This is a genomic window from Alkaliphilus metalliredigens QYMF (assembly GCF_000016985.1).
Classification (GTDB): domain Bacteria; phylum Bacillota; class Clostridia; order Peptostreptococcales; family Natronincolaceae; genus Alkaliphilus_A; species Alkaliphilus_A metalliredigens.
Map to the genome: position 1 here is coordinate 1,211,100 of NC_009633.1, position 115,343 is coordinate 1,326,442.

The 115,343-nt window shown below is 36.7% G+C and carries 121 protein-coding genes, 1 pseudogene and 1 riboswitch (1 of these 123 only partly in view); of the genes and pseudogenes, 89 read left to right on the forward strand and 33 right to left on the reverse strand.

All coding sequences use genetic code 11. From position 1 onward, the window contains the following. The first annotated feature begins 4 nt into the window (after positions 1 to 4). Both AMET_RS05710 and AMET_RS26825 read left to right on the forward strand, forming a co-directional pair. Positions 5 to 712 (forward strand): phosphonate C-P lyase system protein PhnL, encoded by a 708-nt coding sequence (locus tag AMET_RS05710; protein ID WP_012062410.1) that lies wholly within the window; start codon positions 5 to 7, stop codon positions 710 to 712. Positions 713 to 734: 22 nt separating this feature from the next. Beyond that, a complete protein-coding gene (locus AMET_RS26825) occupies positions 735 to 869 on the forward strand; it encodes a hypothetical protein (protein WP_278184238.1) in 135 nt (44 codons plus the stop codon). 296 nt (positions 870 to 1,165) lie between these two features. On the opposite strand, the gene phnE (AMET_RS05720) is transcribed toward AMET_RS26825, so the two are convergent. From phnE (AMET_RS05720) to phnC, 3 genes are read right to left on the reverse strand one after another with little or no spacing between them, the layout of a single operon-like run. Beyond that, the gene (gene phnE, locus AMET_RS05720; protein WP_012062411.1) at positions 1,166 to 2,008 is read right to left on the reverse strand and encodes a phosphonate ABC transporter, permease protein PhnE; all 843 of its coding nucleotides are present in this window, start codon (positions 2,006 to 2,008) and stop codon (positions 1,166 to 1,168) included. Then, complete coding sequence (gene phnE / locus AMET_RS05725; protein WP_012062412.1) at positions 2,005 to 2,874, reverse strand: phosphonate ABC transporter, permease protein PhnE; 870 nt, start codon at positions 2,872 to 2,874, stop codon at positions 2,005 to 2,007. Before phnE (AMET_RS05725) ends, phnE (AMET_RS05720) begins: the two co-directional genes overlap by 4 nt. A gap of 19 nt (positions 2,875 to 2,893) precedes the next feature. Continuing rightward, a complete protein-coding gene (phnC, locus tag AMET_RS05730) occupies positions 2,894 to 3,637 on the reverse strand; it encodes a phosphonate ABC transporter ATP-binding protein (RefSeq protein WP_012062413.1) in 744 nt (247 codons plus the stop codon). Positions 3,638 to 3,805: 168 nt separating this feature from the next. Between phnC and AMET_RS05735 the strand changes: the two genes are divergently transcribed. After that, positions 3,806 to 5,260, forward strand: coding sequence for an ISNCY family transposase (locus AMET_RS05735; protein WP_041721426.1), 1,455 nt, complete (start codon positions 3,806 to 3,808; stop codon positions 5,258 to 5,260). Positions 5,261 to 5,389: 129 nt separating this feature from the next. Here the strand turns inward: AMET_RS05735 and AMET_RS05740 are convergent, their stop codons facing one another. Continuing rightward, positions 5,390 to 6,400 (reverse strand): phosphate/phosphite/phosphonate ABC transporter substrate-binding protein, encoded by a 1,011-nt coding sequence (locus AMET_RS05740; RefSeq protein WP_012062415.1) that lies wholly within the window; start codon positions 6,398 to 6,400, stop codon positions 5,390 to 5,392. 489 nt (positions 6,401 to 6,889) lie between these two features. Between AMET_RS05740 and AMET_RS25595 the strand changes: the two genes are divergently transcribed. From AMET_RS25595 to AMET_RS05795, 13 genes are all read left to right on the forward strand, one after another. After that, on the forward strand, positions 6,890 to 7,057 hold the full coding sequence (locus AMET_RS25595) for a hypothetical protein (protein WP_157047166.1): 168 nt from the start codon (positions 6,890 to 6,892) through the stop codon (positions 7,055 to 7,057). A gap of 127 nt (positions 7,058 to 7,184) precedes the next feature. Continuing rightward, on the forward strand, positions 7,185 to 8,231 hold the full coding sequence (locus AMET_RS05745) for an HD domain-containing phosphohydrolase (RefSeq protein WP_012062416.1): 1,047 nt from the start codon (positions 7,185 to 7,187) through the stop codon (positions 8,229 to 8,231). A gap of 114 nt (positions 8,232 to 8,345) precedes the next feature. Then, the gene (locus tag AMET_RS05750; RefSeq protein WP_157047167.1) at positions 8,346 to 8,642 is read left to right on the forward strand and encodes a hypothetical protein; all 297 of its coding nucleotides are present in this window, start codon (positions 8,346 to 8,348) and stop codon (positions 8,640 to 8,642) included. Between the two features lie 372 nt (positions 8,643 to 9,014). After that, complete coding sequence (locus AMET_RS05755; protein ID WP_012062417.1) at positions 9,015 to 10,553, forward strand: sensor domain-containing diguanylate cyclase; 1,539 nt, start codon at positions 9,015 to 9,017, stop codon at positions 10,551 to 10,553. 130 nt (positions 10,554 to 10,683) lie between these two features. Further along, positions 10,684 to 12,186, forward strand: a complete 1,503-nt coding sequence (gene cls, locus AMET_RS05760) for a cardiolipin synthase (RefSeq protein ID WP_012062418.1) — start codon at positions 10,684 to 10,686, stop codon at positions 12,184 to 12,186. 69 nt (positions 12,187 to 12,255) lie between these two features. Beyond that, a complete protein-coding gene (locus tag AMET_RS05765; RefSeq protein ID WP_012062419.1) occupies positions 12,256 to 13,269 on the forward strand; it encodes an acyl-CoA dehydratase activase-related protein in 1,014 nt (337 codons plus the stop codon). Beyond that, positions 13,241 to 14,353, forward strand: a complete 1,113-nt coding sequence (locus AMET_RS05770; protein WP_012062420.1) for a hypothetical protein — start codon at positions 13,241 to 13,243, stop codon at positions 14,351 to 14,353. Before AMET_RS05765 ends, AMET_RS05770 begins: the two co-directional genes overlap by 29 nt. Then, positions 14,328 to 15,317: an acyl-CoA dehydratase activase gene (locus AMET_RS05775; RefSeq protein ID WP_012062421.1), complete on the forward strand. Its 990-nt coding sequence runs from the start codon at positions 14,328 to 14,330 to the stop codon at positions 15,315 to 15,317. Before AMET_RS05770 ends, AMET_RS05775 begins: the two co-directional genes overlap by 26 nt. Positions 15,318 to 15,435: 118 nt before the next feature. Then, a complete protein-coding gene (locus AMET_RS26830; RefSeq protein WP_049765200.1) occupies positions 15,436 to 15,702 on the forward strand; it encodes a metal ABC transporter solute-binding protein, Zn/Mn family in 267 nt (88 codons plus the stop codon). Then, positions 15,590 to 16,585: a metal ABC transporter solute-binding protein, Zn/Mn family gene (locus tag AMET_RS05780; RefSeq protein ID WP_083761090.1), complete on the forward strand. Its 996-nt coding sequence runs from the start codon at positions 15,590 to 15,592 to the stop codon at positions 16,583 to 16,585. The genes AMET_RS26830 and AMET_RS05780 overlap by 113 nt, the downstream gene beginning before the upstream one ends. Further along, positions 16,586 to 17,332, forward strand: coding sequence for a metal ABC transporter ATP-binding protein (locus AMET_RS05785; protein WP_012062422.1), 747 nt, complete (start codon positions 16,586 to 16,588; stop codon positions 17,330 to 17,332). Between the two features lie 15 nt (positions 17,333 to 17,347). Then, positions 17,348 to 18,178 carry a metal ABC transporter permease gene (locus AMET_RS05790; RefSeq protein WP_012062423.1) on the forward strand — a complete coding sequence of 277 codons (831 nt, stop codon included), beginning with the start codon at positions 17,348 to 17,350 and terminating at the stop codon, positions 18,176 to 18,178. Between the two features lie 174 nt (positions 18,179 to 18,352). Further along, complete coding sequence (locus AMET_RS05795; RefSeq protein ID WP_012062424.1) at positions 18,353 to 18,811, forward strand: hypothetical protein; 459 nt, start codon at positions 18,353 to 18,355, stop codon at positions 18,809 to 18,811. A gap of 42 nt (positions 18,812 to 18,853) precedes the next feature. Here AMET_RS05795 and AMET_RS05800 read toward each other — a convergent pair whose 3' ends face one another. After that, positions 18,854 to 19,042 carry a DUF1858 domain-containing protein gene (locus AMET_RS05800; protein ID WP_012062425.1) on the reverse strand — a complete coding sequence of 63 codons (189 nt, stop codon included), beginning with the start codon at positions 19,040 to 19,042 and terminating at the stop codon, positions 18,854 to 18,856. A gap of 263 nt (positions 19,043 to 19,305) precedes the next feature. On the opposite strand from AMET_RS05800, the gene cooS reads away from it, so the two are divergent. Next, a complete protein-coding gene (gene cooS, locus AMET_RS05805; RefSeq protein WP_012062426.1) occupies positions 19,306 to 21,438 on the forward strand; it encodes an anaerobic carbon-monoxide dehydrogenase catalytic subunit in 2,133 nt (710 codons plus the stop codon). 161 nt (positions 21,439 to 21,599) lie between these two features. Here cooS and AMET_RS05810 read toward each other — a convergent pair whose 3' ends face one another. Further along, positions 21,600 to 22,007, reverse strand: coding sequence for a DUF1622 domain-containing protein (locus AMET_RS05810; RefSeq protein WP_012062427.1), 408 nt, complete (start codon positions 22,005 to 22,007; stop codon positions 21,600 to 21,602). A gap of 319 nt (positions 22,008 to 22,326) precedes the next feature. Here AMET_RS05810 and AMET_RS05815 point away from each other — a divergent pair, with 319 nt between their 5' ends. Genes AMET_RS05815 through AMET_RS05825 form a run of 3 tightly spaced genes read left to right on the forward strand, consistent with a single transcriptional unit; the run spans position 22,327 to position 24,083 of the window. Next, positions 22,327 to 23,067 carry a class I SAM-dependent methyltransferase gene (locus AMET_RS05815; RefSeq protein ID WP_012062428.1) on the forward strand — a complete coding sequence of 247 codons (741 nt, stop codon included), beginning with the start codon at positions 22,327 to 22,329 and terminating at the stop codon, positions 23,065 to 23,067. 19 nt (positions 23,068 to 23,086) lie between these two features. Then, positions 23,087 to 23,773 carry a Crp/Fnr family transcriptional regulator gene (locus AMET_RS05820; RefSeq protein ID WP_012062429.1) on the forward strand — a complete coding sequence of 229 codons (687 nt, stop codon included), beginning with the start codon at positions 23,087 to 23,089 and terminating at the stop codon, positions 23,771 to 23,773. Between the two features lie 19 nt (positions 23,774 to 23,792). After that, the gene (locus AMET_RS05825; protein ID WP_242661395.1) at positions 23,793 to 24,083 is read left to right on the forward strand and encodes a metal-sensitive transcriptional regulator; all 291 of its coding nucleotides are present in this window, start codon (positions 23,793 to 23,795) and stop codon (positions 24,081 to 24,083) included. A 38-nt stretch (positions 24,084 to 24,121) separates the two neighbouring features. On the opposite strand, the gene AMET_RS05830 is transcribed toward AMET_RS05825, so the two are convergent. Then, a complete protein-coding gene (locus tag AMET_RS05830) occupies positions 24,122 to 24,691 on the reverse strand; it encodes a folate family ECF transporter S component (RefSeq protein WP_012062431.1) in 570 nt (189 codons plus the stop codon). 165 nt (positions 24,692 to 24,856) lie between these two features. Here AMET_RS05830 and AMET_RS05835 point away from each other — a divergent pair, with 165 nt between their 5' ends. From AMET_RS05835 to AMET_RS05845, 3 genes are all read left to right on the forward strand, one after another. Further along, positions 24,857 to 25,069: a hypothetical protein gene (locus tag AMET_RS05835; protein WP_012062432.1), complete on the forward strand. Its 213-nt coding sequence runs from the start codon at positions 24,857 to 24,859 to the stop codon at positions 25,067 to 25,069. A gap of 15 nt (positions 25,070 to 25,084) precedes the next feature. Then, positions 25,085 to 25,621, forward strand: coding sequence for a D-glycero-alpha-D-manno-heptose-1,7-bisphosphate 7-phosphatase (locus tag AMET_RS05840; protein ID WP_012062433.1), 537 nt, complete (start codon positions 25,085 to 25,087; stop codon positions 25,619 to 25,621). Positions 25,622 to 25,765: 144 nt separating this feature from the next. Next, positions 25,766 to 25,993 (forward strand): glutaredoxin family protein, encoded by a 228-nt coding sequence (locus AMET_RS05845; RefSeq protein WP_012062434.1) that lies wholly within the window; start codon positions 25,766 to 25,768, stop codon positions 25,991 to 25,993. 96 nt (positions 25,994 to 26,089) lie between these two features. Here the strand turns inward: AMET_RS05845 and AMET_RS05850 are convergent, their stop codons facing one another. Both AMET_RS05850 and AMET_RS05855 read right to left on the reverse strand, forming a co-directional pair. Further along, positions 26,090 to 26,830 (reverse strand): CAP domain-containing protein, encoded by a 741-nt coding sequence (locus AMET_RS05850; RefSeq protein WP_012062435.1) that lies wholly within the window; start codon positions 26,828 to 26,830, stop codon positions 26,090 to 26,092. Between the two features lie 95 nt (positions 26,831 to 26,925). Beyond that, the gene (locus tag AMET_RS05855) at positions 26,926 to 28,737 is read right to left on the reverse strand and encodes a heme NO-binding domain-containing protein (protein WP_012062436.1); all 1,812 of its coding nucleotides are present in this window, start codon (positions 28,735 to 28,737) and stop codon (positions 26,926 to 26,928) included. Between the two features lie 285 nt (positions 28,738 to 29,022). Between AMET_RS05855 and AMET_RS26835 the strand changes: the two genes are divergently transcribed. The 11 genes from AMET_RS26835 to AMET_RS05905 all read left to right on the forward strand — a co-directional run bounded on the left by AMET_RS26835 (position 29,023) and on the right by AMET_RS05905 (position 39,305). Beyond that, the gene (locus AMET_RS26835) at positions 29,023 to 29,151 is read left to right on the forward strand and encodes a hypothetical protein (protein WP_278184239.1); all 129 of its coding nucleotides are present in this window, start codon (positions 29,023 to 29,025) and stop codon (positions 29,149 to 29,151) included. 77 nt (positions 29,152 to 29,228) lie between these two features. Continuing rightward, positions 29,229 to 29,411, forward strand: a complete 183-nt coding sequence (locus AMET_RS05860; RefSeq protein WP_041720414.1) for a hypothetical protein — start codon at positions 29,229 to 29,231, stop codon at positions 29,409 to 29,411. Between the two features lie 725 nt (positions 29,412 to 30,136). After that, positions 30,137 to 30,985: a 3-methyl-2-oxobutanoate hydroxymethyltransferase gene (panB, locus tag AMET_RS05865; RefSeq protein ID WP_012062438.1), complete on the forward strand. Its 849-nt coding sequence runs from the start codon at positions 30,137 to 30,139 to the stop codon at positions 30,983 to 30,985. A 105-nt stretch (positions 30,986 to 31,090) separates the two neighbouring features. Next, positions 31,091 to 32,029: a hypothetical protein gene (locus AMET_RS05870; RefSeq protein ID WP_012062439.1), complete on the forward strand. Its 939-nt coding sequence runs from the start codon at positions 31,091 to 31,093 to the stop codon at positions 32,027 to 32,029. A gap of 110 nt (positions 32,030 to 32,139) precedes the next feature. Next, a complete protein-coding gene (locus AMET_RS05875; RefSeq protein WP_012062440.1) occupies positions 32,140 to 33,372 on the forward strand; it encodes a Glu/Leu/Phe/Val family dehydrogenase in 1,233 nt (410 codons plus the stop codon). 43 nt (positions 33,373 to 33,415) lie between these two features. Beyond that, entirely contained in the window at positions 33,416 to 34,603 is a 1,188-nt protein-coding gene (locus tag AMET_RS05880) for an amidohydrolase (protein WP_012062441.1), read from the forward strand. Positions 34,604 to 34,721: 118 nt separating this feature from the next. Continuing rightward, the gene (locus AMET_RS05885; protein WP_041720416.1) at positions 34,722 to 35,573 is read left to right on the forward strand and encodes an IclR family transcriptional regulator; all 852 of its coding nucleotides are present in this window, start codon (positions 34,722 to 34,724) and stop codon (positions 35,571 to 35,573) included. 144 nt (positions 35,574 to 35,717) lie between these two features. Continuing rightward, the gene (locus tag AMET_RS05890) at positions 35,718 to 36,890 is read left to right on the forward strand and encodes a M24 family metallopeptidase (RefSeq protein WP_012062443.1); all 1,173 of its coding nucleotides are present in this window, start codon (positions 35,718 to 35,720) and stop codon (positions 36,888 to 36,890) included. A gap of 165 nt (positions 36,891 to 37,055) precedes the next feature. Further along, positions 37,056 to 37,790 carry a maleate cis-trans isomerase family protein gene (locus tag AMET_RS05895; protein WP_012062444.1) on the forward strand — a complete coding sequence of 245 codons (735 nt, stop codon included), beginning with the start codon at positions 37,056 to 37,058 and terminating at the stop codon, positions 37,788 to 37,790. Position 37,791: 1 nt separating this feature from the next. Then, on the forward strand, positions 37,792 to 38,736 hold the full coding sequence (locus tag AMET_RS05900) for a DMT family transporter (RefSeq protein ID WP_012062445.1): 945 nt from the start codon (positions 37,792 to 37,794) through the stop codon (positions 38,734 to 38,736). A 50-nt stretch (positions 38,737 to 38,786) separates the two neighbouring features. After that, positions 38,787 to 39,305 carry a GNAT family N-acetyltransferase gene (locus AMET_RS05905; protein WP_049765205.1) on the forward strand — a complete coding sequence of 173 codons (519 nt, stop codon included), beginning with the start codon at positions 38,787 to 38,789 and terminating at the stop codon, positions 39,303 to 39,305. A gap of 86 nt (positions 39,306 to 39,391) precedes the next feature. On the opposite strand, the gene AMET_RS05910 is transcribed toward AMET_RS05905, so the two are convergent. After that, entirely contained in the window at positions 39,392 to 40,258 is an 867-nt protein-coding gene (locus tag AMET_RS05910) for a 2-oxoacid:ferredoxin oxidoreductase subunit beta (RefSeq protein WP_012062447.1), read from the reverse strand. Next, complete coding sequence (locus tag AMET_RS05915) at positions 40,258 to 41,979, reverse strand: 2-oxoacid:acceptor oxidoreductase subunit alpha (protein WP_012062448.1); 1,722 nt, start codon at positions 41,977 to 41,979, stop codon at positions 40,258 to 40,260. The genes AMET_RS05910 and AMET_RS05915 overlap by 1 nt, the downstream gene beginning before the upstream one ends. A 370-nt stretch (positions 41,980 to 42,349) precedes the next feature. On the opposite strand from AMET_RS05915, the gene trpS reads away from it, so the two are divergent. The 3 genes from trpS to AMET_RS05930 all read left to right on the forward strand — a co-directional run bounded on the left by trpS (position 42,350) and on the right by AMET_RS05930 (position 44,483). Continuing rightward, positions 42,350 to 43,351, forward strand: coding sequence for a tryptophan--tRNA ligase (gene trpS, locus AMET_RS05920; RefSeq protein ID WP_012062449.1), 1,002 nt, complete (start codon positions 42,350 to 42,352; stop codon positions 43,349 to 43,351). Positions 43,352 to 43,468: 117 nt separating this feature from the next. Further along, positions 43,469 to 43,651, forward strand: coding sequence for an alpha/beta-type small acid-soluble spore protein (locus AMET_RS05925; protein WP_012062450.1), 183 nt, complete (start codon positions 43,469 to 43,471; stop codon positions 43,649 to 43,651). Between the two features lie 91 nt (positions 43,652 to 43,742). Then, positions 43,743 to 44,483, forward strand: a complete 741-nt coding sequence (locus AMET_RS05930) for a DUF881 domain-containing protein (RefSeq protein WP_041720418.1) — start codon at positions 43,743 to 43,745, stop codon at positions 44,481 to 44,483. Positions 44,484 to 44,576: 93 nt separating this feature from the next. On the opposite strand, the gene AMET_RS25605 is transcribed toward AMET_RS05930, so the two are convergent. Continuing rightward, positions 44,577 to 44,744, reverse strand: a complete 168-nt coding sequence (locus AMET_RS25605; RefSeq protein ID WP_012062452.1) for a hypothetical protein — start codon at positions 44,742 to 44,744, stop codon at positions 44,577 to 44,579. Positions 44,745 to 44,852: 108 nt separating this feature from the next. Continuing rightward, the gene (locus AMET_RS05935; RefSeq protein ID WP_012062453.1) at positions 44,853 to 45,128 is read right to left on the reverse strand and encodes a hypothetical protein; all 276 of its coding nucleotides are present in this window, start codon (positions 45,126 to 45,128) and stop codon (positions 44,853 to 44,855) included. 93 nt (positions 45,129 to 45,221) lie between these two features. Here AMET_RS05935 and AMET_RS05940 point away from each other — a divergent pair, with 93 nt between their 5' ends. Both AMET_RS05940 and trmB read left to right on the forward strand, forming a co-directional pair. Next, complete coding sequence (locus tag AMET_RS05940; RefSeq protein ID WP_012062454.1) at positions 45,222 to 45,890, forward strand: MgtC/SapB family protein; 669 nt, start codon at positions 45,222 to 45,224, stop codon at positions 45,888 to 45,890. Positions 45,891 to 45,964: 74 nt separating this feature from the next. Then, positions 45,965 to 46,609, forward strand: a complete 645-nt coding sequence (trmB, locus tag AMET_RS05945) for a tRNA (guanosine(46)-N7)-methyltransferase TrmB (RefSeq protein ID WP_012062455.1) — start codon at positions 45,965 to 45,967, stop codon at positions 46,607 to 46,609. Between the two features lie 6 nt (positions 46,610 to 46,615). On the opposite strand, the gene AMET_RS05950 is transcribed toward trmB, so the two are convergent. Continuing rightward, positions 46,616 to 46,816, reverse strand: a complete 201-nt coding sequence (locus AMET_RS05950) for a hypothetical protein (RefSeq protein WP_012062456.1) — start codon at positions 46,814 to 46,816, stop codon at positions 46,616 to 46,618. A 197-nt stretch (positions 46,817 to 47,013) separates the two neighbouring features. Between AMET_RS05950 and AMET_RS05955 the strand changes: the two genes are divergently transcribed. Then, entirely contained in the window at positions 47,014 to 47,538 is a 525-nt protein-coding gene (locus AMET_RS05955; RefSeq protein WP_012062457.1) for a hypothetical protein, read from the forward strand. Positions 47,539 to 47,631: 93 nt separating this feature from the next. Here the strand turns inward: AMET_RS05955 and AMET_RS05960 are convergent, their stop codons facing one another. Beyond that, complete coding sequence (locus AMET_RS05960) at positions 47,632 to 47,997, reverse strand: hypothetical protein (protein WP_012062458.1); 366 nt, start codon at positions 47,995 to 47,997, stop codon at positions 47,632 to 47,634. Between the two features lie 343 nt (positions 47,998 to 48,340). On the opposite strand from AMET_RS05960, the gene AMET_RS05965 reads away from it, so the two are divergent. Both AMET_RS05965 and AMET_RS05970 read left to right on the forward strand, forming a co-directional pair. Beyond that, positions 48,341 to 48,535, forward strand: coding sequence for a hypothetical protein (locus AMET_RS05965; RefSeq protein WP_012062459.1), 195 nt, complete (start codon positions 48,341 to 48,343; stop codon positions 48,533 to 48,535). Between the two features lie 102 nt (positions 48,536 to 48,637). Continuing rightward, complete coding sequence (locus AMET_RS05970; RefSeq protein ID WP_012062460.1) at positions 48,638 to 50,053, forward strand: MATE family efflux transporter; 1,416 nt, start codon at positions 48,638 to 48,640, stop codon at positions 50,051 to 50,053. A 93-nt stretch (positions 50,054 to 50,146) separates the two neighbouring features. On the opposite strand, the gene AMET_RS05975 is transcribed toward AMET_RS05970, so the two are convergent. Together AMET_RS05975 and AMET_RS05980 are read right to left on the reverse strand one after the other, a co-directional pair. Then, complete coding sequence (locus tag AMET_RS05975; protein WP_012062461.1) at positions 50,147 to 51,004, reverse strand: 2-oxoacid:ferredoxin oxidoreductase subunit beta; 858 nt, start codon at positions 51,002 to 51,004, stop codon at positions 50,147 to 50,149. After that, entirely contained in the window at positions 51,005 to 52,687 is a 1,683-nt protein-coding gene (locus tag AMET_RS05980; RefSeq protein ID WP_012062462.1) for a 2-oxoacid:acceptor oxidoreductase subunit alpha, read from the reverse strand. A 296-nt stretch (positions 52,688 to 52,983) separates the two neighbouring features. Here AMET_RS05980 and AMET_RS05985 point away from each other — a divergent pair, with 296 nt between their 5' ends. Continuing rightward, a complete protein-coding gene (locus AMET_RS05985) occupies positions 52,984 to 53,736 on the forward strand; it encodes a metal-dependent hydrolase (protein WP_012062463.1) in 753 nt (250 codons plus the stop codon). A gap of 4 nt (positions 53,737 to 53,740) precedes the next feature. On the opposite strand, the gene AMET_RS05990 is transcribed toward AMET_RS05985, so the two are convergent. Together AMET_RS05990 and AMET_RS05995 are read right to left on the reverse strand one after the other, a co-directional pair. Continuing rightward, complete coding sequence (locus AMET_RS05990) at positions 53,741 to 54,049, reverse strand: AzlD domain-containing protein (protein WP_012062464.1); 309 nt, start codon at positions 54,047 to 54,049, stop codon at positions 53,741 to 53,743. A 4-nt stretch (positions 54,050 to 54,053) separates the two neighbouring features. Further along, positions 54,054 to 54,797: an AzlC family ABC transporter permease gene (locus tag AMET_RS05995; protein WP_012062465.1), complete on the reverse strand. Its 744-nt coding sequence runs from the start codon at positions 54,795 to 54,797 to the stop codon at positions 54,054 to 54,056. A 259-nt stretch (positions 54,798 to 55,056) separates the two neighbouring features. On the opposite strand from AMET_RS05995, the gene AMET_RS06000 reads away from it, so the two are divergent. From AMET_RS06000 to AMET_RS06020, 5 genes are all read left to right on the forward strand, one after another. Then, entirely contained in the window at positions 55,057 to 55,776 is a 720-nt protein-coding gene (locus AMET_RS06000; protein WP_012062466.1) for an HAD family hydrolase, read from the forward strand. Positions 55,777 to 55,924: 148 nt separating this feature from the next. Continuing rightward, entirely contained in the window at positions 55,925 to 56,353 is a 429-nt protein-coding gene (locus AMET_RS06005) for a DUF1893 domain-containing protein (protein ID WP_012062467.1), read from the forward strand. A 153-nt stretch (positions 56,354 to 56,506) separates the two neighbouring features. Next, positions 56,507 to 56,827 (forward strand): hypothetical protein, encoded by a 321-nt coding sequence (locus tag AMET_RS06010; RefSeq protein ID WP_012062468.1) that lies wholly within the window; start codon positions 56,507 to 56,509, stop codon positions 56,825 to 56,827. A 9-nt stretch (positions 56,828 to 56,836) separates the two neighbouring features. Then, positions 56,837 to 57,673, forward strand: a complete 837-nt coding sequence (locus tag AMET_RS06015; protein ID WP_012062469.1) for a CvfB family protein — start codon at positions 56,837 to 56,839, stop codon at positions 57,671 to 57,673. Positions 57,674 to 57,728: 55 nt separating this feature from the next. Beyond that, positions 57,729 to 58,073 (forward strand): Asp23/Gls24 family envelope stress response protein, encoded by a 345-nt coding sequence (locus AMET_RS06020; RefSeq protein WP_049765210.1) that lies wholly within the window; start codon positions 57,729 to 57,731, stop codon positions 58,071 to 58,073. A gap of 444 nt (positions 58,074 to 58,517) precedes the next feature. Here AMET_RS06020 and AMET_RS06025 read toward each other — a convergent pair whose 3' ends face one another. Both AMET_RS06025 and acpP read right to left on the reverse strand, forming a co-directional pair. After that, a complete protein-coding gene (locus AMET_RS06025; protein ID WP_012062471.1) occupies positions 58,518 to 58,904 on the reverse strand; it encodes a hypothetical protein in 387 nt (128 codons plus the stop codon). A 181-nt stretch (positions 58,905 to 59,085) separates the two neighbouring features. After that, entirely contained in the window at positions 59,086 to 59,316 is a 231-nt protein-coding gene (gene acpP, locus AMET_RS06030) for an acyl carrier protein (protein WP_012062472.1), read from the reverse strand. Positions 59,317 to 59,572: 256 nt separating this feature from the next. On the opposite strand from acpP, the gene AMET_RS06035 reads away from it, so the two are divergent. The 8 genes from AMET_RS06035 (at position 59,573) to AMET_RS06070 (ending at position 68,478) form a co-directional block, all read left to right on the forward strand. Further along, positions 59,573 to 59,911 (forward strand): rubredoxin-like domain-containing protein, encoded by a 339-nt coding sequence (locus AMET_RS06035; protein WP_012062473.1) that lies wholly within the window; start codon positions 59,573 to 59,575, stop codon positions 59,909 to 59,911. 246 nt (positions 59,912 to 60,157) lie between these two features. Beyond that, positions 60,158 to 61,783 (forward strand): Na/Pi cotransporter family protein, encoded by a 1,626-nt coding sequence (locus AMET_RS06040; protein WP_012062474.1) that lies wholly within the window; start codon positions 60,158 to 60,160, stop codon positions 61,781 to 61,783. Positions 61,784 to 62,122: 339 nt separating this feature from the next. Then, positions 62,123 to 62,941, forward strand: coding sequence for a cyanophycinase (locus AMET_RS06045; RefSeq protein ID WP_012062475.1), 819 nt, complete (start codon positions 62,123 to 62,125; stop codon positions 62,939 to 62,941). 44 nt (positions 62,942 to 62,985) lie between these two features. Next, positions 62,986 to 65,649 (forward strand): cyanophycin synthetase, encoded by a 2,664-nt coding sequence (cphA, locus tag AMET_RS06050; RefSeq protein WP_012062476.1) that lies wholly within the window; start codon positions 62,986 to 62,988, stop codon positions 65,647 to 65,649. Positions 65,650 to 65,858: 209 nt separating this feature from the next. Continuing rightward, complete coding sequence (locus AMET_RS06055) at positions 65,859 to 66,584, forward strand: HAD family hydrolase (RefSeq protein ID WP_012062477.1); 726 nt, start codon at positions 65,859 to 65,861, stop codon at positions 66,582 to 66,584. 257 nt (positions 66,585 to 66,841) lie between these two features. Further along, the gene (locus AMET_RS06060) at positions 66,842 to 67,159 is read left to right on the forward strand and encodes an ArsR/SmtB family transcription factor (protein ID WP_012062478.1); all 318 of its coding nucleotides are present in this window, start codon (positions 66,842 to 66,844) and stop codon (positions 67,157 to 67,159) included. Positions 67,160 to 67,179: 20 nt separating this feature from the next. Next, positions 67,180 to 68,163, forward strand: coding sequence for a permease (locus AMET_RS06065; protein ID WP_012062479.1), 984 nt, complete (start codon positions 67,180 to 67,182; stop codon positions 68,161 to 68,163). Positions 68,164 to 68,238: 75 nt separating this feature from the next. After that, positions 68,239 to 68,478 (forward strand): thioredoxin family protein, encoded by a 240-nt coding sequence (locus AMET_RS06070; RefSeq protein ID WP_330368703.1) that lies wholly within the window; start codon positions 68,239 to 68,241, stop codon positions 68,476 to 68,478. 201 nt (positions 68,479 to 68,679) lie between these two features. On the opposite strand, the gene AMET_RS06075 is transcribed toward AMET_RS06070, so the two are convergent. Further along, entirely contained in the window at positions 68,680 to 70,539 is a 1,860-nt protein-coding gene (locus AMET_RS06075; protein ID WP_041720424.1) for an IS1634 family transposase, read from the reverse strand. 165 nt (positions 70,540 to 70,704) lie between these two features. Between AMET_RS06075 and AMET_RS27185 the strand changes: the two are divergent. Continuing rightward, positions 70,705 to 70,803, forward strand: a pseudogene (locus tag AMET_RS27185) (thioredoxin family protein); the annotation flags it as partial. Positions 70,804 to 70,871: 68 nt separating this feature from the next. Here AMET_RS27185 and AMET_RS06085 read toward each other — a convergent pair. Beyond that, positions 70,872 to 71,912, reverse strand: a complete 1,041-nt coding sequence (locus AMET_RS06085; RefSeq protein WP_012062482.1) for an FAD:protein FMN transferase — start codon at positions 71,910 to 71,912, stop codon at positions 70,872 to 70,874. Positions 71,913 to 71,989: 77 nt separating this feature from the next. Beyond that, on the reverse strand, positions 71,990 to 72,463 hold the full coding sequence (locus tag AMET_RS06090; protein ID WP_012062483.1) for a GNAT family N-acetyltransferase: 474 nt from the start codon (positions 72,461 to 72,463) through the stop codon (positions 71,990 to 71,992). Positions 72,464 to 72,637: 174 nt separating this feature from the next. On the opposite strand from AMET_RS06090, the gene AMET_RS06095 reads away from it, so the two are divergent. The 5 genes from AMET_RS06095 to AMET_RS25610 all read left to right on the forward strand — a co-directional run bounded on the left by AMET_RS06095 (position 72,638) and on the right by AMET_RS25610 (position 75,804). Beyond that, positions 72,638 to 73,480, forward strand: a complete 843-nt coding sequence (locus AMET_RS06095; protein ID WP_012062484.1) for a L,D-transpeptidase family protein — start codon at positions 72,638 to 72,640, stop codon at positions 73,478 to 73,480. Positions 73,481 to 73,695: 215 nt separating this feature from the next. Further along, on the forward strand, positions 73,696 to 74,355 hold the full coding sequence (gene uppS, locus AMET_RS06100) for a polyprenyl diphosphate synthase (RefSeq protein WP_012062485.1): 660 nt from the start codon (positions 73,696 to 73,698) through the stop codon (positions 74,353 to 74,355). A 110-nt stretch (positions 74,356 to 74,465) separates the two neighbouring features. Further along, positions 74,466 to 74,777, forward strand: a complete 312-nt coding sequence (locus AMET_RS24180; RefSeq protein WP_250634603.1) for a mercuric transporter MerT family protein — start codon at positions 74,466 to 74,468, stop codon at positions 74,775 to 74,777. Between the two features lie 161 nt (positions 74,778 to 74,938). Then, on the forward strand, positions 74,939 to 75,319 hold the full coding sequence (locus AMET_RS06110) for an FMN-binding protein (RefSeq protein ID WP_012062487.1): 381 nt from the start codon (positions 74,939 to 74,941) through the stop codon (positions 75,317 to 75,319). Between the two features lie 347 nt (positions 75,320 to 75,666). Continuing rightward, positions 75,667 to 75,804, forward strand: coding sequence for a hypothetical protein (locus tag AMET_RS25610; RefSeq protein WP_157047169.1), 138 nt, complete (start codon positions 75,667 to 75,669; stop codon positions 75,802 to 75,804). A gap of 59 nt (positions 75,805 to 75,863) precedes the next feature. Here the strand turns inward: AMET_RS25610 and AMET_RS06115 are convergent, their stop codons facing one another. The 3 genes from AMET_RS06115 to AMET_RS06125 are packed head-to-tail and all read right to left on the reverse strand — an operon-like array spanning position 75,864 to position 78,141. Then, the gene (locus AMET_RS06115) at positions 75,864 to 76,604 is read right to left on the reverse strand and encodes an amino acid ABC transporter ATP-binding protein (RefSeq protein ID WP_012062488.1); all 741 of its coding nucleotides are present in this window, start codon (positions 76,602 to 76,604) and stop codon (positions 75,864 to 75,866) included. Between the two features lie 23 nt (positions 76,605 to 76,627). Beyond that, on the reverse strand, positions 76,628 to 77,311 hold the full coding sequence (locus AMET_RS06120) for an amino acid ABC transporter permease (RefSeq protein WP_012062489.1): 684 nt from the start codon (positions 77,309 to 77,311) through the stop codon (positions 76,628 to 76,630). Between the two features lie 20 nt (positions 77,312 to 77,331). Beyond that, on the reverse strand, positions 77,332 to 78,141 hold the full coding sequence (locus AMET_RS06125) for an amino acid ABC transporter substrate-binding protein (RefSeq protein ID WP_012062490.1): 810 nt from the start codon (positions 78,139 to 78,141) through the stop codon (positions 77,332 to 77,334). Positions 78,142 to 78,522: 381 nt separating this feature from the next. Between AMET_RS06125 and AMET_RS06130 the strand changes: the two genes are divergently transcribed. Further along, entirely contained in the window at positions 78,523 to 79,251 is a 729-nt protein-coding gene (locus tag AMET_RS06130; RefSeq protein WP_012062491.1) for an MgtC/SapB family protein, read from the forward strand. A 252-nt stretch (positions 79,252 to 79,503) separates the two neighbouring features. Next, complete coding sequence (locus AMET_RS06135) at positions 79,504 to 79,833, forward strand: hypothetical protein (RefSeq protein ID WP_012062492.1); 330 nt, start codon at positions 79,504 to 79,506, stop codon at positions 79,831 to 79,833. Between the two features lie 33 nt (positions 79,834 to 79,866). Here AMET_RS06135 and AMET_RS26840 read toward each other — a convergent pair whose 3' ends face one another. Continuing rightward, positions 79,867 to 80,148, reverse strand: coding sequence for a thiamine phosphate synthase (locus AMET_RS26840; protein WP_083760855.1), 282 nt, complete (start codon positions 80,146 to 80,148; stop codon positions 79,867 to 79,869). Between the two features lie 64 nt (positions 80,149 to 80,212). Here AMET_RS26840 and AMET_RS06145 point away from each other — a divergent pair, with 64 nt between their 5' ends. After that, positions 80,213 to 82,072 carry an IS1634 family transposase gene (locus AMET_RS06145; protein ID WP_041720256.1) on the forward strand — a complete coding sequence of 620 codons (1,860 nt, stop codon included), beginning with the start codon at positions 80,213 to 80,215 and terminating at the stop codon, positions 82,070 to 82,072. Positions 82,073 to 82,185: 113 nt separating this feature from the next. Here the strand turns inward: AMET_RS06145 and thiE are convergent, their stop codons facing one another. Genes thiE through thiW form a run of 4 tightly spaced genes read right to left on the reverse strand, consistent with a single transcriptional unit; the run spans position 82,186 to position 84,942 of the window. Then, the gene (gene thiE, locus AMET_RS06150) at positions 82,186 to 82,821 is read right to left on the reverse strand and encodes a thiamine phosphate synthase (RefSeq protein WP_012062493.1); all 636 of its coding nucleotides are present in this window, start codon (positions 82,819 to 82,821) and stop codon (positions 82,186 to 82,188) included. Further along, positions 82,805 to 83,623: a hydroxyethylthiazole kinase gene (gene thiM / locus AMET_RS06155; RefSeq protein WP_012062494.1), complete on the reverse strand. Its 819-nt coding sequence runs from the start codon at positions 83,621 to 83,623 to the stop codon at positions 82,805 to 82,807. Before thiM ends, thiE begins: the two co-directional genes overlap by 17 nt. A 24-nt stretch (positions 83,624 to 83,647) precedes the next feature. Further along, the gene (gene thiD, locus AMET_RS06160) at positions 83,648 to 84,448 is read right to left on the reverse strand and encodes a bifunctional hydroxymethylpyrimidine kinase/phosphomethylpyrimidine kinase (protein ID WP_012062495.1); all 801 of its coding nucleotides are present in this window, start codon (positions 84,446 to 84,448) and stop codon (positions 83,648 to 83,650) included. A gap of 17 nt (positions 84,449 to 84,465) precedes the next feature. Continuing rightward, the gene (gene thiW, locus AMET_RS06165; protein WP_012062496.1) at positions 84,466 to 84,942 is read right to left on the reverse strand and encodes an energy coupling factor transporter S component ThiW; all 477 of its coding nucleotides are present in this window, start codon (positions 84,940 to 84,942) and stop codon (positions 84,466 to 84,468) included. Positions 84,943 to 85,061: 119 nt separating this feature from the next. Further along, positions 85,062 to 85,176: riboswitch (TPP riboswitch) on the reverse strand. 225 nt (positions 85,177 to 85,401) lie between these two features. Here thiW and pdhA point away from each other — a divergent pair. The 21 genes from pdhA to AMET_RS06270 all read left to right on the forward strand — a co-directional run bounded on the left by pdhA (position 85,402) and on the right by AMET_RS06270 (position 110,185). Continuing rightward, positions 85,402 to 86,490, forward strand: a complete 1,089-nt coding sequence (gene pdhA / locus AMET_RS06170; RefSeq protein ID WP_012062497.1) for a pyruvate dehydrogenase (acetyl-transferring) E1 component subunit alpha — start codon at positions 85,402 to 85,404, stop codon at positions 86,488 to 86,490. Continuing rightward, on the forward strand, positions 86,490 to 87,473 hold the full coding sequence (locus AMET_RS06175) for an alpha-ketoacid dehydrogenase subunit beta (protein ID WP_012062498.1): 984 nt from the start codon (positions 86,490 to 86,492) through the stop codon (positions 87,471 to 87,473). The genes pdhA and AMET_RS06175 overlap by 1 nt, the downstream gene beginning before the upstream one ends. 15 nt (positions 87,474 to 87,488) lie before the next feature. Continuing rightward, positions 87,489 to 88,805, forward strand: coding sequence for a dihydrolipoamide acetyltransferase family protein (locus AMET_RS06180; RefSeq protein WP_012062499.1), 1,317 nt, complete (start codon positions 87,489 to 87,491; stop codon positions 88,803 to 88,805). 45 nt (positions 88,806 to 88,850) lie between these two features. Next, the gene (lpdA, locus tag AMET_RS06185; protein ID WP_012062500.1) at positions 88,851 to 90,224 is read left to right on the forward strand and encodes a dihydrolipoyl dehydrogenase; all 1,374 of its coding nucleotides are present in this window, start codon (positions 88,851 to 88,853) and stop codon (positions 90,222 to 90,224) included. 207 nt (positions 90,225 to 90,431) lie between these two features. After that, positions 90,432 to 91,646: a SpoIIE family protein phosphatase gene (locus AMET_RS06190; protein WP_012062501.1), complete on the forward strand. Its 1,215-nt coding sequence runs from the start codon at positions 90,432 to 90,434 to the stop codon at positions 91,644 to 91,646. Positions 91,647 to 91,820: 174 nt separating this feature from the next. Next, complete coding sequence (locus AMET_RS06195; protein ID WP_012062502.1) at positions 91,821 to 93,992, forward strand: HD domain-containing phosphohydrolase; 2,172 nt, start codon at positions 91,821 to 91,823, stop codon at positions 93,990 to 93,992. A 71-nt stretch (positions 93,993 to 94,063) separates the two neighbouring features. Further along, positions 94,064 to 94,555, forward strand: coding sequence for a PRD domain-containing protein (locus AMET_RS06200; protein ID WP_012062503.1), 492 nt, complete (start codon positions 94,064 to 94,066; stop codon positions 94,553 to 94,555). 258 nt (positions 94,556 to 94,813) lie between these two features. Continuing rightward, positions 94,814 to 95,077: an HPr family phosphocarrier protein gene (locus AMET_RS06205; RefSeq protein ID WP_012062504.1), complete on the forward strand. Its 264-nt coding sequence runs from the start codon at positions 94,814 to 94,816 to the stop codon at positions 95,075 to 95,077. 10 nt (positions 95,078 to 95,087) lie between these two features. Then, positions 95,088 to 96,803, forward strand: a complete 1,716-nt coding sequence (ptsP, locus tag AMET_RS06210; protein WP_012062505.1) for a phosphoenolpyruvate--protein phosphotransferase — start codon at positions 95,088 to 95,090, stop codon at positions 96,801 to 96,803. 170 nt (positions 96,804 to 96,973) lie between these two features. Continuing rightward, entirely contained in the window at positions 96,974 to 97,735 is a 762-nt protein-coding gene (locus AMET_RS06215; protein ID WP_012062506.1) for an IclR family transcriptional regulator, read from the forward strand. 212 nt (positions 97,736 to 97,947) lie between these two features. Continuing rightward, the gene (locus AMET_RS06220; RefSeq protein ID WP_012062507.1) at positions 97,948 to 98,607 is read left to right on the forward strand and encodes a bifunctional 4-hydroxy-2-oxoglutarate aldolase/2-dehydro-3-deoxy-phosphogluconate aldolase; all 660 of its coding nucleotides are present in this window, start codon (positions 97,948 to 97,950) and stop codon (positions 98,605 to 98,607) included. A 32-nt stretch (positions 98,608 to 98,639) separates the two neighbouring features. After that, a complete protein-coding gene (locus tag AMET_RS06225; protein WP_012062508.1) occupies positions 98,640 to 99,662 on the forward strand; it encodes a sugar kinase in 1,023 nt (340 codons plus the stop codon). A 206-nt stretch (positions 99,663 to 99,868) separates the two neighbouring features. Continuing rightward, complete coding sequence (locus tag AMET_RS06230) at positions 99,869 to 100,552, forward strand: FadR/GntR family transcriptional regulator (RefSeq protein ID WP_012062509.1); 684 nt, start codon at positions 99,869 to 99,871, stop codon at positions 100,550 to 100,552. A gap of 243 nt (positions 100,553 to 100,795) precedes the next feature. Beyond that, entirely contained in the window at positions 100,796 to 101,509 is a 714-nt protein-coding gene (locus AMET_RS06235; RefSeq protein WP_012062511.1) for a FadR/GntR family transcriptional regulator, read from the forward strand. A 182-nt stretch (positions 101,510 to 101,691) separates the two neighbouring features. Further along, positions 101,692 to 102,144, forward strand: a complete 453-nt coding sequence (locus AMET_RS06240) for a tripartite tricarboxylate transporter TctB family protein (RefSeq protein WP_041720428.1) — start codon at positions 101,692 to 101,694, stop codon at positions 102,142 to 102,144. Between the two features lie 148 nt (positions 102,145 to 102,292). Next, the gene (locus tag AMET_RS06245) at positions 102,293 to 103,300 is read left to right on the forward strand and encodes a tripartite tricarboxylate transporter substrate binding protein (protein ID WP_012062513.1); all 1,008 of its coding nucleotides are present in this window, start codon (positions 102,293 to 102,295) and stop codon (positions 103,298 to 103,300) included. Between the two features lie 199 nt (positions 103,301 to 103,499). Then, positions 103,500 to 104,963 carry a tripartite tricarboxylate transporter permease gene (locus AMET_RS06250; protein ID WP_198135396.1) on the forward strand — a complete coding sequence of 488 codons (1,464 nt, stop codon included), beginning with the start codon at positions 103,500 to 103,502 and terminating at the stop codon, positions 104,961 to 104,963. A 129-nt stretch (positions 104,964 to 105,092) separates the two neighbouring features. Beyond that, on the forward strand, positions 105,093 to 106,811 hold the full coding sequence (gene ilvD / locus AMET_RS06255) for a dihydroxy-acid dehydratase (protein ID WP_012062515.1): 1,719 nt from the start codon (positions 105,093 to 105,095) through the stop codon (positions 106,809 to 106,811). Between the two features lie 382 nt (positions 106,812 to 107,193). Then, positions 107,194 to 109,143: a type I glutamate--ammonia ligase gene (locus AMET_RS06260; protein ID WP_012062516.1), complete on the forward strand. Its 1,950-nt coding sequence runs from the start codon at positions 107,194 to 107,196 to the stop codon at positions 109,141 to 109,143. 158 nt (positions 109,144 to 109,301) lie between these two features. Then, positions 109,302 to 109,754, forward strand: a complete 453-nt coding sequence (locus AMET_RS24185; protein WP_012062517.1) for a YtxH domain-containing protein — start codon at positions 109,302 to 109,304, stop codon at positions 109,752 to 109,754. A 32-nt stretch (positions 109,755 to 109,786) separates the two neighbouring features. Next, entirely contained in the window at positions 109,787 to 110,185 is a 399-nt protein-coding gene (locus AMET_RS06270; RefSeq protein ID WP_012062518.1) for a DUF948 domain-containing protein, read from the forward strand. Between the two features lie 112 nt (positions 110,186 to 110,297). On the opposite strand, the gene AMET_RS06275 is transcribed toward AMET_RS06270, so the two are convergent. Further along, positions 110,298 to 111,041, reverse strand: a complete 744-nt coding sequence (locus tag AMET_RS06275; protein WP_012062519.1) for an MBL fold metallo-hydrolase — start codon at positions 111,039 to 111,041, stop codon at positions 110,298 to 110,300. Between the two features lie 133 nt (positions 111,042 to 111,174). Here AMET_RS06275 and AMET_RS06280 point away from each other — a divergent pair, with 133 nt between their 5' ends. From AMET_RS06280 to AMET_RS06290, 3 genes are all read left to right on the forward strand, one after another. Then, positions 111,175 to 111,867, forward strand: coding sequence for a TVP38/TMEM64 family protein (locus AMET_RS06280; RefSeq protein WP_012062520.1), 693 nt, complete (start codon positions 111,175 to 111,177; stop codon positions 111,865 to 111,867). A 154-nt stretch (positions 111,868 to 112,021) separates the two neighbouring features. After that, positions 112,022 to 113,992, forward strand: a complete 1,971-nt coding sequence (locus AMET_RS24190) for an HD domain-containing phosphohydrolase (RefSeq protein WP_083760861.1) — start codon at positions 112,022 to 112,024, stop codon at positions 113,990 to 113,992. A 300-nt stretch (positions 113,993 to 114,292) separates the two neighbouring features. Further along, positions 114,293 to 115,343: the 5' portion of a PAS domain-containing sensor histidine kinase gene (locus AMET_RS06290; RefSeq protein ID WP_012062522.1), read on the forward strand. The gene runs 500 nt beyond the window's last position; only the first 1,051 of its 1,551 coding nucleotides appear in the window; the start codon lies at positions 114,293 to 114,295; its stop codon lies off the right edge, out of view.

Below are 115,343 nucleotides of genomic sequence, written 5' to 3' on the forward strand. Positions count from 1 at the left end.
ATCGGTGAGTATATTATTAGAGATAAAAAATTTAGTCAAAGATTTTAATATATATCAACTTCATAAGGAAATTAGAGCGTTGAAAAATGTCGACTTAAAGCTTGAAGAAGGAAAATTTATAGGCATTACAGGAAGAAGTGGAAGTGGAAAATCAACCATTCTAAAATGTATATATGGAACGTATCTTCCACAACAAGGAGAAATTTTTTATGATTCAAATAAATTTGGAAAAATTAATTTAGCCAAAGCATCGAAAAGAGAGATTATTTATTTAAGACAGTATGAAATAGGATATGTGTCGCAATTTTTAAAAAGCATGCCAAGGGTTAAAGCCAGTGAACTTGTAGAAGAAGCGCTAATTGAAATGGGAAGTGAGAAAAGTTATGCAAAGGAAGAGGCAATGAAAATATTATCTCACTTTGAAATCGATAAGGCGTTGTGGGATAGCTATCCAAATACCTTCTCAGGTGGTGAAAAGCTGCGGTTAAATATTGCAAGAGCAATGGTGAAAAAACCAAGGCTCTTGCTTTTAGATGAACCAACTGCAAGTCTAGATCAAGGATCTAAAGAGAAAGTGAAAGAACTGATAATACAATTAAAAGCCCAGGGGACCACAATGCTTGGCATTTTTCACGATTTAGATTTTATGAAAGGAGTTTGCGATCAAGAATTACAGATGAAAGATGGCATGCTGTCTACTATGAAAGGATGAGAAAATACTCATTTAAAAAGGGGTGATTGAAAAAATATTTAAAAATAATGGGGTTTGTGATATCCCCATAGATTTTGAAAACCCAATTAAAGCAATTAAAGCAATCAAGAAAGATGGTGGGATCGCTATCCTAGCCCATCTAATGCTTATGATTTAGTAGATGAACTTGTAGGTGTAGGTCTGGATGGTATAGAATTAAACTATCCGCTTCATAAAAAAGAGGACATTGAAAGAATTCAAAAGTTAAAGGAGCAATACAATTTACACTTAACTGGTGGCAGTGACTGCCATGGAGTCTATTCAAATTCTTCCTTTGATATTGGTGAGAGACTAAGTCCAACAGAAGTGATAAAAGTACTAGATCCTTCCATTAGGAAAATCAATATTAGCTTATAGTGCAAAAAAACACTCAAAGGTGAGTGTTTTTTTATGTTATAAGAGTAAATTTTTAGTTCACTCATCTTCTCCTTCAACTAAAGCAGTTGTTGGCAGATCAAGTTGCTGCTTAATATACGTCGTGATTTTCTCAACGAAAATAACCATTAGAAAAATAATAATGGTAACACCTAAGGCTTGATCATAATTAGAAGCCCTGGTGTAACGATCAAGCTCTGCACCAATTCCACCAGCCCCCACAACACCTAAAATGGCAGCATAACGAATATTAATATCAAGGCGAAAAACCGACCACGAAATCAAAATACTCATCACTGCAGGTAAGATACCTTGCATAGCAACTTGAAAAGGAGAAGCACCTGTTGCACGAAGGGCTTCAATTACTCCTTTGTCCATTTCCTCTATGGATTCAGCATATACCTTTACTAGCATACCGATGCTATTGATGGCAAGGGCCATAATACCGGCACTAGGGCCAAAACCAACTGCTACAATAAACATAATTGCCCAAATTAAAGCAGGAATTGATCGAACAAATACAGCAAAGCCTTTGATAAGATAAGAAATAATTTGATGTGGGGTGGTGTTATTAGCTGCAAATATAGCCAAAATAGCTGAAAAAGCTACACCCAAAATGGTACTGACAACTGCTACCTGGATGGATTCAAGTGCCGCAGCGATGAGTGCATTCAAATCTGTGACAACTGGTGGTAGCATTCGTTCAAGCATATATTGTCCCCGTTCAAATCCATTTAAGAGCTTTTTAATGGTAAAATCAAGCTGTGAAAAACTAAATAAAAAGAGCGCACTCATCACAATGAAAGATGTTTTTTTAGCAAAGCGCTTATTTGTAAAAAATTTTCCATATGAATTTTTGTTTTTCCCTAATGAAGTACTCATATTAACTGCTCCCTTATTTTAGAAGTAATGTATTCTACGATTATAATTAAAATGAAAATCAATAAAATCGCAGTTGCTGCTTGGCTATATTGAAAAAGTCGTATCCTTCCTATTAAAACCATTCCTAATCCACCAGCACCAATCATACCTAGAATGGCAGAATCTCTAATATTATAATCAACTTGGTGAAGAGACCAAGCGATAAAAGAAGGTTTAAACTGTGGCATGATAGCTTGACCAATAATTTGGAACCAACTGGCTCCAACGGATTTTAAGGCTTCTACTTGACCGGGGTCAATTTGTTCAAGAGATTCAGTATATGCTTTTCCTAGCATACCAATCCCTCCTACACCTAGGGCTAAAGCACCGGTAAAAGTACCTAAACCAAAAGTAGCCACAAGAAAAATACCGAAAATAATAGTGGGAAAAGATCTTATCATACTGACGATATTTTTTAAAATTTCACCAATAAAAACATTTGGTGCCGTTGTCTTTGCAGATAAAATTGCAAATATAAGGGATAAGACGATGGAAATAGCAACTCCAACAATGCTCATATAAAGGGTATCCATTGTTGCAGAAATCATAGACCTTGCAACCGATAAATCTGGTGGCAGTAAATCTTTAAAAATAAATTCAAACATACTTCCCAGACTTGAAATAATAGAATACATTTTAAATTCAGTACCCCACCATGACCATAGGGTAATAAAGATTCCAAATCCCCAAATAGTAGAAAGATGATAGAATTTTGACTTTCTATTTTTTTGATATTTTCGGTATAGTTTATGGGATAGGCTAAATTCCTTTTTAGAATCCAGCCTATCTATAGTTTTACTCTTAGTAAATACATCAGCATTTCCCATGAGAACACGTCCTTTGTAGTTAATTATAGATGTGGTGGGCCATACGATCATTTAGATCCGATGGTTTACCATCAAACACAATATGACCCTTTCTAACACCAATGATACGATCTGAAAATTCCTTTGCAAAATCAACTTGATGTAGATTGACAAGGGCAGTAATGCCATCCTCATTACAAACTTTTTTTAGATAACGCATAACATCCTCTGAGGATTTTGGGTCGAGGCTTGCAATGGGTTCATCTGCCATAATAATTGATGGATTTTGTGCCATGGCTCTGGCGATTCCCACTCTTTGTTGTTGGCCCCCACTGAGTTCATCGGCCCTTTTAAAGGCTTGGTCTCGAAGACCAACTCTTTCTAAAATGCCAATGGCATCCTCAATGGATTCTTTTGTAAATAATCCAAGGCCGCCTTTAATACTATTCATATAACCAAGATTTCCATGGAGCACATTTCTGATGGTTTCGGAACGTTTAACAAGGTTATGACCTTGAAAAATCATTCCGATTTGTCTTCTGATCATTCGAAGTTCTTTTCCTCTTGCCTTTACAATGTCCTTTTCTTTAAAAATGATTTTGCCCCCACTTGGTTCTACCAGTCGATTAATGCAACGAATTAAAGTACTTTTTCCAGCACCACTAGGACCGATAATGGAGACAAATTCTCCTTTTTTAAAATCAAGTTCCACATTATTTAAAGCAACTGTTCCATCGGGATAGACTTTGCTAAGCTCAGTAATTTGTAAAATAGGTTGAGTCATTGTTATCCTCCCTTCAATTGTATATTTAGTAGGCGTTTGCCAAACGCCGCAACCCGCACTATTGCGGGACTTTTTTAAGCATAAAAAAATATAACTCCTCACCAGATTGTGGTAAAATTGAATTGACAGAAACAAATTCACCCAACCTGAAAGGAGTTATATATGGCTATTTTACCACACAAACAGCTTTCTTTGGCTGAAATTTATTCCGATTGTGCCAATTATTTTGAAAATGATAAGCATCACTTTCTTTCTCTTTTAAAAGAAAACCTTAATCTTGATGAGTTAATCCCTCTTTCTTTTCATCGTAATTACTATGCATCTACTGGCAGACCTAGAAAACATCATCTTACATCAATGGTTTGGGCTTTGCTTCTGCAGCGGATTTTCTCCATTCCAAACGATACATTGTTGCTGACTTTTCTTCAGTTTTCTAAGGAACTTAGAAATTTTTGTGGTTTCACCAATGTTCCTGATGCTTCTAGATTTACTAGATTCAAACAAGATTTTCTGCCAGACTTACAATCATTTTTTGAATATCTTGTGGATGTCACTGAACCTATTTGCCAGGCTATTGATCCTCATAAGGCTTCTATGACTATCTTTGATACTTCTGGCATTGAAGCTTTTGTTACTGAAAACAATCCTAAATACGCTAATAAAATTATTAAACAACTTAAAGCTTTTAAAAAGACTCATAACCTTGATGATTCCTATGATCCATATAAAGCAGCCTATGGTTCCATGCCTTCTCATGCAGCTGCTAATCCAGAGATCAAGCAACTTTACATCAATGGTCATTTTTGTTATGTCTATAAATTTGGGATGATCACCAATGGTCTTGGTATTATTCGTGATATTACTTTTTATGACCAAGATTTTATGAATGCTCATCCTAACATCGTTGTTGACAAAAAGTCGGATTCTCCTGATGAGGATAAGTCCCTTGGTGATGCAAAAGCTCTTTTACCAGTGTTATCTGACTTTTTTAATAAACATCCACTCATTCAACCTAATATCTTTATCGGAGATGCTGCTTTTGATACCATTTCTATCTACAAAGGAATTTTTTCGGATTTAAAGTTCAATAAAGCTTATATTCCCTTAAATCCTCGTTCTTCCCTTAGCAGCTCTGAATACACTCTTACTGAAGATGGGATTCCCTGTTGTCCTCATGATCCAAAACTACCTATGAAGCCTGAAGGCAATACTTCTCATCTTCGCTGTGGTATTCCTACTTTCAAGTTTGTCTGTCCGAAAATGTCTTGGACTAAATGTGAAGACGGCAAGTACCGACGCCGGCATAATTGCGATAATCCCTGTACTTCATCACCTTGTGGTAGAATGATTTATGTGTATCCTGAAAAAGACTTACGGGCATATCCAGGCGCCATTCGTGGTACCGATGATTGGGATAAAACCTATAAAGCCCGAGGTGTCGTTGAGCAAACCATTAACCATTTCAAAGATAGCTTTTGTATTGCTAACCGAAGAACACAGAATGCTAAAACATTGCATGCCGACCTGATTATTGCTGGTATAACGCAGCTTGTTACAGTTATCCTTGCTGACAAAATACATCAACACAAATATATCAGAAGTTTAAAACCACTTATTGCATAGTTAACCGGTACGCCTTGTCTCTTTAGAAAATTTAATCAGCACTCAATTTTCTGCCCTTCTAATTACTTTTCAAATTTAGTTTCGCAATTACCTAGTATATTTAGCATTTTATCTATCTAAAATTGAGAATTAATCCATTTCTAAAAGTGTTGCAGTATCTCGTACAATTTGATACGTGCTCATATCTGCTAAAAAGTATCCACCCATAGCATCGGTTTCTTGTAGGAATGCTAAAATTTCAGGATCATCTTGATGATTAATCAGGTCAATCATAGCATCTTGCAATTCTTTTTTGAAAGATTCAGGAAGATCACCTCTTACGGTAAAGGGAGAGTTTGGAATCGGTTTTGTTTTGTCAATAACAATCATCTCATCGATATTTGGATGGTTTGAATTTCGTTCATAAAATCGAGTCCAAGCACGATCATAAATCGCTGCTGCATCCACATCACCATTTAATACCGATAAGAAGGAAGCTTCATGTGAACCAGAAAACACTGTATTTGCAAAAAAATCACTATCAACTTCACTAAGAGATAAATTCATTTGCTCCATGATATGAGCCTTTGGAAACAAATGCCCAGAAGTAGATGCAGGATCCGCATAAGCAAAATTTTTGTCTTTTAAATCTGCCACTGTTTCTATGCCAGTGCTCTTTCTTGTAATGATAAAAGACTCATAGGTTGGTTCATCTTCCGGTGTTGTTAGACGAATAGCAACAGGCTCAGCATTTGCACGGTCATGTGCTAATACAAAAGAAAATGGTCCGAAAGTAGATATTTCCACATGTCCACCTCGCATGGCTTCAACGGTGGCTGTATAGTCTGTAGGAAAATGAAGTTCAATTGTGACATCAAGACGTTCTTCTAAATATTTGATAAAGGGTTCATAGGTTTTTCCTAAAAACTCCATATCTTCAGTAGGCAAAAGTGCAAAACCGATGGTTTTTGGCCAGTCAGATCTAGGGTCTGCTTCAGTGGTACTGGTTGACGTGTTAGGGCTTGAAGAATCATCAGGAGCAGGTTCACCGGTTGAACAACCTGTCAAAATACTTAAAGTCACTAGTAATACTGAAATCAAACCAAATAATACGACATTTTTCTTGAAGTGGGATACTTTGTTCACGCTTATTGCTTTCATTTTTAAAAACCTCCTTGGATTTTGTTTTATTTTTTTATTACAGTTAAAGCATAACTTGGCGCCAAGTTAGGTTGTTTAACGGAAGGTTAATAAGACGTTAGGATTGTGTAAACTCTAAAACAACAAAAAAGTAAGTGCTTAAGTTTAAAACGAAATGTAGGGAGGCCACTGAAAATATCGTATTATCCTCATCTAAAAATACTGCAATAACAAGATTACGAGATAGATAAATCATTTAATGAAAACTAAAAAAATGTATGAATAATATTGACAAGAGTGCAAGACAATGGTAATATATTAACAAATTCCATAATAATGATTATTGATATCAGTTACTTCGAGACAAGTTTAAAAGGCATTTTAGTAAATGCATAAGTTATTTTATCTGTATGTATTTGCAGACTACTTCTCAAAGGAGACACACATTTATAGGATGACTCCTGGGCGCTTCAAGGCGCCTTTTTCTTTACCTGATTTCTGTCCTGTGTTTTGAACGAGAGCAGCAAGATATACATAAACTCAGCTGCATCCTCCGAAGAAGTCTCGGTCTCTTTAGAAGAACAAACTATCTCTATTGAAAAAATAGCTAAGTATTCCCATGAGCTACAGGAAATGCCATCGGGTTTAGAAATTATCATTAATAAATTTAAACTTTAAGAGGACAAGTGGTTGGGGGGCGTTTAATATTCTATACGTAGGAACGCAGCAACAAGAAATACATATATTACAGAGTCGAGTTCAAGAACTGGAAAACAAATTAAGAGAACAGTCTTTTTTAGTAGATATGACAAATATATTAATTAAAAATCATGATCTAGACACTACGATTAAAAGCACCTTACAGCTAGCTATGGAAATGACCCACAGTGAGGCTGGATGCCTATATATAACAAATTTTAGTATGCGTAAGTTAACGGCAGTAGAAGTAAATGGACAGATATCTAAGAATTTGGTGAAGGCTTTTAGTAAAGCAAATAAAATTTTATCTAAAGAGCAACTACATAGGATCGTAGAATTTAATAAAAAAGATAAAATATTTCAACAGTTTCAGCAATTAGATGAAAAGCTGGAATCATTTATAATCGTTCCTCTTATTGTGGGAGACGATACGATTGGATATGCAGTTGTGATGCATCGACATGATCATTGCGATCATCATTCTGGCTCCTATTCCCTTCAGGATCTCAGAAACCTCAAAATCTATTCTCGACAAGCAGCATTATTGTTGGATCATATTAGAATGAATATTGAACGGGGAAAAAAAGATTTCTATCTTAAAACAATAGCAAGTTTAGTCGCAGCTATTGATGCAAAGGACATTTATACTCAAAATCATTCTTCAAGAGTAGCTAAAGTTACCGTGGAATTTTCTAAGGATCTTGGTTTGGCTGAGGATTTGATAGAATCTATGCATTATGGTGCTCTTCTGCATGATATCGGAAAGATAGGTGTGCTAGATGAAATTTTAAATAAGCCAGGAGCTTTAACAAGGGAAGAGTTTGCCATAATTAAGGAACATCCAGTTAAAGGCATAAACATATTAGCGCCAATGGAACTGGAGAAGGATGTTCTAAACATAATTAGATATCATCATGAGAGATACGATGGTATGGGGTATCCGGAAAAACTGAGAGGAAATGAAATACCCCTCACAGCTAGGATTGTTAGCATCGTAGATGCCTGGGATGCTATGACCAGCAATAGAGCCTATAGAAAGAAATTATCTTCAGAGGAGGTTACACAAGAGCTTAAAAAAGGTAAGGGTTCACAGTTTGATCCATACTTAGTGGAAAAATTTATAGCACTAATTGACAAATTTAGTTATAGATAAAAATAATATAATACTAAAAATTTCAAAGAAAAAATCTTTCAATAAGGACCAAGGGATAAAAGTATTTTAGTGAAAACGCATCTCTTGGTCTTTCGATATTTAAATTGAAAATTTGTGAAATCAGTGTCGGAAGGAGGAACCACAGGATTAGCAGCAACCCTTGAGGCTGCTGAAGAGGGTGTATCTGTAACTTTAATAGAAAAGCCATCTATGTTAGGTGGAAGTACACTTTTATCAGGTGAAATTGATGAAGAATTAATCAATTATATAGCTGAACACTCCGGAGAAACCTTTGAATGGTTAGAAGCGCAAGGTGTTGAATTCACTGAGAACTTGTCAAGCGAAGGCATAATGAGCTGGCTGAAAAAGTATAGACGAAGACTTTGGAAACGGAGCAATCGCCACCATTAAAGGATTATATGCAGTAGGGGAGGTAATTAATGGACAATTAGACAAGACTATTTATCCTGCAAGTGGTACTTCTATTACAATGGTTTTTATATTAGGCAGAGTAACGGGAAAAGAAGCTGCTCAAGCAGCCAAATAATTTCAAAAATCAAAAACCTAGTAGTGAATTCACTACTAGCTTTTTGATGCGAAAATGTATTTCTGAAAGTTTGTTAAAAGCGTTGAAAATGTAATATAATAAGTATAGATAAGCAACTTCATTATTTATTGAAACTCGAAATTGCTCATCTTGCTGAAATTTCAAATTATACTGAGTATAATAATAAATACAGTGTATTTTTTGCATTTTGAGGTGTAAGCTGAGGAGGAGTGCATATGGTAGACAAGCACAATGAGGGTGCGATACTGGCGCAATTACAGGATCAAACAAAGTTGATGCTATTAGGACTATTTCGGGGACTTAATAGACAATCTGAAAAAGAAAAGTCGCTTCAACTGATTGGTCGTTTTGTTCAAAAGAAACTAGGATATCAAAGCATCTACCTTGACGTTAATGAAGGACAAAGAACCATTGGGATTGAATATCTTTCTGAAGAAGAAAAACTGAATGATGAGCATGAAATTTTTCGTTTTTCTCAACCAATAGATTTTTATAAGGAAATTGTAATGCTTTCAGAGGAAGTTGAGATTGAAAGTATTTTTCCTCGCTTTGCTCAAATATTTTCGCCCAAATCAATTTACTCAGCACCAGTTTTTAGTCAAAATAGACTCACTGGATTATTTATTGTATATCATTGCCACAAGAAACATACGTCTATGGAGATGCACTATACATTAAAACAGATTAGTAGAGAAATGACTGCAGTATTTGCTCGGATCGAAAGATACAATACTTCTTTAGAAAGAATGCTTCGATTAACTGCCTTAGAAAATATTTTAATGTACGATGTGAAGGAAGAAATGGATGGAGCTGAAATGATCCAATGCATCGTGAAGGCAATCCCTGAAGCCACTGGAATGGAAAGATGTACATTGGCCCTACTCACTGAGGACGGTCAACATTTGCTCCCACACTATTCAACCTTTCTTGAGTATGAGGTCAGCAAGGACCAAAGCTATCCCATGGATCCTGCAAAAACAAAAGATCATACTGGTATTTTAGCCATAGAGAATAAAGAACCTATTGTTGTTTATGACGCAAGAACAGATGAAAGATGCGATGCTGAGCTAGCAAAACAATTGGGCGTATACTCCAACATCACACTACCGGTTTTAGATATCCATGGAAGACCCTTGGGTGTGCTTTATTTAGATAATGCTGCATATGAGATTTTTTCCGGTGAACAAATTAGATTTTTGCAAATCATTGCTAGGCACCTAGGACTTGTGATTTCTAAGATTGATTATATAGCAAATTTACGGATCAGAGCTAAATATGATGGATTAACAGGATTATTTAATCGACATACCTTTGACACAATTTATGAGGCATTTTATAACGGGATCAAACATGAAAAAATGGATTTTGCCATTTTAATGGTTGATATTGATAATTTTAAAGAGGTAAATGATCAATATGGGCACCCGGTAGGGGACGAAGTATTAAGGAAGATGGCTAGGGCTATGCAGCAAAGTCTAAGAGATCATGATGTTATTGCCAGGTATGGTGGAGAAGAGATGATCATTATTTTAAAAGGTTCCAATCCTCCTGAGGCCAAAGGGATTGCAGAAAGAATCAGAAAATCAATTGAATCTCTTGAAATTCAAGGAATAAGGATAACGGTCTCAATTGGAATGGCAAACTTTCGATATGATAGTTATGAAAAAGATGAGTTGATTACCATTGCAGATAAATGTCTATATGAGGCTAAAAGAAAAGGCAAGAATCAATTCCTATCAACAGAATCAAAATAAGCATAAAAGAGGTTGTGAAACTTAGTTTCACAACTTTTTTTATGCTTATTTTCTAGAGGTGAGTCGCATATAATTGATTACTTCAGGAGATGATTAATAAATACACAATTTTCCTAAAGGATGTGACACGGTGGTTGAGTTTTTTAGAATTGTAACATGGATTCTTCTCATTACATTAGCTTATTTTAATCTATTCAACGTTGCGCCAAAGGCTGTTGTCATAGGAACATATCCCTATTTAGTAGGAATTACAATAATACTAGGGTTGTCAATGATTATGCTTCGTTTTACCCATAATCGCTTTGGAATTATCATCATTCAAACGCTATTGGTCAGTACCTTAGTTTTTGGACTTTTTACTTTTGTTCAAGTATGGAGGAATTCACAATTATTCAATGACTACCAGAAAAATCGAAGTGGTTATATGGATGAGTTGATGCAGATCACCCGAAAGGGATCCCAGGAGCAGGATCTGCTAAACTCCTTCCAAAAAGGAATCGCAAATCTAATTGAAAAAAATATTGGAATTCCTCTTACTTATCATAATAAAGCTACATTGTTTTTCCAAGAAGAAGAAATTTTCGATGAAATGATTGAATCTATCTCTCAAGCAAAGCATCATATACATATTGAGTTTTTTATCATAAGAGATGATGAAATAGGAAAAAAATTTAGAAACATACTAATAGGGAAGGCCAAAGAAGGGGTAGAAGTTAGGATTGTTTATGATGGACTCGGAAGTCATGGGATTAAGAGAAGTTATGTAAGGGAACTGAGGGAAGTTGGTGTAGAAATCGTTGCTTATGATACGGTCATACAGTCAATTTTAAAGGGAAAGCTTAATCATCGGAATCATAGAAAGCTTGTAATTATTGATGGTAAAGTAGGATTTACTGGTGGCGTTAATATCGGAGATGAATATTTAGGACGAGATGATCAAATTGGAAAATGGAAGGATATGCAGGTGAAAATTGAAGGTGAAGCGGTCAACTGGATGCAGAAAATTTTTTTAGGGGACTGGTACTATGTCACAGATGAACAATTAGAAGATGAGCGATATTTTCCTAAACAAGATCGATATGATCAATTGCCAATCCAATTGGTAACCAGTGGCTATGATACCCATTGGAATGAGATCAGCCAATTGTATTTTACAATGGCCACTGGTGCCCAGGAAAGTCTGTATATTGCAACACCCTACCTTATTTTAAATGATAGTATGATCAAGGCACTAGAAACTGCTGCTTTAAGGGGTGTTGACGTAAAAATAGTACTACCTAAAAAGGCGGATTTCTTTTTAGTTGGCTGGGCCAATGAATCTTATTTTGAAAGGCTTTTAAAGGCTAGTGTAGAGATTTACCAATATGATGAAGGGTTCCTACATTCGAAGGTATTTGTAGCAGATCGTGATGTGCTTTCAGTGGGGTCTGCCAACTTAAATACAAGAAGTCTATTTTTAGACTATGAGGTGAATGCAGTTATATTTGATGAGGAGTTAGTTGGGAAAATGGTTGGAGAGCTAAGCCATAACATAGCTGATAGCAAACAGCTTACCTTAAAAGAGCATCAGAGGAGATCCTTTTTACAAAAGGTGAAAGAGTTCATTGGCAGGCTAATTGTTCCAATAGCTTAATCATACCCGGAAAGGTATAAGGGATTGTCCTTTTGTCTATAATATTGAAATGATGGAAGGAGGCACAAAATGACAATCAAAATTGGTATCCCTAGAGGACTATGGGTGTATGATTATTACCCACTATGGAAGACCTTCTATGAAGCATTAGGGGCAGAAGTCATCTTATCCAACCCTACTAATAAGAGCATTTTAGATCAAGGAGTAAAAAATACCGTTGATGAGGCCTGCTTGCCGGTTAAAATTTTTAATGGACATGTATTAGATTTAAAGGATAAAGTGGATTATATATTTGTTCCTAAGATCATGAGTGTCTATCGCAAAGAATACATTTGTCCAAAGTTTTGTGGATTGCCAGAAATGGTAAAACACTCAATTCCTGATCTTCCCCCGATGATCGATACAGAGATTAACTTTAACCGCTCTAGAAAACATCTCATGAGGACAGTTTATGAATTTGGAAGTTATGTGACAACAAATAAAAAACAGATTAAAAAGGCATACGAAGAAGCCCTACAAGAGTATGAAAAATTTAAAAAACAGCTCAAACAAGGTGCACTACCATTAGATGGAATTGTTAAGCCCTATGTCATCACTGACAGCCAAGAGCAAAAGGAGATTAAAAAGAGTGGGAATGCAAAAAGAATTGCCATCATGGGACACTCCTATAATTTATATGATACCTATGGCTCTATGAATTTAGTTAAGAAGCTACAGGATCAAAATATAGAGATTATCACAGCGGAGATGATAGACTACAAAGTGATTAACCAATATGCTGAAACATTAGAGAAAAAGATGTTTTGGAGTTTTGGAAGGAAATTATTAGGTACTGCTATGTATTTAGCAGTGGAAAAAAATGTAGACGGGATTATTTACTTGTCGTCTTTTGGATGTGGAATTGATTCTATCATTGAAGACTTATTTGAAAGAAAGATTAGAAAAGAAGGTGGCATTCCTTTTCTATTGATTACGGTGGATGAACATACAGGAGAAGCAGGCGTCAATACAAGGTTAGAAGCCTTTATGGATATGATTGATTGGAGGAAGCGTGATGAAGGTAACCTTTCCGCACATGGGTAACCAATATGTGGCCACAAAGATATTATTAGAAGAATTAGGGGTAGATATAGTTGTGCCGGCAGAATGTAACCAGGAGGCATTGAACATTGGGACGCAACATTCCCCAGAGTCCATTTGTCTTCCACTAAAGGTAAATATAGGGAATTATATGAAGGGATTCAAAGAAGGAGCCGATACCATCGTTTTGACAGGAAGCTGTGGACCTTGTCGTTTCGGGTACTACTCCATTCTCCAAAAAGAAATACTGAAGGATATGGGATATGATGATATTAAGGTCATTCTTTTGGATCCTCCCCAAGGAGATTATAAAAATTTTATTGATAGTGTAACAGAATTAGCACAAACAAAAAATCCCTACAAGATATTAAGGGCATTGAAGAAAGCCATTCAAATTCTGTATGAAGTAGATGCATTAGAGGAGGCAACCCATTATAAAAGACCTCGGCAAAAGCAAAAAGGACTAGTGGATCGATATTATGATCAATTTCACAAAGATGTTCGAAAGGTCTATGGTTATAAGGAAACTTCACGGGTGATTGAGAAGGCCAGACAAGATATATTAAATATTGAAGAAGAGCCCAATCGAGAAATATTAAAGATCGGAATCATTGGTGAAATTTATACGGTCATTGAACCATTCGTTAATTTGAATATAGAGAAAAAGCTTGGAGATATGGGGATTGAGGTTCATCGGTCGCTTAAAATTAGTCATTGGTTAACGGAGCATTTGTTTTTATCTCCATTGAATTTAACAATGGAAGGAAAGACCAGGAAGGCAGCGGAACCTTATATTAAAACAATGATTGGTGGACATGCTCGAGAAACCGTGGGGCATGGGGTTCGATATGCCCAAGAGGGGTTTGATGGCATCATTCAAATTTACCCCTTTACATGTATGCCTGAAATTGTGGCCCAAAGTATTTTACCTAAGGTGGAAACGGATTATAATACACCTTATTTATGTTTAATTGTAGATGAGATGACAGGTGAGGCGGGGTTTAACACACGAATAGAAGCTTTTACTGATCTTTTACAACGGAGAAAGGAGCTAAGGCATAATGAAAAACTGTTATCTGGGAATTGATGTTGGTTCTGTTAGTACAAATATTGTACTAATGGGTGAAGATAAAAAGATATTAGTCAAGGCATATACACGAACCCAGGGAAAACCCATAGAGGCCATTCAAAGAGGCTTCAAGGAGATTCAAACGAAGCTAAAGGAAAAGGTAATTGTAAAGGGTGTAGGGTCAACGGGCAGCGGTAGACATCTTGCTTCAATGATTGTTGGGGCAGATATTGTGAAAAACGAAATCACTGCCCACGGTATTGCTGCTTTGAGTTTTGTAGATGGAGTGCGAACCATATTAGAAATTGGTGGACAGGACTCCAAAATTATTTTATTGAGAGACGGTGTCATCAGTGACTTTGCAATGAATACAGTCTGTGCAGCAGGTACTGGATCTTTTTTAGATAGACAAGCCGCACGGCTAGGCATTGAAATTGAAGACTTTGGGGACGAAGCCCTCAAATCCGCAAATGCAGTGCGAATTGCAGGAAGGTGTGCGGTATTTGCAGAGTCAGATATGATCCATAAGCAGCAATTAGGACATAATCAGGAGGATATTATTAAGGGACTTTGTGATGCCCTTGTTAGAAACTTCTTAAATAATCTGGGGAAGGGAAAAGAGATTCTGGGACCCGTTGTGTTTCAAGGAGGGGTAGCAGCCAATATTGGCATCAAAAAATCCTTTGAAGAAGCCCTAGGTTTTGAGGTTTATGTGCCGCCTCACCACGAAGTCATGGGGGCAATTGGCTGCTGTCTATTAGCACAGGAGCATCACATAAAGGGAAATAAAACAAAGTTTGAAGGATTTGAGCTGGCGAACTCAGGATACCAAGTCAAGGGTATCGAGTGTGAAGATTGTGCCAATCTATGTGAAGTCATTGAAATATTTAAGGATGATAACCTTATGGCCAGATGGGGAGATAAATGTGGTAAATGGAGTGATTTAGTAAAAGAGAATAATGAAAATGAAAAGTTAGCGTAAAACCCCAATTTGGGGTTTTTTTTACTTAATTAGTTTGAAGTTGCAAAAAGATGGATATAATATATAATGGTATTGCAAAGAATTTGCATTTAGAAAAATAATGGAGGTGTTTACTACAATGAAAAAAAGAATTTTCACAGTGATTTCACTACTGATGATGGTTATGTTAATACTGGGGGGTTGTGCCCAAGAGAGTGAAGTGAGTGATCAAAACACAGAAGAAATACAAGAAGCGCAGAAAATAAAAGTATTTGCTAGTTTTTACCCTCTTTATGACTTTGCAGGTAAAATTGGAGGAGACAGAATTGATCTTCAAACAATTGTTCCTGCAGGAACTGAGCCCCATAGTATTCGAAATACCCACAAGAACATTAGCCCATCTTGAGGCGGCAGATGTATTTATTTATAATGGAGCGGAAATGGAACCCTGGATTGACCAGGTATTAGAATTGTTAAAGGATAAAGACATCATAATTGTTAATGCAAGTGAATCAGTAGAACTATTGGCATTTAACGACGGTCATGGACACAGCCATGACGAAGATGATCATCATGATGATGACCACGGACATAGCCATGACGAAGATGAGCACCATGATGACGACCACGGACATAGCCATGACGAAGATGATCATCATGATGGTGACCATGGACATAGCCATGACGAAGATGATCATCACGATGATGACCATGGACATAGCCATGATGAAGATGATCATCATGATGATGACCACGACCACGGAGAATATGACCCACATATTTGGGTAGATCCAATTAACGCAATCAAAATTTCTGAACAAATAAAGCTTGCCTTTGTTGCAAGAGATCCTGAGCATCATGCAGTATATGAAGAAAACTTTGAAGTATTTAAAACGCAATTAGAAAAACTAGATGAAGATTTTAGAGCAGGACTACAAGATATCAAACAAAGAAAAATCATTGTGTCCCATTCAGCCTTTGGATACTTAGCACATCGTTATGGGTTAGAAGAAATTTCTGTGTCAGGTATTTCTCCCCATGCTGAGCCGAGCCCTGGACGATTGGCGGAATTAACAAAGGTAGCTAGAGAAGAAAACATTAACTATATTTTCTTTGAAGAATTGGCAAATCCAAGAACCGCAGAAACATTAGCCAATGAAGCCAACTTAGAGGCATTAATCCTAAATAATATAGAAGGGCTGACAGAGGCTCAACTAAATGCAGGAGAAGATTTTATTTCTCTGATGTACAAAAATATAGAGACCTTACAAAGGGCGTTGATGGAATAGATGGAAAAGGTAGTAGAAGTTAAAAATATTGAATTCGCATACGATAGGGCACCTGTATTAAAGGATGCCAGCTTAGAGATCTATCAAGGAGACTTTATGGGGATTGTTGGTCCTAATGGTTCAGCAAAAAGTACCCTATTGAAACTGCTGCTGGGGTTAATGAAACCCCAGCAGGGAACAGTTTCTTTGTTTGGGACGCCGATTCATCGATTTAATCAGTGGAATCGAATTGGTTATATTTCACAAAAAGTAAGGGACTTTAATATTGGATTTCCTGCTACAGTGGAAGAAGTCGTAGGGGCAAATCTATACAGTCAGATGGGCTTCTTAAAATTCATAGGGAAAAAGCATAAAGAAAAAATTCGTGAGGCATTAGAAATTGTTAATATGACAGATTATCAAAAACGACTGATCGGAAACCTATCCGGTGGACAGCAACAGCGGGTTTTTATTGCCCGTACGTTGATTAATAATCCAGAAATTATCTTTATGGATGAGCCCTTAGTGGGTGTGGATGTGGATTCTCAAGATAAATTTTATGAATTGATGGAAAAACTCAATAAAGAGCTGGGAATTACATTGGTAATGGTGTCTCATGATATTGGTGTGATTACCAATCGAGCAAATCGTGTGGCGTGCTTGGGAAACCAGCAGGTTTTCGTCCATGATTCAAAGCATTTTAATGAGGAAAAATACATTAGAGATGTTTATGGGAAGAAGGCAGTGCTGCTACATCATAAACATTAATAGAGGGGAATTGTTATGCCAGAAATACTAACCTATGGTTTTATGCAAAGGGCTTTTATGGCAGGAATTATGATTGCTGTTATTTGTCCTGCTATTGGAATCTTTCTTGTTTTAAGAAGATTATCTATGATCGGAGATACACTTTCTCATGTTGCCTTGGCTGGAGTTGCTGGGGGAATGCTTTGGGGAATCTATCCTATTTATTCGGCCTTAGGCTTTTCTGTCCTTGCGGCTTTAGCTATTGAAAGATTACGGAAGGAATATGCACAATATGCAGAGCTATCCATTGCCATTATCCTCTCTGCAGGGATTGGATTAGCTACGATTTTAATTAGCATGGGCAATGCAAATGCTGCTATTTTTAGTTACTTATTTGGAAGCATTGCACTGGTTTCTAGTCAAGATATTATGACGGTTATGGGACTTGGGGTCTTTATCCTATTATCTGTTTTAGTTTTTTATAGGGGGCTCTTTTATATTGCATTTGACGAGGAAGCGGCGAAACTAGCCGGGGTACCGGTTAAATTTATCAACCTATACTTTACAATTTTAATAGCCATGACCATTGCGATTTCCATGAGAATTGTAGGCATTTTGCTGGTATCTTCTATGATGATTATCCCCGTTGCCACCAGTCTGCAGCTGGCAAAAAGCTTTAAAGGTGCATTTTCTTATTCCATACTATTTGGACTCATATCTGTCTTAATTGGACTGACACTTTCATTTTATGGAGATTTAGCACCGGGAGGAGCCATTGTTGTGACAGCTGTTATGATATTGATGGTTGTTCTGGTGACAAAGACCGCAAGGGGAAACTATTTAAGGAAGCTCGCAAGGGAAATATAATTCCACTATTAATTCTGTACCTCTTATTTGACCATATATTCTCCTTCAAGTTATGTGTTAAAGGACAGTGCTCCCTCTCATTAAGTTTTCATTAACTGTAATGAAAATTAATCTGTCACAATAGTATATACAAAGTGGCGGTATTTTTATGTAATAAGAGGGGTGAAGAAAGTAATGGATAGGAATTGGAAAAATGAAGTGGGTCAAGTGCTTGAAAACACACTGATATATGTAGATCAAGATCAACGGTTAATTCAATTGCTTTATGAGAGTGATGTGATATCACAAAAAGAATTTGATCAAATCACTGGAAGCATGGAAGGCATCAGGCCCTCTCTTCAAACAATGAGTAAAAGGATAGAAAAAATACAAAGTCGAAACGGATTACTGCCAGATCTTTATCAATTGATGAATGTACTTTTAGAATGCAAGGATTATGAAGAGCGATTAGTGGAAGGTGCAGAAAGTAAAATTCAATTCCCACAAAGCACATTTCATAAACGATTGTTAGAATACTGTATATGTCAGCTTGATTTACAATTGCTTAATAATGCGGTATTTCGAAAAATGATCTATACCTATATATTTAGAATCATTGAATATCAAAAGGTAGTACAAAAATATAAAAGCTAAAAAAGTGATAAACCTAAGTATTAGGTTTATCACTTTTTTTGTTTAGGCGTTTAATTTTTCAAGTAATGCCTCGGCGTCAATTCCATGCACCGCAGCTGCTTGCTCTATTGTCTCCATTTGAGATGAAGGACAACCCAAGCATCCCATACCAAAGGACATTAAAATGGATGCTGAATTAGGATTGATTTTTAAAGCGTTACCGATTAATGTATCTTTTGTAATTTTTTCCATTATATTCCCTCCAAAGTTAATTATTTTTAAAATGACACTTCTGTCAATTCAGACTAGAAACGATGATTATAAAATGTACTGTCTTGTTAGATGGATTTACTATGTTTAGTACTAACTATAGTATAGGGGAAAAATAGATTAAAAAAGATGATCTGCGTCACTAAAAAGTGTGATGATTGTCACAAATAGAATAATTTTTCAAAGTATTGGAAGACTAATAGGGATAGTAGCAAATATTGATATTTTTAGAAGGAGGGAAAACTGTGTCAGATAAAGATGTACAAAATTCTTATCAAAGAAGTGCTGAACGGATGAGAGGGGATCAAAAGACATTTTCAGCAGATTTGACAGATGCAGACTATAATGATCCTAGTTTGCATAAGGACGCTCATGATAAGGCTCAGGTTGATTATGAAGGAATTGAAAAATCACCATCAATGGAAGAGGTCCACAAGTGGCAAAGAGAGCATATTAAAAAGGATGATCAGTCAAAGGAAGGCTACCCTTTAAACACCATCATTGATCCTGCCATGAGAGAGATGTATCAAGTTGTACATAATGCTGGAATGAGTAATGTATTCGATCGTTTCAGTGAGCAACAGCCAACCCAATGTAAGTTTTGTATTGAAGGCCTGTCCTGTCAGCTCTGTGCCAATGGCCCTTGTCGGATTAGTAAAAAGGCCCCTAGGGGTGTCTGTGGCGTGGATGCTCACACAATGGTGGCGAGAAACTTTGTATACCGTCATGTAACCATTGGTACATCAGCAAATATTTTTCATTGCCATCAAGCTGCCCGTACATTAAAGGCTGCAGGAGAGCATCCAGAGAGTGGGTTAAAGATTCGTGACCCAGAAAAATTGAAAAAGTATGCTGATATGGCTGGACTCGATGCGAATCAACCAATTGATAAGCTGGCAGTTACATTTGCACAGTGGGTAATGGATGACATCCACTTGCCTCATCATGTGGAATCTAAGGCAGTTGAAGCCTTTGCACCTACGAAGCGAAAGAAACTTTGGAGAGAACTGGGGTTATTCCCAGGAGGCGGATATAGTGAGGTTGCCTATGCCCAAACCCAATGTATGACCAACTTTAACTCAGACCCTGTGGAGTTTCTACTGAGAAGTGTACGTTTGGGTGTTGCCAATGAGTACCAAGGATTATTCCTACTAAATATTGTGCAGGAAATATTAATGGGAACCCAGGAGATTGCAATGAAGAAACAGAATATGGGATTATTAAAGAAAAATCAAATTAATGTTGTGACCAATGGGCATATGCCTTTACTTGCCCATGTGGCCATCGACATCGCCTCAACCGATGAATGGCAACAGAAGGCAAAGGATGCTGGTGCGGATGGCATCAAAATATTTGGACATGTATGTGAAGGGCAACAGCTCATCAATTATGAAGGAATGCATAACCAAAGCGCCTATGGGGGACAAGAAGGAGAATGGCTATCCCAAGAATACCTATTGGCTACTGGTGTGGTAGATCTGTTTATGTTTGATTATAATTGTACTGTACCGACGATGCCTATATTTGCGAAAAAGTTTGGGACAAAGCTATTGAGTACACATCCTGTTATAAAATTGCAAGGAACCGAGACTTTGGACTTTGTGCCTGAAAAGATGAAGGAACAAGCTGTGAAGGCACTGGATATGGCAATCGAATCCTTTAAAGAAAGAAAGCAGGCTAATCGTAAAACCTATATTCCGCCCCATGTGTCAGATTGTATGGTTGGATTTAGTACGGAGTCAGTACGAAATGCCCTTGGCGGAAGCTTTGACCCATTAATTGAACAGATTGCAAACGGAAATATAAGAGGTATTGCCACCATTGTAGGTTGTACCACAGCGAGATATGGCCAGGGTGGAAGTAATATTTTTAAGATTACCAAGGGCTTAATTGAAAACAATATTTTAGTCCTCTCTGGTGGATGTACTTCTAGTGTAATGGAGTATACGGGATTAACAAACCCCAAGGCATCTGAAGAGTGTGGAGAGGGATTGAAGGCTGTTTGCGAGAAACTAGGCATTCCACCGGTATTAACCTATGGAGCCTGTGTGGATATTGGAAAGATGACTCAAACTGCAGTTGAATTAGCTGATGCACTTGATGTTGATACCAATATGCTTCCTCTTGTTATTGGGGCACCTGAATATTTAGAGCAAAAAGCTGTGGCTGATGCATGTACTGCTGTTGCCTTAGGATGGTTAGTTCATGTGGCGCCTGTTCCTTCTATTACAGGTAGTGATCTAGTAGTGAAAACATTAACCGAAACAACTGAGACCCTAGGACTTGGAAAAGTAGTGGTGGAAATGGATGCAGAGAAAACAATACAGATTTATGTGGATCATATTGAAAAGAAACGAAAGGAATTAGGGTTAAATTAAATAGGATTGTCTATGCAAAGAAAGGATTCCATAGTGAATCCTTTCTTTTTTTGACAATAGAATTCGTATGATGCTCTCTCATCGACTCATAAGTGCACTAAAAAAAGAAGTCCTCCATGGGCTTCTTTGATAATCATCTATTATTAATTATGTTATCATAATCAATGTTGATTAACGCGTCCCTTTAAGAGACGAAAGGTTTTCTTTGGGTCTTGAGATTCCTTTAAATTCTTAAACTCATTACAATGCTTGATGTCAGACTCGATCTCCCAGTGGATGACAAAGGTTAAAATGACCCTAAGGGCGATAATTGCAGCTAAGACATAGACTTCGCTTAGGTCTCTAATGGTGACTGTCTTTAGGATCTCACCGGCTAGCTTAAATTCTAAACCCAAGGCTAAGGACTTGGCTAATTCAATCTTTATTGTATCATCGGTAAAGTTAAAGGTTTGTACTGCATATTGGGCAAAGGCCTTTAAAGCTGTAAATAGAATAACAAAGATGCCCATTGCTTCTAATAAATGAATTGCGTAAGGAACGGCAATTTCCATAAAGTGCTCCAAGATCATTTGACATGCGCCTCCTAAAATTGATAATCAGAAATAATCGTTTGTGTCTTGCACTAGTCTTATTCCATATATCATTATGCTCCTCTAAAATTACTTTGTCAAACATATTATTTAAAAAAAATAAAGTTTGAATTTTCTTGAAAAAGAAAGGTTGCAAACCATCTGATTGGTAGCGTTTGCATAAAAATGTTGTGTTAATTTGGTTATCACTGAAATGCATAGATGATTGATTAAAAGGGTATATAACATAGAATTATATGACTATTGCTTTTAACATGATTGCTTTTCATTTATAATAAGAATGAGAGGAGAGGAAGACATGACCTTTTATGAAGAGTTTAGCAAATACTATGATTTTATTTTTCCCACTGGAGAAGCGCAGGTAAATCTGATTATAAAGCATATACCTGAAAATAAAAGAAATGTATTGGACGTAGCCTGTGGTACAGGAAACTATGCAATTGCCTTGGCTAAAAAGAATATAGAGGTATCAGCTGTTGACTTAGATGAGAAAATGATTCAGGAGACCATAAGCAAATCTCATGAAAACAATGTGCATGTAGATGCAAATACTGGGGATATGACTGCATTAAATGAAGTCTTTCCACATGAAAAATTTGGTTCGATTTTTTGTATTGGGAATTCATTAGTACATTTAACCAAGCTTGTGGATATGGAGGAAGCTCTGAGACAAATGTATCATTTGTTAGAGGAAGAAGGGAGTCTGATTCTACAAATTATTAACTATGACCGCATTCTAAAATATGATATTAATGGTCTACCCACCATTGACAATAAGGAAGCTGGGGTCAAATTTATTAGAAGGTATGAGCCGAATCAACGTGTAGGACTCATTAATTTTAATACGGAATTAATCATCAATGATGGAGAGGCACAACGAGTCTATCGGAACTCAGTACCATTATATCTATTACAACAAGAACAGCTTGAAGGACTTTTAAGAGTCGTAGGCTTTCGGGATATGAATTTCTTTGGAAGTTTTAAGGAAGAACCCTACAGTCAAGAAGCCTATGCAACAGTTGTCGTTGCAAAAAAATAAGCAAAAAAGGATTGAGCCTATGAAAGACACCACGATAGATATATTGAGAAAAGTGCCTGCTTTTTCTAAATTAAAAGAAGAGGCTTTAAAAAAGATTGCAAATATGACCATTGAAAGAAATGTTAGAAAGGGATCCATTATTTTTATGGATGGAGATCCAGGTGAGGCATTTTACTTTGTTAAATCAGGAAAGATAAAGGTATATAAAACCACTGCGGATGGAAGAGAATTAATCTTTACGATTTTATCCCAGGGAGATGTATTTGCTGAAGTTACCTTATTTAATGACATACCCTACCCTGCCTCTACGGAAGTATTGGAAGATGCTAGTATAGGAATGATTCGAAACCAAGACCTTGAAGAACTGATTCGAGGAGATGCAGATATTGCGCTTCAGATCATTAAAGTTTTTAGTAAGAAACTGTTTGCTTCCCAACAAAAGGTGAAGGAATTGGCTTTAGGAGATACCTATATGCGAACTGCTCTAACCATATTAAAGCTAGGGGAGGAGCATGGTGTAGAAAGCGCGGCGGGAATTGAAATTGAATTGAATATTTCCCGTCAGGAACTGGCAAATATGATTGGCACAGCAAGAGAAACAGTGAGTAGAGCATTGAGTCAATTTAAAAAGGAAGGGGCTCTGGAAGTTCAAGGTAAGAAGATTATTATACAGGATATTAAAAAGTTAAGGAGCTGGGTTCAGTAAATGGTAAGTGCAAGTTTAATTGCAAAATAAACAAAGGGAAGTGGCGCAATTGGAAGAAAAGGAAGTAAAGAAGGATATCGTTAATCGATTAAGAACCATTAAAGGTCATATACAAGGGATTGAAAAGATGATTGAAGAAGACAAGGAATGTGAAGACATACTGTTACAAATTACAGCGGTAAAGTCCTCCGTCGATCGGGTAGGACAACTGATCATTGAAAATCACTCCAAAGAATGCTTGTTAAAGGATAACATTAGCTCTGATGAAATTGATAAAGTATTAAAGACGATTTTAAAGTTTATGAAATAAAAAAGCGATGTGAGCCTAATCACATCGTTTTTTTTGAGCTATTTTGATTTCACATAGTCAAAGATATTGGTTTTGTTACTTATGATCCAAATGACCCATGAGAAAATGGGAATACTGATTAGTTGTGTAATGGTCCGTGGAATGATTGTTAACTCATAAGGAATACTAAATAAAGCACTTAAAAAATAAGGAATAAGTAAGAGAGATATAGTCACTTGTCCAATTAATATGGATATAAAAATCAACCAAAATGAAGGTCGCGACACTTGGAGCTTTGATGAAAAATGAATATTGGATTTGGGTCTAAAAGTAAAATAATAAATCGATCCAGGTATGAAACCCGATAAACCTGCTGACAATGTAAAATGAGGCATATAAGCTCCCATGGGATTTAAAAAGTATCCAATCAGATCTCCTAATGCTCCCACAATGAATCCGCTTATAGGACCAAATAGTATTCCAGCTAGTAAAATCGGTAGGGACCCGAAGCCCACACGGACTCCTTCAACACCACCGAAGGGGATTCTAATACTTGCAATACGAGTAAAAACAATTGTTAAAGCCATTAACAAAGAAAGGGTAACGAGTTTCCTTGTGTTAAATTTCATGAATTCACTCCTTATGGTGGTTAGATTTTACCAAAAAAACAATCAATCTAGTGTAAAAAGAGCGCTTAATACAGTGGTATTGTGACTCACACTGAATGTTAACTGGGTACTAATGCATTTCATTATTGTAACATTTTTTCAATAAAAATACAAAGGAGGTTCATTATGAAAACACATACTGACAAAAGTATAATGGTATTTCTACAAGAAATAGATCGGAAGAAGGATTTTTTTCATTCCGTTGACGAAGTGAATAAGTATAACTTAAATGCAATTATTGAGTTAATACAATATGACAATATTAAGAATTATGGAGACCCCTTGTATACGAGACATGAATTGAGAAAAGGAATCAAACAATATCTACAAGATAACTGAAAGGGTGTGTAAATAATGAGGAAAGCAATTTTTTTTGATCGGGACGGCGTCTTAAATGACAATGAAACACATGTTAATCAGCCAAAGGATTTAATACTATATGATGGTGTAAAGGAAGGGTTACGAAAAGCCTATGAGGCAGGATATGATTTGTTTGTTGTAACAAATCAAGGGGGAATTGAATTAGGGCATCTCACTGATGAAGACTTAAAGAAGATACATACTCATCTAGAGGAAGAGGTCAAAGACTACTGTCACTTTAAAGAGATCATGTATTGTCCTTATTTCAAAACGGATAGTGAAGATCGGAAGCCGAGACCAGGAATGATCTTGAAGTTAGCGGATAAATATGATATCGATTTGAAAAAGAGCTGGATGGTGGGAGATCGTGATACCGATATAACCGCAGGACTCGAGGCTGGATGTCGAACAGCGAAAATTGGCAGAGTAGATCCACGAGCACAGATCAATGAAGCTAATTTATCGGATCGAAATAAAAAGAGAAAAGTTGATTTAGAGGCGGTAGTGAAAGAAATATTAAAAGAATGTTAAAAATACGACAATATTTGGCTTGGCAAGAAATATATGTTAAAATACATATAAGTATTAGTATATACCAGTGTTATTTTAAAGGGAAATAGAATTTTTCTATCAAAATTACGAAAACTATAGATAAACAAAAAAGGAGGAGTTAAAATGGCAAAGGAAATTATTGTTTATACCAGCAACACATGACCGCACTGTCATACAGCGAAGGAGTTTCTTTCGGAAAAAGGTGTTGAATTTACTGAAAAAAATGTTCAAGAGGATCCATCTGCAAGAAAAGAATTAATGAAGCATAAAATTATGGCTGTTCCCGTGATCCAAATTGATGGAGAAATGATTGTTGGTTTCGACCCAGATAAAATTGAAGGTATGCTATAATAAAAATTCCCTGGTACCTACCAGGGAACTTTTTATTTAATTTAATAGGAAAGTTCTTCTTTCCTATTAAATTAAAAAGGGGTTGAAAGGGGAATTTTATCGTCCCACAAACATTTGTGTGAACATTTTACCATAGGGACCTCCTTCTCTGATGCCGATACCAACATTTGTGAAATTAGGATTTAATATATTTTCCCTATGGGTAGGTGAATCCATTAAGGATGTATGAGCTGTTTCTACAGAATGATTGCCAGCTAAATTTTCCCCAGCATAAATGTACTGTACTCCAAACTTTTCTAGCATCTCAAAGGGACTGCCATAACTGGGTGAATAATGATTAAAGTAGTTATCATCAATCATATCCTGAGATTTCAATCGTGCCACACGGGTAAGCTCTAAATCTAGTTCTAGGGGTGATAGATTGTGCTTAATACGTTCTTGGTTAACTAAGTCAAACATTCTTTGTTCGTTAGGTGCAATTTTTTCCCTTAAAGATGAATTCATTGAAGTATCAGGAGCTTCAATATAAGGAGATACATGTATTTGTGAAACACAACCAACTTGTCCACTATCTAGTATGACAATATACCAATCGTCTGATTTGCCAATCACACTTAGGACTGTATCTTGGGATACTTCTTTGATCATTGGGAAATCAGTACTGTTTCCAGAATGGACAATTAATGAGTTGGATTGAACAATCACTCTACTCACTTCAGCTTCTTTAAAAATAGAAGATTGCTTAGTGGCCATGGGTTCCTCAGATGTCCCTCTACAGCTACTGATTAAGAATAAAAGTACAAAAAAAACAATGGATATAGAAAACTTATTTTTCAAAACCATCACCTCAGGATTAGTATGTTCATAAAATGAGACTTAATTCAGTGGGAGTTAAAACCTTCCCTTAAATTAAGTCTCATTTTTATTTGGTCTTAGATCTCGTATTTTTTCAGTTCACTTTTAAAGTTCCCAGTGAGTATTTCAAGTAGTTGAATGTTATCTGATAGATCCTTAACTTTTTCAGAATACTGGGTGACATTGGCATTCATTTCCTCTGATGCAGCTGAATTTTCTTCAGCAATGGCCGCTAAGGCATGAATGTTTTCAACAACAGCTGATAAGCGATTGGTCTCAGAGGATAACTCATCAATGAGTTTTACGATCATATCTGAAACAGAAACAATTTCCTCGGTTGAAGTATGGTTTTCCGCAGTTACTTTTTCTAGGGTTTCATTACTAGAAGCCAATTGACCATATTGATTCTGAATGTCCCCTACAAACCCTTCGATCTGTTGAATGAAGAATGCTAGGTTTTCATTGATTTCACCAACCGCCTGCTTAGAATTTTCAGCTAGTTTACGAATCTCTTCAGCCACAACGGAAAATCCACGACCGGCTTCTCCAGCACGTGCAGCTTCAATGGCGGCATTTAATGCCAACAGGTTTGTTTGATCGGCAATGAATTCTACAGTACTACTAATTTCTAGAATTTTAGATACCTGAGTAGATAATTCCTGTCCCTTCTCATTAACAGTACTAAAGTTATTCCTGACTTGATTAATGTCCTTTGTGACAGTTTGAATATCATTAAAAGAGCTTTGAAGCTTATAGGTGGATTGCTTTAACTGGTCTTTGCCTTCGGTCTCCTTAGTGACGATCTGATTTAGTGCTGTAATGTATTGGTCTAAGACGAATACCGAACTCTCAGTCTCTTCTGCTTGATTGGTAGCGCCTAAGGCAACTTCATTGACGACATCAGATATGGAATCAGAAAGCTGTTTCATGTTTTGAGAGATGACTGAAAATTCTTGAACAAAGTTGCTCATATCGTCATTGCCACCCTTTAAAAACAAGAAATCCTTCTTTAAAACCAGTTTGGTATGATTGAGTGCGTCCACAAGGTTTTCGATTGTATCTCCAGTTTTCACGGTTGTTTTGCTTGCAAAGTCATGATTTTGAAGTTTCTCTAATTCAGCCTGTAAAATGTTGAGAGGTCCTGTAACTAAGGAGGCTACTAACAAGCTTGAAAAGAATGTAATGCCTGTAACAAATAACGTAGTAAACCATGTTATCTGGGGTAGCAAAGCCAAGGTAATCAACAAAGTTAATGACGGGAAAAGACTGAGCTTTAGAGGTAAACTCTGGATCACTCCAAAACCCATCAGCTTTGTAAATCTTGGTCGAATAATTTGATCAGGTGATTTCTCAAGTTGAATCCTTACCTTCATAAATTGTCGTCCATCATCGGTAGTGCCTGAATCTAATTTTTGATGTGTGAGTTTTTCGTTGAAATAAGCAGCGCTACCTTCTAATAGCCCTAGGAAGTAATCAAAGAGTCCACGATGGGATATGTAAGTGATCTCAATTTCTTTTCCACTTATTTCTTCGGCGATTAGGCGAGGCGGATTGGCACCTTTGATCATTTTTGTTAATTGTGCATGGACATCGTCCATCATTAGAAGAAATCCCTTTAAACTATGTCGTTCAAAATAAGAAGGAAACCATTTCTGGAAGGAATAAATATTTTGTTTACCTACTTTACGCCAGATTGTATCAACTGGTTCGTTGGTCTCCTTGGAAATATAATCGAAAATCGAAAAAATTTCCTCATCCTTAATATCCTCAAGAGGTGTAATCATTCGCTCCTTACTCCAGCCGATGGACTCCACTGCGCGGTCAACTACATCATGATCAAATAAATCCCGTAGGCTTTGGAGCCAAGTGGAAACAACTGTACCTTTCATCAGAACACTTCCTTTCGTTTGTTGTATTGCTATATATGAACGGTCTTATGATACCGGTGAATCGTAGGAATACACCGAAATTAATCCTAATAATAATAATACCACAAATAAAGGAACTCAATCTATCATTTAATAAAATTTATAAGCTTAGGTGACGGACAAACAATGATGATATATCAAACACAATCAGGTGAAGCTATTTTGCTTAGGGAAAAAAATCAAAGAATATTCATGAAATAAAGTGGGAATACATTATAAAGAGGATGAGCTTAAATAAAATATGATGTGATAGATTCAATTAAAGATAAGATTGAAAAGATTTCCATGGAAGTTTATGGAGCTGATGCCCCGAGCTTACTGGGACGTTCAAGTGGATTTAGAATCTCTGTAAAAGAAAGTAGACTAAAAGCCTGATCATTGTCAGGCCTTTAGTCTCTTATGATATAATATAGATGAGATTCCAGTGAAGAAAGGAGCAATCTATAGAGACCATGGGAATATTATATCAGTTGTTAAGTTTAGTATTGATTGTATTAATGCTTGGTGTTCCAATTGTGATTACGGTGTTGGTGATTAGGCACTTTGGGAAAAAAGAAAGTCATAACGAGTTGGTTTTAAACAAAATTATTGAGCTTGAAAAACGAATTGAGGAATTGGAAAGTGGAGGAGATTGAAATGAATACCGATGAGGCTGGAAATTTAATTAGAGCTGCTTTGAGAACAATCTAAAGCTAAAAATACAGATAGTGATGATCACCTAAGGTTTTTGAAATAAAAAACCTTAGGTGATTTTTTTATATAATAGGAAAGTTTTCTTTCCTATTATATAAAAAAGAGGGGTTGTAGGGGATGAAATCCCCTGCCTGTACTCAGGAAGGTGCTCAGACAGCTTGGCTGTCGTCGAAGGAAACCTAGGGTTTCCTATAAGTAGGCAACCAGTTTAGCTTGCTAAATTGTGTTGATCACTTAGTTGTTTCATCTAGCGAAAGCGTCGTAGACGCTTTTTTTATCAAGAATGTAGTAGAACAATATATTAGTATTTAGAATTTTTTCGGAATGATTTTGTAAAAGTAAAATATAATTTAAGGATAGTGTATAGATAACGATTCTAATGGATTTCTTATTACTAAAAAAAACAGGGTATTTCACCGAATGTAAGAGTGCTTAAAGCTACAATAATGAATAGAATTATGAAAAATTAAAATATTAAAAATAATTAATTTTTTTTCGCAAAATAAGAAGGAGTTTGATGATGTATGAAGAAATATAAAAATAGAACAACATTCTAAAATGTGAAAAATACATAACAGATTAGAAAAGCTAAACAAGTCAAACAAATTTAGAAGTAATTATTATTTACTTTAATTAAATTAAAAATAGTAGAAGGGAAGGGATTAAAATGGCAAAAAAGAAGAGTATATTGGACTTAATGAAGATGAAAAAGGCGGAGGAGCAGGTTGCATGGGTCACTGCATATGATTTTCCCACGGCATCCTTTGCAGAGCAAGCAGGCATGGAAATGATATTAGTGGGAGATTCACTAGGTATGGTTGTTTTAGGATACCAAGGAACGATTCCAGTAACAATGGAAGACTGTATTTCCCATTGTCAAGCTGTACGAAGAGGAGCTCCCAATACTTGGGTAATTGGAGATATGCCTTTTGGATCCTACCAAGTATCCGATGAAGACGCCGTAAGAAATGCAGTTCGTTTTATGAAGGAAGCGGATGTAGATTGTATTAAGCTAGAGGGGGGAGACCGAGTTAAAAGTCGTATTAGGGCAATTACTGATGCAGGGATTCCAGTAATGGGACATATTGGACTCACACCTCAAAGTTCTGGTCAACTAGGTGGATTTAAAGCCCAGGGTAGACGAGTCGACAATGCCAGGGTTTTAATCCAAGATGCTTTGGTTGTTCAGGAGGCAGGTGCTTTTTCATTATTAGTAGAAGCCGTACCGCCAGAGGTAACCAAGTTTATAGCTGATAAATTAGACATCCCTGTTTACTCCATAGGTGCAGGACCCTGTGATGGACAGCTGGTCATTAGTGGAGATATGCTAGGAAAGTTCCAAGCATTTACACCAAAGTTTATCAAAAAATATGCTAATGTAGCAGAAGTAGAAACAAATGCATTTAAAGAGTACGTAGCAGAAGTAAAAGCTGGTCAGTTCCCAACAGATGATCATGTGTATCACATACTAGACACCCAAGAAGAGTTTGAAAAGCTATTCCAAGAATTTAAGTAAAACCATTGAATGGCAAAAGATAAGTTGTCGTACTAACTAAGTAAACTTAAAGTTTAACACTTTAATCATAAATTAATCATAAAAAATTTTAAGGGGGATTTTAAAATGGCAATGAAGGATATTGAAAAGTATATTGTGGAGAAGACACCTTTTCCACTGAAGGACAGACGTGATTTACCAACATCAGAAGCGAGATTTGAGGGCGGAGCGCACTACAGAATGGAAGTGCCGGGTATCGAAAATGCTGAGAACTTTGAGGTGCTAGTAAAGGAATCTGAAAAACAAAATATGCCAATTCACAGAGCTATCGGTACTGTAGGTGGATCTGCTTTACTTGATAAAAAAGAATTAAAATACTACGCTGAAATTGGTGCAGATGCTAAAATAGAGGCATTGGTGAATCCAATGGCTACAAGAGCATGGGATAATGGAAGACAGTATACAACACCAGAGGGATATGTATCTGGTATGAGAATTAGAGGGCAAGATAACCTGTATTTATGGTTAAAAGAATTTGATAGATGCATTGAAGCGGGGATTAGAGGTTTCTTGATTACTGATGAAGGTTTATTGCAACTCGTTAGTAAAATGAGAGCAGACGGAGTAATCCCAGCAGACGTGAAATTTAAGGTTTCAGTTTTCGCAGGACATGGTAACGCATTAGGAGCAAGTTTATTGGAGGAATTAGGCGCAGATAGCTTCAACCCTCTAGCGGATTTGTCATTAGATATGCTTGCATCTATCAGAAGTGTAACGAATATGCCACTAGATGTGTATATGAGTATTGTAGACTCCATGGGAGGACACCAAAGACATGTTGAGGCAGCAGAAATAGCAAGAATATGTGGACCCGTTTACTTTAAGTTTGAGCCAGGTAAAAACGAGTGTGATCTATATAACTCTTGGCATGAGTCAGCCCACTTAAATCACTTAGTAAAAGTAAAAGTAAAAATGGCTCAAATCTGTAAAGATTGGTGCGATGACAGTGACACAGGATTGATATTCAACGACTATAAAGATGATTTAGCCATTCCAAAGCCATAATAATTAGTTTGTAAAGAATTCATAGCCCCACTCTTATTGAATAATCAGTGGGAGTGGGGCTATTTAAGTATAAGGGTTTTGTTATTGATAAAAAAACTGGAGGGATAAATATGAGTAATCCATTTCAAACAGCATTAAGTACATTGAAGGCAGCCAGTGAAGTTGCAGGTCTTGAGCCTAACGTAGTAAAAATGCTTAGCCAACCTAAACGAATTTTTGAGTTCACAATTCCAATGAAAATGGATAATGGAGACTTAGAAATATTTACAGCATATCGTGTTCATTACAATGATGCATTAGGTCAAACGAAAAATGGAATTAGATTTGTGCCCAATCTAGATTTAGATACAGTAAAGGCATTGGGATTTTGGATGACAGTAAAGCATGCAGTTTCAGGGATACCAGCTGGCGGCGGTAAGGGTGGTATTAGAGTTGATCCTAAAAAATTGAGTGAAGGCGAATTAGAAAGATTGACAAGATCATATATCCGGAAGTTGCCTATGAAAGGCGCATGGGTAGACATTCCAGGTGCAGATATCGGAACAAGTGCTAAAACCCAAGGATGGATGCTAGACGAGTATGAAGAAATCATGGGATTCCACAGTCCAGCAGCTATTAACGATAAGCCTGCTGAGTTGAATGGTACAGTTGGCAGTATGGAAGCCACAGGAACAGGGGCATTCTTTGTTACAATGGAGGCCGTTAAAGATTTATCCATTCCTAAGGGCTCTACTGTTGTCATCCAAGGCTTTGGTAATGTAGGTCGAATTGCAGGAAGACTTCTTCACCAAGAGGGATATGTAGTCATCGCAGTGAGTGATATTAGTGGTGGTATTTATAATCCCCAAGGCTTAGATGTTGAAAAATTAGAGGCATACGTAGATGAAACTGGATCAATTAAGGATTTTCCAGGTACAACTGTGGTTTCCAATGAAGCATTATTACAATTAGAGTGTGATATATTGATGCCTTCAGCTGTTCAAAGTGTCATAACAGAGCAAAATGCCCACAATATCAAGACAAAACTGATCATGGAATGTGCAAATGGACCTACGACTCCAGCCGGTGAGGCGATTCTTGAAAAAAGAGGAATCATTATTGTTCCTGATGTGCTGACCAACAGTGGTAGTGCCATCGTTTGTTCCTTTGAACGGACCCAGGGTTTAACTGATACATACTGGGATATAGAAACAGTTAATTCAAAGCTAAAGGAACGCATTGTTAAGGCCTATAAAGAAACAACAACAACGGCAAAGGATAAAAATACATCATTGAGAAATGCTGCATGGGTAAATGGTTTGACAAAGGTTGCTAAAGCAATGAAGGCAAGAGGTTGGGTGTAGAAGGAAAAATCAATACGAAAAGAGCTACAGGGAGGTCAAATGGATGAATATTGACAAAGAGGTGATGCTTCTTAAGGACGAACTCATTGCCTTAAGAAGGGATTTCCATCAGCATCCTGAGCTAGGATTTCAAGAGCATAGAAGCGCAGAGGTGATTAGAGAATACTTAAATAGCTGTGGGATAGAAGTCAAAACAGTTGCGAAAACGGGTGTCGTAGGCTTGCTAAAGGGAAAGCACCCAGGTTCCACTGTTATGCTAAGAGCGGACATGGATGCGCTACCAATTGAAGAGGAAAATGATGTACCCTATAAGTCTATTAATAAAGGAAAAATGCATGCCTGTGCCCATGATGGACATATGGCTATGCTATTGGTGGCGGCGAAGATCTTAGCCCAAGGAAAAGAAGAAATCAGAGGTAACATTAAATTTGTATTTCAGCCTAATGAAGAAGAGGCAGGAGCAAGAATCATGATTGAAGAGGGTGTGTTAGAAAATCCACAGGTGGATGCAGCCTTAGGGATTCATCTGTGGACCCCTCTAGAAAGTGGGAAGATGGGGATTGCACCAGGACCTGTTATGGGTGCCCACGACAACTTCAAAATTGTCATAAAAGGAAAAGGCGGGCATACATCGGCGCCACATACCTCGGTTGATCCAATTATTACTGCAGCTAACATCATTCAAACTGTCCAAATTATTCAAACAAGGGAAATCAATGCCCTAACCCCTACTGTTTTGATGTTCGGGAAAATAAACGGAGGGACCACGCCAAATGTAATCCCAGAGAGTGTCACATTAGAAGGGACCATTAGGTATTTATATGAAGGGAACGATGATGGGGAAGAGCAGCCAAGAAAGCGACTAGAGCGAATCGTCAAAAGTGTGTGTGAAGGGCATAGGGCGGAATATGAACTGGAAGTTAGACCAAGTAACACCACATTAATGAATGATCCTCAATTAACTGCCTTAGTAGAGATAGAAGCAGGCAAAATTGTTAAGGAGAGACAAAGAGATGTGATACCCTATATTTGCATGGCAGGGGAAGATTTTTCAGAATTTTCAATGGAGGTACCTAGTACATTCATTTTCATAGGAACAGGCAATAAAAATGAGAAATCCCATTATCCACATCATCATCCTCGTTTTAACATTGATGAAAACACATTGCTTATGGGAGTTCAGATGCATATTAGAGGTGCTCTAGCTTATTTATCTAGTAGTAAATTTTGATACTTCTCTAAAAAACCATACAGTTTGATCAATCTTGTGCTGGGAAACAAGGTTAGATGTAGTATAATAGATATCAAGAAATCTATTCTAAAATACAGAAACTGAATTGGAAAGGGCGATGAAGTTGAAAAAGTCACCAAGTGATCACAATCCAAAGTACCCAGTACAAACCGTTGGGAAAGCATTGGAGATTATCGAATTACTATCTAAAGAAGTCTCTAAAGAAGGCCTGGGCATTAGCGAATTAAGTGCCAAATTAGAAATGGGAAAAAGTACTGTTCACCGTCTACTAGACACATTATCAGCCTATCGATATGTTGAAAGATGCCCAGATACCACAAAATATCGACTGGGGTGGAAGATGTTTGAAATCGGAAATTTGATTCCACAACAGCGTAATTTATATAATATTGATACCAGGGTGTTACAAGAGTTATGTACCCAATATGGTGAAACAGTTAACCTCGGTGTTCGGGTTGACCATAGTGTGGTAACCATTTCTAAAATGAGTCCTAAAACATCATTGATAGCAAATCTTCAGGTAGGAGCCCAAGAACCGATCTATGCAACTGCCATGGGCAAGGTTTTAATGAGCGAGATGAGTAAAACAGAAGTCATGGAAATATTAGGAGATCGGGTGTTTCAAAAGTTCACACCTAATACCATTGCGAACATAGATGACCTAATCGTAGAGTTAGCCAGGATTAGAATGCAAGGATACAGTATAGACGATGAAGAATTTGTAGCAGGGCTTTCGTGTATTTCAATGCCTGTTCGGGACTTCAATAATGAAATTGTTGCAGGGATTAGTGTAAGTGGTCCCAGTATGCGTCTGAACTTCAATAAAATCATGGATATTAAAATAGGCTTAGAAAAGGCCAGTACGAAATTGTCTACTTATCTAGGGTTGGATCAAAAAGAAGAAGTGAATCTGGTATTTGAAGATGAGACGATTATAGAAGGCCAATAAGCCTTCTATAATATGATCTAAAAGTACTTTTCTTTAGGGGTTATTATCAGAATATAAAAAACATTCAATATCAATTTGCATAGTCGTAAGTTGATTTAAACAATTAAACTGATACTAATTTAATGCGAGGGGGATGATAAAGTTATGTTGCCATTCGATCGTTCGGAATATGTAGGAAGAATGAAAAAGGTTCAAGCTCAAATGATTGCAAAGGATATTGATGCCCTATTGATCACAGACCCAGCGAATATGTGTTATTTGGCCGGTCATGATGCATGGTCTTTTTACGTTCATCAAATGCTATTGATTACCTTAGATGATGAAATGCCTATTTTTATTGGTCGATATATGGACGCCTTTAGTGGCGTCGTGAAAACAACCTGGCTTGATGAAAATCATGTGAGGGCCTATAGTGATGATTATGTACAAAGCACAATAAAGCATCCAATGGATTATGTTAGTGATGTGATGAAAGAATTAAAGCTGGATAATAAGCGAATTGCAGTTGAAATGGATAACTATTATTTCACAGCAGCGGCTTATTTAAGTCTAAAGGAAGGATTACCAAACGCCCAGCTTGTTAATGGAAATGTATTGGTAAATTGGGTCCGGATTATTAAATCCCATGGGGAAATAGAATTGATGAAAAGGGCAGGAAAAATTGCTGAAAAGGCAATGCAGGCTGCAGTAGATACACTAGAAGCGGGGGCAAGGCAATGTGATGTGGCTGCAAGTATTTTTGGAGCCCAGATCAGGGGAACGGCGGAATTTGGAGGAGATTATCCAAGTATTGTACCCTTGCTTCCTGCTGGTAAAGCAGCAGGTGCACCACACTTAACCTGGACAGATGAACGGTATCCAGAGAATATTATTGTGGCTGTAGAATTAGCTGGATGTCACCAGAGATATCATTCACCGATGGCTAGAACGGTTTCCATTGGAAAACCCAGTGAAGAAGCCCATAGGGTAGCTGAGATCACCGTGGAAGGCCTTAATGCTGCCCTTGAAGCAGCAAAACCAGGCAACACCTGTGAGGATATTGAGGGAGCATGGAGAAATGTGATTGCCAAGTATGGAATCGAGAAAGAATCTCGAATTGGATATTCAATGGGATTAAACTATCCACCAGATTGGGGTGAGCATACAGCAAGCCTTAGACCAGGTGATAAAACCATATTAAAGCCAAATATGACTTTTCACTGTATCCCTGGAATGTATTTCGATGACTTTGGTGTTTCAATTAGTGAATCATTCAGAATCACTGAAAATGGCTATGAAACCTTTGCTAATTTTCCACGGAAACTCTTTATTAAGTAGTTCTGTTAAGACAGCTAAAGACGATAACAGCACAAATAGTGGGTTTAAAATATAAATGAAAGTTAAACACTCTCACAAAGGGAAATATGATGTCTAAAAGAGGTAAACAATCTGCCTCTTTTAGGCTGTTTTAGTTATGTTAAATTAAGGGAGGATGGATGCTTTATGAGCGATTTCTCATATGGAGGAAGGGCTAAAATAGGATTGATTTATCCGGCACCGGGATGGGTGATGGAGCCAGAGTTTTACTTGATGGCCCCCTGGGGTGTATCTACATACACAACTAGGATTTCTCTAAAGCATGTGAATGTAGCTGAGCTTAGGAAATTAGGTGACCAGTCAGTAGAAGCAGCCGAGCTATTGGCACAGGCTCCTTTGGATGTGATTGCACTTGGATGCACCAGTGGTAGCTTTGTTAATGGATCAAGATATGATCAAGAATTAATCGAAAAAATGGAAGGCGTCTCTGGGGGAATCCCTTGTACAACCACTTCTACTGCTGTGGTTGCTGCCTTAAAGGCTTTACATGTAACGAAAATTGCTGTGGCAACACCTTATATTGATGAAGTCAACCTGAAAGCCAAAAATTTCCTTGAAGCTGAGGGGCTTGATGTTGTCAATATAAAGGGGTTAGGCTTGTTGCAAGACATAGAAATTGACAGACAAGACATGGAGACTGTCTACCGATTAGCTAAAGAAGTAGACCATGTGGAGGCCCAGGCGATTGTGATTTTGTGTACAGGGCTGCGAAGTGTACCCATTATTGAAGCCTTAGAAAATGATTTGGGAAAGCCTGTTATATCAGCTATTCAGGCGACATTCTGGCATTGCTTGAGGTTGTCAGGGGTGAGGGAAAATGTTGAAGGATATGGAAGTCTATTGCGAATAGAGGGGTTGTAAGATGCAAATAAATGACCGTACTAAGGGGTATTTATTAATTGCACTGGCCAGTATATTGTGGGGAACAATGGGATTGGTAGGTAAGTTATTGTTCAGCTATGAATTAAGACCCCAAGACATTACCTTTTGGAAATTACTGATTGGTTTTATCATGATGTTTGTCTATCTCTATATCAAAAAGATAGATTCAATTAAGATTGACAGATGTGGAATGTGGCAACTTGCCCTAGTGGGTTTATTTTGCCAAGCTTTATATAACTTATTTATCTTTAGTGCTATTGAAAAAACAACCATTGCCACAGCAACTATTTTACTCTATACGGCTCCCATTTTTGTCACAATTATGGCTAGAATTTTTTATAAGGAACGACTGACCTCATATAAGGTCGTGGCACTTTTATTTTGCATACTAGGATGTTATTTAACCATAACCGGTGGAAGCCTAGGGGCAATCAAATTAGATACTGAAGGAATGATGCTGGGATTAGGAGCAGGATTCACTTATGCATTGACGACCATCACCTCAAGAGCGCTATTGAAGCGTTATAGTCAATGGACGATTCTGTTATATATTTTTGGATTTGGAGCACTATTTTCACTTTTATTTGCCAATCCAACTACGGTATTTCAGTTTGGTTTCAATCTTAACATATGGTTGGGGCTATTTATACTTGGTCTGGTTCCTACTACATTGGCCTATGGATTATATATAACGGGATTATCCTATGAGGTGGAATCCTCAAAGGCAGGAATTATTACGACATTGGAAGTGGTGGTAGCGGTCCTCGCCTCCTATGTTTTTTTGGGTGAGGTTATTTTAGGATGGAAGTTAATTGGCGTCATCATGGTGCTATGTTCGGTGATTATTGTTCAGTCAGATCAGTATTTGACTGGAAAAATAGAAGCAATAAAAGCAAAATCAATAGCGTCAAAAACATCGATGTAATTGCAATCAAGTGTATTTCAGTGAAGCTCAAGAAAGAGGGAGGAGAAAATATGGCAGAAATGATTATTGAAAAAGATGATACGGTGTTTTATGTGACAGAGCCTAAGGATCTTGAGGAAATTATTGAGATTGAAAAGGTTCAATACGATTCGGAAAATAGGAGATTTGTTTATTTATGGCCAATGGAGAGACACTTAGAGTCAATTGATTGTAAAGATGAGTTACATATGACAATTAAACACAAAGAAACCCAAGAAGTTATAGGATATGTTATTTTATCAGGTTTAACTGAGGAACATGATGTCATTGAATTTGATCGAATTGCCTTAAAGATACAAGGTAAAGGATATGGCAGAAAAAGTGTTCAACTAATAAAAAGTCTCTGTTTTGAAAAGCTTGGTTGTAACCGACTATGGTTAGACGTTTTTGATTATAATACAAAGGCATTTGAATTATATAAATCCGAAGATTTTATTCACGAGGGAACATTGCGACAATGTAAGAAGTACAATGGAAAGTATCATGCCATGCATTTGATGTCCATGCTGCGAGAAGAATACTTCGCTTAAAATCATAAATAAAAAAGGATATGTGTTTTTCTTTTGGAAAACACATATCCTTTTCTTGCTGTGAGCGTAGTCACCATGAGCCAATTTTACTTAAAGCCTTCCATTAATTTCTCGAACTCATCCTTGGAAATCGTAAGATCCAAGTCTACTAGGGGAAGGGCATCTTCACTTTGTAATCGTTCCTGATAGGAAGGTCGGTTTTGCTGATAGATAATTCCTGTACAGAGACCATCTGTTTCAATCAGTTGGTCCATTGCACCTTGATATTGACTAGGGTCATAGTGATCATGATCATCCAAATTAACTAGGTTTTCACGATACCATTGATAGGTATTGTTTTTGTTAAAGGTGACACAAGGGCTAAAGACATTAACCAATGAAAAACCATCATGGGCGATTGCTTTAGTAATCAGTTCAACTAACTGATCTGGAAATGCAGAAAAACCTTGTGCTAAGAAAGAAGCGCCTGCAGACATGGCTGTAATGCCAGGTTTTAGTGGGGCATGTATGGAACCTCGAGGCGTACTTTTAGTCTGGAATCCCTCGTCACTTAGGGGAGATGTATGGCCCTTTGTTAAACCATATACTTGATTATTCAGTACAATATAGGTCATATTAATGTTTCGTCGGATGGCATGGAGTGTATGATTAGCACCTATTGCAAACCCGTCGCCATCACCACCAGCTGCAATGACAACTAAATTTTTATTAGCCATTTTGATCCCTTGGGCAATTGGAAGGGATCTTCCGTGTATGCCGTGAAAGCCGTAACAGTTTAAATAACCACTCAATCGACCAGAACAACCAATTCCTGTGATAACAGCAAAATTCTCAAAGGGAATGCTAAGATTGGAAGCCGTAACCTGTAGAGCACGCAAAATTGAAAAGTGACCACAGCCAGGGCACCATGTGGGAGATACTTGATTGCTATATTCCTTCATTGAGGATGTCATTATGCTTCACCTCCTATTTTATCACGCAAGCTTTCTAGGGTAAAAGGACTGCCATCGTATTTAAGAAACTGATCAATCTTATGATGATAGCCAATCTCTTGTTTGATGATAGCTGCCAGTTGGCCTTCATAATTATTTTCTACGATGACGACACGATCATATTTTTCAAAGACTTCGAGTAATTGTTTGCGAGGAAGTGGACGAATCATTGTAATGGCGCCATAATCTACTTGATTACCACAGGATTCAACTGCTTCCTTGACAATGCCAAAGTTAGAGCCCATGGTGAGAAATAATGTGCTTCTTCTGTTGTTATGTATTATTTTAATCTCTGATCCCAATGAGAGGGGTGCTGTTTTTCCCATACGTTTTTCCATCATTTTTTTTCGGTTTTTTTCATTGTCATTGGGTATACCATTTTCACTATGTTCTACACCTGTCACATGATGTGAACCATTTTTCATGCCTGGAATACTACGGGGAGATATGCCGTTCTCAGTAAAGGCAAAACGTTTGAAATCATTTGTTTCTGTGTGATTTAATGTATCCATGGTGACCATGGCTCCCCGTTGGATGACAACTTGATCATAATCTAAGGGGTCTACCGTTTGTGGAGAGAGACTTAAGGATAAATCAGAGAGAACAATCACTGGACATTGATACTCTTCTGCTAAGTTAAAGGCACGGATGGTATCATAAAAGCATTCCTCTACAGTGGAAGGTGCCAGGATAATACTAGGATATTCACCGTGACCACCATAATATAATGTAAACAGATCACTTTGTTCATGTTTAGTGGGTAATCCTGTGCTAGGGCCAACACGCTGACAAGCTACAACAACGATAGGCACCTCTGTCATTCCAGCTAAACTAATGCCTTCCAGCATGAGGGATAGACCAGGACCGGAAGAGGCAGTCATACTACGAACACCGGCATAGGAGGCACCGATGGCCATTGTCACAGCAGAAATTTCATCCTCTACCTGAATCATGACGCCACCATACTGAGGTAGCACACTGCCGAGATACTCCATAATTTCAGATGCTGGAGTGATTGGGTAAGCAGGGATAAATCGACATCCTGCCATGAGTGCACCCAGGGCAATTGCCTCATTTCCAATCATAAGAGGTCGGGAAGTCGGAACTGGTTTGGACCCTAGGGAGTGTTTATGCTGATCGATGACATCACTCTTATATCCAAAGGAATTTGATAATACCTTAAGATTTTTTTCTACAACTTGTTTTCCTTTTTTATCATAACGCTCTTTGATTGAAGGAATTAAATCATCCTCTGAAATCCCGAGTAATTGGCCAATAAAACCAATGGTACAGGTGTTTTTCATTAATAAAGCCCCTGACTCCTTGGCGATCTGGGTAATGGGAACAGGAACATAGGTGAGGGAAGAATTTTTAGAAAAGGAAGGGGCGAGGTCTGCATCATACAACAAAATACCACCTTCTTTTAATTGATTCTCATAGAGACTGATGGTCTCTAGATCTAAGGCGAATAGACTATCAACGCTATCTTGAGTACAGAGCTGTTTTTTTGTACTGATACTGATTTTAAAGCTTGTATTACCACCTTTAATTCTAGAAGAAAACCTTCTTGAACCATAGGTGTAAAACCCCAAAGAGGAGAGGCTTCTCATGAGATTTAACCCAGTACTCACAACGCCCTCTCCTTGAATTCCACCTATTAAAAGAGTATAACTCTCTGGCATCGTATTCACTCCTATTCTGTATAACATACTATATTCGATATATTGCTACTACTCTCCTCTTATTATAAAGAGAACAGACACTGTATCTTTAAATAAATTCCATTGCAATTCAGCGGGAAAAAATATCCCTGGGAATTAAGTCTCATTTCACTTCTACCTTAATGGGTAAAACTTTAATTACCTTATTGGAAATTAAGTTTCATTTTAATAATAAGCATTGACAATATAATGAAGTTAGATTACAATGGGAAAAATTAAAGGGTGGTAATCTGCAGGAGCGGTTTCTTATTTGCAAAATCTAGTATTTTTGTTAAAATTGATTATAATAAGGTAATAAGAATTTTATCTTGATAAAGGATGGTGTATTATAATGGCTATAAATGGCGAAAAAATTATTTTCAGCGGAGCACAGCCAACAGGAAGTTTAACTTTAGGAAATTATATTGGAGCGATTCAAAACTGGAAGGCCTTAGAGCAAGACTATCAATGTTTATATTCTATCGTAGATTTACACTCATTAACAGTTAAACATGATGCAGAAGCTTTTCGAAAGCAGAACCTATCCTTCTTAGTGCAGTATTTAGCTTGCGGATTGGATCCTGAAAAAAATATTATATTCTTTCAATCCCATGTGCCACAGCATTCAGAATTAGCATGGGTACTAGGCTGTAACACATACATGGGTGAATTAAACCGAATGACACAATTTAAAGAAAAATCCCAGAAGCATCAAAATAATATTAACGCTGGATTATATACTTATCCAGTATTAATGGCGGCGGACATCCTGATATATCAAACAGACGTTGTTCCTGTGGGAGAGGATCAAAAACAGCATTTAGAGCTGGCTAGAGATATTGCCATTCGTTTCAATAATGCCCATGGAGAGACATTTATCGTACCAGAGGGACATATCCCTAAAGTGGGTGCTAAAATCATGAGTCTTCAAGAACCGGATAAAAAAATGTCCAAGTCCGATGAAAACCTGAATTCAACTATTTTCCTAATGGATTCAGAGGATGTGCTACTTAAGAAGCTGAAACGGTCCGTAACAGACAGTGAAAATCGAGTGAGCTACAATGATGAACAACCAGGTATAAAGAATTTAATGACCATTTATTCAAAATTAACTGGAGAGTCAATTGAGGAAATCCAAGCAAAATATGAAGGAAAAGGATATGGAATCTTTAAAAAGGAAGTTGCTGAAGTGGTTGTGGAAAGTATTCGACCATTTAAAGAAAAGTATGAAGCATATATGAATAATTTAGACTATGTAGAGAAAATCTATCAGAGTGGAGCAGAAAGAGCCACAGAAATTGCAGAGATAACAATGAAAGAGGTACGAAACAAAATAGGATTAATGCCAAAGTAAAAAAATGCCACTTATTAAAATCTCTTAATATCATCAAACTAAAGCGAGGCTTATTTCATAAGGATGTTTATTCTCACTGAAATGTAGCTGGATTTGATGATAGGAGAGGTGAGAAAAATGAGAAGGCAAAAGTCACCAGTGATACCAGAAGCGAGAGAAGCCTTACTGTCTTTCAAGGAAGAAATCGCACAAGAGCTAGGACTAGAAAATCAAACGAAGGCTGGCTATGTGGGTGGTCACATGGTGAAAAAAATGGTAGAAGAAGCAGAAAAATCTTTAACGCATTTAGGGAGGTCCTAGGGTAAACCTAGGACCTTTTTTAAATGTTAAAAGGATAACTTATTAGCTATGCCATTGACTATTTAGAGTGGAAGAGGTATTATTTTAGTAAGTGATTTTACTGAAATTAAAGGAAGTGGCGAAGGTGAGATCCTCAACAAAAGGAATTGTTATTATCTTATTTGTTTTATTCGGAATAATGATCGGGGTTCAAGTGTCTTCTCGAATGAATCCAATAAATGAAGAATATGGGCTTTCCTATAATCTTGATCATGGCGTTCAAGAAGTAACGGATTTAATAAAAGCCAATGAAGATATGGAACGAAGAATTTATGAATTGAAAACTACGGTAGAGGAATATGAGGAAGAAAGTACTGAGGAGAGTATTGTATTAAAGCAACTCCGAATTGAAGTGGACCAACACCGTTTACTGGCAGGACACACTGATGTAGAAGGACCTGGTATGATCATCACAATTGAAGGACCCAGTGATGAGAATATTGCAGTATTTGTTCAACAAAGGAAGTACCTATTGAATTTAATTAATGAACTTAAAGTCTTCGGGGGCGAAGTGATTTCCATTAACAATCAACGGATCACTAAACGGAGTGAAGTAACCCTTGCGGGTAATCATATCAATGTAAACACAATACCCATAGCACCACCCTATGTAATTCGGGTTATTGGAAACACAAGAGAGTTTAATCGGTATATAGATTACCGTACAGTACTATTTGAATCAATGGTAGCCGATGGTCTTAAATACACCATCACATTTGAGGAACAGCTTAGTATTTCAAAAATTAAAAGAGAAAAGCCCATTCGTTTCTTAACGCCAATTGAAGGTGAGTAATTAAATATGACAAACAAAAACAACAAACCCTAATCACTAGGGTTTGTTGTTTTTGTTTGTTGAGTAAAAATCTACCATATTGTCACTAAAACATTAGCAAATTTCTTTAAATAAAACAGACGGTTTAAATGAGTTAATAGACTCTTCATTTTGTTCGAAAACAAATAGATTGGTTTCTTCTTTTTGATAAGCATCGATTTCCTGTATGGTAGGACTCATTATGGAAAACAATAAAATCAAAAGCATTAAAAAAGTTTTCATCTTACACCCTCCTATATAGACAAGAGAAAATATTAATTCATTCTTGTCATACTATATTTTTTGCATTATAGGAGAAAATATCAGTGCAATTAATGGGAAGTTTTTCAGTTATTCACTTTTAACAAAAACACGAAACAATGTTCTTAATAGTAGATAAAAGATCATAACGATAACAGCGCCTAATAAGAATGTTAATGGCGGTAGATCACGTGTTCTAGCAATAATTAGATAAGCTGCCACCACTAATGATGAAAGATAGGTTTCGTGGTTCTTTAACGTATCGATTACTTTTCTTTGGATAAGGATCCTATCAATTATTGTGAAAATAAATAGGGTTTTAATCCATTCCATGATTAAAAATACACTGGTGTTCATTAATTCCATTTAGATCACTCCTGTAAAGTCTAATAATACATATCTATTGTATAATAAAAAATCAATAAAAGCATCTTTTACATTATAAAAGAAGGTGGAATCATGTTATCAACCCAAGAAGTAGCAGGACGTTTATTGCTAGCAGTAGTACTAGGAGGATTGATTGGGGTTGAGAGAGAAAGTGTTCGAAGAGGAGCAGGTTTTCGAACACATATTTTAGTTTGTATCGGTTCAACTTTAGTCATGCTTATTTCTATATTCATATTTGAAACCTATCGGCATCAGGCCAATTTAGATCCAGCTCGGTTGGGTGCCCAGGTAATTAGTGGGATTGGTTTTTTAGGAGCAGGAACAATTATTAAAGAAGGATTTTCAATAAAAGGATTGACCACAGCCGCTAGTTTATGGGCCATTGCATCAATCGGATTGGCTTTAGGGATTGGCTTTTATAGTGGTGCCATTATGAGTACATTGATTATTTACATTGCATTAAAAGTATTTCCAATGCTGGAATGGTTAATTCCGGACCAGAGAAAATACCTAGCTATTGAATTACTTTTAATTAATCAACCAGGACAAATTGGAAAAATCACAGATTTATTAGGCAAGAATGGGATTTCAATCACTAACATTTCAATGGATATGGATACAGATGAAAGTGAAACTGCTATATTGACGTTACAATTGAAGAAAAATACTTTTCAAAGTAAAGAAGATGTGGTAAAACTGTTGAGTGATAATCGAGAAATTAAAGGATTGAAAATCCTGTAGGATGGGCTATCGGTGGATTTTTAAGAAAAAAAATGGTATAGTATTACTATATTTAAGTAGATAGAGGTGGATTAATGCGTGTTCGACATATACCAGGTGCAAAAGAGCAATTAAAGGAGTATGAATTTTATATACAAGATCCCAGTCAGTATCAAAATCAATGGCATCTTTATTTTCAAAATCAGCATCCAATTCATTTAGAAGTTGGTTTAGGAAAAGGACAGTTTTTAACGACTCTTGCTAAAGTACATAAAAACATTAACTATTTAGGATTAGAGAAGTCACAAGAAGTACTTTTACAGGCATTAAAGAAGCTTGATAGACAAGTCTCCAGGCAAGAATTGAGTAATATGGGACTTTTTCACTACAATGCTTTGGATTTGAATGAAGTGTTTGGAGAAGGGAATATTGAAAAAATTTATTTGAATTTTAGTGATCCTTGGCCTAAAGAAAGACATAAAAAGAGGAGACTGACTCATCAAGGATTTTTGAAGATTTATAGAGGATTATTAAGTGAACAAGGAGAAATCCAGATTAAGACTGATAACAAAGCATTATTTGAATTTTCATTGCAGCAACTTAAGGAAGAAAATTTTCACTTTGTCCAAGTGATTTATAATCTTCATAATGATGGGATAAAGGATCCTTTCATGACAGAGTACGAAGAGAAATTTGTAAAGGCTGGAAAAACAATTTACAAGTGCATTGCTACAGTTTAACCTAAGCTACTGTAGCATTTTTAATTGATACTCCACTTCTGAAACTAAAGATTTCACTGAATCAAAAGCAAAGGGAGATGAAAGTAAAAATCCCTTCAGTAAATCAAACTCATGATTAAGCTGCTGAATTTGTAATTGAGGAGGATGGGATCTCTCTATTTTTACTTTAAGTTCTTGTAGTCTCGTTAATGCTTCTAAGCTGTTCATAATACTCGCTCCTTTAGAACACTATATCTAATTCTCCAAATAAATTCGACTACAATGTAGCGTGAATAAAAATCTCGTTTACATTAAGTGTCATTTACATCATATAATATATAATGCGCCAGTGTATTACAAAATAACCAATTCATTATTAAAAATTTGTTATACTTTTTTATGTTATAAAAGGGGGGTCTGGGAACATGCTTACTCAAAACAATGCTGCAAGGCTTTATGAAAAAATTTCCAAGGGATTTTTGCTAAAAACCCAGCAGAAAGCTTTGAAACATTTTGCACCCATGACACTTATTCCTAAGAACCATTTTTATGATTTAGATGTATGGAGAGAGAAGGATGACGTCACTTCACACTTAAGTGGACTAGACGAAAATGGAGAAGTGGCCATTTATATTATATATCATGAAGAAGGAGAACTGGAGTGGATATTAGAGGAGCTAGTCTGTGACTTGAGTTGGAATGAAAAAGAAGTATTTTTTGAAATGAAAACAAAAGAAAAAACCTCTAAAATCATTTTTTCCTTGCATGATTTAGAGGGAGTCTATAGTTTAATTAAATTAGCCTTACAGCGAGAAATATATATTTATTATATGCTAAATAGTCAACAAAAGTTTTGTTACCTTGGTTATCAGAAACTAACACTACAAAAAGAATTAAGAAATAGTATTATCAATGATGCAAGAACAGTTTTTTTGAGTGATTTAAGATAAAGAGAGTAAAGACCTATCTCGGTTAAGGCTTAGAAGTTCGGTCTTGTACTCCTAAGATCATATGGATTTAACGACACACAGGAGTTACATAAGCTAGAGGATATAAAATAATGCTAATTCAATTAGGCTGATCAATAGTAAATGGGTGATTCCCCAATAGATGTGGTCAAGTCCCATTTCGTCCTTGGTTTCTTTTACATCCTTCAATACATCAGTTACATTAGAGTAGTCTACTAAACGAGTCGTTTTTCTTAGGTTGATAGGAGAAAAGAGTGAAAAAACGCCAAAGGTGATGAGAAGGGCTCCAACAATATAATTTGTATTGAAAATTGTTTTTAATAAATCAGAGTCACTTCGTAAATACCCTGTGACTAAACCAACTATTGAAGCTAATAGGATGGTACCCATAGAGAGTTTAAAAGCTAATTTTATTTGTCTAAGGATATTGTATCGATTCATATAATCATCCCTCGCTTCTATTCTATTTTTTATACGTTCTCTAAATCCAGTTTGTTTTAACCTCGTTTCACCAGTATAATTTATTTTTTGTAAAATAACAATCCCCTATCTATCTAGAAAGGGGATTTTATAACAGGACACAAACTAGATATAATAGCAGGTACTAAGGGTAGTTGTAAAGGCTTAATGCAAAGGGGCTTTGTGTTGGATTTCATAGTGATTTTGTTATATAATGGATTAGGTTGAAATATTTGAAACTTTAATAGAACTAATAAAGAATAAAGTATAGATTTTTAGTTTTGATAAAGAATATTCAAAAGAACAAAAGGAAAAGGGGAGAGAAATGAACATATTTATCTTCATCAAAATCATTGCAACGTTGTTTTTTGGAATCAACATTGTCCACCCAAGCTTTATGTGGTATTTGGCTGAATCTCAAGGGAGACAATATCCTGAACCAACCCCCAAAGAAAAAAGAATGATTCGGATCGTGTCTGTTATTTCTCTAGTCTTTGTTTGGATGGTTTTACCCCAATAAACACCTCATAGCGGGTGTTTTGCTTCTTTGTGCCTAAAGTACTTCGTAACCATAAAACAGATAAAATCGTAAGCAAACCCATGGATAAAGGAGCGTGACCATATGAGGGGGAAAAATACAAATTTAGACTTACTCAATGGTAAAATTGGAATTACTTTTATTCGATTAGCATTACCAATTTTATTAGCCATGATGATGCAAACATTATTTAATATAGTCGATACTTATTTTGTGTCTAGACTTGGAACCGATGCCATTGCCGCCATGGGATTAACCTTTCCAGTATTTATGCTGAGCATTTCTCTTGGAGCAGGAATATCTGTGGGGGTGAGTTCCTTAGTTGCCAGAAGCATCGGTGAAGGGGAAACAGAAAAAAGCAACTTAGCAGCTACCAATGGGTTGCTCTTGTCTATTGCAATCGGTATGTTTTTTCTCATTATGGGCCTCATAGGTATTAATCCCTTGTTGCGTTTTATGGGGGCTGAGGAGAACGTATTTCAAATGTCAAAGCAGTATATTATCATTATTATTATTGCAATGCCAATTAAATTCCTTTTTCATGCCATTGATGGCATCTTTCGGGGAGAAGGGAAAACCAAGCTTTCCATGGCGGTCTTGCTGAGTAGCTCAGTCATGAATATCATATTAGATCCACTACTAATTTTTGGTATCGGACCCTTTCCCCAAATGGGAATCGCAGGTGCAGCCGTAGCTACAGCAATATCATGGACAAGCGGTTTACTTCTAGGGATTTCATTCATTTTAAAAGGAAAAAGTAGCATTGAAATCAAGAAAAAATATATTACGTATAAGTGGAAGTTAATCATAGGTATTTTAAAGGTAGGATTACCATCCTCTGTTGCCCAAGGGGCCATTGCCTTTACTATGGTTTTTGTGAATAAATTTGCCATGGAATTTTCCGAGGAAGCTGTAGCAGCCTACGCTTTAGGATTCCGTATTGATACCATAACAATTTTACCTGGTGTCGCCTTAGGAGCCGCAACCATTGCGATGCTAGGACAAAATTTTGGTGCTAAAAGATTTGACCGAGTTCAGGAAATTCATCAAAAGGCAACCATTTACGCCATGTCTATTATGGCAGGGCTGGCTGTCCTTGTTTTTGTCTTTCCGAGACCACTACTCATGATATTTTTAAGTGAGGCAGAAGGGAATGCAGCAGAGGTACTGAGGCATGGGACAAGCTATTTGCGTATTATGGCCTTGAGCTATACTTTTATTGGTATGGGAATGGTTGCGAATTCATCATTTCAAGCCATTGGAAAAGGCCTACCAACATTCATCACAACGGCTATTCGCTTTTTTGTCCTAGCCATTCCCTTGAGCTATACATTAGCGTATCTTGTTAACATGGAAATCACTGGGATCTGGATAGGATTAGCTGCATCTAATGTATTCTTTGGTATTGTTTCAAAAGTGTGGTTTAAAGCACATTTTATTCAAAAATATAGAATGGATTCAGGGGATGTGAAATTAAGGGACGGAGAATTTGAAAATTAATCACCAAGAAAAAAGACTATTTCACGAAGATGCGTGAGATAGTCTTTTGAAATTTTATCAAGTTTGCTGAAGTATTTTCTAAATAAGAGTCGATTATCTAAAGTCTTCTAAAAATCTTTCCGCTTTCTTCGGATCCAAAGTTCGATTCACCAGTGGAGAACCGTCTCTTAATGTTGCAACTCTATCAATATAGGTTTCTTTTTCCTCTTGATAAATAATACCCATGGGGATCCCTTCATTCCACTCATAGGATTTCTGGAAAGCTGCCATTTTGTTAGTGACATCATAGCCTTCATCTAAATGATAGACACGTTCCTTATACCATTGATAGGTATTGACTTTATTGAAAACCACGCAAGGCTGTAAAATATCCACAAGGGCATAGCCTTTATGCTGAATGGCTGCCTTCATAATTGGAACAAGATGATCTTTGTCCCCAGCAAAGCTTCGTGCAACAAAGGTACAACCTAAGCTAATGGCAAAGGCTAAAGGATTGAGTGGGTTGACAACCACTCCCCCTGTTTGTATACTCGTTGTTTGTCCCTGGGCAGTTGTAGGAGAAGCTTGCCCCTTTGTTAATCCATATATCTGATTGTCGTGGACAAAATGTGTGATATCTACATTTCGACGAATATTGTGGAGTAGGTGGTTTCCACCTTCACCATAGGAATCTCCATCTCCAGAATTAATAATAACCGTTAATTCTTTGTTGGCAATTTTAGCCCCTACAGCTGGAGGAATCGCACGACCATGAAGGCCATTAAACCCATTTACATTGATGTAATGAGGGGTCTTGGCTGCTTGCCCAATTCCTGAAGCAATGACTACCTCATGGGGTTCCTTACCAAGCTCTGCTAAGGCCTGCTTCAAAGCTTCTAGTATACCGTGGTTACCACAACCGGGGCACCATGCTTTTTCATCATGTGATTCGAAAACCTTTTTATCAATCATCTATAGTACCTCCTTTATGACTCTATTGGTAATTTCTTGACCACTTAACTGTCTACCATCAAATTTAAGAATACTGTGACTACATTGAATACCTGTTTCTTGTCGAATGAGCCGGGCTAATTGGCCTGTATAGTTTTGCTCTACATTTATAATGCGCTTTGATTGAGATGCATATTTTTCAAGCTCTTTTGTTGGCAATGGCCATAGATCACCAAATACCAAGGCACCTACAGCATGACCTGCTGCTTCAAGATTTCCAATGGCCTCCTTCATAGGTCCCTCAATCGATCCCCATGCCAGAAAAAGGGTTTCAGGATTTGTAACCCCATAATAATCAGGCTCCTGTAGCACCTCATTTTTAATTAAATTCATACGTTTCATACGTTTATTCATCATATCAACACGAACTTCAGCTGATTCGGTAATATGGCTGTATTCGTCATGCTCATCACTATCAACTAAAACAATCTGACCCGCAACCTTTCCGGGGATGAGTCTTGGAGAAATGCCATTTTCAGTTAGCTTATAGCGCTTATAAACTTCATCATCACCTAGGGAGCCACCATCATCAATATGTCTCTCGATAGTGAGTTTGTCAAAATCGAAGGGTTTAATGGTTTGGGTATAATCAGCTAAATATTGATCACTCATTAAGATCACAAGCATCTGGTATTGGTCGGCAATGTTTAGGGCTCGTACCGTTTGGTAAAAAGCATCCTCTGGATTGCGGACAGCAATCACCATTCTTGGAATCTCCCCATGGGATGCGGTTAAAATAAAGCTTAGGTCACTTTGCTCCGTGCGGGTAGGTAAACCTGTGGCAGGACCGGGACGTTGAACGTTAATCACAACAAGTGGGGTCTCGGTAATGGCTGCCAAACCAAGGGCCTCAGTCATAAGGGAGAAACCACCACCAGAAGTACCGGTCATTGCCCGAACACCTGCATAGGAAGCACCAAGGGCCATATTAATCGCTGCAATTTCATCCTCTACCTGTTCCACAACGATTTCAGCTTCCTGCTGTTTTTTAGCTAGATAAGACATGACACTGGTGGAGGGCGTCATGGGATAGGCAGAATAGAAAGTCACCCCTCCCGCTAAAGCGCCCAATGCAATGGCTTCATTTCCACTGATTAAAATATGCTGATCCTTTTGGGGAGCCTCTAGACTGACTTGAGAATCTAATAAATCATAGCCTTTTTCTAAGGCTAATAAGTTCTGTTCTAAAACTTGGTCCTCAAAGAACTGCTGAAGTAATTCTTTTGATTCCTTGAGACTCAAATTAAATACCTTTAATACAGCACCTAAGGTAACTGTGGTAAACACTTTAGGATTGCCGGCGTCTTTAGCTGTACTTTGGAGAGGCAAAGCAATAATGTTACCCTGTGCTTTGGCAACATTTTCATTGCACAAAATTTTACCTTCTTTACGTAGTCGTGGGGAATGCAAATCGATAGTTGCTTTATCAAAGGCAATAATAAAATCTAATGTATCACCGTGTGAGGTAATAGGCTCTGTACCGAATCGAATTTGAATAAAATTATGACCGCCTCGAACCCGAGACATATAGTCTTTATTGGTAAAAATATGATAGCCTTTTCGCTTAAGTGTTTTCTCTAGCATAGCAGATAAGGTGTCCATCCCTTGACCAGCTGATCCGCCAATTAGTAAATTATACTTCATGTTAAAACCTCCTTCAGAATATTCTAATTCACCAGATATAAGGGGAAGTCAAATCCTTACTTGGTTCACGAGAATTGATTGCTCTAATCCATATATACCCTGATTCTAAAATGTAATCAGTAAAATAATAAACCTGTATACAATAAACCGCACTAAAATTAGCGGTTTTACGTCATACTCCTTGATTTAAAACGTATGTTCGGAGTATAATGAAATAGTGACTAACCTAGTGATGAATCTGGAAATCAAGGATTTATGATAAGTAATTGAATTTGAACAAAGGAGGAGGGACATATATGTTAGGGAGGACCCATGTTGCATTAGGATTAATGACGTCTTTGGGGATCGCCGTATTACTAGGAAATCCTTTTATGGTAGAGTCCTTCAATACCATAGCGCTTTTAGTTGCGGTGGGAGGTGCTTTGTTACCGGATTTAGATATGGGAACCTCTTCATTGGCAGGAAAGTTTGGTTTATTAAAGGCAAAGCATATCAAAAAGATTTGGATAGCTATATTAACAACTTTATCCATAGGAACTCTATTTTTTTTAAAGGATACACCCATTTTTTATGGGATTGCATTGATTTTGTTTTTAGGATTTATTTTTGCCAAACAATTTGCTCAAAAGGGATATTATATGATGCGAAATTTTGTACAAAGCATGACTGCCATCACAGTGATGATTGGCGCCTATTATTATGAACACTATCCCTTGATTTGGATTGGTGTTATCCTAATGATACTGCTTTTGGTTAAGCATAGAAGTTTTTCACATTCCATTCTATTCTTGATTGGCTGTACCTTGGTAGTGAGACAAATTAGTTTTTTCTATGGAGATATCGATTATAGTTTGATATTTGGAGTCAGTATGGGTTCTCATTTATTGGGAGATATGTTAACGAAAGCAGGAATTGGTTTGTTCATTCCCATAACCCACAAAAGAATCAAATTTCCCTTCACCATTAAAACAGGTGGATGGGTAGAAAATATTGTTTTTATGGGTGCATTTTTAGTGATTTTTCAAATCATAAGAGAAATTGCGTTTTGAGCTTTTACGTAACGCCGATGATTTTTAAGAGCATCACACTAAAAATAGAACCTAAAATCACATAGAGAATATGCAATTTGAAATAGGCTAAAATAGCTGCCATGATGCCACCGATTAGACCTAGTAAAGGAACTTGGGGGTCTACGGATAAGACCCCTGGGAAAATTAAAGCGCCCAAGGCTGCATAGGGAATGGTTTTTAGCCAACGATTGATAAAAGGCGAAAGGGATAGATAGTCCATTATAAAAGAAGGTAAAATTCTGGGAACAATTGTTACAATTGACATCCCACTTATAATCCAAAATAATTCCATAGCTTCATTCCTCCAATGTTAAAAATGAACCGATAAAACTACCTATCAAGGTAGCAAATACAATAGCCCAACCAGAACCTAAAAAAAGACTGAAAAACCAACAGAACAAGCCACTTGCTGCTGCTACGATGCCAACTTTCCATTGATCCGTAATAGCCGGGACTAAAAGTGCAATGAACATTGCATAAAGTGCAATAGACATGCTGTCACTAATCATCGCAGGGATGAACATACCTAGTAAGCCTCCGAAGAATGTTCCAATTACCCAGGAAATATAAGAACCTAACATGATGCCGAGGGTCATATGGTGGCTAATTGGCTGATCCTCCTGTTTACTCAATAAAGAAATCATGGCAAAGGTTTCATCGGTAACCCCTAAGGAAAGTGGTGTTTTCCAGGATTTTGGAAGGGTATTTAGGGTTTTCATTAAAGAAAAACTCATAATGAAATGTCTAAAGTTCAAGATAAAAGTGGCAATAATGAGTTCTATACCTAAAGCGCCCATCATAAGCATATTTGCAGCCATGAATTGGCTGGCCCCGGCATAGACAACCAGTGACATGAAAGTCATATGAAATAGAGAAAGACCTGATTGAGAGGCGATGACACCAAATGAAATGGCAATTGGAAAATAACCAATGATAATAGGTAAGGCTTTTTTGAATCCTGTTTTGAAGTCATCAAGTGCATTGATGCTTTTAGGATGAAGGTTTTGGGATATATCTATTGTTTTATTAATTCTATTCATATAAAGTCCTCCAAAGATCAATTTATGGTGAATGACATCTCGCCTTATAGAGAAATACCAGTAAAGCCATAATAGAATTAAATCATAAAATTGCAAGGAGCACAATAATTGTTTATAATGTAACTAGTATAATACAGGCAAGCAACTCTACATGGATTATCTATAGTAGGCATCTGGTGGAAAATAACCACTGGAAATTGAACATCATACTATCTGGTTATTTTATTAGAAATGACTTGATTTAGAAAGGGGTAGTTCTATGATTACAACAATTCTTTTTGATTTAGATGGCACATTGCTCCCATTAGATATGGAGGCATTCACAAAAAAATATTTTAAAGAGCTGGGGATTAAGCTAAAGGATTATTTTACAGCCGAGGAGCTGACGGAGAAGATCTGGGCATCAAGCAAGTATATGATTGGGAATGTTGATCCTGCCAAAACAAATGAAGAGGCCTTTTTTGAAAAATTTGCTCAATTGATTATTTGGGATACGGAGGAATTGAGTCCTTTATTTAAGGAGTTTTACATAACTGATTTTGTGAAAATAAAAGAAACCACGGGGCAAAGCCAATATATAATCAAGGCCATTGAACTATTGAAACAAAAGGGATATCAATTGGTGGTAGCGACTAATCCAATGTTTCCACGTCAAGCCATTGAACATCGAATTCAATGGGCAGGCTTGAATCGAGATGATTTTGTATTTATTACAAGCTTTGAAGAAATGCACTATTGCAAACCTCAAATTCAATTTTATGAAGAAATTTTAGTGAATATAAATGAAGCGCCTTCTAACTGCATGATGATTGGCAATGATTTGGAAGAAGATATGATTGCAAAGCAATTAGGGATGACAACATATTTGATTGAAGAGCATTTAATTCAACGCTCTACGAATCTTGAAAATGTGGATTATAGGGGAAACTATGAGGCGTTTTATGAGTTTGTCAAAGGGCTACCAGCACTAAGTCAATAGGGAAAGAGACGCAAATCACTAAGCATAAAAGTTTCTTTTCTGATATAATGAGTAGATAGAACCTAAAATAGGATCAATAAGCAATACAATCCTATTGTACGTTGAAGCAATCCCAGTTGTGGTAAAACTGGTAAAGGGAGGACAATTTATGTTAGATTTAACTTTAGCCCAAAATGAATTAGCTGAGGGTGGGTATTCTTATGTTCTTGTTAAAGACGAGAAAGTGATTTCTACTTCTTGTGACAAGGGAATTCAACCTTTAATGGACATCTTGTTAGATGAAGAAAAGCAGATGCAAGGAAGTACATTAGCAGATAAAGTCATTGGAAAGGCAGCCGCTTTTCTATGCATTTTGGGTGAAGTGAAGCAAGTTTACGCTCAGGTAATTGGAGACTGTGCAAAGGATGTTTTAGAGCATCATGGAATCGAAGTAGAATATAATCGAATCGTACCCTATATTATGAATCGAGACGGTACTGATAAGTGTCCTCTGGAAAAATTGGTAGATCATGTTGAAGATCCAAGGGAAGCCTATGAAGCAATTAGAGATTTTATGACTAAAAGTGTAGGAGCCTAGGCTCCTTGTTTATATTTAAACGAGGGAAACTACCAAGGCCATAGCCGAGAAGTTTCCTTGGCGTTATGAAGCAGATGTAGCGTACTGTGAAAAGAGAGAAATAGAATCTCTCAAAAAGGTTTTTAAAAGTAGATGAGGAGGATTCAACAGGTAATGAGTGAATGTAAAAGTCGACTAGTCAAAAAGGAAAAAAAATGTCCTCTATGTCATGAACAGGGAAATAGTCTTTACTATATGGTAGTAGAAGCAATTGTAAAAGAAGAATTAATGTCACTGATAAGGAAACAATACTATTATATTTGTCATAGCAAGGATTGTGATGTCATCTTTTATAATGACGAAGAAGATCAAATTTTCTTAACACAGGACGTCAATCTGGGAGCAGATTTTCAAGCGGTAACAAAACAAGGAAGTAATCAATGTGGGAAGGGACATCATGGAAACTGTCATTCTTGCAATAATAATAATAAATGAGGTGAAGCAATGAGTGTGGAAATTGGAGTAAAACAGAATCTAGAGATTACAGAAATTGATTCCGATGGTATCCATTTGGGGGATGTGTTGTTACCCGCAAAAGAAACAGAAGAAGAGTTGTCAGTAGGAGAAATGTTAGAGGTTTTTGTGTATACTGCTGCTAAAGGAGAGCTATTGGCAAGTCTATCGGAGCCCTTTGGGCAAGTGGGCGAGTTGGCATATTTAAAAGTAACAGCCTTAACCAGCTTTGGTGCTTTTTTAGAGTGGGGAATTGAAAAGGATCTATTTTTACCCATGGGAGAGCAGACCTGTGATGTAAAGGAAGAAAGTCATTATTTAGTTAAAATCTACTTAGATAGAACCAATAGACTATGTGCCACAATGAGAGTTGACGATTATCTTCAAGCACATCCTTCCTATACCCCCGGGGAAATGGTAAAGGGGACCGTGTACGGAGAGAATGAAAGAATTGGTGTTTTTATAGCCATTGAGGATTGTTATTATGGGTTTGTTCCTAATGCCGAGAGATATAAGACATATGGTATAGGTGATCAGGATGAGTTTAGAGTCATTCGAATCCGTGAAGACGGAAGGGTAGACCTATCCAATAAACAAGTAGCCCATAAGCAGATGGACGATGATAGTGAAATGATTCTACAAGAAGCAATCAAGCAGGGTGGAAATTTGTACTTAAATGATAAAAGTGATCCTGAGATGATTATGAAAAGATTAAATATAAGTAAAAATGCTTTTAAAAGAGCCATTGGTAGATTGATAAAGGAAAAGAAAATAGAACAGAACGATAAGGGAATCAGGGTTTTAGATGAAAATAATACACTAGACTAAGTAAGGAATTGTTTTTGGAGATGTAGTGGATAATTTGGTTAAAGGAGGTAATATTGTGGAAGTGACAGGTGAACATGGGAAAATTAGAATTGCCAATGATGTAATTATGTTAATTGCCCAGGAAGCGGTGGGTGAAGTAAAAGGAATTGTTTCACTAAGTGGAGGGTTACCAGTCGGAATCACTGAAATGTTTAGCAAAAAGACCAGTAGTAAAAAAGGAGTTAAAATTCAAAATCAAGAAACACAAGTTGTCATCAACCTTGCAGTGGTAGTGGAATATGGAGTCATCATTCCAGAAGTCATTAGACTTGTTCAAGAGAAGGTTAAGAGATCAATAGAGGCAATGACCGATATTGAAGTCGGACGGGTCAACGTTTTTGTACAAGACATTAGGATTTAATCCTAGTGTCTTTTTTTTTATATAATAGGAAAGTTCTGCTTTCCTATTATATAAAAAAGCAGGGGTTGAAAGGGGAAGTATTCCCTTTCCGTAGTCAGAAGGGTGCTCAGACGACTTTGTCGTCGTCGAAGGGAAACTAGGTTTCCCTAGCGAAAGCGTCGAAGACGCTCTTTTTATATGAAGAAACATAAAACAAGTAAATGATCCAAATAGTATGAATAATTGAAATACTTCGCTATAATTGGGTATATAATTGTATATAAAAGGGGAGGAGTTAAAATGTCACAAAAAAGGATTGGGTTACGCTGGGGGATCGTGTTAGTAACAATCATTATTTGGCTGATGTATGTACAATTGAGGTGAGTAAAGAACTAACAATAAAAAGCATGTGTACTTCAAATAGATTGCTAATTAAAAAACAGGTCATTTCGACCTGTTTTTTAATTAGCAATCGTCGTACTGATCTTTGGGGTGATGGCAGTCGTCGTGGTGATCATGATGATCATCATCATGATGATCGTAGTCATAATACATCATCTTATGCTTGTAGGCCTCGGCTTTATGCATACTGGCCATATAAAGATGTGTGTAATACATTTTTTTAAAGTGATCATGTGTGTATGCATCATACTCACCTATGGGCATTGGTGGATGAGGCATGTGTCCCATCATAGGTGGTTGGTAGGGTGGCGGCATACAGTGACCTGGCATCATTGGGGGAGAACCAGGCTGCATTGCAGGCATGTGTCCCATCATAGGTGGAGCAGGATAAGGCATAAAGTGATCATCATCCATCCCTGGATACATGTGATGGCCCTTTAAATTTTCCACAAAAAAACCTCCTTAATACTCAATTAAAGTATTTAAATTATTTTACAATATTAATATATGAAAAACATAGAATTTATGAAACTTGTCTTTACATAATCGCATTAAGAATGGACTAATAAACCAGTGGTTAAACAAAAAATAGTCAAAGCACTGTTAAGAAAAACAGTGCTTTGATAAGTCATTATTTATGTGCTTCAACATACTCAACGATATTTCCGATGTTTTTAAAGCCTTCAGCTTCTTCGTCGGGAATTTCTAGTCCGAACTCATCCTCAATGGCCATGATGATTTCAACAGCATCAAGAGAATCTGCATCTAAATCATTTAATAATGATGTAGATAGTGTAATGATACTGGCATCATCGACTCCTAATTGCTCGGCAACTAAATCTCTGATTTTTTCAAATAACATATGTATTCCTCCTCATAATTAACCTTACTTAATAGTATAGGCAAAATGTCAATTTTAGAATACCACAAATTTGATGCCTTGTGTATAGAACATTTACAGATTAAAGAAAATATTTTAAAACCGCTATCATGTGAGGGTATAGGAGTGATTGTTTTGGTAATGATATAGTACTGAAAAGATAAAATAAGATGTAGTTGGTTTATTGACAGAGAGTCTTAGCACTACACCGAAGATCAATTATGGAAGGATGGGTTTGATGAGACTATATAAATGCCAAGTATGTAATTATGTACATGATGAGGAGGCACCCGAAAAATGTCCTAAATGTGGAGCCCCAAGAGAGAAATTTAATGATCTAAGTGAAGAGCAGATTACATTGGTAGAAAGATCGGTTTATTCCAATAGCCTACATATGGAACTATACACATTGTTACAACAAATGTCAGAAATTGCAGATGCGGGCATTGAAGATGATCTTGACCCTGGATGTGTTGCCATCTTCAAAAAAACAGAGATCTTCTCTGAGTTAATGAAACGTATGATTCAAGCTGAGCTAGAGATACATATGAAGAAGGGAAAATGGGGAAAAGGATAAACAGAGACATTCTGGAGCACTGTGCTTCAGAATGTTTTTTAAACTGCATTATGGGTAGACCAAATGAAAAAATTTAATAAGGGTATTTGTAAAATGGACGTTAAATCTGTGTTAAAAGATTTAACATAGATTTAACATAAACATAACATACTATTAACGAAATTCCTCGATAAAAGCAGTAAAATTGGATGGTATGTAAAATAGGTTGAGAGACATTGGGATTGAACAAAAGAGGGAGGATTTTTAATGGAAATTTTCTTTGGTGTACTTGGAGGACTTGGTTTGTTCCTTTATGGAATGCATGTCATGAGTACAGGATTACAAAAAGCAGCAGGAGACAAGTTAAAATCAATTATTGGGATGTTAACCAGTAATCGTTCTATGGGTGTACTTGTAGGAGCCGGTGTCACTGCCATTGTACAAAGCAGTAGTGCCTCGACAGTTATGGTAATCGGATTTGTTAATGCCGGAATGATGAAGCTGACTCAGGCTGTCGGTGTGATCATGGGAGCAAACATCGGGACAACCATCACTGCTCAGATTATTAGTTTTAAAATTGAAAAATATGCACCCCTCATTGTGGGAATTGCCGTTGTCATATGGTTATTTACTAATAATCGCAAAGTAAAACAACTAGCAGAAGCTTTTATTGGGTTTGGAATTTTATTTATTGGAATGCAAATGATGGGAGATTCATTGAGACCATTAAGGGAATATGAAGGATTTAGAACCCTACTAGTTAGCTTTGGGGAAACGCCTTTCTTAGGAATATTAGCTGGATTTGCGATCACAGTGGCAGTACAAAGTAGTACCGCCTCAACGGGAATATTACTTGCTTTATCCCTGGAAGGATTAATTCCGATTTCATCAGGATTACCTATTTTGTTTGGTATTAATATTGGAACAACAGTAACTGCAATTTTATCAAGTATAGGGGCTAATCGTACCGCCAAGAGAGCAGCGGCTTTTCACTTTCTATTTAATATATTCGGAACATTAATCTTTATTTTTGCACTACAATATCCACTTCTTCACATTGTGACGCGGTTAAATCCTGGAACATCAGCCTATGATGTCACAAGACAAATCGCCAATGCACACACTATCTTTAATATTGCAAATACCTTGATTCTTTTACCCTTTGCAGGAATTTTAGTTACTTTAGCTAAAAAAATGATACCTGGAGAGGAAGAGGGAAGCCAAGGGATTAAATATATAGACGATCGTATTTTAGAAACACCATCAATTGCATTGGCGAGTTCGATTAAAGAGACATTGCATATGGGAAGAGTAGCCAGAAATTCATTGACCAATGCATTAGAAGGTTTCTATGAAAGAAATCAAAGTAAGATTGATGAAAGCTTTAACATTGAGAAAAATGTCAATGAGATTGATAGAGAGCTTTCTGATTATTTAGTCAAACTATCAAATACCAATGTTTCCGTAGAAAACCGTGAAACAGTAGATGGTCTTTTCAATACAATCAATGACATTGAACGAGTCGGGGACCATGCTGAAAACCTAGCTGAACTCGCCCAGTATAGATTAGATAATCAGTTGGACTTTTCGGATTATGCAATAGAAGAACTAAAGAATATGTCAGATATAGTTGTTAAAGCTTACGAAGATTCCCTAACATCCATGAAGGAGTTAAATGGAAGTCTAGCCATGAAGGTAATTGAAGCGGAAGGACAGATAGATCACTTAGAAAAGACATTGAGAGCCAATCATATTGGAAGACTCAATGCACGACAATGCATACCGGGATCTGGTGTTGTATTTCTTGATATCATTAGCAACCTGGAAAGAATAGGGGACCATTCATCAAATATCGCCATGGCAGTATTAGATAGGGTAAAGGCAAACAGATAAAATGGATTCAAATTCATAAATGCGTCTGACATTATGGCAACAACTTGTAGGCCACTGAATCTCCAACTTCTTTTGTTAATAATTTCCAATGTTTAAATAAAAACTATGTTTTCCTTTGAAATAAGGAAGATGTAGTTTTTTTCTTATATTACCTTAAAAAGGTTGAAGAATGACGTGATAAAAGGAAACAATATAAGAGGGTTTCATTTTGTAAATTAAATTGAATAAGACTGAATTGCGAGGGTGAAATTAAGTGGAAATTGGCAACCCGAAGGAGAAAGAGAATATTTGTTGCCTGAAAGGTTAAAATAAAAACAGTTCATTTGGAAGGGGCCTGTTATGGAAAAGATGGAAAATGTAGAGTTAATCATCATTGGTGGAGGAGAAGATAAAAAAGCTGATCAAGAGATTCTAAAAGAAGTTGTACATTCAGCAGGCGGGGAGAGTGCTAAAATCGCCATCGTCACCACTGCTACAAACTATCCTTTAGAAGTTGGAGAGGAATACCGTAAAATATTTTATGACTTAGGAGTCGATGAAGTTCAAACCATAAATATTACAAACAGGAAGGATGCAAACCGTAAACAGACAATAAAAGTCCTAGAGGGAGTAGATTGTATTTTTTTTGTTGGTGGAGATCAACTGAGGATTTCAAGTATATTAGGTGGAACAGAAGTCCATAATTATATGAAGAAGGCAATTAAAAATGGTGTTGTAATTGCTGGAACCAGTGCAGGTGCATCCATGATGAGTGAAATTATGGTGGTAGAAGGAGCTGATGAAGAAGCCCCTAGAAAGTGCACATTAAAAATGGCCCCAGGAATGGGACTCTTAGAAGGGGCTATTATTGACCAGCATTTTAATCAAAGAGGAAGAATTGGTAGGTTACTGGCAGCTGTAGCTCAGAATCCTCACATATTGGGATTAGGGATTGATGAAGATACAGCTATTACAGTGAATGATCAAAGAGAGATCAGTGTCATCGGATCAGGTGTGGTGACAGTCGTTGATGGACTGCAAGTCAATTATACAAACATATCAGAAAAGTATCCAGATGAACCATTGGCAATTACCAATGTCAAGGTAGATATTCTACCCTCAGGATATGGTTATCATATAGGAAATAGAAGGGCAATTATAAGGGAAAATACTCAGTAAAAATACTGATTCAGTTCAGCTTCATATATTGAGGAGGACAGTCGATGAAATTAGTAAGCACACGGGTGTATTTAGGTAGAAACATTTATAGTCATTGGCCTGTAGTTAGAATAGATGTTGACCTAGAGAAATACGTAAATATACCAACCTGTGATATTGAAGGGTTCAATGAAAAGCTATTAACTTTGCTACCTGGTCTAAGAGAGCATAAATGTAGTCCAGGCTATGAAGGAGGATTTGTTGAACGATTAAATAGAGGAACCTATTTAGCCCATGTATTAGAGCATATGGCCCTGGATATACAAAATAAACTTGGTTATCGAGTCACGTTTGGAAAAACCCGATATTTAGAGGGTGAGACAATCTATTGCTTGGTTTTCACCTATGAAGATCCAATAGCTGGCTTGGAATCAGGAAAGTTGGCTTTTAATATAATAGACAGTCTTTTGAATAATAAAGCAATTGATTTAGAACAGCACCTGAATGGAATCCAGGGTTTAGTTAGCACCAGTACCTTGGGTCCAAGCACAGCTGCAATTGTAGAGGAAGCAAAAAAGAGGGACATACCAGTTACGAGAATAGGTGAGCACAGCTTAGTGCAGTTGGGTTACGGAAAGTATGGGCGGAAAGTTCAAGCAACGGTTACAGATCAGACAAGCTGTGTTGCTGTAGATACTGCTTGTGACAAGGTTTTAACTAATCATATTCTTCGTAGCGTAGGCATTCCTGTGCCTTTTGGGAAAGTGGTTACTGCTAGGGAACATGCAGTTGAAGTAGCTGAAGAGATCGGTTATCCTGTTGTGGTGAAGCCTGATAATGGAAACCAAGGAAAAGGGGTCTCACTTGAGTTAAGATGCTCTGAAGATGTAGAAAGTGCATTTGATATTGCCAGAGGATTTAGCGATAGGGTATTGCTGGAGACATTCATTCCAGGTAAGCATTATCGAATCGCTGTTGTGGCAGATCAAGTTGTGGCAGTTTCCCAGCGAATACAGACACATGTGGTGGGAAATGGATACAATACAATCAGAGAGTTAATTGACATAGAAAATAGTAACCCCCTTCGAGGTGAAGGACATGAAAAACCATTAACAAAAATTAAAATAGATGATGTGATGATGTTAATTTTACAAAAAACAAGTCGCACTTTAGAAGATGTTCCTAAAAAAGAAGAGTTGATATATCTAAGAGAAAATGCTAACTTAAGTACTGGTGGGATTGCCATTGACGTAACGGATGAAATTCATCCAGATAATGTGAAAGTTGTGAGGGATGCAGTTAGAATAATTGGTTTGGATATAGCGGGTATAGATGTGACGATGCCCGATATCAGTCAATCCATCCGACAAGTGGGTGGAGCTGTAATTGAGGTGAATGCTTGCCCTGGAATTCGTATGCATCACCATCCATCAGAAGGGCAAAGTAGAAATGTGGCAGCATCTATAGTAAATATGTTATTTCCTGCTGAAAAGCCTTTCACAATTCCAATTTTTTCGGTCACAGGGACAAATGGTAAGACGACCACAACACGAATGCTAGCAAAAATCCTGAGACAAAATGGATTAGTTGTGGGAATGACTAGTACCGGTGGTATCTATGTACAGGATGAACTCATTTGTGGAGGCGATGCAACGGGACCGAGAAGTGCAGAGAGTATACTATTGGACAATCGAGTAGAAGTTGCAGTTTTAGAAACAGCAAGGGGAGGACTCATTAACAAAGGCTTAGCCTACGATCTAGCTGATATTGGTATTATCACTAACATTGGGAATGATCATTTGGGAATGGATGGGGTCAATACCCTAGAAGAAATGGCAGACGTGAAAGCACTGGTTACAGAAGCCATTAGGCCACAGGGATATGCAATCTTAAATGCCGAGGATAAATTTGTTGAAAGAATAGCCCAACGAATTACGTGTCAGATTCTCTATTTTGCTAAGGATATGAATAATAAGGTGATCAAAGATCACGTCAATAGAGGGGAAAAAGCTGTATATATTAAGGATGATATCATACAGGTTTTTGATGGTGAAAAAGAAAAACCTGTCATTCATGTGGAGAACATACCCGCCACCTATGGAGGGGTACTCATACACAATATTGAAAATAGCTTAGCAGCAGTTGCAGCGGCCTTTGGACATGGAATAAAAACCGATGTGATTGCTAAAGGACTCAGTCAATTTCAAACAGATGCCAGTACAAATCCAGGAAGGTTTAATATCTTTGAAATGGAGAAATGTCGTGTTGTCATAGACTATGGCCACAACATCGATGGATACCAGAAAGTACTTGAAGGATTGAAATTAATGAAAAAGAACCGTTTGATAGGTGTCATTGGGGTTCCAGGTGATAGAACTGATATTAGCACATTAAAGATAGGGGAAATATCCGGAAAGCATTTTGACCATGTGTATATTAAGGAAGATAAAGATTTAAGAGGTAGAAATCCTGGGGAAGTAGCGAATTTAATGAAAAAGGGATGCGCATTAGGGGGATTAAAGGAAGAAGAAATCCAAATTGAGCACTGTGAAATTAAGGCATTGCAAAAGGCCTTAGAAAGTGCCCAACAGGGAGACATCATTATCGTGTTTTATGAAAAATTGGAGCCCTTGGTTAAACTAATTAAGGATACACAAGATGCAGAAAAAACAATGTCATTAAATCCACAATTAGAAATTAAAATAGAAGAAGCCGTTGGAAAGTTGTAGCCCAAACCAGTAAAATACCTACACAGGAAAGGAGCATCTTTGATGCTTCTTTTATGTTTGATTCCTTTATTAAAAAAACAAAAAAATATAATACTTTAAATGGAATAAAGTCGTATAATAAGTTAATGGTTTAAATTCTTGAAGAATGAGTATTAATAAGGTAATATGATACTTAATATTGAAATGATACCATTGGGGGAGTGATAGTGATGAAAAATGTAGGCGTGTTTTTTGATATTGATGGTACTTTGTATCGAGATTCACTAATGGTAGAGCATTTTAAAAAGTTAATTAAGTATGAAGTGATTGATCCTGCCATATGGCACAATGTAGCCAAAGGAACCTTTCATAACTGGGATAAAAGACAAGGAAACTATGAGGATTACCTATTGGAAATTGCAGAAATTTATATTGGGGCTATGAAGGGAATGCGTAAGGAACATATCGAGTTTATTTCCAATCAGGTGATTCACTTAAAGGGAGATCGTGTGTATCGTTATACACGAGGTCAAATTGAGTGGCACAAGGAACAGGGTCATAAAATTATTTTCATTTCAGGAAGTCCTGATTACCTAGTGAGTAGAATGGCCAAAAAATATGGCGTTACAGATTATCGTGGAACCAAGTATTTTGTTGATGAGGACAATCGATTTACTGGAGAAATAGAGCAAATGTGGGATGCAGAGAGCAAACAGGTTGCAATAGCAGAATTGGTAGATGAACACAATATTGATTTGCAAAAAAGCTATGCCTATGGAGACACAAATGGAGATTTTAGTATGTTGAAGTCAGTGGGCCATCCGATTGCCATTAATCCTGCTAAAGAACTATTACTAAGGATAAGAAAGGATGAAGAACTAAGAAAAATACTGAAGATTATTATTGAAAGAAAAGATGTTATCTATGAATTAAATGCAGAGACAACAATCCTATAATAATAACGAAGATTGTTGTGCAGAAGAGGGCCTAAGGGTCCTCTTTTTCTTGTGAATAGGTTTAGTAGAAAAGTTAAACTATTTTCAAATATATATTGTCAAAATAACATCAAAGGAGTATAATATTAGTATATTAGAAAAATCTAATTTAATAATATTGAAAAGATTTGATCTAGAATTATTTTTGGCTCCAAAGGAATGGTAATAGGACTTATTTCAAGAAAAAAAACGAAAACTGGATAAAGGAAGGTGAAAAAATGTCAAATCAAAACTATCGTCTTTGTGCAAGTTTACTAAAATCATTAGCTCACCCAACGAGGCTGGAAATATTAGAAATTTTAAAGAATCAGGATGGTGAACTCTGTGTATGTGATATCTACGAAAAGCTAGAATTGGAGCAGTCCAATGTTTCACAGCATTTAAAGGTTTTAAAAGATCAAGGAATTTTAACCAGTCGAAAAGAAGGATTAATGGTATTTTACAAGGTAAGCCATTTAGAGATATATGTGATATTGGAGAAGGTAAAATTAATTTTACAAAAACAACTTCAAGAATCGTTATCTCATTTGTTGTAAAATGATGAGGGGGATTTATTATGTTTCAGAGATTTGGTCATTTGGTGGCACCCTATGTGGTGAGATTTGTCAACTGGGTATTACAACTTCTAGGTTTGAATATCCAAACGGGAGATACTTTTTACAATGCAGTTCATTTTTTTATCTATGATAGTATCAAAATCATATTTCTACTTAGCTTTATGATTTTTGTCATTACCTATATCCGAAGTTATTTTCCACCGGAAAAGGTAAAGGCATTGTTGGCTAAATTTCGTGGAATATGGGCATATGTTGTTGCATCGGTATTAGGCGTCGTTTCACCCTTTTGTTCTTGTTCAACAGTACCGATTTTTATTGGTTTTGTTGAGGGGGGGATTCCATTGGGTGTGACTTTTACCTTTCTAGTGACTTCTCCCATTGTGAATGAAATTGCCCTAGGCTATCTATTTGTTACATTTGGACCTAAAATAGCCATTCTATATACCTTAGCAGGGATGACCATTGGAATTGTTACGGGGCTATTGATAGAGAAGTTTAACCTACATCATTTGGTGGAAGAATATGTTTACAAGATGAAGATGGGTGAAATGGAAGCAGAAGTCATGACAAGAAAGCAACGGCTCATTTATGCCAAGGATAGCGTGGTAGATATTGTAAAGGATATTTGGATTTATGTAGTGATTGGGATTGGAATTGGAGCATTAATCCATGGCTGGGCACCTGAGGACTTACTAACTAAGTATGCAGGACCCAATAATCCACTGGCGGTATTTGTGGGTGTACTCTTTGGAATTCCCCTTTATGCCAATGCGGTGGGCACAATTCCAATAGCAGAAGCTTTGATTAGCAAAGGAGTGGGAGTGGGGACCGCTTTAGCCTTTATGATGTCTGTGGTGGCACTATCGCTCCCCTCAATTATTTTATTAAAAAAGGTAATCAAACCTAAATTAATCGCGATATTTGTGGGTATTACAGGAGCAGGTATTGTATTGGTAGGATTTCTATTTAATTGGATTTTATAGTTTAAGGGACATTTGGAAAAATGATAGTCTCATTTTATGGTAAACGATGTTATCTAAGAATAATAAAAGGAGGAAATGATGATGGAAATTAAAATCTTAGGATCAGGATGTAAAAACTGTACCACATTAACTAAAGTAGTGGAAGAAGTATTAGGAGAATTAAACATGGAGGCAACCGTGGAAAAGGTAACAGACTTTCAAGATATTTTAGGCTATGGAGTGATGAAAACCCCTGGCTTGGTGGTGAATGGTACTGTGAAATTTGCAGGGCGTATACCATCTAAGGATGAGGTTAAAAAAGTGTTGGAAGGATAAGATGAGATAAAATAGATTGCATTAAAAAAACCTGTAATCATTGATTACAGGTTCTATTATAATGGCGTTTAATTAACGATGCTAAAATTTGAATCCAGCATTTCTACTTCATCCTGACTTCGGAACATCATTCATAATAAAAAGTGCTGAAGCCATCTGTTTACAGAGGTTTCAGTACTTTTTATTTTTGTTTTGCACTCACTACATCTTTTTAATTATATTGGAGATTTCATTACTCAGTAGAACATTCTTTTCAATTTTAAATATGTCTTGGTTTATTTTGCTCTTAAATAATTTGTCTGAGATCATATATAATTTGTCTACTTTGTAATCAATCTCATCTATAACAAACCCTTCTAGACCATTGATTATTTCATGGGTAGATATTTCAACGTTTTTCTCTTCTAATTTATACTCTAATACTCTCTGGATGACTAAGGCCAAATAACAAATTAAAAAATGTGACCGGATTCTTCGTTCTTTAAAGTGATACACAGGTCTTGCTTTTAAATTTGTTTTTAATATTCTGAAGGACTCTTCAATTTTATACAGGGATTTATAAGCCACCATTATATCTGCTGGATTCATCTCTACTTTATTGGTAACGATGTAAAAATATCCGAAATTCTCTTGTTCTTGTTTAATTTTTTCTTCATCGATCTCAATGTTTATTTTCTCTTTAGGATTATCAACAGCTTTGTAATACTTGCTTTTAGATTTAGTTGTTGAATTAATTGTAAAATCTTTTATATTTTTTTTCGCTCTTTCAAGCATTTTATCTTGTTTAAACATCTCCCGTTCTTTGTAGACATCTGAATATTTTTTTATGATTAATTCATCATAGGTTTCATCATTGTGACTCACTTTTCTTTTACTGGTGATATAGCCGCTTTTATATTTAGCCTCGGCTTTAGAAGTGATGTTCCAAGATGAATTGAATTTCTTCTCTTTTAGATCTTTAGGCACTGCACTGCCCTTAGAACCTACAATGTAGTTAAGCCCTTTGCCACGGATCATTTCTAAGTTAGCCCTTGAATTTAAGCCTCTGTCAGCAACGATAATAATTTCTTTTATGGTGTAATTATTTAATATATCGTCAATGACCTCTTCCATGGTATGTAATTCATGTTTGTTGCCTTTGAAAAGCCTATAGGAAATAGGGATGCCATTTGTGTCTATTAATAAACCCATAACCACTTGTGTTTCATTTCTTTTATTATCCTTACTCATGCCTCTTTCTCTAAAACCGTCTTCATCAAAAGACTCAAAGTAATAGGTTGTGCAGTCATAAAAGGCTAAAGATATATTTCTTTCTGGAACAATCTTTTCCATATGTTTATTGAGATGTTTGAAAAGTTTGTTTTCATTCATTTCAAAATTACTATCATAAGACGTTATTAGTTCTTCTAATTCGTGAGAGGTATTGTTTATGTTAGTTTCTAATATTTTTTTAGCCTCTGAATCAACGGTATCTAAGAGAATCTCCATATCGTTTATGACTTGAATGCCATCTTGTAACGCTTTAGATTTATGTTTATTAAATCCAGAAAAAACATCCAAAGAGGAATAAATATTATCGTTATTTACAAAATTAAAATCATACAGGAAATCATCCTTTCTAGTAGCTACTTCAAGCTTACTAGAAGGATTGAATAATCTACCAAGTACTTGATAGAACATCATATCGCTAAAAGAATAATCAAGTTTAGAGTCTTTGACCATCTTAGAAAAGAAACTTTGTAATTTCAATTGGTTAAAGATTTCTAAGTATGGTAGATAGCCAATATTTTTATGCTTAAGAGAAAGCTTATCTTTTGACATGGATACAATAAAATCTTCAAAGTTTTCAAATCCTCGAGAAGCTTCATCTAGTCTAATTATTTCTTTTAGCTCAGCTTCAGCTTGCACAAGAGCTTTCTTACCTGATTTAGAATCCAAATCATGAGTACCAAAACCTTTAATCTGAATTTTTTTTGATTTCTTAGTTTCAGGATCTCTAATCCCCTTAGCAATTGATATGAAATACTTACCACTTGGTCTTTTAGATTTACTAATATACATGCACAATCCCTCCATAAAATCCCTCTAACTACATTATACATCATATTATTCACCACGACAAGTCGTGGGCGTAAATAAACAAAAAAATAATGAGAAATGTTCAAATTTAAACATTTACTCATCATTTGTTCTGAATTTATGTTCTGAAGTCAGGTTTTAGGCTATGGAGTGATGAAAACCCCTGGCTTGGTGGTGAATGGTACTGTGAAATTTGCAGGGCGTATACCATCTAAGGATGAGGTTAAAAAAGTGTTGGAAGGATAAGATGAGATAAAATAGATTGCATTAAAAAAACCTGTAATCATTGATTACAGGTTCTATTATAATGGCGTTTAATTAACGATGCTAAAATTTGAATCCAGCATTTCTACTTCATTTTTAATGCCTGAAGAAATATAGACGCTACGATCCTTTGTCACAATGACACCTTGGATCTCTTCCAGGGATTCAATTAAATCTAATCCCTTTTCTAAGCCTAAAATAAAGATTGCTGTAGACAGGACATCGGCATCCATACTTTTATCTGAAATAATTGTGACGCTGCTTATTTCATTAGTAGATGGATAGCCGGTTTCGGGATCAATGATATGATGGTAGCGTACATCATTTTCAACAAAATACCGCTCATAATCTCCGGAGGTTACAATCGCTTTATCTGTTAACCCCATTCGAGCGATGACACCACTTTCTCCGATTTCGGGGTTTTGAATTCCAATTCGCCAAGGTGTGCCGTCTGATTTATTACCCAAAGCATATACGTCGCCGCCAAAGTTGACAAAGCCACTTTCAATGCCATTACTTCTTAGAATGCCAACGGCTTCATCTACAGCATAGCCCTTAGCAATGCCACCTAAATCCATTAGCATATGGGGATCCGTAATAAAAACTTCTTTTTCAGATATTTCAATATTGGAGAGATCAATATGCTGTTTAGCTTCTTGGATCTCCTCATCCGTAGGGACTTTTTGCCAATCCTGCCCGATTCCCCAAAGTTCAATTAAGGAACCTAAACCGATGTTAAAAGTACCTTTTGTGATACTGTAGTAATCAAGTCCTGCATGAATGACATCTAAGGTCATCTCATCTACCTGGACAGGTGCAGTGCCAGCATTTAGATTTATTTGCGATACATCGCTATTTTCAATAGATGTACTTAGGGTATTTTCAATTGTCGTCACCTGAGTAAATGCCGCTTCAATTGCTTTTTCGCCTTTGCTTGTGGTAGGTGCATAAACGCTAATCTGACTGTAAGTTCCCAATGCTAACTGGCCATTTTGTACTAACTCAGGCTCTTCTGAACCACAGGCCATTAAAAGGATAGATAAAGTAATGAGTAACAAGATAAGTTTTCCTTTACGCTTCAATGTATTCATTTTTGTGACACCTCTCTTTTTAAACTGTTATCTATTATATCAGAGTGAATAGATGCAAGTAAAGTATGCCTGCTCATTTAGTTAAAGAAATCTCTGGCATAAATAAACTCGCTAAGTTTATCTCTTCTATGGTTTTCGAATTCAGCAAGAACCCGGAAACCATTGTTTTTGTATACATTACGTGCTGCTAGATGTTCACCATGAATTCCGATAAAAACACGTCTTAATTCATAATTCTTATGGCTGAAATAAGATTCCATGTCCTTAAGTCCATGTTGAACAAGTAAATTACCGTAACCCTTGCCTCGGTTTTCGGGTTTGGGTATTGTCATTTGAATAATTTCCACTAAACCCAAAGAAACTTTTTCCCTGATAGACCAAGTCATGGCGCCAATAATCTCTTCATCTAAATAAAGCATTAAGCTTCTATTGATATCAATACAGGCAGTGGCGTATTTGTGGGCCAATTCCTGATCCTGACCATATCGTGAAAGATAGTCTGATACGAAATAATGATAATCATTTTGCTCTGCTAGCCTTACTTTTAACAAAAAAATCCCTCCTGTAATATTCAATAAGATCTGATGCATGATTATAATATTATAACACAATTGAGAAAAATTCTTCGGAAATTTTATAAACGACATATGATAAAAGCAAAAGTCATTCCCATTGAGCACATTATTCTTTTGTATGCAGTATGATAGAGTAAGGAGGAATGTGTCATGAGAATAGCCAGTAGGTATTTAAGACTTGTAGAGCCTTATATGGAAGGGCCCGATGTAATGCACATTCAAGAACGATTGGTTGAAATCGGTTTTTATGATGGCGAGATTGATGGTATATATGATGAAGGGCTCTTTGAAGCAGTTAGAACATATCAAACTGAGTATGGTATTACACCAGATGGAATTGTAGGTCCGGACACATGGAACTCAATAGGCTTAAGCCCTGATGTGATGGTTGATCTTCCAACAGAAGGATATGCAATTGATATTGACTTAGAGCAAAGGATTTTAACATTAAAGCAATATACAGAAATTTTACAATCTTATCCAGTGGCAGTTGGGAAGCCACAAACCCCTACACCACCTGGAGATTGGCGAATTATACAAAAAACACTCAATCCAGGGGGGCCCTTCGGTACAAGGTGGATGAGAATTAATATACCCTGGGGAGGCTATGGTATTCATGGTACAGATGCACCAGAATCCATAGGAACTGCAGCTAGTAATGGTTGTATCAGGATGTTCAATGAAGACGTTGAAGTTTTGTACGATATTGTACCCTTGGGTACACCAGTTAGAATTACGGGAGAAATTTTTTCTGGAAGGATACTCACTATAGGAGTAGAGCCTCGAGCAGACATATTAGATGTGAAAAATATTTTAGCAACCCTAGGCTACTATGAGGGTGAAATTGATATGATCTATGACGAGGAAACAATGGAAGCTGTACGTAATTTTCAAAGAGATTTTAACATTATTGCAGATGGCGTTGTAGGAGTTGACACATATAATAAACTACAGTTAGCCATAGAACAATTTGAAGATAACCGAGAGCCATAATAGATAAAAAAGAGTTGCTTCTCAATTTGAAGTAACTCTTATTTAAGCACTTGAAATTTTTAACAACGCCCGTTTAAAATTTAAGTGCGCTATGAGTCGATGCGACAGCATCAGACGAATTTTTAGGTGAACTTATAAAAAAGCCAATTAAAAGCAATAATCATAAGAAGATGGAAATGTGATACCAGTGGGATAACAAAGGAGGAGTATAAACAATGAACAGAATTCCAAGCCATATAGGGGTAATCCCTGATGGAAATAGAAGATGGGCAGCGGGACAGGGCTTAGCTAAGGAAGCAGGATATGAAAAGGGTTTGAATCCAGGGCTTGAGCTCTATGGTCTTTGCAAAGAATTAGGTGTAAAAGAATTAACCTTTTATGGATTTACACAGGACAATACAAAAAGACCTTCTATTCAACGAGAGGCATTTCAAAAAAGCTGCGTAGATGCAGTAGAGATGCTGTCAAAGGAAGATGCAGAACTATTGGTTATTGGTAACGATAGCTCAAATCTATTTCCTAAACAGCTCATACCCTATAGAAAGCGAACTAAGTTTGGAGAGGGGCGTCTTAAGGTCAATTTTCTAGTAAATTATGGCTGGCAGTGGGATCTGAGCCATGGATTAAGTCAAGAAGTGAAAAAAAATTCAAGCTCTAATGAAAATATCATGACAAACATTGCTTCTGCAGATATTTCACGGGTAGATTTAATTATACGTTGGGGGGGGAGAAGGAGACTCAGTGGTTTTTTGCCTGTTCAATCCATTTACTCGGATTTGTATGTAGTGGATGCGTATTGGCCAGATTTTAAGCCACAGCATTTATATGATGCTTTGGAATGGTATAACCAACAAGATGTTACCTTGGGTGGTTAAATAAAGCGAAGTAAACATATTACTAAGCGACTTAAGACAATTGGACATTTCATTGTCTTAGTCGCTTATGTACTTTATGATATAATAAAAATAAAGCGAGGAGAGATTAAATGAAGGAGAAATTATTAAGTGCTGGAGGCGTGCTGAGTTCAATTTTTTCCATGGTATGCTGAGTGGGTCCTCTGATTTTATTGTCCCTAGGTATAGGTGGCACTGGATTTGCGTACTTGGCTAGAGTAGCACCTTATCGTCCTGTTTTTGTCATATTAGCAGTGGTCTCTTTAGGCTATGCACATTATCGCATGGAAAAATATCCTATGAAAAGAAGTATGGTTGCTTTTATCTGGACAGCTACCATTGTGGCAGTACTGATGAATCTGTCTCCTGTGATTTTAAATATGTACTACATTTTGTCTAGCTAATTGGGGCTTAATCAAAAGGCTATCTGTGATAATGGAACTCATATCCTAATAAGAAGAAGTGTGTAATACGACAAATTATCAGTTTTATTGCAAAAAAAATTTAACTCTGTTATAATAGATATCGAGGTAATTTACGGTATCTATAATTAGGAGGAATTCAAATGACATTTTCTAAAAGAGCATTAATCGTAGGAGTAGTAGCAGTAAGCTTATTAACATTAACAGCTTGTGGATCTGGAGCGGCTACGCCGAGTGAATCTGATGCTACAGGTATGTATACAGATGGGACGTACCTAGGTACAGGAGCAGGATACGGTGGAGATATTGAAGTTGAAATCGTTGTAACTGATGGTGCAATTGCTAAATTAAATGTAGTTGATCATTCAGAGACTGGTGGCATTTCTGACCCAGCTTTTGAAGGTATTGAAGAACAACTAATAGAAAAACAAGATATTAATGAAGTTGAAGTTGTTACAGGTGCAACAAAAACAAGTGATGGACTAATTGAAGCAATCAGTGCAGCTTTAACTGATGCCAAGTAATTCATAACCTATAGCTTTAAAAACTAGCAAGAGACCTTTATAAAGGTCTCTTTTTTACGTGGGAATTATTGGGAATAGTGAAAAAGATCTATTTAAAGAGATGGGCAGTGGGATGTTTTCGGTCTAAATCTCTTGCAAAAAAACATGATAGAAAGATTTGTTAACTGATGTGATAAATAAAAAGGGAGAAAATTCATTGCGATATGTTGACAGATGTGCTGAAGAAATGTAAAATAAAATCAATGAATGGATTTTTATTCACTAAAAGTAATAAATAATTATGAATCTCATATAATAAACTGATAATATAATCATTGAGTCAACAAAATGTAAGGAGGTGGCTTGGGATGGAAAGTAAGAAAACGGAAAAGCAGTATGAAAGCAAATGGAATGTGAAGCTACAGGCGAAGCCAACAGAGGATGTAGCGTATAAGGTGTTAATTGAAAATCGTAGAAAAAGAGCAGAGAACTGGAAAAAACAGTAGCATCCCCATGGATGCTACTGTTTTTTTGCTTAACTTGATATGTGTGTCCTGGGGAATCCCTAAATTGGATTGAGGATTTGGTCAAGAAACTTGCGTGTACGGGGATGCTGAGGAGCTGTGAATATGGCTTCAGGTGTTCCTTCTTCAATAATCACACCATCATCCATAAAAATAACACGGTCTGCCACTCGCCGGGCAAAATCCATCTCATGGGTAACAATGGCCATTGTCAATCCTTCATTGGCTAAATCACTGATTACCTTCAGCACTTCCCCTACTAGCTCTGGATCCAGGGCAGAGGTGGGTTCATCAAATAAAATGATTTTAGGGGACAGAGCCATGGCTCTGGCAATACCGATCCGTTGCTGTTGGCCTCCTGACAGTTGGATGGGGTAGGTAGTTGCTTTATCAGGTAAACCCACCTTGTTTAATAGTGCTTCACCTTTAATTTTAGCCTTTTTTTTATCCATACCCTTTACAGAGATCAATGCTTCGGTGATATTTTCTAATGCTGTTTTGTTCTTAAAAAGATTGTAATTTTGGAAGACCATGGTCGTTAATTGACGTGCCTGATTAATATCATTTTTTGATGCCTTTGCCACATTGATTTTTAATTGATCGATCTCAATAGATCCTTCCTCAGCCCTCTCTAGAAAGTTAATGCACCTGAGTAGCGTTGATTTTCCAGATCCAGAAGGACCTAATATGGCGATTACTTCACCTGAACTTATTTTTAAATCAATACCCTTGAGCACTTTTAGATCACCAAACTGTTTATAAAGTTTTTCAATTGTTAGCATATTATTCAGTCCCTTTATCAAAGTTATGTCGAATAAATTTTACTAAATCGCTTTTCTAGTTTATTGAGGACATAGGTAATCAAAATGGTGATGCCCCAATAGATCAATCCTGTTGCAACAAATGTTTCCAGATAGCGATAATTTGAAGCAGAAAGCATTTTTGCTCTACCCAGTAAGTCGGCTATACCGATGGTAAAGGCCAAGGAAGTTTCCTTTAAAAGGTTAATAATGGTATTCCCTAAGGAGGGAATTGCCACAACCGCAGCTTGGGGTAAAACGATGTTTTTCATCGCTTTGAATTCAGTCATACCAACTGAGAGCGCAGCTTCTTTTTGCCCTTTATCGATGGATAAAATAGCGGCGCGAATGGTTTCGGACATATAGGCACCTGAATTAATACTAAAGGCAATACAGGCTGACATAAAAGGAGTTAGGAAATGGATTGTTTGAGGAAATATTTGTGGAACGCCAAAATAGAAAATAAATATTTGGATTAATAAAGGAACACCTCGAATGGCAGATAGATAAATAGAAGTAAGGGGATACAATCCCCTTACTTTATAGATCCTAATAAAGGCGACAGTTAAACCAATCATAAAACCAAATACCAGTGAAACGACCAGCATATTGACTGTCACAAGGATACTTTTAGAAACCACTTCAAAGGCACGAATCATTGCATCATATTGGAAATTAATCTGTGTCATTATCTCTCACAACCTCTATTTTACTTAGACGTAATATCTATTTCAAACCATTTGTTTGAAATTTCACTGAAAGTCCCATCTTCATGCATAGAAACAATTGCATTGTTGATACGTTCAACTAATACAGCATTTTCTTCATTATCAACAAAAGGAAAGGCGTTTTGGAGAGGGTGAACGGGATCTCCCCCTAGTTTTAAATCTAGACCGGAACTTTCAATATTAATCATAGATGCTAGACGATCATTAATCATTGCATCAAGACGGCCTAATGCAACCTCTTGTACTGACCCTGAAAAATCTTCGTATGTCACAATATCAATTTCATTTTCTGTATCAAATTCTCTTAGTAATTGCTCATAATTTGAGCCCAAGCTGACGCCTACTCTTTTTCCTTTTAGGTCCTCTAAGCTGGTAATGGAATCATTATCTCCTTTAACGAGGATTTGAGCTCCTGAGAATACATAGGGCTCTGTAAATAAGTATTTCTCTTCTCTTTCAGCAGTCATGGTAATTTGATTGGCAATTGTATTAATACGATTGGAATCTAACATGCCGAATAAACCACTGAAAGCTGATGTTTCAAATTGAATTTCTAAGTTAGCTCGTTCTCCTATTTCATTCCATGTATCAATTTCAAATCCATCAAGTGTATCGTCATCATTCATAAATGTATAGGGATGATATCCACCAGAAGTACCTACTTTTATTGTATCAAGAGAAACCTCTGGTGACGGATCATTATCTGTGGATTCAACTTCTGTACTCTGGCAAGCTGCTAACACCCCAACGATCAAACTTAGTAAAGCAAATAGCACAATTCTTTTCTTCAAATTTTTCTCCTCCTCAATTCATACGATTTCAATCGGGTTTAAATTAATTATAAAGAGATACTATCACAACAATGTGGACTGTGTCAACGATTTTTCTAGAAAATCAATTCCGATTATTAACTCGGAATTGATAGAATTATAATGTTTTTCATATGGTAACTTCTATCTGAATGTTCAGAGATATATAGATAATTCAAATGCTGTTTTCTAAAGTATTACACAATGAATATAAACTAAAGAGTGTGATAAGGAGGATGGTAGAATGCAGCAGGATGATCTATAATACAAATTTTGACTGAAAGTAGTTTGGTATACCTACAAAAAATTAAAATGTGGTTTTCGAGAATGTGATATAATAGCGTAAAAAGGGAGAGATTAGAAATGGTTGCTACAGGTGAATTAATATTAAGATTATTATTGGCTACCGTATTGGGAGGCATAATTGGGTTCGAGAGAGAAATGAATAATCGTCCCGCTGGATTGAGAACCCATATTTTAGTTACACTAGGATCATGTCTAATTATGCTTATCTCTCTCTATGGATTTCAAGGTCACGGTGTAAACGGAGCAGGTGGAGAGCCGGCACGATTAGCAGCCCAAGTAGTGAGTGGAATCGGGTTTTTAGGAGCCGGTACAATTTTAAGAGAAGGAACAAATGTAAGAGGATTAACCACAGCAGCAAGCATTTGGATTAGTGGTGGAATCGGATTAGCAGTAGGTGTAGGCTTTTATTTAATTTCCATTATTGCGACGTTATTAGCGCTATTTTCATTACTTGGCCTAGGGGTTTTAGAGAAGCATATGGTGAGATTAAAACGATATTCTAAGGTGAAGGTTCACGGAACAGGAAGACCAGGGTTTATTGGGGAAATTGGTATGGTATTTGGTAAATTTCATGTTAATATTAAAAATATAGTTGTTGAGAATGCTGATGGAAGTGATGACGAGGAATATGAAGATAATATTGATATTACTTTTTTTCTTAGAATACCCAGTAAATTAAATCGAATTCAATTATACAATGAGCTTAAAGAAATAGAAGGTATAGAAAACGTTGTGTGGGATGATGTCTTGGTTGTGCACGGAGGCAAAGTTCATAAAGGAATTTAATGAGTTTACCCAATGGACTTGAATTTGTTGGAGATAAAAGGAAATGAAAAAAGCTTGGAATATAAAGGATAATATATATTGATTAAATTTATAACGTATTTGGAACGAGTTGGGATGAGATTATAAGAGAAAGGTTATTAATTAAATAGCAAACAAGCAAGAAAACACAATTTTCGGAAAAAAGAATATATTCTATTAATCATTCGTCGGGTGTGGTATAATGTCAATAATAATATTTGTGGAGGTATTGATATGGAATTTAATTATATATTAATGTTTGAATTGATAGTAGGCGCTTATGCCGCAATTAAAGCCCATCAAAAAAGTCGGAATCCATTACTGTGGTTTGTACTAGGAGCTGTTTTTTCTGTCATCGCATTGGCTGTTATCATAGCAATGCCTAAAAAAGAGAAGAATTCCATTAGTGTGGCTGGAGAAGAGGAGACAACGGATAAACATATATTTCAACAAGCAAATGAAGTTGCTAATGTCCATAATGTAATTCCTTTTATTAAACCAGAAAAAGTTTTCAACAATAACAATAACAATAATAATAATGATAAGATTGCAGAATCCCAATAAATAGGAAGAAGAGGCGGAAATCGCCTCTTCTTCCTATTTATTTTGAGTTTTTAAATATAAATTTTTTGCGGCTATTTCAGGGTATTGCTTTGACAAAATTGCCGAAACAACAGCAATGCCATCTGCACCTGATTGAATCACCTGTGATGCATTACCTTGGCTGATTCCTCCGATACCAACAATAGGAATAGAAACCGAAGATTTAATTTTTTGGAGCAATTGTAACCTGACTTCAGAACATAAATTCAGAACAAATGATGAGTAAATGTTTAAATTTGAACATTTCTCATTATTTTTTTGTTTATTTACGCCCACGACTTGTCGTGGTGAATAATATGATGTATAATGTAGTTAGAGGGATTTTATGGAGGGATTGTGCATGTATATTAGTAAATCTAAAAGACCAAATGGTAAGTATTTCATATCAATTGCTAAGGGGATTAGAGATCCTGAAACTAAGAAATCAAAAAAAATTCAGATTAAAGGTTTTGGTACTCATGATTTGGATTCTAAATCAGGTAAGAAAGCTCTTGTGCAAGCTGAAGCTGAGCTAAAAGAAATGATTAGACTAGATGAAGCTTCTCGAGGATTTGAAAACTTTGAAGATTTTATTGTATCCATGTCAAAAGATAAGCTTTCTCTTAAGCATAAAAATATTGGCTATCTACCATACTTAGAAATCTTTAACCAATTGAAATTACAAAGTTTCTTTTCTAAGATGGTCAAAGACTCTAAACTTGATTATTCTTTTAGCGATATGATGTTCTATCAAGTACTTGGTAGATTATTCAATCCTTCTAGTAAGCTTGAAGTAGCTACTAGAAAGGATGATTTCCTGTATGATTTTAATTTTGTAAATAACGATAATATTTATTCCTCTTTGGATGTTTTTTCTGGATTTAATAAACATAAATCTAAAGCGTTACAAGATGGCATTCAAGTCATAAACGATATGGAGATTCTCTTAGATACCGTTGATTCAGAGGCTAAAAAAATATTAGAAACTAACATAAACAATACCTCTCACGAATTAGAAGAACTAATAACGTCTTATGATAGTAATTTTGAAATGAATGAAAACAAACTTTTCAAACATCTCAATAAACATATGGAAAAGATTGTTCCAGAAAGAAATATATCTTTAGCCTTTTATGACTGCACAACCTATTACTTTGAGTCTTTTGATGAAGACGGTTTTAGAGAAAGAGGCATGAGTAAGGATAATAAAAGAAATGAAACACAAGTGGTTATGGGTTTATTAATAGACACAAATGGCATCCCTATTTCCTATAGGCTTTTCAAAGGCAACAAACATGAATTACATACCATGGAAGAGGTCATTGACGATATATTAAATAATTACACCATAAAAGAAATTATTATCGTTGCTGACAGAGGCTTAAATTCAAGGGCTAACTTAGAAATGATCCGTGGCAAAGGGCTTAACTACATTGTAGGTTCTAAGGGCAGTGCAGTGCCTAAAGATCTAAAAGAGAAGAAATTCAATTCATCTTGGAACATCACTTCTAAAGCCGAGGCTAAATATAAAAGCGGCTATATCACCAGTAAAAGAAAAGTGAGTCACAATGATGAAACCTATGATGAATTAATCATAAAAAAATATTCAGATGTCTACAAAGAACGGGAGATGTTTAAACAAGATAAAATGCTTGAAAGAGCGAAAAAAAATATAAAAGATTTTACAATTAATTCAACAACTAAATCTAAAAGCAAGTATTACAAAGCTGTTGATAATCCTAAAGAGAAAATAAACATTGAGATCGATGAAGAAAAAATTAAACAAGAACAAGAGAATTTCGGATATTTTTACATCGTTACCAATAAAGTAGAGATGAATCCAGCAGATATAATGGTGGCTTATAAATCCCTGTATAAAATTGAAGAGTCCTTCAGAATATTAAAAACAAATTTAAAAGCAAGACCTGTGTATCACTTTAAAGAACGAAGAATCCGGTCACATTTTTTAATTTGTTATTTGGCCTTAGTCATCCAGAGAGTATTAGAGTATAAATTAGAAGAGAAAAACGTTGAAATATCTACCCATGAAATAATCAATGGTCTAGAAGGGTTTGTTATAGATGAGATTGATTACAAAGTAGACAAATTATATATGATCTCAGACAAATTATTTAAGAGCAAAATAAACCAAGACATATTTAAAATTGAAAAGAATGTTCTACTGAGTAATGAAATCTCCAATATAATTAAAAAGATGTAGTGAGTGCAAAACAAAAATAAAAAGTACTGAAACCTCTGTAAACAGATGGCTTCAGCACTTTTTATTATGAATGATGTTCCGAAGTCAGGAGAGGCGGAAATCGCCTCTTCTTCCTATTTATTTTGAGTTTTTAAATATAAATTTTTTGCGGCTATTTCAGGGTATTGCTTTGACAAAATTGCCGAAACAACAGCAATGCCATCTGCACCTGATTGAATCACCTGTGATGCATTACCTTGGCTGATTCCTCCGATACCAACAATAGGAATAGAAACCGAAGATTTAATTTTTTGGAGCAATTGTAAAGAGACTGATTCAGTGTCTTTTTTTGTTTTTGTAGGGAAAAGGGCCCCTACCCCTAGGTAATTAGCTCCTAGACTTTCTGCCTCTAATGCTTCAGCAAGGGTTGCAGCTGAATAACCCAGTGTTTTATGGGGACCTAGTAATTCTCTGGCTTTTTTGATAGGTAGATCATCAGGTCCTATATGAAGCCCAGCGGCATCTACGGCTAATGCAATGTCCAGACGGTCATTAATGATCAGAGGAATCTGATATTGATCTGTTAGTTTTTTTAGGGCCAGGGCAGTTTCATAAAAAACAGCACTGGTGGCTTGCTTTTCCCGTAATTGAACAATAGAAACGCCACCTTTTATTGCAGCCTCTATGCTTTCCATCAGATCTTTTCCATTAAGCAAAGAACGATCCGTCACCAAATAAAGAGAATAATCTGTTTTAACGATAGGAGACATCTAAGCTCCCCCCTTCCAAAATTGTTTGTTCAGTGAGTTGATGTATGTGATCAAAAATTCGAACTTTAAAAGTACCAATGGATTCATGGGCTTTTAAGGATGCATAAGCGCCTTCTCCAGCTAGGTCCATTATGAGGACACCAGCTAAAGCTGCCAGTAAAGCTTGATCTGTTACCGCCAAACAAGTAGCGATGAGAGAAGTGGTCATGCAGCCAGTGCCTGTTACTTGGGACAATAGGCTATGCCCATTAGAAACAGAAATCAGGGTGGTACCATCACATATGGAATCAGTAGCTCCTGTAATTGCCACTGTTGTTTTATATTTTTGAGCTAAAGTACGTATCATTTTTGGAGTATTACCTCCAAAGTCCATGCTGTCAACTCCTGCTACAGAATAATTCATATTCATCAGGACTTGCATTTCGGATGCATTCCCTCGAATCACTGTAAAATCAATGTTCTTCAACAATTGGTTGACGGTATCCTTGCGAAAGGTAGAGGCGCCCACGCCCACGGGATCTAATATAACCGGAATCCCTAGTTCGTTAGCCTTTCTTCCAGCTAAAAGCATTGATTGGACACGTTTATCATTTAATGTGCCTATGTTAATCACCAAGGCAGAGGCCTTTGAAACCACCTCAACAACTTCCTTTGGATCATCTGCCATTATAGGAGAGCCTCCAAGGGCCAGAACAATATTAGCACAGTCGTTGACGGATACATAGTTCGTTATGTGATGAATTAATGGCTTATTGTATTTAATTTTTTCAATGATTTTTGAAGATTCCTCTAGTTCCAGCATTCTATATCCTCCATTCCTTCCTGGTTACTCTAATCCAGCCCGTTGATAGAGCGAATAGAAATGATGAGTGGGTCCAACTCCTTTACCGATAGATAGGGCGTTCTCAATGGCCACTGTAATGTATTCCTTGGCAAGTTTAACAGCCTCAGTAATGGGGAAACCTAGAGCTAAATTAGAGGCAATGGCTGAGGATAAGGTGCATCCAGTGCCATGGGTATTTTTTGTAGCAATACGCTTTGTTGAAAATCTTTGAATCGCTTTTCCATCGTACAATAGATCAACGGGATCGCTTTCTAGATGGCCCCCTTTGATCAACACATATTGAGGACCCATTATGAAAATTGCTTTAGCAGCCTCCTCCATATCTTTTTCGCTTTCAATGGTGAGCCCTGTGATTACCTCTGCCTCGGGCAAATTAGGTGTGATGACTGTAACCAGAGGAATCAGTTGGTTAATTAGTGAATTCTTTGCTTCTGGGTTTAACAAATGAAACCCACTCTTTGAAACCATAACAGGATCTAAGACAATATTTTTGGCTTGATATTTTAGTAATTGTTGCGCAATGGCTTGAATTGTGTCTACCTGAGAAACCATTCCAATTTTAACTGCATCTACCTCGATGTCCTCATAAATTGCCTGGATTTGTTTTGCGATCATCTGGGGAGAAATATCTTGAATACCGAAAACCCCCTGTGTATTTTGGGCAGTTACTGCAGTGATCACGCTCATGCCGAAAACCCCATGGGCGGACATCGTCTTTAAATCTGCTTGAATACCGGCTCCACCACTACTGTCAGAGCCTGCAATTGTCAACACTTTCTTCATTAAACTCACCTTCTCCTCTATAGATCGATATGCTTTGCAACCAGTTTTAAAATAATGTAGCCGATGGTTCCTCCAAACAAAGTACTAAGAAGGAAGGGAGGAACAAAGAAAAACAGTGCGACCTCACTACCCAATAAAAATTTTGCAATGGGATAGGCAACAAGACCCCCAATGAATCCAGTACCAATTATTTCGCCAAGGGTAGCAATGGTGTACTTACCTGTGTATCGGAAGCAAAGTGCTGCTAATAAGGCACCGAACAAACTTCCGGGAAAGGCTAAAAGAGAACCTGTACCTAGGATGTTCCTAAGGAGTGAAATACCAAAGACAGTCCCAACTGCATAAAGGGGTCCTAAAATCACACCGGCTATCACATTAATGGTGTGCTGTACAGGAAAAATTCTAGAGACCCCTATGGGAATATAGATTAGATGTCCACTAATGGTTCCCACGGCAATCAATAGCCCTGAGAGGGTTAATTTTTTAATATTCATCTGTTAATCTCCCTTCTGTGTAATAAGCTCTGTTTTCTAAAATAGTATGTATCTCTGATGATGCTGGTAAAACAAAAAAAGCACAAATCCACAGGAAGGATTTGTGCCTTGTTGATGTTAAGTGGCGACGATCACTTCCCTACGCTGGTATAACCCAGATCAGGTTCAGAATAAGGGTCAAAGACAGGTAGGTCTTTTTCTCAGCTGGCCTCTCCAGCTCCCCTAGTGATTGTTAAACATAATGATTTAAGTTGATCATAGCATAAGTGGGTAAACTAGTAAAGAAGTTGTTTGTTTAACAAATAGTCGTAGATAGGTAAATATTAAGTAAATATAAAGAGAAGTGTTAACACAAAAAAAGATAATCTCCAATCAAATATTTTTGTTAGAAAAAAAGTGTAAAGGATATATAAGTAATAGAGAATGATTTTCAATTAAAGAAGACAAGGAGGGGTTTACTTGATTTTTGAAGGATATCACCCACTAGATAAAACAATGTTTCAAGTGATGGATGAAGAGGGGAACATTATTAAGCCAGAGTACATGCCTGATATATCTAAAGAACAAATGATGGAAATGTATCAACTTATGATTCAAACACGAGAGGCGGACTTAAAAGCATTAATGTATCAGAGACAAGGTAGAATGCTTACCTATGCACCAAATATAGGCCAAGAGGCCGCACAGGTTGGGAGTGCCTTCCCTTTAAAGAAAGAAGACTGGATGGTTCCCGCCTTTAGAGAATTGGGAGCATGGCTCACAAGGGGAGCTAAGTTGGAAATGATTTATCTCTACTGGTATGGAAACGAATTTGGCAGTTATATGCCAGAGGACCTGAAAATCTTACCTGTATCCGTACCAATCGCTAGTCACTTAAACCATGCAGCTGGAATTGCATGGGCTTCCAAGCTACAAGGAAAGGATGAAGTCACCATCACGTATTTTGGAGATGGGGCAACCTCTCAAGGTGATTTTCATGAGGCCATGAACTGGGCGGGGGTATACCAAGTGCCAGTGGTATTTTTATGTCAAAACAACCAATTTGCAATCTCTGTTCCAAGGGGAATTCAAACGAGTTCTGAAACCATTGCACAAAAAGCCCTTGCCTATGGGATGCCCGGAATATTAGTAGATGGAAATGATATTTTTGCCATGTATGCCGCTGTTAAGGAGGCTTTTGATCGTGCCCGTAGAGGTGAAGGGCCAACGTTAATCGAAGCCTTTACTTATCGAATAGGAGCCCATACCACAAGCGATGATCCTAAGAGATACCGATCCGATGAAGAAGTCGAAAAATGGAAGAAAAAAGATCCCATAGATCGGATGAAAAAATATTTAATGAGTCAAGGAATATTAACAGAAGAAGAAAATGAGAAAATAATTGAAAAAGCTGGAAAAATAGCAGAAGAGGCTTTTAAATATGTAGAAGCCAGTGGCGATACAGTATTAGAAGATATTTTTAAATATCACTATAAAGAGATGACACCTCAGCTGACAGAGCAATTAGCAGAATATAAAGCCTATCTAATGGAAAGAGGTGAAGCATAATGGCAGTAATTAATCTTTTACAGGCAGTAAACCAAACCCTAAAGCAAGAAATGAAAAGAGATAAACGGGTGATTGTATTTGGAGAAGATGTAGGCCTTGAAGGAGGTGTTTTTAGAGCAACTGTAGACTTGCAAAAAGAATTTGGTCCAGATCGTTGTATGGACTCACCCCTATCCGAGTCAGGAATTGTGGGTGCAGGGATTGGGTTGGCCATTAATGGTCTGATCCCAGTTGTAGAAATGCAATTTATGGGATTCTCCTATCCAGCATTCAATCAAATTATCAGCCATATGGCCAGGATGAGAAATCGTTCCAGGGGAAGATACACTGTGCCCATGGTCATTCGCATGCCCTATGGAGGTGGCATTCGAGCCCTGGAGCATCACTCTGAAAGTACAGAGGCTCTTTATGCACATATTCCAGGATTAAAGGTAGTGATTCCATCCACACCCTATGATGCCAAGGGGTTATTAGCTGCTGCCATTAGAGATGAAGATCCTGTGATTTTTTTAGAACCTAAACGAATTTACCGTGCCTTCAAACAGGAAGTGCCGGATGAAGAATATATTTTACCTATTGGAAAGGCAAACATTGTGAAAGAAGGAGGAGATGTGACCCTGATTTCATGGGGTGCAATGATGAGAGAAACCCTCAAGGCAGCAGAATTAGCTAATGAAAAAGGGATTCATGCTGAAGTAATCGATCTCAGAACCGTAGCACCCATTGATCAAGAGACCGTAATTGAATCGGTGAAGAAAACCGGAAGAGTGGTCATTGTCCATGAGGCCACCAAGACATTGGGGATTGGAGCAGAGTTAATCTCCATCATTAATGAGAAAGCCTTCTTGTATTTAGAAGCACCTCCGGCTAGGGTGACTGGCTTTGATATGCCTTTTCCATTGCCAAGGGGAGAACAACATTATATACCAAGTCCAGATCGAATTCTGAGAAAAATAGAAGCGGTTTCAAATTACTTGACATAGGAGGGAGGAATCAATATGGTTGAATTTAAATTCCCGGATATCGGTGAAGGGATTTCAGAAGGGATATTAACAAAATGGATGGTGAAAGCTGGAGACAACATCAAAGAAGGAGAGTCCCTCTGTGAAGTAGAAACCGATAAAGTAACCACAGAGCTTCCTTCTCCAGCCACAGGCCTGGTTAATAGCCTGAAGGGTGAAGAGGGAGATACAATATATGTAGGGGATGTCATCGTCAAAATAGACACCGGTGATCACGCTGAGGAAGAATCTAAAAACCGCACAACCTCTGAATCAAATGAAAAGAAACTGGAAAAGGTAGAAGAAGAGGAAAACGCTGGTGTTGTAGGAGCCTTAGAAGTATCAGATGAAGTCATGGGCGCCAGTCAAGAGGCCAGAGGAGAAAAAGCGGTAAAGGGTCAAAGTAAAAAAGTATTGGCAACACCGGTTGCTAGACAAATGGCCTATGATCTAGGTATTGCCATTGGCACAATTAAAGGGACGGGACCATTGGGGCGGGTAATGAAGGCAGATATAAAAGTAGCTCATGAAAGAAAACAACAGAATGGACCATTAGAAAGTCAGCCTAAAAAGTCATCAATGGAGCCGAAGGAAGCCCAAGGGCAATTGAGTGATAAGGAAGAGAGAATAAAGCTTTCCATGCTACGTAAAACCATTGGCAAACGAATGACTGAGTCATTCTATACCGCTCCCCATGCCTTATGCATTGATGAGGTAGATGTAACGGATTTAGTAGCCTACCGTGAAGAAATGAAGAATCATTTTGTAGAAGAAAAGGAGATTAAAATAACCTATTTACCATTTATGATTAAGGCAGTCATGCTGGCATTAAAGGACTATCCTAGATTTAATGCGCAACTTGATGAAGAAAATCAAATGTTGATCCTGAAAAAGTATTATAATATTGGGATTGCAGTAGATACACCTGAGGGGCTAACGGTTCCTGTTATCAAAGATGTAGATCAAAAAGGACTGATGAGCTTAATGGAAGAAAGTGTAAGATTGAGCCAAAGTGCCAAGGATAAAAGTCTTAAATTAAACCAGTTGAAAGGAAGTACATTTACCATTACCAACTTGGGGTCATTGGGAGTTAAAAGTGGTATGCCCATTATTAACTACCCAGAAGTGGCAATAATAGGTATTGGGCAGATTGAACAAAAACCCGTTGTGGTAGATAATGAAGTGGTCATAAGATGGATGATGCCCCTGTCTTTATCCTTTGATCATCGGGTATTAGACGGTGGAGATGTGGGAAGGTTTTTAAATCAATTTAAAAAATACATTAAAGATATTAAAGGATTACTGTTGAGATAATTAATTTGTTTATTCAGAGAAGTAAATGAAGAAGGAGTTGAGAAGATGACCTATGATGTACTTGTGTTAGGAGGCGGTCCTGGTGGTTATGTTGCAGCCATCAAGGCGGCTCATTTAGGTGGAAAAGTAGCCCTGGTTGAAAATGGCTATTTCGGTGGGGTGTGCCTCAACTGGGGTTGTATCCCAACGAAAGCACTTTTGAAAAATGCCCGGGTCTACCAAGATGTGCTTATGGGAGATTTTTATGGGATTGAAGGAATTGACAAAAGTCAATTAAGTATTAACTGGCCTGCTATGTTGAAGCGAAAAGATAGAATTGTCCGTCAACTAGTTGGTGGCGTAAAAGGATTGCTGAAAAAAAATAAAGTCGATGTATTTGATGGATTTGGTACATTGATTGATGCCAATCATATCGAAGTAAAGGGACAACAGTTAGAAGGAAAGAAGCTCATCATTGCCACGGGTACCAGTCCTATGATTCCGGATATACCTGGGCTGGAAGCTTCTATGAAGGCTGGGAATATCTTAACCAGTAAAGAACTTTTATCCATTGAGGCCTTGCCTAAATCAGTAGTCATTTTAGGGGGAGGGGTTATTGCCATCGAGTTTGCCACCCTACTAAATGCCCTTGATGTTGAAGTCACAGTGATTCAACGATCTGATCGAATATTAAAAGGGGTGGAAGAAGAAATGGCGCTGACCCTAAGTAAGGATTTAATAAAGCGTAAAGTCAAAATTGTGACGAATAGCAGCGTAGAGAAAATTGAAGGTACCCGAGTGTTCACAAAGATCAATGGTGAAGAGGAGATATTTGAGGGAGATAAAATTTTACTTTCTTTGGGGACATCACCCAATGTTAAGGGATTAGAGGCCTTATCCCTAGATATGGATAAAAAGGGGATCATCACAAATGACAAAATGGAGACCAGTATCACTGGAGTCTATGCAATCGGTGACGTCAATGGAAAGTATCAACTTGCCCATGTAGCCAGTGCGGAAGGAATCGTTGCGGCTGAAAATGCAATGGGAGGAAATGAAGAATTAAATTATAACATTGTTCCTTCTTGTATTTATAGTTTTCCTGAAATTGCTTCTGTGGGATTAACAGAAGAAGAAGCCCGACAAAAAGATTATGATGTGGTAGTCAGTAAGTTTCCTTTAGCGGCCAATGGAAAGGCAATGGCTGAAGGAGAAAATATTGGATTTGTTAAAATCATTGCAGATAAGAAATATGGAGAAATACTGGGAACACATATTATGGCAGTTCATGCCACGGATATGATCTCAGAGGCCATTGTGTCTATGCAGCTAGAGGGAACAGCCTATGATGTTGCAAAGGCAATTCATCCCCATCCAACGATGTCTGAAATTGTAATGGAAGCAGCCCATGGTATTATGGATCAACCAATACATTTTTAAAAAATATATCAGATAAAAGAGAAGTTCTATAAATGCATGGAAGATGAAGCGCCAGTAAGGAGGTCTATAAAACCCTCTTGACTGGCGTTTTTCGACAACTATACTAGCACTTATGTAGGAAAGTTAATATATTTTATTTGATTGTTATGGCGTTATACCAAGTAAATTGATATAATATGATCATGAACTTTTGAAAGGGGGCATGACATGATTTCGACAAAACTATTGATTATTGACTCCCCAGGGGAAAACATGGATCATCTTAAAAGCGTACTTCGTAAACATGGTTATGAAGTAGAACAGCAAAAGATTAGTGATACGGATGTGAATACGATATTCATATCAATGCCCCATATTATTTTTATTTCCATTGATTCAGAAGCAGAAGAAAAGCTCAATGTCATAAAAAAATTAAAAGAAAATGAAGATACTAAACATATACCAATTATTTTTGGTGTAGAGAAACGAGAGAAAGTAAAAGGCATTTCGCATCTAGAATATAAGGTAGATGATTATATGCTAAAGCCTATTGATGAAGAGGAGCTCATTTCAAAGATAGAAAAGTTAGAAAAGATTATTGAACTACAAAAAGCATTGAGTCTATCCAACCAAGCGCTAAAAGAGAGTTTACATACGGTTGAAAGACAAAAAATAGAACTGGAACAGAACTTAACTCTGGCTTCGAAAATTCAAGAGGCTTTGATTCCAAAATCCTTAGGTTATATTCCGAATTGCTCTTTTTTATGGCACTTTCAACCCTCGGGAAAGGTTGGAGGAGACATATTTGATGTATTTATGTTAGATGAAGAACATATGGGAATGTATATGCTAGATGTAATGGGACATGGAGTAGGGTCTTCAATGCTTGCGGTGACACTATCGGAGTCCTTGATCTTAGATGTAGATCGTGATTCACCATTGAAAAGAAAAACAAACAAACCTCCATACTATGAAATTGCTTCTCCAGTACAATTGATTCATTATCTCAATCATCGGTTTCCTTTTAAAAAATATGAACATTACTTCACAATTTTTTATATGATTCTCAATGTAAGGACAGGCATTATCAAATATGTCCGTGGAGGGCATCCGGCGCCAATACTTGTGAAACCAACAGGAGAAATACTAGAGCTTGAAGCCTATGGCACACCTGTGGGATTTGAATTTAATGAAGATTATGTAGAGGGAAGTGTGGCCCTTGATTCAGGCGATCGCCTGGTAGTTTATAGTGATGGCCTGATGGAATTGAAAGATGAATCAGGAAGCCCATGGGAGTATGAAGGTGTTATAAAATATTTTAAAGATGAAGCGTATATGAACACCCATCACCTCATAGGGCCATTGAAAGAAAAAATTAGAAAACAAGAAAAGTTGAAGGATGACCTTACTTTACTAGAAATGAGATGGGTTAAATTTATTTAATGATAAAATACTTAAAAGTCTTGATTTAATCAGGGCTTTTATTTTTTTGTAAAGGATTTTGGAAAATGACGTAGAATTTTGTAAATAGGATCTAAATTATCAAGTTGAGTAAGGGGGGATTGAAACAATGATCCGTCGAAAGAAAGTAACATATGAGTAACGGGAGGGCAATTAATGAAATTAAAACATAAGATTCCCATATTAACCATATTACTATTACTAATCAGCACAATACTTTTGTTGATAGGAAGCAACAGAGTTATCTCTCCTGTTGTCATCGAAGGACAGCAAAACATTGCCCTAGGTAAAATTGGAGTACAAATACATAAAATAGAGCGTTTGATCCGTAATGGAAAAAAACAGTTGGAATCCATAGAAGATAATCCCTTAGTTAAAGAGATGAACTGGGCAACAGCTCAGACATATTTGGAGCATCAACTGGAAAACAGTGATTTTCAAAAACTGGGCATTGTTTATTTAGACAAGACCTATCACATTACTTCTAGTGAAGGAATGAGAGATATTTCTGAGAGGGATTATGTCCAAGATCTTTTTCGAGGACATGGTACTGTCTCGGACCCATTGTATTCTATTTCAGATGGTGCGTACCAAATTGTATTAGGGCAACCCATTATTATTGAAGGAGAAGTGAAAGGAGCCTTGATCGGTACGATATTGATTGCAGATTTTGAAGAAAAAATATATGGAATACGTGTTGGTGAGGATGGGCATGGATTTTTGATTAATGAGATGGGGAAAGTGTTACTGCACCCAAAAATAGAAGTATTACCCTATGATAATCTTTTTACATATTTAGGAGAAAGCCCTATAGAACAGGAAAATGGCCACTATCAATTTCGATCTAATGAAAATGGAGAGCTGCAATATGCTTTTTATGAGCGAGTTGAGGGAACGACATGGTATGTCATCGCCACGATATCAGAAAGTGAACTATATCAACCGATTAATGAACTGCGGAAAGAAATGTCGATCGTTTTCTTAGGTGGTATTTTATTAATAGGTATTGGTGTGATTGTAATAACAAGACAGTTTTTAAAGCCCATGCAAAGACTTCTTGAGGCAATGAAGAAGGTAGAAGTGGGGGATTATACTACCCAGGTGCTAATTGAAAAGGATGATGAAATAGGAGCACTGGCCAATCAGTTTAATCTCACAATTGAGGCCATTTCATCTAGAGATGAGGAACTTCAAGCCTTAAATGAAGAGTTGCTTGCTAGCTTTGAAGAAATAAACGACATCAATGACAGGCTGGTGGAAGCCCATCAAGAGATATCTAAAAGATTACAGCATCAAAAACTCATTAATCAACTGGGAGAGACACTTTACGGTATTAATGATTTAGAAACATTATTTGAAATGATTTTACTTCATACTCAAGAGATTATGAATGCTAATAGGTGTATCATTCACCTATACAATGACCAAGAAAAGATGTTCATAGCAAGGGCATATATGGGATATGAGGGAGAACAGAATCATTTAAACTTTCATAGCCAAGAAGGGACGTTTAAATGGATTTTAGAAAATAAGAAAGAATTAATCATTAAAGAGGTCCTAAGGGACGAGAGATTTGTTTCTAAGTCACCTATTAATGAAATTTATCAAATGCTGTTACAAGTTCCGATTTTAAATGAAACCAATGAAGTGATCGGTACAATGGGCTACTCAGGAAATAGTTTGAATTTAGAGCATGTTTCATTTGTCAAACAATTAACTAAGATGATTTCCATTGCATTACAAAATAGTCAACTTGTTTCCCAAATAGAGAGTACATATATTAATGTCATTATTGCCTTAGTCAAAGCAATTGAACTGAAGGATAGCTATACAAGGGGGCATAGTGAAAGGGTAATGGAGTATAGTTTAGCCCTTGGTGAAAAACTTAATTTGTCCAAGGAGGAAATGGAGATCCTAAGATATGGAAGTATACTTCACGACATTGGGAAATTAGCTGTGCCCGATGAGGTTTTAACAAAAGATGGAAAATTGACCTATGATGAATATGAAATGATTAAAGAACACCCGGAAAGAGGAGAGGATTTTATTGTAAACTTAAAATTCTTAGAGGGGGCACGGATGATTATTAGAAATCATCATGAACGGATAGATGGAACGGGATATCCAGATCAGTTAAATGCAGGAGACTTATCTGTACTAATTAGGATTGTGACCATTGCCGATGCATACGATGCCATGACCTCCCAACGCTCCTATCGGCCTGCCATGACAAAGAAAGAAGCGACACAAGAATTGAAGAAAAACAGTGGCTCGCAATTTGATGAGACATTAGTCAGAATATTCACCGATATAATAGAAGTATATTGACAAAAAAAAAGAACTTCGATAGAATGAAATTAGTAGCAGATTGACAAGTGAACCTACGGGAGGAACTGAAGGTGTATTATGTTGAAAAAATACTAAATAATAATGTGGTCATAGCGGAAAAGGATAACCTTCAATACATTTTAGTAGGCAAAGGGCTGGGATTTGGCAAGAAGGCAAGAGATACCATTCATAAAAATGATGTGGAAAGAGCCTTTGTTTCAATTGAAGAATTGAATATAAAGGGTGATGAAATAGTAGGTGTTTCAGAGGAAATCATTGTAATGGCGGAAAAACAGCTGGGTGAATCTCTGGGAGATAAAGTGCACACAGGTTTAATTGACCATATTCATTTTGCTATTAATCGAATCCAAGAAGGAATTAATATTTCTAATCCATTTCTGAATGAAACGAAGGCATTGTATCCTGTAGAGTTTTCCATTGCTTCACAAGCAGTAGCGCTTCTTTGTGTAAGACTGGGGATTGATGTGCCCCAGGATGAAATCGGTTTCATTGCACTACATATTCGTGCAAATCGGAAAAATTTAAAAAAGTCAAAAGTGTAAGCTTTACTAAATAAAATAAAAACAGGCGTGTTACTGATTTGATCAGGCATGAGCTAATATAAGAAAAAAGGAGTTTTGAAAAAACCTTTTTTCTTATTGTGCTCATGCTTTTTGTTGTATGAATAGCAAAGTCAAGCATCACGCCAATTGTTATTATAAATATGGATGACATCGAGTTAATGGAAAGAGGTCAGGATGATCATGTTATCATGACTGTCATAAAAAAATAAAATATAAACCAAAAAAGGGAGCGATGAGATGTTAGAAAAGAAGATTATCGTCAATAATGAAACAGGAATCCATGCTAGACCAGCTAGTTTATTAGTAAAGGAAGCGACTAAATTTAAGTCGGAGTTTTTTATTGTTAAGGATGGGAACGAATACAATTGTAAAAGTATTATGAGCGTTATGAGTATGGGAGCTAAAAAAGGAGAGGAGATTACTGTAAAGGTTTTTGGTGAAGATGAAATAGAAGCCTTTGAGGCCATGACAAGCTTGATTGAAAGAGGATTTGATGAATAGGGGGATGACAATGTTTAAGGGAACTGGAGCTTCACCTGGAATTGCCATTGGTAGGGCCTTGGTTTATCAGGAGCAAGAATTAAATATTAAAAAAGAAAGTGTTGAAGGCTTGGAAAAAGAGTTGGATAAATTCCAAAGTTCAATTAAAAAATCAAAAGTACAATTAGAATATGTGAAACAAGAAGCCATGAAAAAGCTAGGGGCAGACAAGGCCAGTATATTTGAAGCACACATTATGGTTCTAGATGATCCTGAGCTAATTAACCAAGTGAAGGACAAGATTACCAATGAAAAGGTAAGTGCTGAATATGCAGTTAATGAAGTAATCAACAGTTTTATTACCCTCTTTGAAGGTATGGACAATGAATATATGAAGGAAAGAGCAGCGGATATTAGAGATGTAGGAAATCGAATTCTTAAAAATCTATTGAATGTTGAAATCATAAATTTAGCCACATTGACCGATGAAGTGATCCTTGTTGCAAATGATCTGACACCCTCTGATACAGCTACCATGAATAAGGAGAAAGTTCTTGGTTTCATCACAAATATAGGTGGGAGAACCAGTCATACGGCCATTATGGCTAAGTCATTAGAAGTGCCAGCCATTGTAGGGCTTAAAAGTATTACCGATGAAGTGAAAAGTGGAGACCTCCTTATATTCGATGGAGGAGAGGGATTTGGACATATTAATCCTGATGAGCAACTTTTAGCTGATTTTAGAGAGAAAAAACAACAATATGAATTCATAAGAAAAGAGCTGGAGAAGCTAAAGTCAGAGCCTTCTGTTTCAAAGGATGGTAGAAGGGTTGAATTGGGGGCAAATATTGGAACCCCTAAGGATGTCAAGGGAGTACTAGACAATGGTGGGGAAGGAATCGGTTTATATCGGACAGAGTTTCTCTATATGAACCGAGATCATATGCCATCAGAGGAAGAGCAATATGAAGCCTATAAAGAAGTGTTGCAAAAAATGGAGGAGAAACCAGTTATTATTCGAACATTAGATATTGGAGGAGATAAGGAACTCCCATATTTAAATTTACCAAAGGAATTGAATCCATTTCTAGGATATCGAGCAATTAGGATATGTCTTGATCAGCCTGAAATCTTCAAAGTACAATTAAGGGCGCTGCTAAGGGCAAGTGTGTATGGCAACTTGAAAATCATGTACCCCATGATCTCATCTGTTGAGGAAGTAAGGGCAGCCAATGAAATTTTGCAGGAGGTAAGGGGTGAACTAGATCAAAAGGGGATTGAGTACAGTAAGGAGATCGAAGTAGGTATCATGGTGGAAATACCTGCCACCGTGGTCATTGGAGATATGTTAATCAAGGAAGTGGACTTCTTTAGTATTGGAACCAATGATTTGATCCAATATACCACAGCGGTGGATAGGATGAATGAAAAAATAAGTCATCTCTATGAACCATTCCATCCTGCTATTTTAAGGATGATTAAGATGGTCATCGATCATGCCCATGGAGGCGGAAAGTGGGCTGGCATGTGCGGGGAAATGGCAGGAGATCCGAAAATTGTTCCCATCCTACTTGGACTTGGATTAGATGAATTTTCCATGAGCCCTATCTCAATTTTACAAGCTAGAAAAATCATTAGAGGGCTCTCTTACTCTGAAATGAAGAAAATAGCTGAAAAAGCATTGAACTTTCCAACCGCAGCAGAAGTGAAAAAATTCGTTGCTGAGGAAATTGACAAAATAAGCTAGATTTTAGAACCATGAACGCTACTGTAAGAGGAGAACCCATCGTTCTCCTCTTTTATCTTAGGTGTTTTTATGGTAATATAGGTTTTAGTTTAGGTATCTCAAAAAAGTAGCCCATGGTATTGACTGGCTATCTTATTTGATATGCCTTATAGGTAGAGAGGAGAAGTACCATGAAAGAATCAGTACAATCTGTAGATCGAGCCCTTACCATTTTAGAAGTGTTATCAGATTCTGAAGATGGTTTAGGGATAACTGAAATTAGTACGAAAATAGTACTTCATAAGAGTACTGTCCATAGATTGCTAGCAACCTTGATTTATAAAGGATATGTAGAACAAAATGAAAAAACCAATAAGTATAAGCTGACCCTAAAGCTTTTTGAACTAGGACATAAACGTATTGAGAAGATGGACATTCTTTCTATTGCTAAACCTTACTTAAGACAACTGATGGAGAAGACCAATGAGGTGATTCATTTAGTGGTTCGAGAAGGTGCAGAGATTGTTTACATTGATAAGGTGGAGTCTGAGAACACAATTCGCATGCACTCTAGTATTGGTAAAAGAAGTCCTGCTTACTGTACCTCAGTAGGAAAAGCCATCCTAGCCCACTTAACAGAAGAAGAAGTTGAAAAAGTATGGAGAGCTAGTGAGATACGAAAGCTAACGAAGTTTACCATAACGGATTTGGATGAAATGAAACAAACCTTAAAAGGAATACGTGAAAAAGGATATTCCCTTGATGAACAGGAAAATGAGTTGGGTGTTCGATGTGTAGGGGCACCGATATTCGATTATTCAGGAAATGTATTTGCAGCAATTAGTATTTCGGGGCCGACTATTCGCGTCACAAAGGAAAGAGCTGAAGAATTTACCCAATGGATTATTGAATACAGTCAACAAATTTCAAAGGAGCTTGGTTACAGAAGTTAATGTAACTAAGCTTTTTTTTAGTGATGAATTTTAAAAAATATACTAAAATAATAAAAGTAATGGTAATCAGAAGTAAATAGAAGAAATATAAAGTATATAGGGCATAACTAAGCTATTTGGAGTTAGGGGGGTTTTGAAATACGAAACATAATTTCGTATAATGAAACTATAGTTTGCGATGTGAAACAAAATCACAAGTCGGGAGGATGAAGATGAAGATGAAGATGATTCCTAAAATAGAAACACTACAAAAAATTACAAATGTTGGTGTCGTTGCTGTAGTCAGAGCTGAAAGTGCAGAACAAGCTGAAAAAATCGCTCAAGCATGTATTAATGGAGGGGTTCCGGCTATTGAAATAACATTTACTGTGCCGGGAGCAGCAGATGTTATTAAATCACTAAAAGAAAAGTTCTCTAAGGAAGAATTAATCGTTGGAGCAGGAACGGTATTAGACAGTGAAACAGCAAGGATTGCCATACTGGCGGGGGCTGAATATATTGTAAGCCCGTGCTTTAATCTAGAAACAGCCAAGCTTTGCAATCGGTATCAAGTTGCATATATGCCAGGCTGTATGACAATTACAGAAATAGTTCACGCTATGGAAGCAGGAGCGGATATTATTAAAGTTTTCCCAGGAAGTGTGTATGGATCTAGTGTGATTAAGGCCATCAAGGGGCCTCTACCCCAAGCGGTATTAATGCCTACAGGAGGTGTCAGTTTAGACAATGTAGGTCAATGGATTAAAAATGGATGCGTGGCAGTTGGTGTTGGTGGAGAATTGACAGGTGGAGCGAAGACGGGAAATTATGATCAGATTACTGAAACAGCAAAGCAATTTGTGAGTAAAGTAAAAGAAGCCAGAGAAATCTAATGGCATAAAAGATAAAATGAGGAGGAGATAAAATGAAAAAAGTTGTGACTTTAGGAGAAATTATGTTAAGACTTTCTACACCGGGCTATGAAAGATTTGTTCAAGCCGATGGTTTTGATGCGTGCTATGGAGGCGGAGAAGCCAATGTTTGTGTGTCTTTGGCAAATTATGGGTTAGATGCAAGATTTGTAACAAAAGTACCTAAGCATGAGATTGGTCAAAGTGCAGTCAATGCCCTCAGAAAATTTGGTGTAGATACAAGCTATATCCTACGTGGTGGAGACAGACTAGGGATTTATTTTTTAGAAACAGGTGCCTCTCAAAGAGCCTCTAAAGTAATCTATGACAGAGCACATGCTGCCATTGCAGAAGCAAATGCATCTGAATTCAACTGGAAAGAAATATTTGCAGGGGTGGATTGGTTCCACTTTACAGGGATTACACCAGCGTTAAGCGACCAAGCAGCCGAATTCACTTTGGAAGCTTGTAAGGCAGCAAAGGAAATGGGTGTCACCATATCTGTTGATATAAACTATCGAAAAAAATTATGGACACCAGAGAGAGCTGGAGAAGTAATGAGTAAATTAATGCCATATGTGGATGTGTGCATTGGTAATGAAGAGGATGCAGAAATGGTATTTGGTGTTCATGCAGCAGATACAGATGTAACTAAGGGTGAAATCAACCACGCAGCCTATGAAGAAGTGGCCAAGCAATTAATTGAAAGATTTGGATTCAAATACGTTGCCTCTACATTAAGAGAAAGCTACTCAGCTTCTGACAATGGTTGGTCAGCTGTATTATATGATGGGAAGAAATCTTATGTATCTAAGAAATATGATGTAAGAATTGTAGATCGAGTTGGTGGGGGAGATTCCTTTGCTTCGGGCTTAATCTATGGATTAGTGACAGAAATGCAACTTCAAGATGCATTAGAATTTGCAGTGGCTGCATCAGCATTAAAGCATACAATTTCTGGAGATGCTAACTTGGTTTCTATAGATGAAGTTGAAACATTGACCAAGGGTGACGGATCTGGAAGAGTTCAAAGATAATAAAGCAAATGAAGTGAATCCGTAAAGGATTAAGTGAAATGCTAATTATCCAATAAGGCTGATGCTCATTACATAGAGCAAAGGCCATTCATATAGTGATTTATTATGTTTCTCCCTAAAAAAGTCCGTCTAGTCCACGGGCTTTTTTGCATTGGAAATTTTATGGTATAATAGATGTACTAAGATCCAATCAAAGAGGTGGAGAAATGGAAAGACCCAGAGGTAATATAGGTGAGTATGTTTATAAGATAATGGAAGAAAGAATTATTAGTGGTGAATGGAAACCAGGTACTAAAATTACACCAGAGACACAATTAGCCAAAGAACTTAATGTCAGCAGAATGTCTATAAGAGAAGCCATCGAAAGAATGGTGGCACTCAATTTAGTAATAAAAAAGCATGGAGAAGGAACATATGTTAATCAAGTTACTCCTTCGGTATATTTCAATAGTCTAATTCCTATGATTACACTAGAAAGAGATAACTATTTAGATATATTAGAGTTTAGGTTAATTGTAGAGGTGGAAAGTGCAATGCTTTGTGCCCAACGCAGAGACCCAGATATCATTGTTCAGCTAGAAGAATGCTATGAAGAGATGCTTGGCTTTCAAGAACAACCTGAAAAATTTACGGTGGCAGATATGAATTTTCATATGACCATTGCAGAAGGTACTGGTAATACTTTAATTATAAAAATAAACCAAGTGTTAAAGAGTCTGTTGGAATATCATCAAAAAGTGTTGTATGAACATTTAGGACCTACTGGAGGAATTAAAGAACATAAAGAAATATTAGAAGCCATACGTAGTGGAGATCAAGACTTGAGTGGCCTTTATATGAAACGGCATATTGAAAGGACAATTACTGATTTGAAAAAAATAAAGAGATAAAAATCGGAACATGTCGGACAATGACATGTTCCGATTTTTATGTAGAAAATTATTTGTTTGAACTCTCTTGATATAGTGAAGAATATAGCTAATTGCAAAGGATTATAGGTGGATTTATTACGGGATAGAGGAGATGAAATGAAACGTTTGCAAAAATTCTCAAAATAGACTTGACGAATAAAGTAGATGATATTATAATGAACTTGTAAGTCGTCTGACAACTATGGCAGGAGTGATAATTGCATGGAAGCTAGAAAAACTAACACCAGTGGAATCGTATATAAAACAATTGAAGAAAAAATATTAAATAGAGAATGGGTATCTGGATCAAAAATTAGCTCTGAAAATCAACTTTCGCTAGAGCTAGGGGTCAGTAGGATGTCTGTGAGAGAGGCTATTGAAAAGATGGTAGCTTTAAATATATTAACAAAAAAGCAAGGTGAGGGGACCTTTGTCAATGACTTGTCGCCATCCATCTATTTGAATAGTTTAATTCCTATGATTCTACTAAACAAAGATAACTTGTTAGACGTGTTAGCGTTTAGAAAGGTCATTGAGGTAGATAGTGCGCGACTTTGTGCTGAAAGATGCGATGATGAAACCATTGTAAGTTTGGAAAAGTATTATCAAGTAATGTGTGACAATAAGAACAAATCACCGAAGTTTACACATGCTGATTATCAGTTTCACATTGAGATTGCAAAGGGCACTAAAAACTCTCTAATTATTAAGGTGAATAGCGTATTGACAGATATTTGGACTCATCAACAAAAAGAAATAAATGGCTACTTAGGCCCTCATGGTGGGGTAAATGAGCATGAGAAAATATTAAATGCCATTAAAGATAGAGATCCTGAACTAGCAGCTCTATTTATGAGAAGGCATATTGAAAGAACAATTAATGAAATACGTGCTATTAAAGAAGACAGAAAAGTGATTAATATTGATGTAAAGTAAGGTTTTCATTGTTGGGAAGAATGTTTTTAGAAAAAACAGGAGTATCATAAAGGAAAACCTTTTCAGAATACGGCTTAAAGCTAGAATTTTGCAATATATAAGTGTGCTGAAAAAGCAAATCTCAAACAAAGTTAGGATTCAACTATTGAAAGGTGGTGATTGTTATTTTAATCAATATCATTATGGGTGCAGTATGGATCATTTTTTCCATCGTAGCGTATACACAAATAGGTGGTTTGCCAGCTCAGTCTGCTTTATTTCCAAAAGTAATCGTGTATGGCATTGGCATTACAGGCGTTTTAATAATTATCGATTCTCTAGTGAAAGTTAAAAAAGGTATTAAAACAGATGAATCCACTTTAACCAAAAGCGTACTTGTTTTCCAAATACTTATTCCTGGTTCGCTCTTATTTATTACCTATAATCTGTTAACGGTATTTGGATTTTATGTTTCGGGATTCTTCTTAATAATGGCTGTGTTTTTTTATCAGACATACCGAGCAAATAATACGAAGATGAACTTGAGACACTTTTTAAGAGGGTTGATCTTTGCAACTCTAAATATTGCCACAATGTATATTATCTTCACTGTATTATTGGGACTACCCGTTCCCAGAGGTTCATTCTTTAATTAATGCATAACATCGTTTTAGTTTTTCTATTAAACAGCATATTCCCATAAGGGGGTGGCTTTGGTAGAAAATGCTAATAGAGTAAGGAAAGATGTTTTATTGTAATAGTGTGTGATGGTGCGTACTTAAATTAAAAGGGGGAAATGATGTCATGAAAAGAAAAATTGGAATTTTATTAGTTGGTTTGGTATTTATGTTAGCGGCATTTGTGGGATGTACTTCTGAAACAAATCAAGAAGCCACTGGTGAAACTAACGGTGAAGTAGCAGCAGGTGTAGAGTATCCTACTAAAAACATTCAAATTATCGTGCCTTATAGTGCTGGTGGTGGTGGAGACACAGTTGCTAGAATTTTGTCAGATGCCCTTAGTCAAGAGCTAGGAAGACAAATAAATGTTGTTAACAGAGAAGGTGCTGGTGGCGAAATTGGAATTGCTGAAATGGCTAGAAGTAATCCAGATGGATACACACTTGGTGTATTCGGGTACCCAGATAACTTTGTATTAGAGCATACTAGAGACACTGATTTTACATTTGAAAGCTTTGAATATTTAGCAGCTTTCGATGATATGCCAATGGGTATTTTTGCTGGACCAGATAGTCCTTTCCAATCAACTGACGATCTTGTAGAATTTGGTACAGCCAATCCTGGAGCCTTAACAATCGGTGAATCAGGAGCTTTAGGACTATTACATGTTCTTGCATTCTCAGACCATCTTGGAATTGAAACGGCTCCTGTTACTTTCTCAGGTGGTGGAGAACTGATGAACTCACTATTAGGAAAGCATGTTGACTTAGTTTCTACATCTTCAATGAGTCATGATCCAATTACAGATGCTGGCGGTCACCCTATTGGGTTTGCAGCTGCTGAGAGAATGGCAATGTTCCCAGAGGTGCCAACATTTAAAGAATCGGGATATGACTTAGAAATGGGAGTTTCTCGTGTGATTGTTGCTCCAGCAGGATTACCAGAGGAAATCAAAGAAGTATTGACAGCTGCATTAGATAAAATTGGGAATGATCCTGAGCTGAAAGCAAGATTTGAAACTGCTGCACTACCATATAGATACTTAGGATCTGAAGACGTAAGTGAGTTTTTAACTCGATCAAATAACACATTAAAACCAGTGATCGAAAGAAATATTGAACGATTTAAATAAGATAGTAAATTAAGTACTTCTATTGTCGAGAGAAAGTGGATGCTTTCTTTCGACTATATTATATATGAGGTCTAAAACGAAATACGAAAACCCTGATTGGCCATAGAGCCCAGAGGCCAAGGGTCACAGATGGATTATGTTTTCTTTATACTATGTTATGATTTAGGAGGTTTTAGAAATGGACTCGTTTCAAATATTTATGAGTATACTTTCTCCAAGTGTATTATTTGTCATATTTAGTGGTGTAATGATAGGAATCATCGTTGGAGCTATCCCTGGATTGAATGGGGCCATTGGGATTTCATTATTGCTACCCATCACATTTACCTTAGAGCCACAAATTGGTCTCCTCTTATTAGGGGGTATTTACATGGGCGGGATGTATGGAGGATCGATAACAGCAATTCTATTGAATGTACCTGGGGATGTTGTTGCTGCACCAGCAGCGATGGAAGGTTATCCATTAACGCAACAAGGTCGATCTAAAGAAGCATTATACTATTCAATCTTCTCAAGTATGTTTGGTGGTTTCATAGGCGTTCTTATTCTTATTTTCTTTACACCTCCATTGGCCAGTTTCGCCCTGAAATTTGGTCCTGCTGAAATGTTTTTTATTTCTCTTAGTGGGTTAGTTGTTGTAGGTGCATTAGCAGGCAGCATTTATAAATCTCTTTTTGCCGTATTATTTGGACTGTTTATTAGTACAGTTGGCGTAGATATGATTACAGCCTCACAACGATTTACAATGGGTAATATAAACTTGAGGTCTGGTATATCAGTGGTCCCTGTTGTTTTAGGATTATTTTGCTTAGCTGAAATGTTTCTTAATATCGGTAAAAAAGCAACTGAGGTTGTTGAGTATAAGGATCAAGACATAAACAAAATGACCGTAATTAAAGATATTGTGAGACAAAAATCTCTCGTTATTAAATCTTCTCTGATTGGGACTTTCGTAGGGCTATTGCCTGGTGTGGGCACAACCCTTGCGGTTTTCTTATCCTATGGTGAGGCAAAAAGAGTTTCAAAGAATCCAGAGTTATTCGAAAAAGGTAATGTAGAAGGAATTATAGCAGCTGAGGCCGCCAACAATGCAACTGTTGGAAGCTCACTGGTACCATTGTTGGCACTTGGGGTACCTGGAAGTCCAACGTCTGCCATCATTGCGGGGGCGTTGATTATCCATGGAGTTATACTAGGACCTAGTTTGTTTGTGCAAAGACCTGATATTGCCTATACATTTATTTTTGGAATGCTCCTTACAGTAGTTGCCATGACCCTCATTGGAGCTTTCGGAATAAAATATTTTTCCTATATATTAAAGATTAAAATGGAATATATTGTTCCAACTGTATTAGTATTTACAATTTTTGGTGCCTATAGTTTGAGAAATAATGTGTTTGATGTATTGATAGCCATTATTTTAGGAGTCATTGGTGCCATTTTCAAGAAAACAGGAGTACCACTGGCGCCAATTATTATTGGTGTTGTGCTGGGTGGTCTGATTGAGACAAATCTCATGCGTTCCATGACCATTGCCAATGCACGTCAAGTGTCACTAGTAAGATATATGTTAACAAATCCATTGGCTATTGTTTTGTTAGTAATGGTATGTGCTATCTTTTATGTAGTTATAAAAATGCGTGCTACGACTAAGACACAATAAAACGAACTACTTTGTTTCTATTAATGATTATATTTCTACAGTTAGCTTTGTGTATTTCCAATGCATGAAAATTAGGAATTAAATTTGACTATATTTTTACTCGAAAATGAAAGTTCAGGAGGGACATAGATGTTAAGAAGTCAAGAAGTTAGAAATAAAGCACCAGAAATGGACTCTCTGAAAATGGGAATGGGGTGGAAGGTAGAAGAACTATCTAAGCCTCAAATTATCATAGAAAGCACATTTGGACATAGTCATCCTGGTAGTGCCCACTTAGATGTGTTAGTAGAAGAAGCGTATCAAGGGGTCATCGCCAAGGGCGGAAAGCCTGCTAAGTTTTTTGCTACAGATATTTGTGATGGGCAAGCACAGGGACATGATGGCATGGACTATTCCTTGGCATCAAGAGAATTTATTGCCAGTATGATAGAAATACAAATTGGCGCTACGGGCTACGATGCAGGGGTATTTATTGCCAGCTGTGACAAAGGAATGCCTGCCCATCTACAGGCCATCGCAAGAATGGATATTCCATCGGTAGTGCTCACAGGGGGCAGCATGAAAGCAGGACCCAATATGCTGACATTAGAACAAATTGGGACCTACAGTGCAAAATATGAGAGAAAAGAAATTACAGAGGCTGAATTTACTCACTTTAAGCATAATGCATGTCCTTCTTGTGGTGCATGTTCCTTTATGGGAACCGCAGCCACCATGCAGGTCATGGCAGAAGCCTTAGGGTTGGCCTTACCGGGCACGGCCTTTATGCCTGCAACGGCAGAAGAGCTAAAGGTGTTGGCTAAAAAGGTTGGAGAGCATGCCATGAAGCTTGTAGAGCTAGATTTAAGGCCTTCTCAAATATTGACGAGAAAAGCCTTTGAAAATGCAATTATGGTCCATGCTGCAATTGCCGGTTCTTCAAATTCTTTACTGCATATTCCTACCATTGCCCATGAGTTGGGAATTGAGATATTACCTGAATTGTTTGATGAAATACACAGAAAAGTGCCCTATATCTTAAACATTAGGCCAAGTGGTTTTTATCCTGGGGAGTACTTCTGGTATGCCGGTGGCGTTCCGGGGGTAATGGAGGAAATTAAAGATTTTTTACACTTAGATGTGTTAACAGTAACAGGAAAAACCTTGGGTGAAAATCTAGAAGAACTAAAGAGAAGTGATTACTATGATGTATGCTACAAACATTTAGAAGAGAAGGGTATAAAAAAGGAAGACATTCTAAAAACAGTCAAGGATCCCATTCAAGAACAGGGAGCCATAGGAATTCTAAAGGGAAACCTAGCACCAGAAGGCGCTGTGGTGAAACACGCAGCCATTGCAAAAGAAATGCTGCAGGCCACATTACGTGCGAGACCCTTTGATAGTGAAGAAGAGGCCTTAAAGGCAATTTTAACGAAGGAAATTAAACCTGGTGATGGGGTGTTTATCCGATACGAGGGGCCTAAGGGCACAGGGATGCCAGAGATGTTTTACACAACCGAGGCCATTGCTTCAGACCCAGAATTGATTTCTACCACTGCATTGATTACAGATGGTAGATTTTCAGGAGCCACAAGAGGGCCAGCCATTGGTCATGTTTCTCCGGAAGCCAGTGAAGGTGGTCCCATTGCTCTGGTAGAAGAAGGGGACTTGATTAAGCTAGACATTCCCAATAGAAGCCTTGACATTATTGGTGTAAAGGGGCAAGAAAAATCTGTAGAAGAAATGGAGCGGATTTTAGTACAGAGAAAAACCAAATGGGTAAAACCAAAACCCAAATATACAAAGGGTGCCTTAGGTATCTATACTAAATTAGCTGTATCCCCTATGAAGGGAGGATATATGGAGTAAAAGTAGTCCATTCTTTTGAATGGGCTATTACTTTAAGTAAAGACGAGACTGGGAATTATTTATGTGTTTTATGAACATATCCTACATTTCTGCATAAGAATGGAGGATTAATAAAAAACTATAATGAGCAAAATGAGAAGGTTTTGTATTGAAAACCTTCTCATTTTGATTAATTAGCTCACACAAATTCAAATGTATGATTATACAAAATAAATGTATTTTTTCTATTTACATTTCGTATAATTTCCTATATAATAAAAATTAAAATTTTCATACAATTATTAAATTTCGGATTCCCTCGAATATTTCTTATGAAATCATAAAAAACATTCGAGTGTTAATGAACTTTAATGATAGATTTAAAAAAAATGGAGGAGATAAAATGAATCAAACAATTGAAGAATTATTATCCAAAGAAGTATTATATACTTTGCCTGTTTGGACCCATGAAAAAGAAACACTGATTAAGCTGTTAAAAGCATATCCTTTTATTCAATTTGCGTCACTTGTGGCAGTAGATTTAGGGGGAAATGATACTGATGAAAAAATTCCAATTTCATTATTTATTGATGAAATGGATGAGTTTTTAACCAATGGGGTTCAGACTGATGGTTCTAGCGTTGTGCTTCATGGAATCGCCACATTGAACAACGCCAAAGTAGACATGGTTCCTGATCTTTTCGTGAACTGGTTTATTGATTACAATTACGACCATATTCATGAAGAAACTGGTCTTCCAATAGGGACATTACGGATTCCAGCTTTTCTAGTGCATGATGACAAAAGAGTCGATTCTCGCTCTGTCTTAAATCGGACTGAAGAGTACTTTGATGCAAAGATAAAATCATTATTCAAGAAATATCCAAGCTTAGTGCAGGAGTTTAATATTGATTCAGCTGAGGAAATAGAAGAAGTGAAGCTTACTTCTGCAACGGAATTAGAGTTTTGGGTAAAAACACCAGAGGATCCTGCCGATGAAGAAAAACTTTCTACTTCACAAATGTTGAAAGAACAGTATTGGAAGCGAACCAAGGGTAATGTTAGAACTGCCTTAGAAGAATCTCTTATGATTCTTGAGAAATATGGTTTTGAGCCGGAGATGGGACACAAAGAGGTTGGTGGTGTCACAGCAACGATAGGCGTATCTGGTAAACTAAATCATGTTATGGAGCAACTCGAAATTGATTGGAAATATAGTACGGCCCTACAGTGTGCTGATAATGAGTTGTTTATTAGAGAACTAGTAGAGGAAACATTTGAGAGATATGGACTGGAAGTTACCTTCATGGCAAAACCAATTGAAGGAGTAGCAGGAAGTGGAAAGCATGTGCACATCAGTGTGACACTAAAGCTGAAAAACGGAAAATATGTCAACTTATTTTCTCCACAGGATATGAAGAAAGATTATATTAGCGCACCAGGCTGGGGTGCATTAATGGGATTACTAAGAAATTATGAAGTGATTAACCCATTTGTGACTGCTACCAATGATGCATTCAATCGCTTAAAGCCAGGTTTTGAAGCACCGGTATGTATCGTAGGATCTGTAGGACATACGACTGAAGTACCTTCGCGAAATCGCACGGTTTTAGTGGGGCTTGTAAGAGATACTAATAATCCATTAGCCACTCGATTTGAGTTAAGAGCACCGAACCCAACTACGAATACTTACCTTACTTTAGGGGCCATTTATCAAACAATGATGGACGGAATGACGAGTTCAGCAGCAACGGGAATGACCAGTAAAGAGTTAGAAAAAGAGTTCTCTAAAGATGCAGGTGAAGAGAAATTCTATTTAGATAAAGAACGGGCATATAGAAGTGAAGAAGATGTGTTTGAAGATTATACAGAAGAAGAAAGAACGCGGTTATTCAGCGCACCACCGGCTACTGTATGGGAGAATCTGAAAGGATTCACCAACTATCCTGAAAGAAAAGCAATATTGCTTGAAGGAGATGTTTTTAGTGAAGCTATCGTAGATGCCTATCGATTAGCCACATTATCACAGTGGGTAACTGAATTGATGGGACGAATTATTCCAAATAATATGGATGTTGTGAGAAACAGCAGAAAACGACATCAAGTAGAAAATGCTACAGACTTAGATGTGGTCAACTGGGAAAAAATAAATTCATTAAGAAATTATCTCATGAAGGATAGTATGGAAACGAAGTCCTTATTTACAAGGATTAGAGAAGCGGTAGAGGTTGAAAATTACGATAATGTATCAGAGTTACAGATTGAAATGGCAGAGAAGAGTGCTCATTTAAAGCAGCTTTACTATGCTTATCGTAGAAATCTGTTAGAAGAACTAAACGACACATCAATATAAAATAAAGGGCGACCCTTGGTTGCCCTTTATTTTTAATGATTTAAAGGTAAATCGTGCTATTTATCGAATGAGTAAATATAAGCATTGTTTTATAATGGTTATTTAGGGTATAAGTGAAATAATAGTCAAAAATAATTTATTATGTAGGAGTGATGGGGATGAATGTAAAAGATTTGCAAAGCAGAGTAGACAAAGTAAGGGATTTACTAGATCCGAATCGTATTGAAAGACAGAAAAAGAAGGCCCGTCAGGAAGGTGTCGTTAAGGGGATCGCTTTTGGAGCAATTATAGGGAGTATAACAGGTATTTTCTTTGCACCTGACAAAGGAGAAAATACAAGAAAGAAGACAAAAGAAGAGCTTGAAAAAGCAAAGGATAAATTGGAAGTCAATCTTGAAATAGCAAAAGATAAATTTGAGGTGAATTTTGAAGAAGGAAAAGAGAAATTTTCGGAGGTAGTAGATACCAAAAAGGAAGTTGTTTTAAGTAAGGTTGAAGCACTTAAAGAAAAAATGGGATATGATAATAGCCCTAATGTGATAAACGAAGAAGAACTAGAAAGTATAGAGGAAGAAGGTACTGAAGAGGAAACTGAAAAAATTGAAGGTTAATACAAAGGAAAGTACGTAAAGGAGGCATCATCATGCAAGTCACGATTGATTTGGGGGTTATCATTACCGTGATATTTTCCCTATTAGGTGTAGGTTTATTGATTGTATTACTGATGGCGGTATTGAGACTTAATGAAACATTAAAGGGTGTTAGAAACACTTTAGAGAAAAATGAAAAACATATTGATGAAGCATTAGAACGACTGCCACGGGTACTACATAACGTAGAACAAATTACATATACTGCCAATGAAGAAATGAAGCAGGTTAGCGAAGTAATTAGACATGTGGAAGAAACAACAGGGCATACAGCCTCTACAGCACAAGTCATCAATGAAGACATCGTATTACCAATTAAAGAGGTATTGGAATTATTAGCTGTCCTAAGAGGTGTTTTCTTTAAAGAAAAGAAAAAAGGTTTTTTAAGATAGTAAAAAGATATTTTATAGAGTAGAAAAAGGCAGTCCTTTTAAGGGAACTGCCTTTTTTGTACCTATTTACATCTCAGTGAAGCGCCATATTTCCTAGGAATTAGGCCTCATTTTATTGCCCTTTATTAAAATCTAGAGCTCGTTCTTCATCAAAGTAAAAGGATTGATTTCTTCTGGTGATTGCTACAAATTGTGAAGAAAAACCATTATCCTTCCAATGATGAGCCAACTGTTGAATTGGCTCTAAGGAATCACGAAAGTGCATGGGAACAATGGTTTGGACATCAATGGTACTTCCAAAGTATTTAACTGCCAAATCATAGTACTCCTCGAGTCTTGGATCAACAGGAACAAAGGCAATATCGATTTTTTTATTCCGGAGTTTATAAATTTCTCTCTTGTAATCAGCCTCTTCTTGTTTGTGGATTTCTTGTGACTTTCCTTTCCATTTCCACCAATTAAGATCACCACTATGAAAAACAGTGAGTCCATCCACTGAGATAAGATAGGAAACGCCACTATCAGTAGAACCAAAGGTTTCGATAGAAAGATCACCGACTGAATAATGTTGATCTGGAACAACGGAGAGGATTTTTGAACCTGAAGCTGAGGGAACATCTTTATGAATAATGTATTGAATGTCATGTTCCTGAGATAGATCATAAATCAATGGATTAAAGTGATCACCATGGTTATGGGTGACGAAAACAAAAATATTTTTGTGGGTAAAGAGTTCTTTAGTAATCAATGGACTTTCCTGATAATAATCAATAATGATGACATTATTTTCTGTCTCAATAATAAACCCACTATTGTATAGATAGTGAAATCGACATTGTCCCTTGCTTAATAACATATAATTGGAACCTCCTTAAGTTAATAATCATTTATTATAGTTTGATTATACCCTGTTTACTGAAATCTAAAGCAATAAAAAACCTATATAAGGTCTAAACTACTAGTAGATATTGATGAAATGGGGTGACGTGGTGAAAAAAAGACATTTGAATAAGAAGCACATTTTATTAATTGCTGTGATGGTAATTAGTATATTTATCTGGGTACTTTATAAGTATGAAATTTGGAATTTTATATCAATTGACTATTTAAGAAAGTTTACCGATAAAATCCAAGCCTTAGGCTGGCTAGGACTATTGCTATATCTCTTGAGTTTTGCCATAGGGACAATGCTGTTTTTACCAAGTGTACCCTTTGCACTTTTAGGTGGCATCACCTATGGAACCGTACAAGGGATTACATATGCTGTAGCTGGCGATTTATTAGGTGCATCAATGGCCTTTATTATTGCTAGATATATAGGTAGGGAAAGAATTGAAAAAAGATTGAGAAAAAGTAAAGCCTTTCATGAAATTGATGAGGGTGTTAAACAAGATGGATGGCGTATTGTGGTTTTAACCCGTATGGTACCGGTCATTCCACACTGGTTACAAAACTATGCATATGGATTAACGTCAATTTCTTTTACAACATATGCATTTGTGTCTTTATTATGCATTATCCCTGGAACAGCCGTGTGGATTTTTGCTGTGAATACAGTAGGGAGAGGCCAAGAAGATGCAAAAAGAACCATGATTTATTTAGGGATTGCTTCTGTATTGATTATAGCTGTTTCTTATTTGCCTAAATGGATCTATAAAAAGAAAAGACAAGGAAGTAAATAGTGCTCACATAAGGGTAGGTAATAGATTGTGAAATATGTCGAAATATGGTAAGATAAATATTGAAACATAAGATGAGACTTAACTTAGAATAGGTTGTGTTTGGTGAATCAGAGCAACACAGCGAAGGTTAAACTTTCATAAGAAAAAGGTGATTATGATGAAGAATATCAAAAGAGTAACATTAACAGCGATCAGTATTGTGGTGAGTATTATAGTAGTCACAATTTTTGTTCATATCTATTACGTCGATAACACCACTGCTCAGACAGAAAGACTATTTCAAATCCAAGGAGCAATTGGTGATAAATATATCCAAATGAATCTACCCATTGCGGTGTTAAATAATATTGCTAATCAAAGGGAGAGTTTAGCCGAGATGGAGATTGCTAGACAAAAAAATCTCCTAGAAGCCCAAGAACGAAATGTTCACTTAATTAGAGACAATATCAATGAAATGAAAGTTCTTGCAGCACAAGGACGGGGAATCTTAAATGATTTGGAAAAAAGTAAGGTATTAAGATTCTTAATATTAGAGAATGAGTTGAAATTAGGATTAGAACAGTTAATGTTGAGGTTTGATGAATATGAGGTGCGATTCAGTGAGTACAGCAGTTTAGACACAGAGGAACTAAGCTCCTTCATCATTGCAACAGAAGAATTGTATCAGGATACATCAAGTATCATTGCTGGACTGGAAAGTGGTTCTAGGGAATTGGAAAGACGCTTCAGAAGGGGATACATATCCTTTGTCAATACGGCGCTAGCATTACTTTTTATCTTTATATTGATACTAGTTGCTTTAATTATACGAATTTTAAAGATAGATGCAAATTATGTTTTTGAATCATTAAAGAAACTAAATGATCATTGCTATACTGAGGACGGGCTACCTAAATTAACGCCATATTTTGAAGAAGAAAAAAAATTGAAGCAATTTGTTGAAAATAGATATGCAGAACAAGCTGTTTTAGAAGAAATAAAGGAAATAGCCAGTAAGGAGTACATATTAGATGATGTGTTAGAAAAAACATTTTGGAAAATAAAAGATTTTCTTGATGTAGATCGTATAGGTGTTGCCTTTGTAGATTATGGAAGAAAACGAATTATCGCAGAAACTGGAAAGATTAATTATGGTGATATTCACTTGGGTCCAGGTTTTGAGGTGGCATTCCACGAAACTTCATTAACTAAAATGCTACTAACAAAAAAAGCAGTGGCATTACAAAATCTATCAGAGGAATTGAATAAAAGACCTCATAGTCCATCCCTTCGATTAATGGTGAAGGAAGGAATCCGATCCAATATGATTATTCCATTGATTTCAGGTGATACTGTATTTGGATTTCTGTTTTTTAGCTCTTTTCATCTAAATGCTTATGATGAAAAGGATTTGATTTTAGCGGTAAAAATAGCCAGAGAAATGAGTACCATCATAGATAAAACTTATTTAACTAAATCAATGCTACATAATATTACATTAACCTTCGCAGATTTAGTAGAAAAAAAAGATCTTGAAACTGGAAATCACATAAATCGTATGACAAGCTATTGTCGGATTATAGCGGAAGGATTACAAACCAATGGAGACCAGGATTATTGCACCTATCCCAAATTTATTCATGAACTTGAAATGTATGCACCATTACATGATATCGGAAAGATTGGTGTGCCAGATTGTGTCTTAACAAAGCCGGGTAAGCTCACTGAAGATGAATGGACAGTGATGAAACAGCATACAAGTATCGGCGCTGAAATATTAACTAAATTAGAAGACAGCCTGCGGATCTTTAAAAAGGACTTCTTTAAGGTTGCCATTGATGTTTCACACTATCATCATGAGAAATGGGATGGGAGTGGGTATCCAAAAGGACTGAAAGGAAAAGAAATTCCCTTGGCAGCACGGATTGCTGCAATCGCAGATGTTTTTGATGCCCTATCATCTAAAAGACCCTATAAGCGGGCCTTTAGCTTTCAAGAGTCACTAGAGATTATTGAAGAGGGAGCAGGAAAGCACTTTGACCCGATCTTGGTTGAAGCTTTTATGACTTGCCTACCACAAATAAAAGAGGTATATGAAAATAAAAGAGACTTTGAAGAAGAATTAATGGTTCATAGTGGAAACTAACATAGAAGGATAAATATTTGTATATCAAGAGGTAGGGCTCAGTGCTCTACTTCTTTTTGATTTATCATTGATTGGTTTTACAATATAATCTCTTGTAGTGACGAATAGGAAGATTTAACCATAAAACCAATGGATAATTAGCACCAATTAATTGAATAAATGTATTTAATTACAACAACAAAGAGGAAATGATAAATATGTGTAGAAATTATGATTTATATAATGAAGAACATTCATTCATATTTGTGTGTGATAGAGTCATGATGTTTATCTATGCCAGTCTTAATTAGGGAGGTATTTATGAATGGGATAGGGAATAAAGTTTGCAAGAGTGATAAGAAAGCAAGAAATAATACGAATAAGAAACTGAAATTCATAAGGCATTTTTCAAATGATAAGAAAGTAGCTTTGAAGATTACAAGTATATACGTCTTAATATCTTTCCTTTATGTCTTTTTATCTGATAAGGTGATTAGATTATTGATTAAAGATTTAAAAACAATTACCCGTTACCTAACAATCAAAGGAAGCTTTTTTATCATTTTCACTGCCTCTCTAATGTACTTTCTCATCTATAAAAACATAAAGCGTGTTAGAACACTACAAGAGGAAGTACTTTCCTATGGAGATAGATATAAGCTTGTATTAAACAATACGACTGATGGGTTTTGGGATTATAATCTACTGACAAATGAAGTGGTATTACCATTGAAATGGAAAAATAGCTTAGGGTATGAGGATGATGAAATACCAAATACTGTTGATGCATGGAAAAATTTTATCCATCCTGAGGACTTTAATTGGGTTACACAAACGCTTTATGATTATATTAACGGAAAAATCCCTCGATATAATATAGAATATCGTATGATTAAGAGGGATGGAGGAATCATATGGATTCAAGATAAGGGGCAAGCCATTTGGGGAGCGGATGGAAAAGCCATTCAGATCTGTGGAACCCATACGGACATTACTTTTAGGAAGGAATCAGAAGAAATAAAGTCAAAGATAATGGATGAAAAGCAGCAGTTATTGGTAAGAGCCCTAGAGCAAGAAAAGCTGCAGGCTGAATTTTTTTCTAATATATCTCATGAATTTAAAACACCCTTAAATGTAATACTGGGCACAGTTCAACTAGTAGAGCATTATAATAGAAGTAATTTAAGTGAACTAGAGCCTAGACAATTAAATAAATGCATTCACATAATGAAACAAAATTGTTATCGTCTGCTTAGGCTGATCAATAACTTAATTGATATTACGAAACTGGATTTTGATTCTTTCAGTATAAAATATAAGAACTATAATGTGATACATATTCTTGAGGAAATCACACAATCTACTGTGGCTC

Excerpts from the sequence above, each read along its gene's own strand:
- phnE (WP_012062411.1), bottom strand. The coding sequence starts at position 2,008 with ATGAGTACTTCATTAGGGAAAAACAAAAATTCATATGGAAAATTTTTT.
- phnE (WP_012062412.1), bottom strand. The coding sequence starts at position 2,874 with ATGGGAAATGCTGATGTATTTACTAAGAGTAAAACTATAGATAGGCTG.
- phnC (WP_012062413.1), bottom strand. The coding sequence starts at position 3,637 with ATGACTCAACCTATTTTACAAATTACTGAGCTTAGCAAAGTCTATCCC.
- AMET_RS05740 (WP_012062415.1), bottom strand. The coding sequence starts at position 6,400 with ATGAAAGCAATAAGCGTGAACAAAGTATCCCACTTCAAGAAAAATGTC.
- AMET_RS05745 (WP_012062416.1), top strand. The coding sequence starts at position 7,185 with ATGACAAATATATTAATTAAAAATCATGATCTAGACACTACGATTAAA.
- AMET_RS05755 (WP_012062417.1), top strand. The coding sequence starts at position 9,015 with ATGGTAGACAAGCACAATGAGGGTGCGATACTGGCGCAATTACAGGAT.
- AMET_RS05765 (WP_012062419.1), top strand. The coding sequence starts at position 12,256 with ATGACAATCAAAATTGGTATCCCTAGAGGACTATGGGTGTATGATTAT.
- AMET_RS05770 (WP_012062420.1), top strand. The coding sequence starts at position 13,241 with ATGAAGGTAACCTTTCCGCACATGGGTAACCAATATGTGGCCACAAAG.
- AMET_RS05775 (WP_012062421.1), top strand. The coding sequence starts at position 14,328 with ATGAAAAACTGTTATCTGGGAATTGATGTTGGTTCTGTTAGTACAAAT.
- AMET_RS26830 (WP_049765200.1), top strand. The coding sequence starts at position 15,436 with ATGAAAAAAAGAATTTTCACAGTGATTTCACTACTGATGATGGTTATG.
- AMET_RS05780 (WP_083761090.1), top strand. The coding sequence starts at position 15,590 with ATGACTTTGCAGGTAAAATTGGAGGAGACAGAATTGATCTTCAAACAA.
- AMET_RS05785 (WP_012062422.1), top strand. The coding sequence starts at position 16,586 with ATGGAAAAGGTAGTAGAAGTTAAAAATATTGAATTCGCATACGATAGG.
- AMET_RS05790 (WP_012062423.1), top strand. The coding sequence starts at position 17,348 with ATGCCAGAAATACTAACCTATGGTTTTATGCAAAGGGCTTTTATGGCA.
- AMET_RS05795 (WP_012062424.1), top strand. The coding sequence starts at position 18,353 with ATGGATAGGAATTGGAAAAATGAAGTGGGTCAAGTGCTTGAAAACACA.
- AMET_RS05800 (WP_012062425.1), bottom strand. The coding sequence starts at position 19,042 with ATGGAAAAAATTACAAAAGATACATTAATCGGTAACGCTTTAAAAATC.
- AMET_RS05810 (WP_012062427.1), bottom strand. The coding sequence starts at position 22,007 with ATGATCTTGGAGCACTTTATGGAAATTGCCGTTCCTTACGCAATTCAT.
- AMET_RS05815 (WP_012062428.1), top strand. The coding sequence starts at position 22,327 with ATGACCTTTTATGAAGAGTTTAGCAAATACTATGATTTTATTTTTCCC.
- AMET_RS05820 (WP_012062429.1), top strand. The coding sequence starts at position 23,087 with ATGAAAGACACCACGATAGATATATTGAGAAAAGTGCCTGCTTTTTCT.
- AMET_RS05830 (WP_012062431.1), bottom strand. The coding sequence starts at position 24,691 with ATGAAATTTAACACAAGGAAACTCGTTACCCTTTCTTTGTTAATGGCT.
- AMET_RS05835 (WP_012062432.1), top strand. The coding sequence starts at position 24,857 with ATGAAAACACATACTGACAAAAGTATAATGGTATTTCTACAAGAAATA.
- AMET_RS05840 (WP_012062433.1), top strand. The coding sequence starts at position 25,085 with ATGAGGAAAGCAATTTTTTTTGATCGGGACGGCGTCTTAAATGACAAT.
- AMET_RS05855 (WP_012062436.1), bottom strand. The coding sequence starts at position 28,737 with ATGAAAGGTACAGTTGTTTCCACTTGGCTCCAAAGCCTACGGGATTTA.
- AMET_RS05860 (WP_041720414.1), top strand. The coding sequence starts at position 29,229 with ATGGGAATATTATATCAGTTGTTAAGTTTAGTATTGATTGTATTAATG.
- panB (WP_012062438.1), top strand. The coding sequence starts at position 30,137 with ATGGCAAAAAAGAAGAGTATATTGGACTTAATGAAGATGAAAAAGGCG.
- AMET_RS05870 (WP_012062439.1), top strand. The coding sequence starts at position 31,091 with ATGGCAATGAAGGATATTGAAAAGTATATTGTGGAGAAGACACCTTTT.
- AMET_RS05875 (WP_012062440.1), top strand. The coding sequence starts at position 32,140 with ATGAGTAATCCATTTCAAACAGCATTAAGTACATTGAAGGCAGCCAGT.
- AMET_RS05880 (WP_012062441.1), top strand. The coding sequence starts at position 33,416 with ATGAATATTGACAAAGAGGTGATGCTTCTTAAGGACGAACTCATTGCC.
- AMET_RS05885 (WP_041720416.1), top strand. The coding sequence starts at position 34,722 with ATGAAGTTGAAAAAGTCACCAAGTGATCACAATCCAAAGTACCCAGTA.
- AMET_RS05890 (WP_012062443.1), top strand. The coding sequence starts at position 35,718 with ATGTTGCCATTCGATCGTTCGGAATATGTAGGAAGAATGAAAAAGGTT.
- AMET_RS05895 (WP_012062444.1), top strand. The coding sequence starts at position 37,056 with ATGAGCGATTTCTCATATGGAGGAAGGGCTAAAATAGGATTGATTTAT.
- AMET_RS05900 (WP_012062445.1), top strand. The coding sequence starts at position 37,792 with ATGCAAATAAATGACCGTACTAAGGGGTATTTATTAATTGCACTGGCC.
- AMET_RS05905 (WP_049765205.1), top strand. The coding sequence starts at position 38,787 with ATGGCAGAAATGATTATTGAAAAAGATGATACGGTGTTTTATGTGACA.
- AMET_RS05910 (WP_012062447.1), bottom strand. The coding sequence starts at position 40,258 with ATGACATCCTCAATGAAGGAATATAGCAATCAAGTATCTCCCACATGG.
- AMET_RS05915 (WP_012062448.1), bottom strand. The coding sequence starts at position 41,979 with ATGCCAGAGAGTTATACTCTTTTAATAGGTGGAATTCAAGGAGAGGGC.
- trpS (WP_012062449.1), top strand. The coding sequence starts at position 42,350 with ATGGCTATAAATGGCGAAAAAATTATTTTCAGCGGAGCACAGCCAACA.
- AMET_RS05925 (WP_012062450.1), top strand. The coding sequence starts at position 43,469 with ATGAGAAGGCAAAAGTCACCAGTGATACCAGAAGCGAGAGAAGCCTTA.
- AMET_RS25605 (WP_012062452.1), bottom strand. The coding sequence starts at position 44,744 with ATGAAAACTTTTTTAATGCTTTTGATTTTATTGTTTTCCATAATGAGT.
- AMET_RS05935 (WP_012062453.1), bottom strand. The coding sequence starts at position 45,128 with ATGGAATTAATGAACACCAGTGTATTTTTAATCATGGAATGGATTAAA.
- AMET_RS05940 (WP_012062454.1), top strand. The coding sequence starts at position 45,222 with ATGTTATCAACCCAAGAAGTAGCAGGACGTTTATTGCTAGCAGTAGTA.
- trmB (WP_012062455.1), top strand. The coding sequence starts at position 45,965 with ATGCGTGTTCGACATATACCAGGTGCAAAAGAGCAATTAAAGGAGTAT.
- AMET_RS05950 (WP_012062456.1), bottom strand. The coding sequence starts at position 46,816 with ATGAACAGCTTAGAAGCATTAACGAGACTACAAGAACTTAAAGTAAAA.
- AMET_RS05955 (WP_012062457.1), top strand. The coding sequence starts at position 47,014 with ATGCTTACTCAAAACAATGCTGCAAGGCTTTATGAAAAAATTTCCAAG.
- AMET_RS05960 (WP_012062458.1), bottom strand. The coding sequence starts at position 47,997 with ATGAATCGATACAATATCCTTAGACAAATAAAATTAGCTTTTAAACTC.
- AMET_RS05965 (WP_012062459.1), top strand. The coding sequence starts at position 48,341 with ATGAACATATTTATCTTCATCAAAATCATTGCAACGTTGTTTTTTGGA.
- AMET_RS05970 (WP_012062460.1), top strand. The coding sequence starts at position 48,638 with ATGAGGGGGAAAAATACAAATTTAGACTTACTCAATGGTAAAATTGGA.
- AMET_RS05975 (WP_012062461.1), bottom strand. The coding sequence starts at position 51,004 with ATGATTGATAAAAAGGTTTTCGAATCACATGATGAAAAAGCATGGTGC.
- AMET_RS05980 (WP_012062462.1), bottom strand. The coding sequence starts at position 52,687 with ATGAAGTATAATTTACTAATTGGCGGATCAGCTGGTCAAGGGATGGAC.
- AMET_RS05985 (WP_012062463.1), top strand. The coding sequence starts at position 52,984 with ATGTTAGGGAGGACCCATGTTGCATTAGGATTAATGACGTCTTTGGGG.
- AMET_RS05990 (WP_012062464.1), bottom strand. The coding sequence starts at position 54,049 with ATGGAATTATTTTGGATTATAAGTGGGATGTCAATTGTAACAATTGTT.
- AMET_RS05995 (WP_012062465.1), bottom strand. The coding sequence starts at position 54,797 with ATGAATAGAATTAATAAAACAATAGATATATCCCAAAACCTTCATCCT.
- AMET_RS06000 (WP_012062466.1), top strand. The coding sequence starts at position 55,057 with ATGATTACAACAATTCTTTTTGATTTAGATGGCACATTGCTCCCATTA.
- AMET_RS06005 (WP_012062467.1), top strand. The coding sequence starts at position 55,925 with ATGTTAGATTTAACTTTAGCCCAAAATGAATTAGCTGAGGGTGGGTAT.
- AMET_RS06010 (WP_012062468.1), top strand. The coding sequence starts at position 56,507 with ATGAGTGAATGTAAAAGTCGACTAGTCAAAAAGGAAAAAAAATGTCCT.
- AMET_RS06015 (WP_012062469.1), top strand. The coding sequence starts at position 56,837 with ATGAGTGTGGAAATTGGAGTAAAACAGAATCTAGAGATTACAGAAATT.
- acpP (WP_012062472.1), bottom strand. The coding sequence starts at position 59,316 with ATGTTATTTGAAAAAATCAGAGATTTAGTTGCCGAGCAATTAGGAGTC.
- AMET_RS06035 (WP_012062473.1), top strand. The coding sequence starts at position 59,573 with ATGAGACTATATAAATGCCAAGTATGTAATTATGTACATGATGAGGAG.
- AMET_RS06040 (WP_012062474.1), top strand. The coding sequence starts at position 60,158 with ATGGAAATTTTCTTTGGTGTACTTGGAGGACTTGGTTTGTTCCTTTAT.
- AMET_RS06045 (WP_012062475.1), top strand. The coding sequence starts at position 62,123 with ATGGAAAAGATGGAAAATGTAGAGTTAATCATCATTGGTGGAGGAGAA.
- cphA (WP_012062476.1), top strand. The coding sequence starts at position 62,986 with ATGAAATTAGTAAGCACACGGGTGTATTTAGGTAGAAACATTTATAGT.
- AMET_RS06055 (WP_012062477.1), top strand. The coding sequence starts at position 65,859 with ATGAAAAATGTAGGCGTGTTTTTTGATATTGATGGTACTTTGTATCGA.
- AMET_RS06060 (WP_012062478.1), top strand. The coding sequence starts at position 66,842 with ATGTCAAATCAAAACTATCGTCTTTGTGCAAGTTTACTAAAATCATTA.
- AMET_RS06065 (WP_012062479.1), top strand. The coding sequence starts at position 67,180 with ATGTTTCAGAGATTTGGTCATTTGGTGGCACCCTATGTGGTGAGATTT.
- AMET_RS06070 (WP_330368703.1), top strand. The coding sequence starts at position 68,239 with ATGATGATGGAAATTAAAATCTTAGGATCAGGATGTAAAAACTGTACC.
- AMET_RS06075 (WP_041720424.1), bottom strand. The coding sequence starts at position 70,539 with ATGTATATTAGTAAATCTAAAAGACCAAGTGGTAAGTATTTCATATCA.
- AMET_RS06085 (WP_012062482.1), bottom strand. The coding sequence starts at position 71,912 with ATGAATACATTGAAGCGTAAAGGAAAACTTATCTTGTTACTCATTACT.
- AMET_RS06095 (WP_012062484.1), top strand. The coding sequence starts at position 72,638 with ATGAGAATAGCCAGTAGGTATTTAAGACTTGTAGAGCCTTATATGGAA.
- uppS (WP_012062485.1), top strand. The coding sequence starts at position 73,696 with ATGAACAGAATTCCAAGCCATATAGGGGTAATCCCTGATGGAAATAGA.
- AMET_RS06110 (WP_012062487.1), top strand. The coding sequence starts at position 74,939 with ATGACATTTTCTAAAAGAGCATTAATCGTAGGAGTAGTAGCAGTAAGC.
- AMET_RS25610 (WP_157047169.1), top strand. The coding sequence starts at position 75,667 with ATGGAAAGTAAGAAAACGGAAAAGCAGTATGAAAGCAAATGGAATGTG.
- AMET_RS06115 (WP_012062488.1), bottom strand. The coding sequence starts at position 76,604 with ATGCTAACAATTGAAAAACTTTATAAACAGTTTGGTGATCTAAAAGTG.
- AMET_RS06120 (WP_012062489.1), bottom strand. The coding sequence starts at position 77,311 with ATGACACAGATTAATTTCCAATATGATGCAATGATTCGTGCCTTTGAA.
- AMET_RS06130 (WP_012062491.1), top strand. The coding sequence starts at position 78,523 with ATGGTTGCTACAGGTGAATTAATATTAAGATTATTATTGGCTACCGTA.
- AMET_RS06135 (WP_012062492.1), top strand. The coding sequence starts at position 79,504 with ATGGAATTTAATTATATATTAATGTTTGAATTGATAGTAGGCGCTTAT.
- AMET_RS06145 (WP_041720256.1), top strand. The coding sequence starts at position 80,213 with ATGTATATTAGTAAATCTAAAAGACCAAATGGTAAGTATTTCATATCA.
- thiE (WP_012062493.1), bottom strand. The coding sequence starts at position 82,821 with ATGTCTCCTATCGTTAAAACAGATTATTCTCTTTATTTGGTGACGGAT.
- thiM (WP_012062494.1), bottom strand. The coding sequence starts at position 83,623 with ATGCTGGAACTAGAGGAATCTTCAAAAATCATTGAAAAAATTAAATAC.
- thiD (WP_012062495.1), bottom strand. The coding sequence starts at position 84,448 with ATGAAGAAAGTGTTGACAATTGCAGGCTCTGACAGTAGTGGTGGAGCC.
- thiW (WP_012062496.1), bottom strand. The coding sequence starts at position 84,942 with ATGAATATTAAAAAATTAACCCTCTCAGGGCTATTGATTGCCGTGGGA.
- AMET_RS06175 (WP_012062498.1), top strand. The coding sequence starts at position 86,490 with ATGGCAGTAATTAATCTTTTACAGGCAGTAAACCAAACCCTAAAGCAA.
- AMET_RS06180 (WP_012062499.1), top strand. The coding sequence starts at position 87,489 with ATGGTTGAATTTAAATTCCCGGATATCGGTGAAGGGATTTCAGAAGGG.
- lpdA (WP_012062500.1), top strand. The coding sequence starts at position 88,851 with ATGACCTATGATGTACTTGTGTTAGGAGGCGGTCCTGGTGGTTATGTT.
- AMET_RS06190 (WP_012062501.1), top strand. The coding sequence starts at position 90,432 with ATGATTTCGACAAAACTATTGATTATTGACTCCCCAGGGGAAAACATG.
- AMET_RS06195 (WP_012062502.1), top strand. The coding sequence starts at position 91,821 with ATGAAATTAAAACATAAGATTCCCATATTAACCATATTACTATTACTA.
- AMET_RS06205 (WP_012062504.1), top strand. The coding sequence starts at position 94,814 with ATGTTAGAAAAGAAGATTATCGTCAATAATGAAACAGGAATCCATGCT.
- ptsP (WP_012062505.1), top strand. The coding sequence starts at position 95,088 with ATGTTTAAGGGAACTGGAGCTTCACCTGGAATTGCCATTGGTAGGGCC.
- AMET_RS06215 (WP_012062506.1), top strand. The coding sequence starts at position 96,974 with ATGAAAGAATCAGTACAATCTGTAGATCGAGCCCTTACCATTTTAGAA.
- AMET_RS06220 (WP_012062507.1), top strand. The coding sequence starts at position 97,948 with ATGAAGATGAAGATGATTCCTAAAATAGAAACACTACAAAAAATTACA.
- AMET_RS06225 (WP_012062508.1), top strand. The coding sequence starts at position 98,640 with ATGAAAAAAGTTGTGACTTTAGGAGAAATTATGTTAAGACTTTCTACA.
- AMET_RS06230 (WP_012062509.1), top strand. The coding sequence starts at position 99,869 with ATGGAAAGACCCAGAGGTAATATAGGTGAGTATGTTTATAAGATAATG.
- AMET_RS06235 (WP_012062511.1), top strand. The coding sequence starts at position 100,796 with ATGGAAGCTAGAAAAACTAACACCAGTGGAATCGTATATAAAACAATT.
- AMET_RS06240 (WP_041720428.1), top strand. The coding sequence starts at position 101,692 with ATGGGTGCAGTATGGATCATTTTTTCCATCGTAGCGTATACACAAATA.
- AMET_RS06245 (WP_012062513.1), top strand. The coding sequence starts at position 102,293 with ATGAAAAGAAAAATTGGAATTTTATTAGTTGGTTTGGTATTTATGTTA.
- AMET_RS06250 (WP_198135396.1), top strand. The coding sequence starts at position 103,500 with ATGAGTATACTTTCTCCAAGTGTATTATTTGTCATATTTAGTGGTGTA.
- ilvD (WP_012062515.1), top strand. The coding sequence starts at position 105,093 with ATGTTAAGAAGTCAAGAAGTTAGAAATAAAGCACCAGAAATGGACTCT.
- AMET_RS06260 (WP_012062516.1), top strand. The coding sequence starts at position 107,194 with ATGAATCAAACAATTGAAGAATTATTATCCAAAGAAGTATTATATACT.
- AMET_RS24185 (WP_012062517.1), top strand. The coding sequence starts at position 109,302 with ATGAATGTAAAAGATTTGCAAAGCAGAGTAGACAAAGTAAGGGATTTA.
- AMET_RS06270 (WP_012062518.1), top strand. The coding sequence starts at position 109,787 with ATGCAAGTCACGATTGATTTGGGGGTTATCATTACCGTGATATTTTCC.
- AMET_RS06275 (WP_012062519.1), bottom strand. The coding sequence starts at position 111,041 with ATGTTATTAAGCAAGGGACAATGTCGATTTCACTATCTATACAATAGT.
- AMET_RS24190 (WP_083760861.1), top strand. The coding sequence starts at position 112,022 with ATGATGAAGAATATCAAAAGAGTAACATTAACAGCGATCAGTATTGTG.